113 protein-coding genes, 8 pseudogenes and 1 riboswitch (2 of these 122 cut by a window edge) are annotated in these 115,343 nt (G+C 44.0%); of the genes and pseudogenes, 46 read left to right on the top strand and 75 right to left on the bottom strand.

Annotation, left to right across the window (positions count from 1 at the left end; all coding sequences use genetic code 11):
- Window positions 1-715: the 5' portion of a helix-turn-helix transcriptional regulator gene (locus QUA54_RS06235; RefSeq protein WP_333413848.1), read on the bottom strand. It extends 530 nt beyond the left edge of the window; the window shows 715 of its 1,245 coding nt (coding positions 1-715); it begins with the start codon at window positions 713-715; its stop codon lies beyond the left edge, outside the window.
- Window positions 716-1,098: 383 nt separating this feature from the next.
- Window positions 1,099-1,431: a DNA primase gene (locus tag QUA54_RS06230; RefSeq protein WP_333374435.1), complete on the bottom strand. Its 333-nt coding sequence runs from the start codon at window positions 1,429-1,431 to the stop codon at window positions 1,099-1,101.
- Between the two features lie 737 nt (window positions 1,432-2,168).
- On the opposite strand from QUA54_RS06230, the gene QUA54_RS06225 reads away from it, so the two are divergent.
- The 3 genes from QUA54_RS06225 (at window position 2,169) to QUA54_RS06215 (ending at window position 3,465) form a co-directional block, all read left to right on the top strand.
- Entirely contained in the window at window positions 2,169-2,492 is a 324-nt protein-coding gene (locus QUA54_RS06225; protein ID WP_333150566.1) for a transcriptional regulator, read from the top strand.
- Window positions 2,493-2,644: 152 nt separating this feature from the next.
- Window positions 2,645-2,920, top strand: coding sequence for a hypothetical protein (locus tag QUA54_RS06220; protein WP_015211730.1), 276 nt, complete (start codon window positions 2,645-2,647; stop codon window positions 2,918-2,920).
- Between the two features lie 251 nt (window positions 2,921-3,171).
- Window positions 3,172-3,465, top strand: a complete 294-nt coding sequence (locus tag QUA54_RS06215) for a hypothetical protein (RefSeq protein WP_333413847.1) — start codon at window positions 3,172-3,174, stop codon at window positions 3,463-3,465.
- Window positions 3,466-3,658: 193 nt separating this feature from the next.
- Here the strand turns inward: QUA54_RS06215 and QUA54_RS06210 are convergent, their stop codons facing one another.
- From QUA54_RS06210 to QUA54_RS06150, 13 genes are all read right to left on the bottom strand, one after another.
- Window positions 3,659-4,411 (bottom strand): hypothetical protein, encoded by a 753-nt coding sequence (locus tag QUA54_RS06210; RefSeq protein ID WP_333413846.1) that lies wholly within the window; start codon window positions 4,409-4,411, stop codon window positions 3,659-3,661.
- Between the two features lie 126 nt (window positions 4,412-4,537).
- A complete protein-coding gene (locus QUA54_RS06205; RefSeq protein ID WP_333413845.1) occupies window positions 4,538-6,532 on the bottom strand; it encodes a hypothetical protein in 1,995 nt (664 codons plus the stop codon).
- A 14-nt stretch (window positions 6,533-6,546) separates the two neighbouring features.
- Window positions 6,547-7,116: a hypothetical protein gene (locus QUA54_RS06200; protein ID WP_333413844.1), complete on the bottom strand. Its 570-nt coding sequence runs from the start codon at window positions 7,114-7,116 to the stop codon at window positions 6,547-6,549.
- 486 nt (window positions 7,117-7,602) lie between these two features.
- Entirely contained in the window at window positions 7,603-8,733 is a 1,131-nt protein-coding gene (locus QUA54_RS06195) for a hypothetical protein (protein ID WP_333413843.1), read from the bottom strand.
- 395 nt (window positions 8,734-9,128) lie between these two features.
- Window positions 9,129-10,085 (bottom strand): hypothetical protein, encoded by a 957-nt coding sequence (locus tag QUA54_RS06190; RefSeq protein ID WP_333413842.1) that lies wholly within the window; start codon window positions 10,083-10,085, stop codon window positions 9,129-9,131.
- A 5-nt stretch (window positions 10,086-10,090) separates the two neighbouring features.
- On the bottom strand, window positions 10,091-13,342 hold the full coding sequence (locus QUA54_RS06185; protein ID WP_333413841.1) for a hypothetical protein: 3,252 nt from the start codon (window positions 13,340-13,342) through the stop codon (window positions 10,091-10,093).
- Window positions 13,343-13,358: 16 nt separating this feature from the next.
- Complete coding sequence (locus tag QUA54_RS06180) at window positions 13,359-14,075, bottom strand: hypothetical protein (protein WP_333413840.1); 717 nt, start codon at window positions 14,073-14,075, stop codon at window positions 13,359-13,361.
- A 21-nt stretch (window positions 14,076-14,096) separates the two neighbouring features.
- Complete coding sequence (locus QUA54_RS06175) at window positions 14,097-16,463, bottom strand: hypothetical protein (RefSeq protein WP_333413839.1); 2,367 nt, start codon at window positions 16,461-16,463, stop codon at window positions 14,097-14,099.
- A 110-nt stretch (window positions 16,464-16,573) separates the two neighbouring features.
- Window positions 16,574-16,996, bottom strand: coding sequence for a plasmid mobilization protein (locus tag QUA54_RS06170; RefSeq protein WP_333413838.1), 423 nt, complete (start codon window positions 16,994-16,996; stop codon window positions 16,574-16,576).
- A gap of 476 nt (window positions 16,997-17,472) precedes the next feature.
- Window positions 17,473-17,730, bottom strand: a complete 258-nt coding sequence (locus QUA54_RS06165; RefSeq protein ID WP_333413837.1) for a hypothetical protein — start codon at window positions 17,728-17,730, stop codon at window positions 17,473-17,475.
- Window positions 17,731-18,530: 800 nt separating this feature from the next.
- Window positions 18,531-18,860, bottom strand: a complete 330-nt coding sequence (locus QUA54_RS06160; RefSeq protein ID WP_015211742.1) for a XisI protein — start codon at window positions 18,858-18,860, stop codon at window positions 18,531-18,533.
- Complete coding sequence (locus QUA54_RS06155; protein ID WP_015211743.1) at window positions 18,848-19,264, bottom strand: XisH family protein; 417 nt, start codon at window positions 19,262-19,264, stop codon at window positions 18,848-18,850. Before QUA54_RS06155 ends, QUA54_RS06160 begins: the two co-directional genes overlap by 13 nt.
- Before the next feature lie 319 nt (window positions 19,265-19,583).
- Window positions 19,584-23,459, bottom strand: coding sequence for a hypothetical protein (locus QUA54_RS06150; RefSeq protein WP_333413836.1), 3,876 nt, complete (start codon window positions 23,457-23,459; stop codon window positions 19,584-19,586).
- Between the two features lie 145 nt (window positions 23,460-23,604).
- Between QUA54_RS06150 and QUA54_RS06145 the strand changes: the two genes are divergently transcribed.
- The 5 genes from QUA54_RS06145 (at window position 23,605) to QUA54_RS06125 (ending at window position 27,847) form a co-directional block, all read left to right on the top strand.
- Entirely contained in the window at window positions 23,605-23,835 is a 231-nt protein-coding gene (locus QUA54_RS06145; protein ID WP_333132173.1) for a hypothetical protein, read from the top strand.
- Window positions 23,836-23,860: 25 nt separating this feature from the next.
- Window positions 23,861-24,124, top strand: a complete 264-nt coding sequence (locus QUA54_RS06140; RefSeq protein WP_333413835.1) for a hypothetical protein — start codon at window positions 23,861-23,863, stop codon at window positions 24,122-24,124.
- Between the two features lie 149 nt (window positions 24,125-24,273).
- On the top strand, window positions 24,274-24,654 hold the full coding sequence (locus tag QUA54_RS06135; protein ID WP_333413834.1) for a Pepco domain-containing protein: 381 nt from the start codon (window positions 24,274-24,276) through the stop codon (window positions 24,652-24,654).
- A 1-nt stretch (window position 24,655) separates the two neighbouring features.
- Window positions 24,656-26,434, top strand: a complete 1,779-nt coding sequence (locus QUA54_RS06130; protein WP_333413833.1) for an SAVED domain-containing protein — start codon at window positions 24,656-24,658, stop codon at window positions 26,432-26,434.
- Between the two features lie 12 nt (window positions 26,435-26,446).
- On the top strand, window positions 26,447-27,847 hold the full coding sequence (locus tag QUA54_RS06125; protein ID WP_333413832.1) for a nucleotide-binding domain-containing protein: 1,401 nt from the start codon (window positions 26,447-26,449) through the stop codon (window positions 27,845-27,847).
- Window positions 27,848-27,949: 102 nt separating this feature from the next.
- On the opposite strand, the gene QUA54_RS06120 is transcribed toward QUA54_RS06125, so the two are convergent.
- The 11 genes from QUA54_RS06120 to QUA54_RS06070 all read right to left on the bottom strand — a co-directional run bounded on the left by QUA54_RS06120 (window position 27,950) and on the right by QUA54_RS06070 (window position 34,124).
- Entirely contained in the window at window positions 27,950-28,780 is an 831-nt protein-coding gene (locus tag QUA54_RS06120; protein WP_333413831.1) for a ThiF family adenylyltransferase, read from the bottom strand.
- Window positions 28,781-28,802: 22 nt separating this feature from the next.
- The gene (locus QUA54_RS06115) at window positions 28,803-29,534 is read right to left on the bottom strand and encodes a hypothetical protein (protein WP_333413830.1); all 732 of its coding nucleotides are present in this window, start codon (window positions 29,532-29,534) and stop codon (window positions 28,803-28,805) included.
- On the bottom strand, window positions 29,527-30,234 hold the full coding sequence (locus QUA54_RS06110) for a hypothetical protein (RefSeq protein ID WP_333413829.1): 708 nt from the start codon (window positions 30,232-30,234) through the stop codon (window positions 29,527-29,529). Before QUA54_RS06110 ends, QUA54_RS06115 begins: the two co-directional genes overlap by 8 nt.
- Window positions 30,207-31,019: a hypothetical protein gene (locus QUA54_RS06105; RefSeq protein WP_333413828.1), complete on the bottom strand. Its 813-nt coding sequence runs from the start codon at window positions 31,017-31,019 to the stop codon at window positions 30,207-30,209. The genes QUA54_RS06110 and QUA54_RS06105 overlap by 28 nt, the downstream gene beginning before the upstream one ends.
- Window position 31,020: 1 nt before the next feature.
- On the bottom strand, window positions 31,021-31,269 hold the full coding sequence (locus QUA54_RS06100; RefSeq protein WP_333413827.1) for a hypothetical protein: 249 nt from the start codon (window positions 31,267-31,269) through the stop codon (window positions 31,021-31,023).
- Between the two features lie 2 nt (window positions 31,270-31,271).
- Complete coding sequence (locus tag QUA54_RS06095; protein WP_015211755.1) at window positions 31,272-31,469, bottom strand: hypothetical protein; 198 nt, start codon at window positions 31,467-31,469, stop codon at window positions 31,272-31,274.
- A gap of 28 nt (window positions 31,470-31,497) precedes the next feature.
- Window positions 31,498-32,199, bottom strand: a complete 702-nt coding sequence (locus QUA54_RS06090) for a hypothetical protein (RefSeq protein WP_333413826.1) — start codon at window positions 32,197-32,199, stop codon at window positions 31,498-31,500.
- Between the two features lie 61 nt (window positions 32,200-32,260).
- Window positions 32,261-32,527 (bottom strand): hypothetical protein, encoded by a 267-nt coding sequence (locus tag QUA54_RS06085; protein WP_333413825.1) that lies wholly within the window; start codon window positions 32,525-32,527, stop codon window positions 32,261-32,263.
- 109 nt (window positions 32,528-32,636) lie between these two features.
- Window positions 32,637-33,332: a siphovirus Gp157 family protein gene (locus QUA54_RS06080; RefSeq protein WP_333413824.1), complete on the bottom strand. Its 696-nt coding sequence runs from the start codon at window positions 33,330-33,332 to the stop codon at window positions 32,637-32,639.
- Window positions 33,333-33,335: 3 nt separating this feature from the next.
- The gene (locus tag QUA54_RS06075; RefSeq protein ID WP_333413823.1) at window positions 33,336-33,587 is read right to left on the bottom strand and encodes a hypothetical protein; all 252 of its coding nucleotides are present in this window, start codon (window positions 33,585-33,587) and stop codon (window positions 33,336-33,338) included.
- A gap of 42 nt (window positions 33,588-33,629) precedes the next feature.
- Complete coding sequence (locus QUA54_RS06070) at window positions 33,630-34,124, bottom strand: hypothetical protein (protein ID WP_333413822.1); 495 nt, start codon at window positions 34,122-34,124, stop codon at window positions 33,630-33,632.
- A gap of 196 nt (window positions 34,125-34,320) precedes the next feature.
- Here QUA54_RS06070 and QUA54_RS06065 point away from each other — a divergent pair, with 196 nt between their 5' ends.
- The 3 genes from QUA54_RS06065 to QUA54_RS06055 all read left to right on the top strand — a co-directional run bounded on the left by QUA54_RS06065 (window position 34,321) and on the right by QUA54_RS06055 (window position 36,168).
- Entirely contained in the window at window positions 34,321-35,334 is a 1,014-nt protein-coding gene (locus QUA54_RS06065; RefSeq protein WP_333413821.1) for a hypothetical protein, read from the top strand.
- Between the two features lie 260 nt (window positions 35,335-35,594).
- A complete protein-coding gene (locus tag QUA54_RS06060; protein ID WP_333413820.1) occupies window positions 35,595-35,843 on the top strand; it encodes a colicin E3/pyocin S6 family cytotoxin in 249 nt (82 codons plus the stop codon).
- A 61-nt stretch (window positions 35,844-35,904) separates the two neighbouring features.
- Window positions 35,905-36,168 (top strand): DUF7683 domain-containing protein, encoded by a 264-nt coding sequence (locus QUA54_RS06055; protein WP_333413819.1) that lies wholly within the window; start codon window positions 35,905-35,907, stop codon window positions 36,166-36,168.
- 427 nt (window positions 36,169-36,595) lie between these two features.
- On the opposite strand, the gene recG is transcribed toward QUA54_RS06055, so the two are convergent.
- The 3 genes from recG to QUA54_RS06040 all read right to left on the bottom strand — a co-directional run bounded on the left by recG (window position 36,596) and on the right by QUA54_RS06040 (window position 41,276).
- Entirely contained in the window at window positions 36,596-38,677 is a 2,082-nt protein-coding gene (gene recG, locus QUA54_RS06050; protein ID WP_333413818.1) for an ATP-dependent DNA helicase RecG, read from the bottom strand.
- A 472-nt stretch (window positions 38,678-39,149) separates the two neighbouring features.
- Window positions 39,150-40,841, bottom strand: coding sequence for a relaxase/mobilization nuclease domain-containing protein (locus QUA54_RS06045; protein WP_333413817.1), 1,692 nt, complete (start codon window positions 40,839-40,841; stop codon window positions 39,150-39,152).
- 57 nt (window positions 40,842-40,898) lie between these two features.
- Window positions 40,899-41,276 carry a hypothetical protein gene (locus QUA54_RS06040; protein WP_333413816.1) on the bottom strand — a complete coding sequence of 126 codons (378 nt, stop codon included), beginning with the start codon at window positions 41,274-41,276 and terminating at the stop codon, window positions 40,899-40,901.
- A gap of 763 nt (window positions 41,277-42,039) precedes the next feature.
- Between QUA54_RS06040 and QUA54_RS06035 the strand changes: the two genes are divergently transcribed.
- From QUA54_RS06035 to QUA54_RS06010, 6 genes and pseudogenes are all read left to right on the top strand, one after another.
- Window positions 42,040-43,221, top strand: coding sequence for a ParM/StbA family protein (locus QUA54_RS06035; protein ID WP_333413815.1), 1,182 nt, complete (start codon window positions 42,040-42,042; stop codon window positions 43,219-43,221).
- Window positions 43,214-43,693, top strand: a complete 480-nt coding sequence (locus QUA54_RS06030; protein WP_333413814.1) for a hypothetical protein — start codon at window positions 43,214-43,216, stop codon at window positions 43,691-43,693. Before QUA54_RS06035 ends, QUA54_RS06030 begins: the two co-directional genes overlap by 8 nt.
- 194 nt (window positions 43,694-43,887) lie before the next feature.
- A complete protein-coding gene (locus QUA54_RS06025) occupies window positions 43,888-44,733 on the top strand; it encodes a mobilization protein (RefSeq protein WP_333413813.1) in 846 nt (281 codons plus the stop codon).
- Entirely contained in the window at window positions 44,730-45,413 is a 684-nt protein-coding gene (locus tag QUA54_RS06020) for a DUF6753 family protein (protein WP_333413812.1), read from the top strand. Before QUA54_RS06025 ends, QUA54_RS06020 begins: the two co-directional genes overlap by 4 nt.
- Window positions 45,414-45,552: 139 nt before the next feature.
- Entirely contained in the window at window positions 45,553-45,684 is a 132-nt protein-coding gene (locus QUA54_RS06015; RefSeq protein WP_333413811.1) for a hypothetical protein, read from the top strand.
- Window positions 45,685-45,717: 33 nt separating this feature from the next.
- A pseudogene (locus QUA54_RS06010) lies at window positions 45,718-46,465 on the top strand (IS1 family transposase).
- 144 nt (window positions 46,466-46,609) lie between these two features.
- On the opposite strand, the gene QUA54_RS06005 reads toward QUA54_RS06010, so the two are convergent.
- The 8 genes and pseudogenes from QUA54_RS06005 to QUA54_RS05970 form a co-directional block, all read right to left on the bottom strand.
- Complete coding sequence (locus QUA54_RS06005) at window positions 46,610-47,584, bottom strand: hypothetical protein (protein ID WP_333413810.1); 975 nt, start codon at window positions 47,582-47,584, stop codon at window positions 46,610-46,612.
- 199 nt (window positions 47,585-47,783) lie between these two features.
- Window positions 47,784-47,978, bottom strand: a complete 195-nt coding sequence (locus tag QUA54_RS06000) for a heavy-metal-associated domain-containing protein (RefSeq protein ID WP_015211780.1) — start codon at window positions 47,976-47,978, stop codon at window positions 47,784-47,786.
- 549 nt (window positions 47,979-48,527) lie between these two features.
- Window positions 48,528-48,941: a heavy metal-responsive transcriptional regulator gene (locus tag QUA54_RS05995; protein WP_333413809.1), complete on the bottom strand. Its 414-nt coding sequence runs from the start codon at window positions 48,939-48,941 to the stop codon at window positions 48,528-48,530.
- Between the two features lie 178 nt (window positions 48,942-49,119).
- Entirely contained in the window at window positions 49,120-50,097 is a 978-nt protein-coding gene (locus tag QUA54_RS05990; protein ID WP_333413808.1) for a cupredoxin domain-containing protein, read from the bottom strand.
- A 259-nt stretch (window positions 50,098-50,356) separates the two neighbouring features.
- Complete coding sequence (locus tag QUA54_RS05985; RefSeq protein ID WP_333413807.1) at window positions 50,357-52,615, bottom strand: heavy metal translocating P-type ATPase; 2,259 nt, start codon at window positions 52,613-52,615, stop codon at window positions 50,357-50,359.
- Window positions 52,616-52,660: 45 nt separating this feature from the next.
- Window positions 52,661-52,849 (bottom strand): cation transporter, encoded by a 189-nt coding sequence (locus tag QUA54_RS05980; protein WP_333313396.1) that lies wholly within the window; start codon window positions 52,847-52,849, stop codon window positions 52,661-52,663.
- Window positions 52,850-53,316: 467 nt separating this feature from the next.
- A pseudogene (locus QUA54_RS05975) lies at window positions 53,317-54,010 on the bottom strand (transposase); the annotation flags it as partial.
- A 21-nt stretch (window positions 54,011-54,031) separates the two neighbouring features.
- Window positions 54,032-55,336 (bottom strand): Nramp family divalent metal transporter, encoded by a 1,305-nt coding sequence (locus QUA54_RS05970; protein WP_333413806.1) that lies wholly within the window; start codon window positions 55,334-55,336, stop codon window positions 54,032-54,034.
- A gap of 168 nt (window positions 55,337-55,504) precedes the next feature.
- Window positions 55,505-55,647: riboswitch (cobalamin riboswitch) on the top strand.
- A gap of 18 nt (window positions 55,648-55,665) precedes the next feature.
- Here QUA54_RS05970 and QUA54_RS05965 point away from each other — a divergent pair.
- Window positions 55,666-55,863 (top strand): CbtB-domain containing protein, encoded by a 198-nt coding sequence (locus QUA54_RS05965; RefSeq protein WP_333413805.1) that lies wholly within the window; start codon window positions 55,666-55,668, stop codon window positions 55,861-55,863.
- 146 nt (window positions 55,864-56,009) lie between these two features.
- Window positions 56,010-57,200 carry a hypothetical protein gene (locus QUA54_RS05960; protein WP_333413804.1) on the top strand — a complete coding sequence of 397 codons (1,191 nt, stop codon included), beginning with the start codon at window positions 56,010-56,012 and terminating at the stop codon, window positions 57,198-57,200.
- Between the two features lie 69 nt (window positions 57,201-57,269).
- Here the strand turns inward: QUA54_RS05960 and QUA54_RS05955 are convergent, their stop codons facing one another.
- The 4 genes from QUA54_RS05955 to QUA54_RS05940 all read right to left on the bottom strand — a co-directional run bounded on the left by QUA54_RS05955 (window position 57,270) and on the right by QUA54_RS05940 (window position 62,697).
- A complete protein-coding gene (locus QUA54_RS05955; protein WP_333413803.1) occupies window positions 57,270-58,190 on the bottom strand; it encodes a vitamin K epoxide reductase family protein in 921 nt (306 codons plus the stop codon).
- Window positions 58,191-58,245: 55 nt separating this feature from the next.
- Entirely contained in the window at window positions 58,246-58,893 is a 648-nt protein-coding gene (locus QUA54_RS05950; RefSeq protein WP_333413802.1) for a hypothetical protein, read from the bottom strand.
- A 66-nt stretch (window positions 58,894-58,959) separates the two neighbouring features.
- Window positions 58,960-60,951 (bottom strand): heavy metal translocating P-type ATPase, encoded by a 1,992-nt coding sequence (locus tag QUA54_RS05945; RefSeq protein WP_333413801.1) that lies wholly within the window; start codon window positions 60,949-60,951, stop codon window positions 58,960-58,962.
- 396 nt (window positions 60,952-61,347) lie between these two features.
- On the bottom strand, window positions 61,348-62,697 hold the full coding sequence (locus tag QUA54_RS05940) for an IS701 family transposase (RefSeq protein ID WP_333413800.1): 1,350 nt from the start codon (window positions 62,695-62,697) through the stop codon (window positions 61,348-61,350).
- A gap of 71 nt (window positions 62,698-62,768) precedes the next feature.
- On the opposite strand from QUA54_RS05940, the pseudogene QUA54_RS34395 reads away from it, so the two are divergent.
- Window positions 62,769-62,993 (top strand): annotated as a pseudogene (locus QUA54_RS34395) (hypothetical protein); the annotation flags it as partial.
- A gap of 375 nt (window positions 62,994-63,368) precedes the next feature.
- Window positions 63,369-64,704 (top strand): annotated as a pseudogene (locus QUA54_RS05935) (IS701 family transposase).
- A 171-nt stretch (window positions 64,705-64,875) separates the two neighbouring features.
- On the opposite strand, the gene QUA54_RS05930 reads toward QUA54_RS05935, so the two are convergent.
- Window positions 64,876-65,619 carry a TylF/MycF/NovP-related O-methyltransferase gene (locus QUA54_RS05930; protein WP_333413799.1) on the bottom strand — a complete coding sequence of 248 codons (744 nt, stop codon included), beginning with the start codon at window positions 65,617-65,619 and terminating at the stop codon, window positions 64,876-64,878.
- A 417-nt stretch (window positions 65,620-66,036) separates the two neighbouring features.
- Window positions 66,037-66,827 (bottom strand): annotated as a pseudogene (locus QUA54_RS05925) (IS5 family transposase).
- A gap of 308 nt (window positions 66,828-67,135) precedes the next feature.
- On the opposite strand from QUA54_RS05925, the gene QUA54_RS05920 reads away from it, so the two are divergent.
- On the top strand, window positions 67,136-68,401 hold the full coding sequence (locus QUA54_RS05920; protein WP_333413798.1) for an IS701 family transposase: 1,266 nt from the start codon (window positions 67,136-67,138) through the stop codon (window positions 68,399-68,401).
- On the opposite strand, the gene QUA54_RS05915 is transcribed toward QUA54_RS05920, so the two are convergent.
- From QUA54_RS05915 to QUA54_RS05900, 4 genes and pseudogenes are all read right to left on the bottom strand, one after another.
- Window positions 68,381-68,905, bottom strand: a complete 525-nt coding sequence (locus tag QUA54_RS05915; RefSeq protein ID WP_333413797.1) for a cation transporter — start codon at window positions 68,903-68,905, stop codon at window positions 68,381-68,383. The two genes, QUA54_RS05920 and QUA54_RS05915, sit on opposite strands and share 21 nt — an antisense overlap.
- A 23-nt stretch (window positions 68,906-68,928) precedes the next feature.
- The gene (locus tag QUA54_RS05910) at window positions 68,929-69,273 is read right to left on the bottom strand and encodes a metalloregulator ArsR/SmtB family transcription factor (protein ID WP_333413796.1); all 345 of its coding nucleotides are present in this window, start codon (window positions 69,271-69,273) and stop codon (window positions 68,929-68,931) included.
- 99 nt (window positions 69,274-69,372) lie between these two features.
- Window positions 69,373-69,516: pseudogene (locus tag QUA54_RS34390) on the bottom strand (HAD family hydrolase); the annotation flags it as partial.
- Between the two features lie 22 nt (window positions 69,517-69,538).
- On the bottom strand, window positions 69,539-69,670 hold the full coding sequence (locus QUA54_RS05900) for a hypothetical protein (RefSeq protein WP_333413794.1): 132 nt from the start codon (window positions 69,668-69,670) through the stop codon (window positions 69,539-69,541).
- A gap of 344 nt (window positions 69,671-70,014) precedes the next feature.
- On the opposite strand from QUA54_RS05900, the gene QUA54_RS05895 reads away from it, so the two are divergent.
- The 4 genes from QUA54_RS05895 (at window position 70,015) to QUA54_RS05880 (ending at window position 74,901) form a co-directional block, all read left to right on the top strand.
- The gene (locus QUA54_RS05895) at window positions 70,015-70,734 is read left to right on the top strand and encodes a DUF305 domain-containing protein (protein WP_333413793.1); all 720 of its coding nucleotides are present in this window, start codon (window positions 70,015-70,017) and stop codon (window positions 70,732-70,734) included.
- A 73-nt stretch (window positions 70,735-70,807) separates the two neighbouring features.
- A complete protein-coding gene (locus tag QUA54_RS05890) occupies window positions 70,808-72,754 on the top strand; it encodes an efflux RND transporter periplasmic adaptor subunit (RefSeq protein ID WP_333413792.1) in 1,947 nt (648 codons plus the stop codon).
- Between the two features lie 257 nt (window positions 72,755-73,011).
- Window positions 73,012-73,752 (top strand): IS1 family transposase, encoded by a 741-nt coding sequence (locus tag QUA54_RS05885; protein ID WP_333413791.1) that lies wholly within the window; start codon window positions 73,012-73,014, stop codon window positions 73,750-73,752.
- Between the two features lie 354 nt (window positions 73,753-74,106).
- A complete protein-coding gene (locus tag QUA54_RS05880) occupies window positions 74,107-74,901 on the top strand; it encodes a tetratricopeptide repeat protein (RefSeq protein WP_333208590.1) in 795 nt (264 codons plus the stop codon).
- Window positions 74,902-75,071: 170 nt separating this feature from the next.
- Here the strand turns inward: QUA54_RS05880 and QUA54_RS05875 are convergent, their stop codons facing one another.
- From QUA54_RS05875 to QUA54_RS05860, 4 genes are all read right to left on the bottom strand, one after another.
- The gene (locus QUA54_RS05875; protein ID WP_333413790.1) at window positions 75,072-75,986 is read right to left on the bottom strand and encodes a cation diffusion facilitator family transporter; all 915 of its coding nucleotides are present in this window, start codon (window positions 75,984-75,986) and stop codon (window positions 75,072-75,074) included.
- A 259-nt stretch (window positions 75,987-76,245) separates the two neighbouring features.
- Window positions 76,246-76,377, bottom strand: a complete 132-nt coding sequence (locus tag QUA54_RS05870) for a hypothetical protein (RefSeq protein WP_333413789.1) — start codon at window positions 76,375-76,377, stop codon at window positions 76,246-76,248.
- A gap of 95 nt (window positions 76,378-76,472) precedes the next feature.
- Entirely contained in the window at window positions 76,473-76,913 is a 441-nt protein-coding gene (locus QUA54_RS05865; protein ID WP_333413788.1) for a heavy metal-responsive transcriptional regulator, read from the bottom strand.
- 233 nt (window positions 76,914-77,146) lie between these two features.
- On the bottom strand, window positions 77,147-77,293 hold the full coding sequence (locus QUA54_RS05860; RefSeq protein WP_015211800.1) for a hypothetical protein: 147 nt from the start codon (window positions 77,291-77,293) through the stop codon (window positions 77,147-77,149).
- Between the two features lie 272 nt (window positions 77,294-77,565).
- Here QUA54_RS05860 and QUA54_RS05855 point away from each other — a divergent pair, with 272 nt between their 5' ends.
- The 9 genes and pseudogenes from QUA54_RS05855 (at window position 77,566) to QUA54_RS05815 (ending at window position 87,859) form a co-directional block, all read left to right on the top strand.
- Window positions 77,566-80,682, top strand: a complete 3,117-nt coding sequence (locus tag QUA54_RS05855; RefSeq protein WP_333413787.1) for an efflux RND transporter permease subunit — start codon at window positions 77,566-77,568, stop codon at window positions 80,680-80,682.
- Between the two features lie 236 nt (window positions 80,683-80,918).
- Window positions 80,919-81,131: pseudogene (locus QUA54_RS05850) on the top strand (FAD-dependent oxidoreductase); the annotation flags it as partial.
- 146 nt (window positions 81,132-81,277) lie between these two features.
- Entirely contained in the window at window positions 81,278-81,781 is a 504-nt protein-coding gene (locus tag QUA54_RS05845; RefSeq protein WP_333413785.1) for a hypothetical protein, read from the top strand.
- A 99-nt stretch (window positions 81,782-81,880) separates the two neighbouring features.
- Window positions 81,881-82,387: a hypothetical protein gene (locus tag QUA54_RS05840; RefSeq protein WP_333413784.1), complete on the top strand. Its 507-nt coding sequence runs from the start codon at window positions 81,881-81,883 to the stop codon at window positions 82,385-82,387.
- Window positions 82,388-82,484: 97 nt separating this feature from the next.
- Window positions 82,485-83,540: an acyltransferase gene (locus QUA54_RS05835; protein ID WP_333413783.1), complete on the top strand. Its 1,056-nt coding sequence runs from the start codon at window positions 82,485-82,487 to the stop codon at window positions 83,538-83,540.
- A gap of 440 nt (window positions 83,541-83,980) precedes the next feature.
- Complete coding sequence (locus QUA54_RS05830) at window positions 83,981-84,457, top strand: DUF2808 domain-containing protein (RefSeq protein WP_333413782.1); 477 nt, start codon at window positions 83,981-83,983, stop codon at window positions 84,455-84,457.
- A 96-nt stretch (window positions 84,458-84,553) separates the two neighbouring features.
- A complete protein-coding gene (locus QUA54_RS05825) occupies window positions 84,554-84,823 on the top strand; it encodes a hypothetical protein (protein WP_333413781.1) in 270 nt (89 codons plus the stop codon).
- Complete coding sequence (gene rppB, locus QUA54_RS05820) at window positions 84,810-86,177, top strand: two-component system sensor histidine kinase RppB (RefSeq protein ID WP_333413780.1); 1,368 nt, start codon at window positions 84,810-84,812, stop codon at window positions 86,175-86,177. Before QUA54_RS05825 ends, rppB begins: the two co-directional genes overlap by 14 nt.
- Window positions 86,178-87,517: 1,340 nt before the next feature.
- A complete protein-coding gene (locus QUA54_RS05815; RefSeq protein ID WP_333413779.1) occupies window positions 87,518-87,859 on the top strand; it encodes a hypothetical protein in 342 nt (113 codons plus the stop codon).
- Here QUA54_RS05815 and QUA54_RS34385 read toward each other — a convergent pair.
- Window positions 87,856-89,221, bottom strand: a pseudogene (locus QUA54_RS34385) (ISL3 family transposase). The gene QUA54_RS05815 and the pseudogene QUA54_RS34385 sit on opposite strands and share 4 nt — an antisense overlap.
- 153 nt (window positions 89,222-89,374) lie before the next feature.
- On the opposite strand from QUA54_RS34385, the gene QUA54_RS05800 reads away from it, so the two are divergent.
- Complete coding sequence (locus QUA54_RS05800; protein WP_445301530.1) at window positions 89,375-89,767, top strand: transposase; 393 nt, start codon at window positions 89,375-89,377, stop codon at window positions 89,765-89,767.
- 47 nt (window positions 89,768-89,814) lie between these two features.
- On the top strand, window positions 89,815-90,720 hold the full coding sequence (locus tag QUA54_RS05795; protein WP_333413777.1) for a bile acid:sodium symporter: 906 nt from the start codon (window positions 89,815-89,817) through the stop codon (window positions 90,718-90,720).
- On the opposite strand, the gene tnpC (QUA54_RS05790) is transcribed toward QUA54_RS05795, so the two are convergent.
- The gene (gene tnpC, locus QUA54_RS05790) at window positions 90,626-92,128 is read right to left on the bottom strand and encodes an IS66 family transposase (RefSeq protein WP_333413776.1); all 1,503 of its coding nucleotides are present in this window, start codon (window positions 92,126-92,128) and stop codon (window positions 90,626-90,628) included. The genes QUA54_RS05795 and tnpC (QUA54_RS05790) overlap by 95 nt on opposite strands.
- Window positions 92,129-92,356: 228 nt before the next feature.
- Between tnpC (QUA54_RS05790) and tnpC (QUA54_RS05785) the strand changes: the two genes are divergently transcribed.
- Window positions 92,357-93,739, top strand: a complete 1,383-nt coding sequence (gene tnpC, locus QUA54_RS05785; RefSeq protein WP_333413775.1) for an IS66 family transposase — start codon at window positions 92,357-92,359, stop codon at window positions 93,737-93,739.
- A 216-nt stretch (window positions 93,740-93,955) separates the two neighbouring features.
- On the opposite strand, the gene QUA54_RS05780 is transcribed toward tnpC (QUA54_RS05785), so the two are convergent.
- From QUA54_RS05780 to QUA54_RS05730, 11 genes are all read right to left on the bottom strand, one after another.
- Window positions 93,956-94,225, bottom strand: coding sequence for a hypothetical protein (locus QUA54_RS05780; protein ID WP_333413774.1), 270 nt, complete (start codon window positions 94,223-94,225; stop codon window positions 93,956-93,958).
- Between the two features lie 148 nt (window positions 94,226-94,373).
- Window positions 94,374-94,769 carry an arsenate reductase, glutathione/glutaredoxin type gene (arsC, locus tag QUA54_RS05775; RefSeq protein ID WP_190732266.1) on the bottom strand — a complete coding sequence of 132 codons (396 nt, stop codon included), beginning with the start codon at window positions 94,767-94,769 and terminating at the stop codon, window positions 94,374-94,376.
- Window positions 94,770-94,826: 57 nt separating this feature from the next.
- Window positions 94,827-95,486 (bottom strand): arsenical resistance protein ArsH, encoded by a 660-nt coding sequence (arsH, locus tag QUA54_RS05770; protein ID WP_333413773.1) that lies wholly within the window; start codon window positions 95,484-95,486, stop codon window positions 94,827-94,829.
- Window positions 95,487-95,516: 30 nt separating this feature from the next.
- Entirely contained in the window at window positions 95,517-95,990 is a 474-nt protein-coding gene (locus QUA54_RS05765; protein WP_333413772.1) for a phosphatase domain-containing putative toxin, read from the bottom strand.
- Window positions 95,991-96,064: 74 nt separating this feature from the next.
- Window positions 96,065-96,775 (bottom strand): MIP/aquaporin family protein, encoded by a 711-nt coding sequence (locus tag QUA54_RS05760; RefSeq protein ID WP_333413771.1) that lies wholly within the window; start codon window positions 96,773-96,775, stop codon window positions 96,065-96,067.
- Between the two features lie 101 nt (window positions 96,776-96,876).
- Entirely contained in the window at window positions 96,877-97,905 is a 1,029-nt protein-coding gene (locus QUA54_RS05755; protein ID WP_333413770.1) for a PstS family phosphate ABC transporter substrate-binding protein, read from the bottom strand.
- 116 nt (window positions 97,906-98,021) lie between these two features.
- Window positions 98,022-98,381 (bottom strand): metalloregulator ArsR/SmtB family transcription factor, encoded by a 360-nt coding sequence (locus tag QUA54_RS05750; protein WP_333413769.1) that lies wholly within the window; start codon window positions 98,379-98,381, stop codon window positions 98,022-98,024.
- A 97-nt stretch (window positions 98,382-98,478) separates the two neighbouring features.
- Window positions 98,479-98,679, bottom strand: coding sequence for a hypothetical protein (locus QUA54_RS05745; protein ID WP_333413768.1), 201 nt, complete (start codon window positions 98,677-98,679; stop codon window positions 98,479-98,481).
- A 129-nt stretch (window positions 98,680-98,808) separates the two neighbouring features.
- Window positions 98,809-99,015 carry a hypothetical protein gene (locus QUA54_RS05740; RefSeq protein WP_333413767.1) on the bottom strand — a complete coding sequence of 69 codons (207 nt, stop codon included), beginning with the start codon at window positions 99,013-99,015 and terminating at the stop codon, window positions 98,809-98,811.
- Between the two features lies 1 nt (window position 99,016).
- Window positions 99,017-99,505 carry a MerR family transcriptional regulator gene (locus QUA54_RS05735; RefSeq protein WP_333413766.1) on the bottom strand — a complete coding sequence of 163 codons (489 nt, stop codon included), beginning with the start codon at window positions 99,503-99,505 and terminating at the stop codon, window positions 99,017-99,019.
- Between the two features lie 54 nt (window positions 99,506-99,559).
- On the bottom strand, window positions 99,560-99,835 hold the full coding sequence (locus tag QUA54_RS05730) for a thioredoxin family protein (RefSeq protein WP_333413765.1): 276 nt from the start codon (window positions 99,833-99,835) through the stop codon (window positions 99,560-99,562).
- Window positions 99,836-100,132: 297 nt separating this feature from the next.
- Between QUA54_RS05730 and QUA54_RS05725 the strand changes: the two genes are divergently transcribed.
- Window positions 100,133-100,819 carry an MFS transporter gene (locus QUA54_RS05725; RefSeq protein WP_333413764.1) on the top strand — a complete coding sequence of 229 codons (687 nt, stop codon included), beginning with the start codon at window positions 100,133-100,135 and terminating at the stop codon, window positions 100,817-100,819.
- Window positions 100,820-101,032: 213 nt separating this feature from the next.
- Here QUA54_RS05725 and QUA54_RS05720 read toward each other — a convergent pair whose 3' ends face one another.
- From QUA54_RS05720 to QUA54_RS05695, 6 genes are all read right to left on the bottom strand, one after another.
- Entirely contained in the window at window positions 101,033-101,767 is a 735-nt protein-coding gene (locus QUA54_RS05720) for a response regulator transcription factor (protein ID WP_333413763.1), read from the bottom strand.
- A gap of 94 nt (window positions 101,768-101,861) precedes the next feature.
- Window positions 101,862-102,941: a hybrid sensor histidine kinase/response regulator gene (locus tag QUA54_RS05715; RefSeq protein ID WP_333413762.1), complete on the bottom strand. Its 1,080-nt coding sequence runs from the start codon at window positions 102,939-102,941 to the stop codon at window positions 101,862-101,864.
- Window positions 102,938-103,501 carry a hypothetical protein gene (locus QUA54_RS05710; protein ID WP_333413761.1) on the bottom strand — a complete coding sequence of 188 codons (564 nt, stop codon included), beginning with the start codon at window positions 103,499-103,501 and terminating at the stop codon, window positions 102,938-102,940. The genes QUA54_RS05715 and QUA54_RS05710 overlap by 4 nt, the downstream gene beginning before the upstream one ends.
- A 766-nt stretch (window positions 103,502-104,267) precedes the next feature.
- On the bottom strand, window positions 104,268-105,194 hold the full coding sequence (locus QUA54_RS05705) for a ParB/RepB/Spo0J family partition protein (protein WP_333413760.1): 927 nt from the start codon (window positions 105,192-105,194) through the stop codon (window positions 104,268-104,270).
- Entirely contained in the window at window positions 105,184-105,945 is a 762-nt protein-coding gene (locus QUA54_RS05700) for a ParA family protein (protein WP_333413759.1), read from the bottom strand. The genes QUA54_RS05705 and QUA54_RS05700 overlap by 11 nt, the downstream gene beginning before the upstream one ends.
- 324 nt (window positions 105,946-106,269) lie before the next feature.
- Window positions 106,270-106,896, bottom strand: a complete 627-nt coding sequence (locus QUA54_RS05695; RefSeq protein WP_333413758.1) for a hypothetical protein — start codon at window positions 106,894-106,896, stop codon at window positions 106,270-106,272.
- A 394-nt stretch (window positions 106,897-107,290) separates the two neighbouring features.
- On the opposite strand from QUA54_RS05695, the gene QUA54_RS05690 reads away from it, so the two are divergent.
- The gene (locus QUA54_RS05690; RefSeq protein WP_333413757.1) at window positions 107,291-108,868 is read left to right on the top strand and encodes a hypothetical protein; all 1,578 of its coding nucleotides are present in this window, start codon (window positions 107,291-107,293) and stop codon (window positions 108,866-108,868) included.
- Between the two features lie 85 nt (window positions 108,869-108,953).
- Here the strand turns inward: QUA54_RS05690 and QUA54_RS05685 are convergent, their stop codons facing one another.
- From QUA54_RS05685 to QUA54_RS05665, 5 genes are all read right to left on the bottom strand, one after another.
- A complete protein-coding gene (locus tag QUA54_RS05685) occupies window positions 108,954-109,457 on the bottom strand; it encodes an IS630 family transposase (protein WP_333413756.1) in 504 nt (167 codons plus the stop codon).
- Window positions 109,454-109,978: a helix-turn-helix domain-containing protein gene (locus QUA54_RS05680; RefSeq protein WP_333413755.1), complete on the bottom strand. Its 525-nt coding sequence runs from the start codon at window positions 109,976-109,978 to the stop codon at window positions 109,454-109,456. Before QUA54_RS05680 ends, QUA54_RS05685 begins: the two co-directional genes overlap by 4 nt.
- A 75-nt stretch (window positions 109,979-110,053) precedes the next feature.
- Window positions 110,054-110,428: a PIN-like domain-containing protein gene (locus tag QUA54_RS05675; protein ID WP_333413754.1), complete on the bottom strand. Its 375-nt coding sequence runs from the start codon at window positions 110,426-110,428 to the stop codon at window positions 110,054-110,056.
- A 9-nt stretch (window positions 110,429-110,437) separates the two neighbouring features.
- On the bottom strand, window positions 110,438-110,989 hold the full coding sequence (locus tag QUA54_RS05670; protein ID WP_333413753.1) for an ImmA/IrrE family metallo-endopeptidase: 552 nt from the start codon (window positions 110,987-110,989) through the stop codon (window positions 110,438-110,440).
- A complete protein-coding gene (locus QUA54_RS05665; protein WP_333048851.1) occupies window positions 110,989-111,351 on the bottom strand; it encodes a helix-turn-helix domain-containing protein in 363 nt (120 codons plus the stop codon). Before QUA54_RS05665 ends, QUA54_RS05670 begins: the two co-directional genes overlap by 1 nt.
- Window positions 111,352-111,458: 107 nt before the next feature.
- On the opposite strand from QUA54_RS05665, the gene QUA54_RS05660 reads away from it, so the two are divergent.
- The 6 genes from QUA54_RS05660 to QUA54_RS05635 form a co-directional block, all read left to right on the top strand.
- Window positions 111,459-111,914 (top strand): multiubiquitin domain-containing protein, encoded by a 456-nt coding sequence (locus QUA54_RS05660; RefSeq protein WP_333413752.1) that lies wholly within the window; start codon window positions 111,459-111,461, stop codon window positions 111,912-111,914.
- Window positions 111,915-111,917: 3 nt separating this feature from the next.
- A complete protein-coding gene (locus tag QUA54_RS05655; protein WP_333413751.1) occupies window positions 111,918-112,298 on the top strand; it encodes an E2/UBC family protein in 381 nt (126 codons plus the stop codon).
- Window positions 112,295-113,713, top strand: coding sequence for a ThiF family adenylyltransferase (locus QUA54_RS05650; protein ID WP_333413750.1), 1,419 nt, complete (start codon window positions 112,295-112,297; stop codon window positions 113,711-113,713). Before QUA54_RS05655 ends, QUA54_RS05650 begins: the two co-directional genes overlap by 4 nt.
- Window positions 113,714-113,716: 3 nt before the next feature.
- Window positions 113,717-114,091 carry a DUF6527 family protein gene (locus tag QUA54_RS05645; RefSeq protein WP_333413749.1) on the top strand — a complete coding sequence of 125 codons (375 nt, stop codon included), beginning with the start codon at window positions 113,717-113,719 and terminating at the stop codon, window positions 114,089-114,091.
- Between the two features lie 443 nt (window positions 114,092-114,534).
- Window positions 114,535-114,804 carry a hypothetical protein gene (locus QUA54_RS05640; protein WP_333413748.1) on the top strand — a complete coding sequence of 90 codons (270 nt, stop codon included), beginning with the start codon at window positions 114,535-114,537 and terminating at the stop codon, window positions 114,802-114,804.
- Between the two features lie 52 nt (window positions 114,805-114,856).
- Window positions 114,857-115,343: the 5' end (the start) of a class I SAM-dependent DNA methyltransferase gene (locus QUA54_RS05635; protein ID WP_333413747.1), read on the top strand. It continues 1,052 nt past the right edge of the window; only the first 487 of its 1,539 coding nucleotides appear in the window; its start codon is at window positions 114,857-114,859; its stop codon lies off the right edge, out of view.

The raw sequence follows: 115,343 nt of genomic DNA, 5'->3' as shown, positions 1-115,343 counted from the left end.
GCGTCAGCAGTGTTTCTATTTGATACCGACCGCTTTTGTGCTGTTGCAGGGCAAATAGGGCAAAATAAGCCAGTCTGAGAGCCATTTTTTCCTGGTAATAATCTAGTTTTAGCGCCTCGCTGGTAAGGTAGCCAAATTCCCGCAAGTATTCGTGACCTGCAAATTTGTCAAACCATTTGCCAGGGCGATAAGTGATTTCAATATCGATCAAGGTGTTTTTTTCTTGATGAAACACCTCGGTAATTTGAAAAATCTCCCAGAGATTGGAGTGTTCAATAGTAAATATTTTATTGCGTATCCGCCAAGCTTTAACGGAAACTTCTAATCGTTTTAGCAGATATCCATGATAGGCTAAGGCTCTTAGTTTTTCTTCTTTAGAAAGGTATCGGGCTGGCTGGCTATTGGCGTCTCGTTCGGCTTTTGGGATGTAGTGTTTCTTTTTGTTATTCTCACCAAAGTCAGCTAGGAGTTTAGATGCTGATACTGTAATTTGCTCTCTCCCGACTTCGGGCTTGCGGAAGGCAATCATTGCCAGTGCATAGTGCAGTTTGAGGGTTTCTTCTCCGAAGTTCTGGGCGATAATTTCCTTGGCTTGATAGGCAATTTCAGCAAAGTCTGTTAGGTCGAAACGATCGCGGATTTGCAATTCAACTCGACCTTTGGAAAAATCTTTGCGACCATTCAAACTGGTTTCGCTTATTTCCCAGAAATCCATACCAGTGACTCCAGCCGTATAGATTGTATCTGTGATTGCACTACTGGGGCATTCTTCGTAGAATTTTCTTTGGCAGAGGCGGGGTTCTGTAGATGACTTATGTGACCGTTGCGATTGCTTTGGCTCCGCGTAGGAGCTGTTGCTAAGGTTATTAGAGTCTATATTAACCTCAAGGTTTTGATTATCGCAGATTTTCTTGCCAGACATGGGGGTGATCTGTCTCCACCTGTTATGGTCGGTCCATCGTGCTTGTCAGGTTGATGGGTTTGCTAATTACAAAGTTTTCTCGCATTACGAAGTAAATCGCTCTTCTGTGGGGCCGTTGCGATCGCTCACCCAGTAGCGGCGGTGGCAGGGCTGGGGGTAAATGTCAGCGATCGCTATCAACTCTCCTCCGTCTTCGCGGTTTCTGAGTTCTTTTGCTTTTGCCAGTCTTTGATTGCCCTAATGACTACGTAAGCAGCGCCGTTGGCGGCAATTGGCGTACCGGTGATCGGTCCGTAGCCTTTGGGGTAGCAGCGGTATTGAGTGCCATCGGCTTTGTCTACCGTCCAGCCGTTGGTTACGGCTTCTTTCATTTGGGCGGGAGTCAGTGGCTTTTGCTGCCAGCCCGTGCCTTGAGGGACTTTCTTGCCGTCGAGCAAGCAGAGTTGCCAGTCTTGAGGAATCCGCGACAAGCCCTGGTACAGGCGGGTGCTTAGGTCGTTGTAGTGCATTTTGGCTCCTATTCCAAAGGGTAGAGGAAGCCGAATGTTGGAGCAGCAAATGTCTTAAATACTAGAAATTCTAAGACATACCTATTGATTCAGTGCTTCTAATGGTTTAATATGGAAAAACCATCAAGGCAGCTTTAACAAGTCGGCCAGAGATGTACCATCATCAAAAGCTGGCTCTAACAATTCGGCCGATAGATGTGATGTACCGCCATCAAGAGTCGGTTAAGTCCGGTTGATGGAAGTACAGTCAAGAGTCTGCCCGATCTGGCAGTTAACTCTCTCGTCAGATGACAACTTCAGTAGGTCCGGTGGCTATCGCTGTCAAACAGCCGTCGGTGTTTAATGTCTGGGAAGAGTCCAGTTCAGAAAAAAATCAGAATGGGGATTCTAAGGTTGTTTTTCTGTACAACTGTATCTCTTCCAGTATCTCTTCCACTGGTAGAATAGCCTCACTTGCGATTCCGACTAGGATTAGGGTGAGGCAAAATTTTTAGAGGGTATGATAAAAGTATTTATCATTTAACTAGCATATAGCCGAGTATAACTTTGATCAAGTAAAGAATTGTTACGTTTTGGGTCAAAGTATTAGTGGCTATCATTATCCCGTCTAAGGCTAGCGATTGGAGCTTAGATTAAGTTAGGCGAATCATACTATTGACTGTAAAACGAGTTATTCTGGTATAATACAGGCGATACAATTATGCCTGCGGTAACTCCTTAGCTAGTAGAAAACAGGAATGTCAACGAAAGTAGAGGAAAATTTAGCACTCGATAGTGGAATCCAGAAACGTCTCGGTCAGTTAATAGAGGCGTTGGTGGAGGATGAGCGCGTTGGTAGTTCTAGGGAACTAGGAAGGATTACAGGAGTTTCATTCAACACGCTGGTGAACTGGAGCGAGGGCAAAGCCGATCCCAGATTGCAAAAGTTAGTCCAGTTTGCCTATGCGATCGGTTGGTCTATGACAGAGTTGATGCAATATGCGGAAGGGGATGAAGATCCCTATGAGGCGATCACTCGTAAAAAAAAAGCACGACAGCAGAAGTATCGGAAAGCGTCTTAACAAGAGAAAAAGATCCATTTATTCAATATTTCAATGCCACGGTAACTGCCGAACAAATTCAGAAGCGCAACTTATTTTTACAACGTATTAAAGCTGATTTATTACCGGATATAACATCCCGCAAAAGGCTTTATGTCTTGTTAATAGATAGCATGGCAGTTAAGGGTATTTCAGAATTAGATATCTTTGAAAAAACTTCTATTACAGAAAAATTACTGTTGAAGATTCGGAATCTAGACATGGAATTTCAGTTCGGTCGTTCCTACTTAGAACAGTTAGCGCCCTATCTTTTTCAAGTGGAGGATTGGGAAGAGTTAAGACCTGTTTTTAAGGTGCCATACATCTCTTATCAGGGGTGGGTTGATAATCTGATTGAAGACTTACAAGTGGCTGAACCCCTATCTATAGCTATAGCTTCAATGAGATAGTTCCTAAAAAATGACCGATAAATTTGAGATGGGAAAGTAGGAACTGAGGTCAAACTTAGAGTTAAATAACCAAGTTTTTTGTTGCTGAATTGAGGTAGGGTTTAGCAATCGCGTGCGGTGAGTAATGCTCGATAGGAATAATTAATTGAATATGGAACGGGAACATCATTTCAGCAAGGCCCAAAATTCATACATTTGAGCATCTCAGCAAGCATCTTGTCCTTGTAGTTCAAGATTGCGTGATTGATTATATGCAACGTGGATTTTATTTTAAACATATTCAAGAGGCACGTCTTGGAGAGCCCATGCAGTTTCACTCTTACGAACTGTTAGCAGAAACAGGGAGCTATGGCATCCAACTTAATAAGCGTTCGAGTACGGATGCCAATGGAATTGCACAGTGTCCAGGTCTACAAACCAGTCCAAGAGTAGAGCTTGAGGCAATGTTAAGGCAGATAGAAAATAAGTTACCGCAAAGCACTTTGTTGTCTGTAGGCCTGCCATTACCAGTTTCTACACATGAAGACGTTACCGATGACAGCTAACGTTCTCGATCGACACTTCGGACAGTTTTAGAGTGTCAACCATAGAATGCGGGTTTTAGCCCGAGCTCAAAGCAAAACTACCAACAAAAAATTAAGGATTTCAGGCTTTGAGCTAAAAACTATCCGGACTATTGCTTGATACGAAGTTGAAATTTTTGGTTGAGCAAACGGATTTAATTTCCTGGAGTTCTAGTTAAAGGGAGAGCTTATGAGATGGCGTTTTTGGAATTTCATACAAAGGTTCGCGGCTCAACCCTAACTGCCCTAGTGAAATAACAACAGACATTGATAGATTAGTTTTCTCAGCAGCTTTAGCAATAGCTGTGCCATTTCGAGCTAGAGCGATGAACTCTCGAACTTTGAAGACAACGGGGTCATTGGGAGGCGTGTAGCCTCTTCGGATGGCAATGTCTAATCCCCCTTCGATGTCCCTGAGCGCCGCCGTTCGATTGTCTGCTAAAGTTACGCTTGGCTCCTGTCCAGGCACTACCGTAGAGATGGCAATGCCATTATTAGTAGGTTGCCCGTCCCGGTGAACGACATTGAAAGTATAAAGGCGTTCAATTCCTTCAGGAGAGCGAGTTTTAACAAACAGGTTAGTAATGTTGGCTGTTGTAGCGCCAGGGAATTGTAAGGGTTGAATCGGTTGGACAAATATGGTTCTAGCTTGGTTAGTTTTTAATTCAGCATCAGTGTTAAAGACAGCCCTGGACGGATCTGCCAACCGGATGTACATAATGACTTCACCAGTCTGGCTAAAGTCAATAACGCTGGAACGGCCAGACCATACTTGAAGGTTGGTAGTTGCATTTGTTGCTGCATCTCTTCCTACAATTTTTAGCGCCGATGTTTGAGCTTGCCCAATATTGACAGTGCTGAATGCAGTGGCAATTATTAAGGCAGGAGAAAGTAAAGCCAGACGAATTTTCCGAGAGAGTTTTTTCATGGTTATATTACCTCCAAGATTTTTGTATAAAGCCCGGTCTGAGTAAGCCGAGTCATGGAAAGAGGAAGTCCAAGAAGTGATTCTTGGAATCTCCGTTCCTTTAGGGCGGGGAAGATGTCAACTCCGTTATCTCTGCACTGTGACAAAGGCATTGACGAATACTGAAACTTGAGTTCCTTCTGGTACGATCGCCACGTTGCCTCGCTTCAAAAGTTCTTGCGCGTTGCGATCCGATCTTTCTCGCAACCGTTGGGCAGTAGGTGTAAAGAATCCCTCTAAAGCGGCTGCTAAAATGTTAGGTTCAGACGAGGTTGTTGTTTTAACAGCCGTACTTCCAAAAAAGCCGCTCTGCTGGCTGAAAGTTTCTTGGGCTGGTCGATTAATTATTTCTCCTACGCGCCCCAAGCTGCCGAGAATTCCCACTAAAATATCAGCCTTGGCTATTTCAGAACCTCTATCAAATAAACTGTCGGCAATGAGAGGTTGGTTATCGATTCCGCGAACGATTAAGTATCCGGGAGGAATGGGTACTTGTTGGATGCGGCCAGCAGAATCGGGGTAAACAAGCGCCACCACGCTTTGAGAAACCAGTCGATTTCCGCGCGTGACATTTTCTACTTGAGTGATTAAGACGGTGCCGGACGGCAAGGCGATCGCCCCATCAGTTGCCATTATGTCCTCGGTCAATTGGACGGCAAACCTTCCGGCTGTTGGGCTTTGACCTGCTTCGTCCCAAATCATCGGCACGATTACCTTGGCAAGAGCAGATGACCCGATGGCTATCTCTCTCATTGCTGTGCTGCCTTCAGTGTTTTCGCCGGTCGTGCGGTTGAGGATTCCAGCTTCTCCAGGGCTCATGGCCTTGGCGTTTACAGCCGAGGCAGCAGCTCCAATTGCGATCGCGGGTATCTCTTGCATTGGTGCAGCCGATTGTGGGCTTTTTGGCGAACTGACTAGCACTGGCTGCGGGTTTTGAGAAATCGGCGGCACCGGCTGCTGTTGCGACAATGGTACCGGTGCTACTACTGGCGCAATTGCTACTGCACTGGGGGGCGGTGCCGGTACTGGCATTGCTGGCGGCACGGCAGGGTAGCTTGCCGCTGTCATCCCCGGCGCGATTGCGCTAGGAAAAGTTGCGGAACTGGCAGAAATACCTTCAGCATTTAGCTCTTTAACTGCTTGACCTCTGCTTTGCCCCAGAGAAGCTAATTGCGCCCAGCGCTCGTAAGGGTCTACTTTTTCTGGTGAAGGCGACCGGGGTGGTGGCGCAGGTCGAAGTGCCAGCAGTGCGGGTGGCGGCACAGGGCGCGGTAATGGCGTCGGACGAGGGCGAGGCGGGGGCGGTGCAGGCGGCTGTTCCGGGCGCGGTAATGGCGGCTGTGGAGGAGGAATGGTCTGTACCGTCCTTGGCGGTGGCGGATTAAAGTTTTGAACCTGCCTCGGGGTTTGAGACCTTCTAGCGGCTGGTGCAGGTTTTGGTGCAGGCGTCGGTTTGGAAGCAGGGGTCGATCGATTTTTAGGTTCAGGTGGCTGAACTTCTAGCGCCCGCTGCTGATCTTGAAATGCCAGTCGGCTTTTTAGTTCTCCTGACTCGTCTTTAGAAACTTGAGTCGGTTTAGGGTTCGGCGTCTTTGCCTGTTGGCGGACAGGTTTAGGAGCAAAGAACACAAACCAAAAGAATCCCAAGATGCCGAGAACTGCGCCAGTACCCATTAATACTGAAAACGTCCGAACTTCGGGCTTCTCAGAAACAGAGCGGGTTTCTGCTCCTTCGCTGTCCTGTTTAATTCTGTGCTCGGAGGCCAATAATTCATCGGCGTCTCCGTCATGCCCTGCCAATTCTCTTTCCTCCTCACGGCTCAACTTTTTGCCATTGCTGCTAGGGCCATTAGGAGCGTTAGCTGCCTGAAAACCGTTAGAACTGTTGGAAAAGTTATTGGCTGCATTAGAGGAGTTGTTGCCATTAAAACTGTTGGAAAAGTTATTGGCTGCATTAGAGGAGTTGTTGCCATTAAAAGGGTGGCTAGTTGTGCTGCTAGGCGGCGTACTGTAGGAACTTTCTTCAATTTCATCGGGTTCGCCATCAAATTCGCGCCAATTTTGAAGTTCTTTTTCGTTCATGTTTTTACCTGCTATTAATTGGGTTTAAATTCGGTAATTTTGTTGATTTCTAACCCCGCCGAGCGAAGCTCATAAACTTTTTGTTCAAAAGCTGAGGCTTGGCTACCTAGCGGCGGGGTTTGGATTTCTACAGCTTTGATTCGGAAAGTGCGATTGAAAGGAATTCTTTCATCGATTCCTGACGTGCGATCGACGAGCAACCGGGTAGCAATCATGTCAATTTCCCATTCGCCCGGACGGACTTCTCTGGGTTCGGATAAAAAAGAAATGATGACTGTTGCTCGCAATTGACCCGTAAAAACTTTATTGGGGACGAGTTCAGCTATGTCAGGGAGAGAAGCTTTGCCAAAATTGGGTTCTAGGAGTAACGAAGCAAAATAGCTGCTGGTAGGAACTCGTTTGGAATTGACTTTAATTCCTGAATCTGTATCGTTAGTTCCTGGTATTTTATTGTCCCAGTTGAAGGTTAACTCGGCCCAAGTTTTGACAAAATTTTGGATAACTGAGGGATACCGAAAAAACCTGTCTCGTTCCGCTACATAGTAAGTTTGACCGTTGATTAGCTGGACTTGCGTTGTCTTCATAGCAGCTACCGAGTTGATTCGGTACGCGACGAACAGGTGCAGAATTAGGGAGAGGATATTCACTCCAGTTAAGATGAGGAAGCACAATGCCAGTAGATTTTTAGCTTCTGGCAACAATGCAGTTTGTGAAAATCTTTGTACCTTCATAAAACATTTCGGTAAGTGTGAAAAACCCGTAGTTTTAAGTTAGGGATAAAACACGGCACGAGTAGCTTTAGCTACTTTCCAGTCCTGGCGCTAAAAGCACCTGTGGTTAGTGACCGAATAATTAGTAATTCGCAATGAGTGATTCGCAATTTTCCATTGAAAGAAACCGAGCGCTGAAATAATTAGTATTTCGGGATTTATCATTAGTAATTGATAATTCAGGATTAAATAAACCGAGCGCTAGTTCCGAAATACTAATTATCAAGAAACGAATTACTTTCACTACCCCGCATTTATGCGTGGGTAATTACGAATACTCAATTCCGAGTTACATTGACATCACTTAAATCCTTTGTTCATTGCCAAATTAGCGGCTGCTCCTATAGCGTTGCTCAAAACATCGACGAGTTGTTTGGCATTGCTAGCGATGCCGCTGTACAGGGCAATTCCTCCTCCGCCGGCGATTAATAGAGCTAATCCGGGTGCGAAAATGCTGATTAAAAAGAGAAAGGCAACATCGCTAGCTAATTCGGCTCCAGAATTGACTAGCACGGTGGCTGCCAATCCGACGACGATGTTATATCCAAGTTGGACGCCAAATAAACTCAGAAATCCAGTTGCCCAAGCCCAAATCGGTCGGCCCTGCAAGGGAAGCAGCGACAGCCCCATCGCGATTGGCGAAAAGAGTGCTGTTAGTAAGAGCGCTGCTTCAAGGATGTTGACAAACGCCCACTGGATGCTATATAGAATGAATCGGATGATTGGCACTGCTTTTTCTCTAAACACTGAACCGGGGTCAGTTATAAAAGTCGCGGCATCTTGAGCAGCGCCGGGCAAGCTATTATTCCAGAGGATTTCAGCAAAAGACCGCAGCGCTTGCAGAGGGGCTGAGCCGGCGGCTTGTCTTTCAGCTTCGCTAACAATTTTCTGAGCAGCTTCTTGCTTGGAATTCCAGCAAGTAACCAGTTCTTCTCCTACTTTATTTCGGCATTCGCCGTAGAGATTTTCTAGTTGTTGCCGGCCGATGTTGCTGATAGTGACGTTGGCGATCGCGTCCCTAAATGTCATTTCTCCTAGTTGCGCTTCGAGGACACCTTGGACTTGCCTGTAAGCAAAGCTCCTGGTAAAAATGACGGTATTTGCTAGCAATTTGCCATTAGCGCCGAGGAACAGCATGATGACGAGCGGCCAGACGAACAGTGCTGCCAGTTCTGACCACGACTGCTTTTCGATAATGTCTTTCCCGCTGCTTAGAGTTAAGAACAGGATGCTGACGGCTGCTAGGGTGATGCCGAGCGATACTATACCGACCCACAGCCCAGAAGCGATCGGGTCAATGGTGCTAATCCAAACTTTGTCCCAAGATTCTGAGGTAGTCTTAGCCAGGTTAATTGACTCGCTAACAATGTCCAAGGATGACCCTTCTGCGCCACTCGTCGGTGGTGTAATTTGTGCTAGAAATTCTCTCATTTTTTTTCTATGGAAAAACTTCAACTTTGTATTCAATAACACGGTCAGTCTGCACGCAAACTAGGCAATAGTCATCGGTGATGTCTGCTTGCTCCCCAACTTTGCATTCAAGCCAGCCGTGTTATACCAAATCCGGGTTAAAAACCCCTTTATTGCTGGAGAGGGGGAGAGGGGGAAAAATTAGCTCGCGAGTTCAAAAAGGGGGTGAGTAACCCGGATTTAGTATTAGAAGCGCTTGACAAACTTTTTAAGAGCGATGCTTGACAAACTTTTTAAGAGCGATGCTTGACAAACTTTTTAAGAGCGATACAGTCAACAGCTACGCTCAATTTGTGTGGTCAAAATCTTTGCTAAGCCAAGAGATTATCGCCGATTCAATTTAACGGCTCGGAGCATTAATCGGGAGCGACGAACCTGTTAGTTGAAATCGGGGTTGTGCTGCTGCCGCTCGGTTTTCCCAAGTAGCCGCCGCCGGGGAGCATCAGCATTCCCGCCTGGTAGCTGGCTTGGTTTCCAGACGCAGTGCTGCCTCGGCGCTCGCCCGTGTTAATCGCGGATATTTCCTTAGCAGCTTGCGACAGCAGCACGTTATTAATGGCCCGATCTGTGCGAGCTTGCTGAGCTTCCTGTAAATTTCGCATCTGGACTTGTGCGCCCAATGCGGTCTGCTGCGAGAGGTTTTGGAGAATTTGTTGAGTAACGTCGAGGCTCTGCGATTCTTCGCCCAATTGGACGTTTTGTTCGGTATCTTGTCGAGTTGCTTCTAACACTTGGAAGCTGTTGTTTTGAGCTTCTTTGCTGAGGGTTGCTCCGTCAGCTATGCCGATAGCGGCGCTGCGCTGAGCTTGAGCGTCTAAGTCAGACATGATGGTATATGAACCTTTGCCATCTAATTTGCTCGACTTTGTTTCGAGTAAATCAGACAGTTTCGTTCCTTCTGTCTGGGATGTTGGAGCTTTAATAATTTGGCTGCTGACTTGGCTCAAATCAGGAATTTGGATAGCTCCGAGAGAAGAGGAAAGGAGTTCGTTTAAAGAGCCAAATAGCTCGTTTTGCACGAAACCTTGGATGTCGCCGATAAAATCGTTGACTTGTTTGAAAACATCTTCAATGGGAGCTAAGAAACTTCCCGCAGTTGGGGCTGGAGCTTTCACGGCCGCTTCTTGTGTACTTGGCACGAAAACGCTTGGGGTTGGAGATTTCACAGCCGTTTCTTGTGTACCGGGCACGAAAGGAGGAGTTGCTTGAGCTAAACTTGGCCTGACTTGAACGATTAATTCCAAGCTGGCTAATAGGGAAACTGCTGCGAGTTTTGTAGCAGGTTGCTGCATCAATTGAAGTCGGTATTTCATGGGAGTTATTTTGGTATTTTTGCAAAAAATTGAGAATTGTTGCTGTGAAAGTCGGATGCCATTTTTTGTTGAGCCTTGGCAGCTATAGTAGTAATTTTTAAATTTTGACCAATGTGGTCGAAGCCTTTTCCTTCTTTCACTGCTGCAATGTATTCTTGGGTGAAATGCTTTAGCCCTTGAAGCTGCCCTTTGAGGGTAGGAGGATATTGAGCCATGATGCGATCTCGGGCTTCTTTTTCATTTTGATTGTTAGCAACTGATGCCAACATCATCTCTCCGGGGTAGAATCGCGATCGCCAAAATCTTCCTCCTTTCTCAATCAGCCAGCACGAGTAGAGGTCAGCAGCTCTTGGCAGAAAAGATTCCGTTGCATTTGAACTGATAATTTGCGGATCGTACCCCAAATATTTGTGAGCGGCTGCCACCCCAGAATTGGTTATTCTTCCGGTAATTCGGTAGACCATATTTTGCAGAATTTGTGCTCCTGCGGAACATTCGCAGATAGCATCAAAATCTTGGCTCAATAGCAAGACAGCTATGCCATCTTTTCTGCCAGTGGCGCAGAGTTCGCCGACAACTGATGCAAAACCATCTTTTTTGAGTAGGACGCTCAATTCATCTCCAATAAATAAGCTTTTGGGGTGAGAAAGAGCGTTGCGGATGCAAGCAGCATGGGCGTTAATTGCCATTAAATAGGCATCTTGTTCGTTAGACAGCCCCGATAGGGCAAAGAACTTAACAGCAGGTTCCGGCGAAAACGTGCTGGGCTGACCGATCGCTTTTCCCAAGCGGGATGTTAGCAAAGCACTTCCTTGGCTGAGGATTTGATTGATGGCTAGCCTATCCAGTTCTTCAAACGATTTGAGGTTGAGCCTTTCTTTGCTGCAAAACCTCAGCAAATCTTGGAGAGTTGGCATTTGCTGCCATTCGGGAGATTGCCACCCTCTTTCAAATGCCTTGTTGTAGCGAGCGATGATTTCTGGATCTCTAAGGTACATATCGAGCATTCGCAGGATAATTGAATCTACCCGCTGGGCTAAGTGGGGATGGTGAATTTTGCCCATTGCGATCGCCACCAGAGCTTTGCGGATAAATTCTTTCCAAGATTCCATCCGTCGCTCTCTTTCAGCTTTGTCGAACTTGCGGAGGTCTGGCGGTTCTACTAAATTGCTAGATCCTTGACTGATGTCGTAATATGCGCCTTGGTCGCCCAAAAGTTCGATCGCGGTTTTGAAGGTACTGTTACCCCCGCTGCTGATGTCCATCCCGACAACAGGGATATTATTCGCCAGAGCTTCAACGGTAAAACGCCACCCCAAAACGCTCTTGCCTGAACCAGATTCGCCAGTAATTAAAGCGCGGCTAATTTGGCTGTAGAACAAGTCAATAAAAATTGGCTTTCCGCCTCGATGGGTAATAAATTCAACTCCTTTTTTATCCAAATCGCGGGGAACTGTTAGTGGCAGAATTCCAGCAGCAGTTTCAGTGTCGAGGGTGAGGCGGCGTTCGCTCAAAAATGAACCGCTATGCAGCAACCATTTCCAAGTAATGGGCAGGCATTGCAGCCAAATATCCCAGGCAACGTTCCGCTCGCGGATGACTTTCGCAGTTCCAAAACTATTAGAGAGTACGTTACAGGCTTGGCTTAATTCTTCCGCAGTGTTTCTGTACACTAAAAAGGCAACGGCTGCATTGAGGGGTACGGCTCCTTGGTAAAGCCGGCGCTGGGCGTCGAAAGATTCCTCCTGTTTAATTTCAGCGCCAATATCGCGCCCTTGCCCTTTAGTTATAGCTCTGCTGCTAGCGGCTTTTGCTCCTTTCGCTTGTCGGGCCAAATTATCATTAATTACAAGGGAATTTCCGGCGCTAATTTCTACAATAGCTTCTGTATCGCGGACGTAGCTTGAGGACATCACCTCCCAAATCCATTTCAATTGCTGCCGGGTATTAATCCAGCCTGCGGGCGCGTCATACATTGTCAGAACAGCGCATTCTTTTCCCTTTCCCGTCAGATAGACGCGGTTGTTGCTCTTGCGGTGTTCGGGGCAGGAGGATACGCCCTTCGTTCCTTCAATCAAAACTGTAGAAATGTGTTTTTCAGTCGTCTTAATTTCACTGAGCTGATAGCCAGAAGGCGTTTCTTCAAGTTTAACAACTTGAGGGATTTGCGGTGGTTTACTGCTGTTAAATCGCTGCCACAGCCACTCCCAAAGTTCAGATGAATTCATGGGACTAATTTCGAGTCCCATTTTGGTATTCAGGAGGATTTCCCAGCGGAGGAATCCTTGTTCAAAAGAGTTGAGTAGCAGTTTCGTGTAAAATTGCTCTCTGTAAATTCGCGTGTTGCCCGCAATGGTTTCCACAATCGAATCGCACAATTTTTTGACCCCATCAATGGCTTTGCCAATGAAATCCCTGGAGATGGTTTCGCCTTCGTTATCGGCCGTCCAAGTACAGAAAGCAATTTGCTCCCATACCTGCCTGGTACCTTGATGAGTTTGTTGGCGGAGGCGGTACTGTTCATTTCGGAGCAGTACAGATACGGGTTGGAGTTCAGCGGTGTCAGCCAATTGCTCTAACTCTTTTTGCCTCGCAGCATCACTGCTGTAACAGCCGGCGCAGAAAGTGATTTTTTCACTGGGTGGGATGTCTTTCATTCCTTCTTCAAGAGAAGCTGCAAATGCCGACACTTCGTTCCTAAACAGTAGGTTGTGAAGGCCTCGGAGGCGGAATCCAAATACCAGTTGGTAGTTAGTCCCGTTATTGAGGAGCATCCCAGACACTTGCCTGCCATCTTTTTCAATTTCCACCAAACAGCAGAGGTTAATTTCATTTTGGAAAGGCATAAATTTGCTCCTTCCACCATATTGATTGGGTACAATTTTGGGCTTCAATTTGACTCGCATTTGCGAATCGTAAGGCTTGCCTTGGATGCTAGGAGGGCGCAGGGAAGAGATGGGAGAAATATAGAAGCTGTCGCCGTTGCACCACTCATCTCCGGGGGGCTTGCGGAACTTGTCAGTAAAAAGGTGGGGTTGATTTCCTGTTAGGAGCCACCAGCTTACAATCAGCCAAAGCGAGACAGTGAAGAACCAACCCAGTCCCAGGCTAAATAGACCCATCGTTAAGATGTATGCAATGGCAGTCAAGAAGCACCAAGGTAGAATTTGATTGGCTGGAATAAACCCGATACTTGCTTGTTTGCCCAGGATTTTATTGACTCTGATAAAGTCTTTTTCTGGATCTTGCAAAGCCATTGGTGACTCCTTTTTCTTAGTTCCAAAAGGTCAAACTTGTAATCACTCCCAGCGGAGGAAGGTTGGGAACCAAGCCGGCTGTAGTACCGCTGCCGTCGCCGACGAACAAGAACGTTACTACGTCTATGGCAATCACAATGCCGAAGGCGAGGGCAATTTGGGTGACAATTGGACGCCAATCATTGCCTTGCTGCGCTTGGTTGTAAGCGAATAAAGCTGCGGCGGCTACTAGCAAGAGAAAGACGCCTCGAATGGCATTGAAAATTAAAACGATCGTTGATTCGTCAATGGCTGTTCCTCCTCCTGCTGCTCCAGCTTCGCTTGCTAGATTGGTCATAAACGCTTGGAGACCGCTTAGAAAAATGGCTTGTGCTGGGGTCTGAAAGTTATTCAGGAACATTGTTACTGTTATGACAGCGACAGCTAAATGCCAGAAGCGAATTTTGCTGCCCAGCAGTTTTTCGAGGATGGGAACGCTGCGGGTAATTTGCCATAGTCCGAAGAACACCAGAGATGCACAGCTAAATACGCTGACAAATAAGGGCTGGACAAGAGTTAAATAAATGGCTGCAATTAGGCAAATTGCAATGAAGGCTAAATCGGCGTTATTGAGCTTGAATTTACGCATGAATGTGCTAAAATGGCTGCGGCGCTTGTGGGTAATGCCTAGGTTAGTAACCCTTGCGCGATCGTTATGAGAGCGGTAGTTGTTGTTCAAGTAATCGTTTTGCATTGAATTTTTCCTCAAAGTGGTTTAAGCTTGCAATTCGTTGCGGTCTTCTCGCGACTCTTCTTTGCGTTCTGGCGAGGTATAGTTGTAGTCTTTAGATGCTTGAGAATCTCTAAATTGAGTTTTTTGTGGCTCTGGGGAGCCGACTACAGCTTCCATTTCTTCAACAGCAATGTGGCACTGCCGAACCTCTGGCGGCTTTCCTTTGACCAGAACGGCATCGAACACTTGTGCGTCACCTTGGCGGGGGTCAGTTCCTATCAGTTGTTTTGACCCGTCCGGCAGATCCAGTATTTCAAATTCGTATTTGACTGCCCCGGTCGTGCCGTCTTCGCGACGCGATTCTTTCCAAGGAAACACTGGATCTTTTTCCCCGCTAAAGCGTTTGGGGAAGGTGTCCTGAAACTTTTCAACTAAAGCCTGGGCAGTTGCTAGCTTGTTGTATTCTTCTTCCGACTGAGGCAATTTGAAAATGGCTTCTCTTTCTTCGGGAGTTAGTTTGTCCCGATCCGGCTCAAATTTCCAGCGCTCGCCATTCTTGGTTCCCGAAAAAATTTCGGTATTATCGCTGCCTTTTACGACAACTTTAACTTCGTTGTTTTCAGCAGTTACATTCAAGCTGCCGCCACCATCAAAAGCAATACCCGATTGAGGAGACTGCCCCGTAGCTAAAGCATAATTGACCAAGCAATCTGCTACAGTTTCTCGCTGCTGCTGTACTTTTGTTTGAGCTACCATTTTGCTAAGAAGATCCTCTGGTTCGCTTTCCTCCTTGTCGATACTGTTAGGTGCCGTAACGGTTGGCTGAACTTTTTGACGAGTTTCTGGCCCTTGTGAATTAGGATTAAATTCTGATTCAACAGGCATCTGAACGGTCATTTTATGTTCCAGTTTGTCAACGATACTTTCAAGGCGATCCAACCTCTTTGAGAGGTAGCCTAAATAGTCTTGAATTTGGTCTAGCTGTTCGCTGATGCTGGTATCTTTATCGAGCTGTAGAGGCTTAGATTTCTGGGAGTTTGGGTTGAGCTTGCTCTCTAGATCGCCAATCTTTTCGCCAATTTGAGCTGCCTTGGTTTCGGGATTGTTGATTTTAATCCCGTCGGTGACCTTGGCTTCAATGTCGCGATCGCTTCTCTGAGGCTGGCTCGTTTCCAATTCCTCTGGTTCAGTTGCAGCAGCCGGTTCTAATACCTGCTTAGCCCGTTCAGCAAGTTTTTCAGTGCGGGTATCTATTGCCTCTATGCCGGAAATGACATCAGCGTGTTTAGCACGAGTCGCAACTCGGTCGGCGCGATCGTTTAATGAGTCAATTTTTTCGAGAATTTTTTCGAGTTTTTCTGCCTGTTCCTTTTCCCTCGCTCGTTCAATGTAATCAATTAGATCTCCAATACTCTTGGCTCCAAGTAGACCCATTAAAGAGACAGTTTGGACGGTTAAGCCACTTACGGTTAATCCGTTAATTTCGCTTCCCATAGAAGCGACACTTGCACCTTGACGATCGGTTTCTTTTAGAACAGTTTCAAGGGTGTCGAGGAAGGGATATTTTGCGTCGGGGTGTTCAGCAAGTTTTTGCTTGATTTGTCCGTTATCATTCTGAGTTAGAACGCGGCGATTTTTAGCTATCTTGCCCAATACACCATTGGAGATAGGAGTATCTTCATCATCAGAAAGTAGTTCTTCAATATTATCTTCTTCCTCCTTTTTTTGCGTTTTGCTGGCATTTTTTTGAGAAGCTACTGACTTTCCTGGCTGGCGTTTGGACTGCGATGACTTGCGAGTTTGCGTATGGTGGCTGGGAAAGTCTGCATCTTCTTCTAAATCGCTTAAGTCATCTTCCAATTCATCATCTAGTTCTAAATCGCTTAAGTCATCTTCCAATTCATCATCTAGTTCTTCATCAAATTTTTCGGAAATGCCGTCCTCCTCTAATTCATCACTGGCATCCAGCCCGATTAAGTCCATAATTTGGGATGGAGTATAGTAATTGTTATTGTCTTTCGTTTCAACGCCAGCCTGTTTCAAATTTTTAACTAAATAGACACCGCTGGTTCTCTGGCTGGGGTCTTTAGTTAAATAGAAAACAAAGCCAGACACCTCGCCTCCTTTTCCTTCAGTAACTAAATCCATGCTGACACTAGCTTTCTGATTGCCAGAATCATTGATTCTGTCGGGTCGTTTGTTGAAGGATTCAACGAAGTTTTTGAAATCTTCCCAGTCGTCAATGCCACCTTCTTCTTGGATTGTTTCTATGGCAGCATCGAGGGTTTCCTGAATGTGTTCCAGTTTTTTGACGTGTTTGGGATCTGTGGCTGTTAGGACAGACCAAGTACGCTTTGGGGCAGAAAATTGTCTTTTGGAGTTGGGCTTAGTTGATAGTTTTGCCGCCATTTTTTCTCACCTCCTACGAGGAAAATCGAGGTTATCATTAGGTTTGAGCTTGAACTTTCAGCAGCGCTTGAGATTGTCAAACAGGACTATTGGCTAGTTGAGCGATCGCTTTATTGGTAATCCACAAGCGAGGGTCTTTGTTCGCAGGTTTCGCTCAAAAGTTCTCTCCTGACTTTCCCTCTTAGTTCTTGGTGATATTCGCCTAGCATTCTGCTGAATTTTTGCAGAAGTTCTAGGCTTTGTTTGGGTAACTTTCCTGCTTTTACTGCTGTCTCTACACCTCTGGTCATTTTGCAAATGTGTGTGCTCATTATTCGCAGTTGAGTACAAGTTCCTTCATTGATAGCGGGAACTGTGTGGTTAAGGCTAAAAGCGCGTTTACGCAAGTAGTCAGACAGGTTTTTTTCACCTGCTTCTGCGGCACGTTTCACTAAATCTGCCTTTTCAAAGGTGGTTAGGCGCACTCGGACTACTTCAGTCTTCCCGTTTGGTTTGGAAAGTTTGTTTTTGGGGAAAGTTGCAGTTTTAAGCACATCAATTTTCTAGGGCTAACTAATGGTTTATTAAGGCAAAGTTAAAGAGCAAGGGATTAGGTCAGAGCGATTGTTGGCATCACAAGTTAATTTAATGCTGAGCAACCGATGCTCGCTACAATTTCCTGAACCTTGATGGCAAGGTTTGCGCCGTAATTCATCCATTGCTTTCATTGATTCAATTTTCAGCAATTCTGTTGGAGATGAGGCTGTTTCTTTCGGTTTATGTTTTGTTCGGTCACAAGTTGCATTAGTGAGAAGCTACCAGAGTATTTTTTATCATCCAGATGGCTGATTGGAGGGTGAATACTGCGGATTGGATTGCTTGTAGCCTTTGACTATGTTGTTGTTTGAAAGTTGGCAAAGTGCATCATTGTTGAGTATGGTTTGCAGCCAATCGTACTTTGTTGTTGAGGACGGTTTCTGGTTTGCGATCGCCGCCGCTCAACAAAGTCTTAATATTTCGTGCTGGAAGTTTAAGCAAGTCTGAGTTGATATTCCCAGAAGAATCGCTCTGTATTGTTCGGGGTGCGACACAAGTATTTCCAAATGTCCAAGTGTGTGTCCATTGCCAAACCTATGACGATATAAGATTCTTCATTGTCTGTCACTGCATCCCCAAAGTTAAAATCCGGTTGCGCCCAATGGTCAGGCAGGGCGATCGCATTCGGTTCAGGGGCAGTAGCATTGGTTGGATGCGCCATTTCAGTCGGCGCGCAGTGTTTTTGCGGCATTTGGTCGATTTTAAGGGCAAGTGAGCGCCCTGCTTACTGGCGGTAGCCAGAGGAGAGGTATCCGTCAGCCACTTGTGCTGAAGCGAAGATATGTCGTTGCCCTTTGCACAAATTCTGACAATTGGGTGATTTGGGCGATTTACTCATTTTTACCCCCCTATAACGTCTATTTGACATGGCTTGCTATGCGACTAGCACACTAACTAGGAGGATTTAAGAGGTGTTGGAGTACAAAAAATCTATTAAAAAGCAGCGAAATTTAATTTAACTTAATTAAGATTTGTGAAATTTGGAGGAAAATTTAGGAAATATTAGGGAGAAGTAGGAGAAATTAGGGAATATTAGGAAATATTAGGAAACAGAAGGGTTAAAATATAAAGCTTTTTGTGGCTTTCAGTAACAATCGTGATCTGTTCTTTCTCACAAAAAGTTGCACCCTCTGTGTGGAGGATGCAACTCATGCTTTTTGTTAGCAGGTGCTATTTCTTAGAAGAACCTGACCTTTGTCGTAATATCAGTGGGGTTAGTACCTGGACCAGCGAGGCAACAGAGCGGATTAAGAAAGCGATCGCTAAAATGAGTCAGCGGATTTAGGCTACATCCCTCTAGCTATTGAGACTTGCGATTATGCCTTATCCATTGCTACAGAATTAGGCATCCCATTAGCCCAAGACTGTCAGGAGTTGAAAGAAAAATTGCTGAGCGAACAAACATAAACTGTGACGAATCAGTGGCAAATGTTTAATAGGAGAGTAAAGAGGGATATTTATCAAAATGACTAAATGCGATCGCTCCCATTTTCAACTGACAGCAAACTCAGTAAATTTTCGTTTATAGGGAGCTTTAAACGCTAAAACTATATCTAGCTTAGGAACTCCAGCTTCTACTAATTCGTTAGCAACTCCGATTTCTGTACCATCCCGTTCGATCCAAATTTTGCCATCTTTAATCTCCACGTAGATGATACAGCCAAATACTCGTGTTAAATCTTGCCAACCAATATTAAGAACTTGATAGCGATCGCGTTCCGTATCAAATATCAGTTGGACTTCAGTCTGGCTATTTGACCGATTTTTGGCATGACTTTTAAGAATTGTTTGCACTACTTCACGGTAATTCATTCCTTCCATAGAACAATATCCTCTCGTTCGGGGTTAAAAATAAGCAATTTGAGTTGATGTTCTGCAATTACTCTTTGAATAAATTTACGACTAAAAAATTCATCGTAAATATCAACTGTAATTGCTAAATACAAAGTTCTCTCGGGCTCTGTCAATCTCAAGGCTGAACGGTAGTTGAGGCATTGACCAAGTGCTATGTGAAACTCAGTCACGTCTGACGCTCCTAGAAAAGATTTTACCTCTACTGCTATCTTTTGACCAGTCTTTTCAGCAGCTAGGATTCTCTCTGCTGCTAAGTCTATGTAAAAATCAATATCCTCAGCTTGAATAAATAGAGGATCGTCTGTAATTGTCCACCCATCTTTTTCGAGAGATGTTTTAACTGTATTGTGAAAGAAATCTTTAGCTGACATTAAGAAACTTTGTTTTCAAGCTAATTGTTAGGATAGCACAAGTATACTACAGAGATTTGCGAAGCGAAGCGTTCGTCTAGGACGAGGGTAAAAAGTGGTTTAAGTATAATCCATAACATACTTTTAGCTGTGCGTACAACAGAAGTCAATGGAAAATTTTCCATTGACTCCTAGGCGATCGCCCCCTAATATCAATTCCGGTTAGACCGGAATGATGATCCGTGGTCCGTGGTCGGTGGGGGAATGTGGAATTATTGACCTTGACTTTATCATTCCCATCCAACCGGAAACGATATAAAACCCAGCCACCCCCACTCGACTAAACCATTTCCAACTCCCTCGGTTTCGATTCAGTCGGAGGCGTGAGAATAGTTCGGGACTGGGCCAAATCTTTTTCCCGTTCTACAATCATCTCTTGAAAACGAGTCGCTGCTTGCTCTGTCAGGGGAATTTGAACCTCCCCGGTGTCAACGTTGGCTTTAAACACGGTGCGCTTGGACTCGTTTCTGACAAAGCAATCGCCGTTCGGCTGCACGTAAGCCGTCCATTGGTTGTCGCCAAACTTGAAGTGTTGGGTACTATCGGAAGGAAGGTGCGACTGCGTAACGGCTGTCTGTGGGCACCGCCGTTGCTTGTAGGTTTCCAAGACGACGCCCAAGAGGGTGTCTTGCAGAGAAAGCCGCCAGTTATCAGCTTTAGCGTTAGTGGTGTCGCGTTTTCCGTTATTAACGGCTGTTTCTAGTTTTGAAGCCCATTCTTGTGGGAGTTTTGGGGGTAGGGACGTGCTATCATTTTGTGCGATCGCTCTACGCCCAGTTTTCGCCAAGTCAGAGCTCTGAGATACTTCAAGTGAATCGATCGCGGGCAATTGAGTTTCAGGCAACCGAATCGATTCGCGATCGACTTTCAGCATAACCGACCTGCCGCCTTTGTCGGGGGAAAGCGTCGCCTCAAAAGTTGTTCCAGGGGGAAACTTAGGACTTTCAGGGGAAAATGTTCCCAAGTTTTTCCCGTCCAACTGGATAATGGGAGTGCCTTGAAATCGGTAATACTTCTCGTGAGTGGGAGGTAAGTCTATCGTTCCCACTTGCAGAGTTACTTTCCGATCCTTCCATTTTGACTTGGAGAAATCTTCCTCTGAGTAATCGTTATCGGGATGTTTGACATTGACTACTTCTATTTGATTTACCCGATAATTTGACAAAGCATCGGAGATTTCATCCATGAATAATTTATAGACAAGTGCGCCTCTACCTGCTTTATCTTGAGACTCAATCCACCGACAATCGACGGGAGGGACGATGAGGAGTCTGGTTTCATTACCGGAGTAGTTGGTTACTTTCAAAGAGTCGGTATCGATGCGATCATTGGAGTTGTCTCCGTATTTGGCATCTAGTTTCGCCACCATGCTTTGGGGTAAGTTTTTGAATGCGAATTCAACTAACGGCAATTCGGGATGAGCAGTGGCTTCGTATGCAATCCCTTTGCTATCGAGTGCGTCTTTCCATTGGTTAGGAAGGTCAATGGTTCTGCCGTCTTTAGTTTTCACTTTCTGGAAAGGAACTTGCAGGACGTAGACATCTCGCGGTAAGGCTTCGTGGAGCAATTCGTAGTCTTCTTGTAGGGAAAAGGTAATTTCCAAATTCTCTGCTACCTTCTGGCAAATTGTCCGGTGTTTGCTCAGGTTATCGGAAGTGTGGGTAGCTTGGAATAAGGCATGAGCAGCCCTGGTTTTTCTTTCAGGAGTATCCCAAATTTCGTCAATCTCCGCTCGATAACTGTCATAAAGTTTGCCCATTTCCTCTTTTCGAGTTTTGATATCGCTGCCAGTGCGATCGTAGATAATGCTTTTGTCCTCTTGAAAGCGCTGCACCAGGTCTTTCGCCCATTGCAATTCGTTTTCTTCCCAAGGCAGGTCATTTTCTTTGCTGTGTCGGTACTCGATTCCTCTCTCTACTAAGGCATTTTTGTACTCATAGGAAACGTGCAATTCCTTCCCTTCTTTTTCATACTCAATGCCTGCTGCATCCAGTTGCTGGCGATTGTCTTTTGACACGATTAAATGAGCCGGAATTGGGGGAAGAATGTGCTGAAATTCATCTCGGTTGCGGTGGATGAGCCGCGTCTGTTCCCAATAAGGGTTAACGGCTTCTTTGGCTAGGACGTAAACAGCATTGGGAAAGTCGGCGGGCATGGGAAATTGTTTGTACAGTCCATCGTCTCCTTTGTACTGGAAAAAGTAAGTGCAGCTTTTGTGTTTCTCGCACCATTCATCTACTTTTTCTAGTAAAGTGTCGGGATTTAGATTTGTTTTCTCTTTCACTTCTTTGGCATCTTTACCCCGCAGCGAGTTTTTCTGGTAGTCAACTTCGTACTGTTCCATGATGCTGAGAGCAGCGATAAATCGCTTTTGCTGCTTGATAAATAGCTTTTCATCTTCGCCGGGGTTGGGGAGTGCTGCTGCTACTTTGCCAATGGCTAAGGCGACGATTCCGACTTCATTTTGAGAGCTGGCAACTCCAATTTGTTCTAGGGTGGTAAATTTGCGTTGACCTGCTTTAACTTTACCTTCTCTGACTTCGGGGTCGTCTTCTCGATACCGAGCTTTAGTATAGGGAACTTTCTCGGCTTGTACCACTTCTCCGAAGTCAAATAATCCGTCTTGTGCTGGTAAGATTTGTTGGGCAATTTGAGGGATTTTTCGAGATTCGATGCCAAACGGTTCGTCACCGTCAAAGTCTCCTTGATGGAACTTTTCTAAGTCTTTGGGATTGAACCAAATTACCCCTTTGATTTTCGACATGACAGCACGGGTTTCCTCTGGAATATTTTCCAGGTTTTTTGCGTGTACATTTTGATATATCCTCAGACCATCTTTGTTGAGAATTGGGAATCGACCTTGAACGCATTCTCCTTCTTCTAAATGGTTAGCGCAAACCGTGCCTTTGGGTAAATTTTCGCAGGGTAGAGCCATTGCAGAAGTCATTGATAAAGCTCCCCTGGTTGCCAGATTTCGCCATTTGGATGCCAGCCACCTTTCTGCCATATTGGTGAATTCGGGACTGCCTATCATCAGTCCGAATTTATCGGCTTTGAGCATCTGGATGTCCTGTCTTTCCCGCTTTTTATCCTCGGTATTTTCCTCGCTGTCACCGTTAATTTCGTCGTCAATTGTAGTTGATAGTTTTTCCTGCTGTTGTTTGAGTTTTCTTTCATTCAAACGCGCTAAAAATGCTTCGCGCTTGTCATAATCTTCAATCATCGCTTGGCGCAATTTCATGGGGTCGCGTTGCAGTGCTGCCAGTCTTTGGGCTTCGGCTTTAGTTGTTGGTACTAAGTCTTGCCTTTGGGCTTCTTCGTCGAACCAAACTCCAGTAGACTGCCAGCTTGTTTGAGTGATGCCGATTTGACTGTTTTTGCGGTTTCCAAGGATGGCTTTTGGTAATTCGTAATCGCCACAAGGAATGAGTTCTTTGAGTTGTTTTTTATTGATGCCTTTGATGCTGGAACGGTCTAAAATAAGTTGAGGTTTGTTCCCTTCAGAGTCGGCGTCGGAGTCGAGTAAATTGTCATCGGGACGGAGGGTTCCTTTAGCCAGAAAGCTGACTTGGGGTGAGGATTCTGTATTTTCTGAATTCCAACTGCGTAGCCAAGCGAAACGAAATTGGCTGGCTCGATTTTTCTCGCCGCCGATGCTTTTGAGTAATTCGGAACTGATGGCACCGTGACAGTCTCCGGTTCGATATTTAGCATATTGCGGGTCGGTGAAATCAACAATTTTTACTCGCAGGTTGTCGCATTCTGATACGCCGGACATACAAGTGCTGACTAGAAGGGAACCGTAGCGACAGGCGGTGTCTTTTTCGGTTACGAATAAGTCTCCTATCTTTTTGGCTAGGGTTTCGTCGCCAAAGTAATAACTATTGCCAGATTGAAATATCATGCGTCGCTTGATGCCGTCTTCTGGGTCGTGGATGCTGGCACGTAATTGGCTAGGATCTGGATTGGATTTGTCAAGTTTGACAATCATTAATGTCTTCAGTTCCTCTGGTTCAAATATTGCTTGCAAAATCGAGTGCCGCAGGATTTCTGGGTTGTTGAAAAATTTTCCTACATTTCGACCTTTGGCATCAGTATAAGCGGCATCAAAAACGGGAATCTTGAGTCCTTGTTCGGTAACAACTGTGGCGACCATGAGTTGATTTCTCCCTAGAAACGAGGTGTTAGAATAAGAATTGTTGAAACAGTTGGTAAGGCAGGTAAGAAAAGTCTATCTAAGCCTTAGCAGATTGAAACTCGGTCAAGTGTTGACCGTTGGAAGTGTTTTTGAGGTGATTGAAATGGAACTAAAGGTTGATACAATTGTTAATCCGGCTCTGTTTGAAGATGAAGATACTGAGCTGGTGGAATTGGCGATCGCTCCTGAAGATGAGGATAAATACCCATTCGTGCGTCCCAGCAGCGCTCCTGCGGATTTGATGGACAGACCGGGGAGGGTTATTGAAGAATGGGAGAATATGGACTTCGACGAGCGAATTCAGGCTGACCCTACATATATCGATAGGGTCTAGGCGTAGGGGGACACCTAGCAGAGGCATGGGGTGTTTGGTTCGATGGGGCGGCGGTAGCCGCCCTGATATGGCCTCTTGGTTTGGCTATGCCCAATGGAAAATTTTCCATTGGGCGAGCGGTTGGGGTGGGAATGTTGACGGCTGTTACCCGTCCTTGCACCCTCCTAGCGATCGACCAGATTTGATGGATAGGCCGGGGAAGGTTATTGTAGAATGGGAGAATATGAACTTTGATGAGCGAATTCAGGCTGACCCTAGTTACATAGAAAGGGTTTATTTATGGGTTTGATTTAAGCAATCTGTCTTCACTTGCTCAATTGTTTGCTATTGGTGTATTAGTGCCAATCACATAAGGCCTTACTTTTATTTCTTAGTTTAAAGTACAGTGTCTTAATTTCAGCGAAGATAGAATAGAAGAAAAATTTTGGAATTAAAAGCATGTCAGACGATTCATCTCAAATTTGGATTGTGACTGAAGTAGAGACCACTGAAAGTGTTGAAATTCTCCGAGGAGAGCGGAGTAGCGATGATACTGGGGGTGGCTTTGGTCAGCGACTGAAAGAACAAATAAAGACGACCGTCCAGCAGCGAGTTCCATTGGATGCAGCGGCTCTAAAAGTTCAAATGAATGGACTGCTGAAGGTCTTAGGTGATATTTCAAATGAGGCTAACCAACAAAATGGACTACAACTTGATGAAGTCGAACTATCCGTTGAAATCAATGGGGAAGGGCAGGTAAGCATCCTAGGCAATAGCGGAAAATTGGGGAACAAAGGGGCAATCAAGCTTAAGTTCAAGCGAACTACTACAAACAGTTGAAATGGGACAAAACTGGGCAATTACGATCGGTATCAATGGTTATCGCAACTTGCAATCACTCAACTACGCCAAATTTGATGCCGAGGCAATGCAAGTATTTTTCCGGCAAGAACTCAATATCCAGACTGTTTATCACTTTGCTGATGATTCCTTGCCTATAAAGCAAGACTACGGTTCTGATCTGGACTCTCATCCTACTTACACAACTTTAAATCGTTTCTTTCGAGTGCGGTTTGAAGAGTCATTTTTGAAGTCAGGCGATAACTTGTGGTTCTTCTTTGCAGGGCATGGAAAACGTCATAAAGATCGGGACTATCTGATGCCGATAGATGTTGATCCTGGTGATGTTGAGAGTAGTGGCATTTCATTGCAGTACGTTAGTGAACGCCTGCGACGCAGTGGTGCCGATAACGTTGTTATGCTAATTGATGCTTGTCGAAGCGGAAACGGGCAAAGAGATGGTGTGGGCTTTGGGCAAGAAAAGCAGCAAGGTGTCATTAGCTTGTTCTCCTGTAGCCCAGGGGAATCTTCCTATGAGATTAATGAACTACAACATGGATCATTCACCTATGCCCTGTTGGAGGGACTAAAAATTGAAGGAGAAAGCAACTGTGCGACCGTTGAACGGCTCTATCAACGTCTAAGGCAAAGGGTTCCTAGCCTGACCCAACAATACAGAAAGGTTCAGCAAACTCCTTATGGTGTAGTCGAACCACCAACTAAGTACCACCTCATTTTGTTGCCTCGCAAAGCTAATCTTACTGACATCGTGACACTGGAAAACGATGCTCTTCTGGCTGAAGTTCAGCAAAACTTCCAACTTGCAAAACAACTATGGATTCGCGTACTAGCTGTTTCACCAACTAATCCAAAAGCAATTGAAGGGATTGAACGCTTAGCCCGTGTTGTACCTGCCGGATATGGCTCTGGTAAGACTGATGTTCAGCATCCAGTAGGAACTTTCTTTGCAATCCGTCATCAGTCATTTGAACTATTAACTGTTCGTATTTCGGAGGAGTCCTTACCTGCTCATTTTCGGCATTACAAAATTCAACATATCGACTTTTACCTATCATCTTTCTTCACAAACGGCGTTTGCGACCCCATTAGTGCTGTACAACAGAATAACAATCTCATAAACGATTTTTTAGTGGTATTTCAAGCCAATCCAGAAGCAGTAATTGGTTACTATGGCATTGTTCACATTCCACTTCAGTTCTGTGCTGGTTATGCTGTCTCAACCTGGCCTAGGATTGCGTTATTTGAATTGGATCGCGATGTAAATTGTTGGTATGAGTTGGCTGGTGATGATAGTCCAAAACTTGACCTAAGCGTTAGCACTATCTCACGTCCAGCAAATGCTGTTGCTGTTGCCATTAGAATCGCCATCTCGTTTGACATTACCAAAAATGATGTGGACGATGTAGTGCCTCAGCCCTATGAAGATATACAGATTAAGATAGGTAAGCGACGTATTGACGCGATCACCCATTACAGTCAGGTAAAGGAAGTCTGTAACGCTTTCCGGCAAGTCCTTGATGATTTGCATACCCGCGTTGACAAGTCACTTATTGTGCATATCTTTTATTCTGGACCAGTTAGCCTTGGCTTCAGTCTCGGACGCCGAATCAGCCGAACGATCCATCACCAGGTTATCGTCTACAACTACACATCTCATACAAGTCCACGGTATGCCTGGGGTGTTAAGATTAATAGTGCTGATTCACCTGAATCTAGGGTCATTTCGACTAAGTTGCTCATCCATGATACCTCAGAGTAATTTCACATATTCATGTACGACATCTCTGACGACTTACAAATTTTTTATGACACCCATGTTCGTCTTGGAACAATACGACGACAGCAACTTGCAACTTATCGAGACTTAAATATCACCCGACTAAAAAATGGTTTAAACGATCTTGCTAAAGAAACTGGTCGTCCGCACTCACATCCCTATGACTGGAAGAACCAAGGTGGTTATGCAATGCATACTCTCAACCAAGATCCGAAGGGTGACAATGACTACGATATTGACGTTTCACTAATTTTCCATAAAGATGAGATACCTGAAGACCCGCTTAAAGCACGGCAGCGTGTACGTGATGCGTTATGCAAACGCTGCACTAATTTCACAAAGGAACCAGAATCACGTACTAATGCAGTTACGATTTGGTATGCAGAAGGCTACCATATCGACTTTGCAATCTACCGCACCTATATAGACAACCTCGGTATAAAGCGTATTGAGCATGCCAGCACCGAGTGGAAACGGCGAGATCCAATGGAGGTTAACGACTGGTTTAGTAAATGTGTTGCGACACTAAGCCCGAAGGCCAGTCAAGCTCTCGGTTACTATCCTAAAGTTGAAGATGGGCAAATGCGCCGCATTGTGCGATTTCTAAAACGGTTCTGTCGCTCACGAACTTCTTGGAGTCTACCCGGTGGCATGATCGTGTCAGCACTAGTAGCCGAGTCTGGTATTTACACAGCGAACAGCGAGCGCGATGACCTTGCCTTGTACAACACTATGGTGGCATTACGTAATCGACTAAAAGCCTCTTGCCACGTATACAATCCAGTCGATACTTCACAGGAACTGACAGGCAAAACTGAAGTATTAAACCAAGTCACTCGACTTCGGGATCGACTCGATACTGCAATCAGTAAACTTAGCGTGTTATTTGACGAGTCAAAGTGTACGAGAGAGAAGGCGCGTTTTGCTTGGGACTGGATTTTTAATCATGAATTCTGGGCGAAAAAAGAAAGCACTAAAGGTACAATCAACGCTGAGTTAAGTGCTGTAACAGGATACAGTGTTACAGTTCGCTGCGATCTTGCCAAGCGTGAGAATGGCCCAATTTATGAACAGTACTTGAGTGGAAGCTCTGTTTTACCTAAAGGCGTTGCACTCAAATTTTCAGTCATGTCAACAAATGTCCCACGCCTCTACAGCGTGCGATGGATTGTTGATAACGAAGGAGACGAGGCAGATGAGGCGAAGCAGCTTTACTGGGAAAGCAGTGATAGCGGAACCACAATTTGGACAAGCACTGCCTTTAAAGGTACTCACCGCATGAGCTGTCAAATTGAGAAGGAGGGTCGAGTTATGGCGCAGGCGGTACACATTGTAAAGATCACAGCAAGCGGTAATTCTAGGATTTCGGGTAATTCCAATCGTGGATTTGGCTAAAAAGTTCCTACTAACCTCAAACGAGGTAAGATGTCGCACCCCCTAATCGAAAATTTTCCATTGGATCATTGGTTGGGGTGAGGTCTATGACGGATGCTGAACTCAAGCATTAGATTTTAATGCCACACAGACCGAATGCTGGGTAATGTAAAGCGATCGCGCCGTCCCACTCTCCAAATCAAAATAGGTCGCAAACCGCTTGAGATTGCCCGCAGCCATCCGGTACAAATAATCCGCCGCCTCAGCCGCCATTCGAACATTCACGCTCTCGCTCTGCACATTCAGCACTGCCCTCTCAGCACAAGATAGATTATTTGTCAACTCTTCAGGTTTCGGTTTCAAAAGGTCAGGAGCCAGGAGCACCGGAGATGGTAGCCTAGCACATCCCAATCCCCCAAAATTATAGAAGTCCGGGTCAGTTTCCAAAGAACTGCCCAGCAAAATTTGTCCCGCTGCTGCATGATTTCCGCAATCGAGATACCACACGCGGGGAATTTCAGAACGGCTGTAAAATTGGTTTAAATCAAGAGCCTGATTAATTGCCGCTCTCCCGGCTGCTGTATCCACGCACCCCACCAGGATGGTCAGTTTGTCGTAGGCGTAGCGGATTAGCTTGGGGTCAAATACCTGCACGAAAGCCGTCGTGTCAACTCCCCAAGCGATAGAGTATCTCAACGCTAGAGCCTGCGCCTTGGGCAGTCCGATTTCCTTATCGCAGAAAGCTTGCCTGCTGATGTTGGCTTCTTCAACTCGATCGGGATCTGCGATCGCAAATTGCACCTTTTTCCCCGACTTACCCAAACTCCGTGCCAGCCGTGCAATATGGTAAGACAGCCAAGAACCCGTTCCTCCCGCCCCAATTAGCCAAAAATCAATCGAATCAGCTTGTCTGACAATCAAAGGCGAAGCTTCCAAATAATCATAATTAAACATGGGGTAAATCTCCAAATGTTGTTTACAATTCGATTGGGTCATCTAACAAAGATGGCGCAACCGAACTGGAGTAGAATTTATCAATCAAATCGTCTTTTTCTCCACCAACTGTGACATCTACAATGAAACTCGGTAATTCAAATATCCAGTCAGCCGGAACGTGCCAGAACTGTCGATAAACTCCCACGCGGCAAATAATTTCAGCGCTCGATTCAGTCACTCTCCCTAAAACTACGAAAATGCGGAAACCCCCTTCATCTGCATCATCTGCACCTGAGAAGAAAGCTGCCATCTGATTGTGCGAATGTACCTCTACAGTGGCGTTAATGTACGAAGAATCTAAACCGTATTCAATTGCTCTACATTTAGCAGAACTTTGCGTTTGCTCTGGAATTAGGAGCCGCCATTGTCCTTGTTCCTGATGAATATGGAAAGTGATTTCTAACGGTGGTTCTGCAAGCGCGGCGATACAACTTTCTTTCCACATTTGGATGAGTATCTGCTGAGGGATTCGTCCGGGAGTTAATCGGACTAAAGGCTCAATCGGTTCTAATCCTCTGATTGACGCGGTAAAAATTTCCACCGGAATTATCACTTCTAACCCCAGTCTAACCGCTCTAACAAAAATGCCATTGCTGCCAATCAGATACTCGAACATACTGCTAGAGTGAAATGGCAGATTGTCTCCGAGTTTGACAATCTTATAATCGACAAATTCTAAGTTGTAGTGATTCAGTTTAGGTGGTTCAATCATCAGTTATTGCTGAAACTAATTTGGCAATTGTTTGGTTCGTGCTGACTAAATCTTTAACTGGGTACGATGAACGTTTAACTGCTTTTTCGAGCTGCAAGCGCACGTCACTGGGTTGCGCCCTAGATTTGCCGTCACTCAAATGTCCGTTGAAGGGACTAGAGATGAACAATTCCCAAGCTTTTTTAATAGTATTGGGCGAAGCTACAGGCGGTTTATTATCTCCCCAGCAGATGCGTCCACAGGGTTGATAGGAATGCAAATAGACGTTGGGCAGCGGAACGTGAAAAGCATCTGCTTCCGGGTCAAATTTAGAGCCTTTAATTGCCCAAACCCAGTAATCAGATTTCAACCCCAAGAACACCAATGCTGGTAAAGAAACCAAGTGCTTTGATTCCAACAAATTTATTTCGTGTTTCTGAGGTAGCACGAATTTGATTGTCCATTCCCCGGCGCTGCCAGTTCCCCAACGTACTATCCCCGATTCAGGGTTTATCCAACCCGAATCAATGGGTGTATTGACAAAAGCTGCTCGCAGAGTTGCTGGAGACAGGCATTTGTACTTGGAACTGCCCCCCGATTGATAGTGAAAAATGTAAGTACCGCCCTCAATAAAGAGAAGTTCGGCTTGAATAGTGGACAATTTTCGGGGGGCTACCTCCAGTACCTCTCGAATTATTTCAGATGCAATGTCAGATTCCATAATGCTAAGAGGTGTGAGAAATTGGTGTAAGGCTCAGATTCAATCCAGTCAATCAATTCGCAGGCTTTATCTAGTAGCTGACTAGCTTTTTTCCATTCACTTGCTAGGAATTTAATGTCTTCAATTGTCCAGGGTCTTGATTCAAAATTATGATTCCAGTAACTTTCACAGCAAACACTTTGGTCTAGCCAAATATTGCCAGTTTTTAAGTCAAGGAGTGCTAAGGCTGTAGGCAAATCGCTGATTGGAGGTGCAACGCGACGGGCTAATCTCTTGAGAAGCTTGAAGTTAGTTTTTTCGGGATGTGCAATGTCTTTCAAGCTGTATCCAAACGTACATTCGTACCACGAATTTCCTTCATCGCCTGCTACGGATTCCAACCACCACCGACCTGACTGCGAAAGTGGCAGTAATATCTGCCATCCGCTTCGCAATGCGTCAATTCCTTCTTCATGGTCTTGCCAGTCTACTCCTTTGGGTGAGACAGGAATTTGATAGAAGCGCTCTTCATAAGCGCCCTCTAAAATTATGTCGTCAATCGGGAATAAATGTTCGTTAACTAGCGAAATAAACTCCAATTCCTTCGGACTGTGATTTTCATCTTCCGAGTAGAGTTCCGATTGGCTTTTTCCCCATTCCAAAGGAAACAATTGTTGATAAAGACTGAGTAGCTGATAGGTGTTCAGTTTATCTAACAAATAATCGGTTGCTGATTTAAAATCGATGATTGGTTGGCACTGCTGTAATATTTGCAGAGCGTATTTAGCATTCCAAATTGCAGCCATATTAAAACCCCATTGGAACTGCACCAGCTACAGAGCGACTATTTAACAGTCGTTCCTTGGTTTGCTCAACTGCTCTCACGTCGTCTGTCCCTTTTGAAATAGCTAACTCAATTGCTTTTACCATTTCTTTCATAGTCGCGCTATCGAGTTCGCCAGAAAGCTCTAACCGTTGTAGTTTCCGGCACATAGATAGTGCTGGATTGACTTCTTCTGGTGCATTGATGAGGAATTCTAAAGGAATTATTTTCATGGTTATTTTACTCCTTTAGAGCCGTTGCGTTTTGCTACTGTAATCAATTCTCCAGGTTTTCTAATGATGTCGGCGTTGGCGCAATCTGGGTAGTAAGTTGTGAGCAGTTTGCGGAGTTCGTTATCATCATTTGCTATTTCCTCATCAACAGGATGCTGTTGTCCCTCGAAGGAAATTAGCACTTTCTTTTTTGAAGTCATTTTTTTATCCCAAAAGTAGGTATGTTGTTCAAATCCCAAATAAGGTCAGTTGCGTTCCAGTAGTTTTAGACTCTGTAGAAGTTGTAGACGTAGTGGTGCTACTTGCTTCGCTTCCAGGTTTCTTGTGGTTAGCACTTCTTTTCTTTTGGTTGCGAGCATTAGCAATCTGTCGCCGCACTTGGCAATTAGGAAAATCTGCTACAAGTTCCTTCAGCAGTTCTTTGAGAGGTGGCGGTAATTCTCCCAATGATGACTCTCTTATCTTTTCGCTAACTGGAAAGTCTCTGTGACTACTTGCGGAAATAATTACAATTCGTCCGTCTGGATGGCCGTCATCTGGTTTAAATGTCAGGTGCAGTTCGACAGTACATTTCTCTAAGATATAAGGTTCTTCTTGATGTTCGGATTGTAAATTGTGGGATTCTTCAGTTTCAGAGACAGTATTTTCTTCATCTTCCTCTGCCCAATTATCATCATCTTTTGATTCTGAAGCGCTTGCAGAGGTTGATGATTCAGTAGCGACTGGTTTTTTAACTTTTGCTGGCGAGAGGAGACCTAGATAATGTTTTTTGGCTTGCCAGCGATCGCGGTCAAATAGCAGTCCAATCTTTTGGAATTTTTCCTCTATTGTTTCTTCATCTTCGGGTTGAATTGTATACTCAATTAACTCTTCGCTCGTTACCGATAAATTAGCAGCCGCGACTGCCTCTTCTGGTGTCAACCATTTCATTTTTGCTATGCTATTTAATAGCTTGTCATACTACTTATGGGCGTTAGCCCCCTTATTGGTATTAATTAAACTTATTCAAAGATCCACTTAATAATAGTAGCGGCTCATCTCCGTAGGCTTCTACTTCCAAGTAATCGGTCATTGCTTCAGCTACAGCGGCTCTTATAGAACCAAGGAGGACGAATAATCGCCCATCTTTTATGGGAAACGATATATCGAGGCGATTGTCTCCATCCTCAATTAAGATGGCAAGTTTTCCTTGATGAATTCGGTAGATAATTGTGTCAAATGTTGAAATATCAAAGGAATGGTTGTTTTGTTTTTTCATGGATTAAGTTCTCCTAAATTAATTCAAAAAAATGGTTTAGCAGATAGCGATATAACAACTATCTGCTGTTAGTTAAACCTCCCACGCTTATTTTTCTGAAGATTTACCCCTAGCCGGCTCGTGCTTTCATTTTCTTGTTAGAACCATCAGCGCTTTTAGCGATCGCCTTTTCTTTTCGCCTACTATTTTGTGTTATAGTTGAAGGATTTTCCTGAGTATTTGGTGCTGCAGCACGATTAGAAATTACCTTAGTTGCAGAGGTCAGATTTGATGGTACTATTCCGTATTCAACTCTGAGTTTACGCTCAATTCGAGTGCCATCAATGGGAATGCCTTGTTTCCAATCAGCTACGATTTTGCGTTTGTTGGGTGTAACAACTAGCTTTTCCGTGCGGTACTCTGTTGGCAATTCACAAGGATTGATTAATACTTCGCAACTTGGCGGATTTTCCTTGAGTCGGATGTGACGCGAGATCCCCACAATCTCTGTAGGAATTACTCCCATTGAATGAAATTGTAGCAGGGTTTTATCCAGACTGCTGCGCCAACGTTCCAGTCGTTCAATTGCCTCAGTATGCAGTTCTACTAAATGTTTTAAGCGTGCTTTGACGGCACAAATTTCAGCATCTAGTTGATCTGCTAGTTCGGCTTGCGTGTCAGCAGCAATTTCCTGGTTTGTCTGGTTTTCCCAGATTTCTTTGAGAATAGCCTCCTCTTCTTCGGGAGTTTCAGCAGTTTCCAATTGATTCCAGAGTTCGACTGCTTGTATCGAATATCTGGCTAACAAATCTTTGGCTAAATACATTAGTTACCACCTTCCGCAACAATGAAAATACTCATCAAAAGTTTCAATGCGAGCGAGTATGTCTAGCGTTCCTGGCGTGAGTTCGTCTTCCAAACTATGAGAGTCAATGCTTTCATTGCCTACTTCCAAAATTTCCGTCTCTGGGATAAGTTCTAGGGAGTCGGATTTGAAATCCACTCTTCCCAGCAAAGAAGTATTAGTGTAGGAAATGAGTGTATTTCTTGTGTCGTCAGCTTCACATTGTTGTAGGGACACGGTTGTATAAAACCTCGTCTATGATTTCAAATTCAACAATGCTTAATAGTGCTTTCCATTTCGCGTAGAAGCCCTTAAGCTTTCTACTTTTTTCAAAGCAGGAACCCGCTGCTTGCGAGAAGGAAGTTTTTCTTCAGATACATCTGATAATTCTTCTGAAAAGTTATCTTCGTCGCCTTCAAAATCGTCGTTAGTGAAATCAGCATCGTTATCCTCATCCGCGTCATCCACTTCGCTTTCATCTGTCTGAACTTCTGGTTCTGGCGATGCAGCAGCAGGTGAGGCAGTTGAGGTAGCGATGATGTCATAGCCGAGTTCTAGGATTAGCGATCGCACGATGCTTTCCGTCTGCTGTTCCGATAAACCAGGAGTCGTTCTTTTGAGTTCCTGCCGTTTCATCAACATCCACACTTCCAGAGTTTCTTCAGGCGTTGCAGTCTTCAATGCCAATTTGATTTTTCTTGTCAGTTTTTCCCGCGTGGATTTGAGACGGTCTGTGGCAATCTTTTGTGTATTATTGGGCTGATTTGTAGGCATAAGTAGTGGCGTACCAAATTATTATTTTCACCCAAAAAGGTGGGCGTTAGCCCATGTATAAGTCGATGACATCGGAAATTAGGTAGAGGAGTTTGTAATTCCTGGGTCTGATGAGATACGACGCGCATATTTAGTAAGTTAAAAGTTGAAAATATACATAATTTGAGCTTGTACATCGCCTACAAAAAGTATAACCATGAGCCAAATAAGAGGCTTTTACCCAGTTATTCTTATCCCCGATTCAATTCGTCAGTTCTGCGCGGATAACCCGATACCTATTTTGGAAGAAAGTGCTTCTTCTACAAAAAAAATGCCTTTTCCGCCGCGACTGCCAGTTTTCAATAATTCTCGTTACTATTTAGTGATTCAGTTTTGGATAGCCAGTGCTGTGGTGGTAATGTTGGTTCACTGGCGGTTTGGTATGAGCGTTATAGCTTTTTGTTCATCGCTGGTATGTGCTTCAGTTAGTGCAGCAGCGGCTTTTGCTTATCTGCGGTTTGTTGATTTTCAAGTACGCGATCGCTACAAACAACGACTGGCTGACTACCAACAACAATTATTCAAATACGAAAGTTATCAATTGTGTCGCTTGCAGCCAAATTGCAAGGAAACTGAGCAATATAATTCTCTTTTGCAGGATCGATCTAAGCTGCTTAATAATTTGTTGAAAAAGATTGTTCAACCGCCAGCAAGTCAGGGTAAGGGAGGAGTACAACAAGGGGTAAGTGAAAAGCAATTTTTTATTTACTTATGTCGTTATTTCTCTGGTTTTTATGACTTCTGTATGGGTGGTGAGTTTCCTATACCCGGTACATCTTTTCGTTACACGGCTGACTTTATTTTGGTTCATCAACCGACAGGTTTAGCTATAGATATCGAGATTGATGAACCTTATGATGGGCGGACAGGAAAACCTCATCATTGCGTGGATAGGAATAAAGACAGTCAGCGCAATCGGTTTTTTTTAGAAAAAAATTGGGTGGTGATTCGGTTTTCTGAGTGGCAAGTTGTCAAATACCCGGATTCGTGTTGTAAGGCGATCGCTAGAATCATTTCTCAAATTACGGGCGATTATAGAGGATTAGTTCAGTTGGGAAAGGTTGCTGATTTGTTTCCCGACAAGCAATGGACAATAAAAGAAGCTACTTATATGTCTAAAGCCAAATTTCGTAACGGTTACCTGCCAGAGATTTTGGCAAGGGGAAACTGATATATACCAGTAATTGGAATTAATTATCAACTGCGAGCGAAAAAAACAAGCCAACCGACTGCTGGATAAGAATATATCTATATTTTATATAAAAGCCTTATAATTTATGCTATAATTATTAAACTTAGTAGTAACTTTTTCAAGTAAGCCTACTAATTTCCCAATGTGTTTCTAAAATTTACTCTCTTCAATACCCTCTTTAGTACAGGGAGGAGTGTTAAGGGGTAGTTATAAATAAGCACAGATATAAGGAAATTAGTATGACATATTTTCCCGCACCAAAAACTCTTGAAGCCTTTCCAAAAGCTAAGCGAGTTAAACCAAAAACACCCCTACAAGGAGGAGGGGGATTAAGAAGTAGATGGGAGGATGAAGAGTGCATATATGAGTGGGACTATAGACATGGTTTAGTGGAAAAGTATGATAAACGGGGTAATCATCTGGGTGAGTTTGAGCCTATTAAAGGAGAACGAATAAAACCTGGAGTTGCTACTCGTAAACTAAGTTAATAAAAATGGGGGGCTTTATGCCCCTCTTCTCTAAAAAATAAATTTAATAGTGAATAAAGTAATGAGTATTAGCGCACATAAACCAGTAGTTCAAAGAGTTGTACGTTGGTATGCTAAATGCGGCAACGACTTTATAGGAGAGAAAGTTTTGGATAACGTAAACCTTTCTTACCTAAAAAAAATTTTTAGAGTTGAATCAAATAATCCTATGTACGAATGTTATCCTATTGAGTCTTTTGAACATAAAAATTATCTTGAAAAGGCTTTTAATTTGAAAATCAACATAGAATTATATGATTATTTTATAGAGTGTGATGCTATCTGAAATATTTTAAATAAGCTTATCACTCATCTTGAAATCTAAGTAGTGGAACGCGAACTCAATATTTCACTAAATTTTTGGCATATTCCAAGTAGTAACCAACTGCCAGTGATGAGCTTGTATAAACAGTTGGTTGAATTTTACGAGCTAAATTAGGGCATCTTCATCATTTAGTATATCCGGCAAAGCAAATCCTAAATTCCAGACTCCCGCTCGTCGCTTAACAAGGCAGTATATCATCAAGACGAAGTTGCAAGCTTTTTAGCAGAGGCGAAATAATGGATTGACCGAGGCGAATTAGCAACCTTTCAAAAATTTGGTGTTTTTATTTAGGTGTTGTTGCAGTTTTGCGATCGTTAATTGAATGGGATTTCTTACCACTGCTGAGCTACCGAAGCACCTCTCTCATAAAAAAACTGGCTAGAACCTATTAATTGAGAGCGCAATTCCAACTGGTCAGCCCCCGTCTTTTGAGTTCTGCAATCATCAACGAATGTTCTTCTAAATTTGGGTCACTCTTAATAATTACTACTGCCATTTCACGAGCTAAATTCAGCAAATCCTCATCATCCAGTATATTCGCCAAAGCAAATTCCGAAAGTCCCGACTGGCGATAGCCCATCACAACTCCCGGCCCGCGCAAGCGCAAATCCATCTCCGAAATAAAGAACCCGTCAGTGGATTTTTCCAACACCTCAAGACGTGCCTTGGCTTCCGCTGTTTTACTGGTATTGAGCAGCAGACAGTAGGAACGGTAAGACCCGCGACCGACGCGACCTCTTAACTGGTGCAGTTGAGCTAAGCCAAAGCGATCGGCATGGTCAATCAGCATGACAGTAGCGTTTGGAACATCCACGCCCACTTCCACAACAGTCGTGGAAACCAGTATTTGGGTTTTGTTGTCGCTGAATGAGTTGAGGGCTTCATTTTTTTCTACTGATGTCATCCGACCGTGCAGCAAACCAACTCTAAATTCGGGGAAGATTTCCGTTGATAGTTGATCGTATTCTGCTACCGCTGCTCTCAAATCTAGCTTTTCCGATTCTTCCACCAGGGGAAGGATGATGTATGCCTGACGACCTTGAAGTACCTCGCGGCGGATTAATTCGTATGCTGAAGCGCTTTTATTAAGCACTTTCGTGTGAATCTTCTGACGACCGGGCGGTAACTCGTCAATCTGACTGACATCCAAATCCCCGTGCAAGGTCAGTGCTAAAGTACGCGGAATAGGAGTCGCAGTCATCGTCAGTACATGAGGTCTATTTCCCTTGTTCAGTAAATCCTGCCGCTGTTGCACACCGAATCTATGCTGTTCGTCGATGACTACCAGACCGAGTTTGTTGAAGTTGACCTTCTCTTGCAGAAGCGCGTGAGTTCCCACCAATAGTGAAAGTTCACCCGTCTCTAATTGGGCGTGGATTTCTCTGCGCTTGGCGGTTTTGGTAGAACCCGTCAGCAATTGAACAGAAACGCCAAGGCGTTCAAACCACGTCGCAATCTTCCTGTGATGCTGTTGGGCTAGCACTTCTGTAGGTGCCATAAGTGCCGCTTGGTAGCCAGACTGGATGGCAGCGAGGATAGCAACGACAGCAACAACTGTTTTACCAGAACCGACATCCCCCTGTACCAGTCGGTTCATCGGCGTTTTGGAAGTCATGTCGTTGAGAATGTCGTTAATGACCCTACGTTGAGCTGAGGTAAGCGAGAAGGGAAGTTGAGAGTAAAAGTGTTGGATTAGAGGGCCAGCGGGAGTTATTTTTGTAAGAGCCGATCGCGCCAAAAGCCGGTGGCGACGCACTATAAACGATAGCTGGAGATAGAAAAACTCATCAAATACCAGGCGACGGCGGGCAGCTTCTAGTTGGGTTTCGTCTGGGGGTTGGTGGATGTTTGCGATCGCCTTCTGTAATTTCATCAAACCGTGTCGTCTGAACTCCTGTGGCAGGGGGTCATTTAGCAGCTTGGCAGATTCCAAAGCTGAGGTTACTGCATTTTGGACAATTTCGTTGCTAACTCCCTTTGTCAAAGGATAAATTGGGATAATTGAATTTTTCGTATCCTTGGCTTCGTCTAGACCGATTAATCGGATTTCAGGGGAAGTTAATGTCATTCCGCAATAGCGATCGGCTTTGACTATCCCAGATATAGCAACAATGCCTCCAGCAACATAGGTGGCGGCTTGCTCGTCCCTCCACTTTTTTGATTGGTAGTACCGGTGGTTGAAGAAACGCTTGCAGGCTATTTTACCGGTTTTGTCCTTGACAATAATAGTCTGAATTGTTAGCCTAGAATTTTTAGGCGGACTCACTACTTCCTGATGTTTAATCTTACCTACAACCGTGACTGAATCGCCTACTTTCAACTGATAAATTTTTACTCGCCGATACTTAATGTAATCACGGGGAAAGTAGAGCAGTAAGTCTCGTACAGTTGCAAGGCCCAGCCTTTCTAGCATTTTGTAATTGCTTGGGTGTAACCCTGGCAGATCGCAAATGGGTGAATGCAGTTTCATGATGATAGTTAGGAATTTCTCAAATTCAAATTTTTGTTAGCAAGCCCTTCATAATGCTGCGCTAGCAGCCACTTCACCAATGGCAAATCGCTGAATTTAATTGGGAGATACACTGCTTTTAGTCCTTCCATTACTCCTAACAAAGCAGAGTTTCATTCTCGCTGGTTGCCCGAAGATTTAGGGCGCAGTCGAGAGAAGTAAGTGACGTAGATTCATAATTTTAAGGTGGCGCTTCCACTCTTTTACACTACTGATAATAGAGTCTGAGTCACGGCTTGGACGAGCCGGTTTGGAAAAAGCTCTTTTCCAAATAGCATATTGTTTGGTTTTAAGGTGGGTGGCAGCGACGGTTTTACTGCTCAAACAAGCCGAAAAGGGCGTCGTAAAAATAAGCAATTTGTTTATCGCCCAACTTTAGTCATCGTTTCCTGACCCCATGAAAGCTGCGTAAAATACTAATAGTGAGCTTTGATTAATCCAAAATTATGCCAAAATTGCGATCGATTGCTTCATCACGATCGTTAAAACCATTTTCTGTTTCTTGCTCTTGAGATGCTAAGATTGCGTTCCAGCCGGCAAAGCCTGGATTGATTCGCTTTGATTGAGGGAATGTTTCAATAAGTTCTTTTGACAGTCGATCGCCATCTCGATCTCCTTTGAAGCCGACTACTATAGTTTCTACTTCCTTAAGAAAGTCGGTTGGCAGCGAAGAAACCGCATCAATGCTTAAGTATAAAGTCGGCCTTTTATTGAAATCTGGATCTAAGGCAATTACAGACAGGAGTTCTACCGGGTTGCTGGCAATAATGGCTCTTTCAATATTGTTTTGAACCGCTATCCAGAAAACTCCCTTTTCAGTGTTGTCGCCTCCTTGATATGAGCCTTCCCCATGACTGTCAATGGAAAATTTTCCATTGGCGTCTAAGGTGCAGGTTCCTCTGTACTCTCCTGCAAGAGTGCGGAGTTGGAATACAGGGCGGTTCAGGCTGTCTGCGTCTATCCATCCCCTGTCGTGTAGGAGGTCGATTAATTCGACTGGCAGACAAGCATTTTCTATTAAATTGCTTCGTACAGACTCCCAGTTAAGTGAGTCGAACCCCGATGTTTCGCGATCGTTGGGCGAGTCGGGTTTGCCTACATCTTCTGACTCAGCGATTAGAGAATCTTTGTCGGTTTCTGAGGAAGTCCCTGTGCTGCTTCCTTCTCGCTCTGGCCTGTCAATGTTAGAGTAGCTTTGCCAGTATATTGGTGAAGAATTGCTCTCGATGCTGCTGTTCCTCATTTCGCCACAGTCATCAGCATCACTATCATTGTTCGCGTCGCTATTTGGTTTAGAGTTTTCTGTTTCCAAAATTTCGTTCAATTCTCGCTCTTGCAATGGGGGAATGGCTTCCACATTTATGTCAGTATTAGCAGAGTAAGTGACTCCTCTGTATTTTTGCAGCCCCTTGAAGGTGTAAGCTTTGCCTAAATGAGTGCCGCTAAAAGCAATATTGCCTAATTTGTAGCTAATCCCTAATTCGCCTCCGGGGGTAGGTTCTATTTTTACACTAATGCCTTGTTCAACGAGTCGGTCAATCAAAAGAGCGAGCGCGGGACTGTCAGTGGTTGCTCTATCTAGTGCTGTTTGCAGTTGTTCCCGCGTGCTGATTTCCCCCGTTCTTGCTAACCGTCGGTGTTCGCCAGTCGTGGGAGAACGGCGTTCTTTATCAAAACTGCGGGAAGCTGGTGTCAAGTCATACTTTTCTTCCAATTCTTGAATCAATTTTTCGCTGCGTAGATAGTTCCAGCTATCTGATACGCAAGTTCCTTGCTCATCCAATTTGATACGGCTGGCTGCAATGTGAATGTGGTCGTGGTCGCGGTCGGTATGGCGGATGATAGCAAACAGATTTTTATCCAGTCCCATTCCTTCTAGGTAATCTAGAGCGATCGCCCGCCATTTGGCATCAGGGATATACTCGCCATCCGGCACGCTTAAGGTCGCATGGTAAACTGGTTTTTCAACTCTAGGGTTGAGTTGTTTGGAGAACAGAAACTCAGCAGCTAATTCCTGGACATTTTCTCCTACCATATTTCCTCCAATCAGTGAAGCTCCTTCTTTGGAGAAGAGGTAATTGAGCAATGGGGTAAAAGTTTTACCGATTTTCTGCTTGCCAATCATTATTTACTAAACTTAAAACTTGTGTAGTAAAAAAGTGATGATTTGTGGATGTTTTTATTAAAAGTTTTCGCTAGGAGCTTCTAAATTTTCCTCAATATCGCTTAAATTCATTAGAAGTGGTACGTTCATTTGCTGTTGCTGTACTTGCTTGAGCAGTGCCAAAGTTTGCTCAATCAGATCCTCAAAGTTGGCTGGCTGTGTAATTTTTCCCCCCATCCATAATGCTTGTTCTGTAGCAAGGGCAATCGGTTTGAGGCGGAGGTTAAGTTCGGCTAATTTTTGGCACAAAGCTGGTTGATGTTGTTGTTTAAAAGTGTGGTATCGGAACAGACTGCTGATGCTCACCTGGAGATTTTTAGCCATTGTCTCAGCAAGTTGAAGTTCTTCTGGCGTTAGGTATACGGCTATTCTTTTGATTCGTTTGGATCTCGACATGGCTAGTTTGCTCGCTATTTGGTGTTGGGTAACGAACTTTATCCTTCGGCTGCGATCGGGTAGCGTGTACGGAGGGCAATCGCGCCTCAGCCACGTGCCGATCGCTTGTTGCCTGGAGGGGCTTTAAGGCATGGCAACTCGATGTCAGTCTTTCCAATGGAAAATTTTCCCTTGCCACTAGGGCTTAGGCTCAGGTTTGGCTGAATTCAACAGGCGTGGGAATTTCCAATGGAAAATTTTCCATTGTCACTGTGGCCGAGAGCCAGATTTGGCTGAACTTAACAGGGGTGGGAATTTCCAATAGACATCTGGGAAAATCAATGATGCGTGCTCTTCCACTTTTGCTTGCATACGCGATCGCCCTTGTCTCTACATCTTTTTTCGAGATGTCTGTCTAATGGAAAATTTTCCATTGAACAGCGACAGGCTGGCAGTAGCGCTCTCCTCATAGGGGTGCTATCCCGTTAGAGAAAGCAGTTTGCACGCACCTCTGACACAGCTTGCTACCAAAAGCTTTGTCCCAGCCTAAGCCGTGAGTCCGATTTTTGTAGATGCTGGGATTCAGACAACTGGCTGAGGGAGGGGAGGTTTTAGGAGGGGTTAATAAGTAGTAAGTGCGTTTTAATCCTTGAATAGCTGTTGTTTTACAGCCTTCTTTTGAGGTGGCACGCTTGGCTTAGCGTAAGGGTTATTTCTGCACGTCCTTTCCGTACAGGGCTGTTTGTTTACCACTCTTGAAACTTCAATTAGGAAGACCTGCGATATGAGCGAAACTACTATCGAAACCATCTGGCCTCAAGCGATCGCGGCCTGCGATTACGGGGGGTCAGCTACCAAAATTCTTTACGCAGGGCCAAAGAATCAAATTCGACTGCTGTGCATGGAACCGGAGGTCGTATCTGTACCGCACGAATCAATTTTGGCTTATGGCAGAGACCAATTGGGGTCAGCCGAGCCTGAGAATACGGCTTGGGTTGCCTTTAGGAACGATTACAGGGCAGTAGGGTATTTGGCGAAAGAGAGGTTTCACGCCAATGCTGGCCTTTCGGAGCTTAAGTACGAGAGGGCGCTGCACAAAACTCTGGCTGGGATGTGGGCCATTAAGGAAAAGCTGAATTTGCCTGCGAAATTTACGGCGGCGATCGCCGTGTTGTTGCCACCGGGGGAATATGAAGACCGGGGGAGGTTCGAGCGGGTGCTGCGGGAAGCTTTAGCAGATTACCAAACTCCTACAGGTCAGATGAGCGTGGAATTGTTGGCGTTTAACTGCAAGCCAGAGGGGGGTGGCATTTACCTGATGCACAACAAGAAAGTCGGCTCTGTTTTGAAAGAACGGGTGTGCGCGATCGCCATGATTGGCTACCGCAATGCTAGCCTGCTGGTGGTGCAACGGGGGGATGTTAGACCGGGAAAAACGAGCGATTTGGGCTTCATCCGCATGGTGGAGAGGGTGGTAGCTAGGACTTCAGGGCAGACTGCGGAGCGATTGACTCCGGCGATCGCAGCAGCGGGATCTGAGTTCAAGGCAGCTCCTTTAATGCGGTTGGCTCGCAGCACGACTAAGCAAGGGCGGGCTGAAGAAGTGCAGCAGATGATAGCAGCCATCAAAGAGGCACGACCTGAATATGCGCGGAGTCTCACCAGTTGGTTGGATGAGAATTTGCCACCGGATTGCGATGAGTTGGTATTCTGCGGTGGGACGGCTGATTATCTCCGCAAGGAGTTAAACGAACATTACGATCGCTTCCCAATTATTTGGAATGCCGAAATTGCTATGCCACCTATTTTGGAAAAGAAAGGGTTTGAAAATCGGCTCAATGATGTCTATGGAATGTTTTCGTATTTCAAGGCAAATTTGAAAAAGCAGTTCAATTCTCAGGTCACAGAATCCGCTGTTTGTGGGTCAAAAGGTTCCGTTTTACAGGAGATAGTTGGTCGTGGCTAAGGAAAAAGAAAGGGTTGATTTTTTGTGGCGCTATCAGCCTTTAAAATCTACTGATGATGGAGTTTTGATGTCCTATATTAAAGGCAATTTATTGCTGCCTTCGAGAGAAATGATTCTCCAATCTCTGCGACCTTACTGGCTGCCGCTAGCATATCTGGAAAAAGAGAATATCGATCCAGTTATTTTAGGGCGGTTATTTAGAAATGCCGTCTATGCTCTGGAAAAGCACGCTCTCTATTTGCGCGAGCGAGGCGGGATTGAATATCCTCCTACTAATATAGGGGGAATGCCTATTTCCCAAATACCATCTTCGCTAGAAGTACCTGCTGGTATTGAGGAGGTAGACCGTTCTCTGCTTTACGGTGTGGAAAGCTTGACGCCTCCTAACCATTCCACTCGTAGCGGATTGACTGCGGATGACTTCTTTGAATTAGAGGGTGGCGAGGATTTCGATGATTCAGGATTCGCATGAATGAGCTTCAATTATTGAGCGGAGTTTGACCGTAATTACCTCTGCAAATACAGGTATGCTAGTCATTGTATGGGATTTGCGAATTTATATATTAGGCAAATCTTCTAGCTGGTTGGGCAGTTATTAGCTATCCCTAAAAAGCAGGAATAACTGTATTTGTGTTAGGAAATAAACCTGAAATAGGAAAGTTCGACATGGCAAGTAGAAGTAGGAACTCGAAATATCAAGTGCAACTAACAGATTCTGTGGTTAAACAGGTAGATGAAGGAGGAGATTCAGGTATGGATACAGCGATAGAAAACTCGAATGGTTTCAAAGAGTGCGGGTTAGAGAAGGTTGAAAAACCGGCTACTAAAATTCATCTGATTGATGGAGAGAAAGGCGGGGTTGGCAAGAGCTTATTTGCTAGGGTTTTGATTCAGTATTTCTTGGACAAGAATTTCCCATTTTTTGCCGTAGATACCGATCGCTCTAATCCTGATGTATCTCGAATCTATGAAAGCGTATGCCGTGAAGCTCTGTTTAGCGAGGACGAGAAGAAGTTTTACGAAGCAGATCGAATTTTTGAATTGGCGTTTGAGAAGAGCGTAATTGTCAATTTACCGGCTCAGGTTTATCCTTTGGTAACTAAGTGGATGGGAAGAAACAATTTAATTGAGTTGGGGAAGCAGTCTCGCATTAGTTTTTGTAAGTGGTTTATTTGCACGGGGGGCTACGATAGCGTGCAGCTCTTTTTGAAGTCAGTTAAGCATTTTGACAATAAGATTGCTCACGTCCTCGTCCGCAATTTGGGATTGGAGGATGATTGGAGTTCTGTGGAAGAGATGGAGGAGGTGCAGAATGCGGTTAAAAAGTATGAGGTCAAGGTGATTGATTTTCCTAAGTTTTATTCGCGGGAAAGGAATGCGATAGATGCTCGGGGGATAACTTTTGATTTGGCAAGGAATAGCCAGGAACTCGGGGTGCTGGGCCGACAGCGGATTAAGTCGTTTATGTTGTCAGCTTATGAAGCGTTTGAAACTACGGGGATGTTGCCGTGAGTTATGGTGCTGTTGATACTAAATCTTTGCTGGATATTGCTTTAGAGGGGCAATCTGAGGAGTACAGGCGCAAAGTTTTGGAGTTGGCTTTTAAGGGGAAAATTGAGCCAACTGACCCGATTTTTCTGATTTTGTTGGCTGCTGGCCGATTGGAAGTGCTGATTCAAGAGAGTCCAAAACCAGAGGATTTTGAGTTAGCGTTCGATCGGTGGGTGGGGCGGATTAACAAGACTTTGGCGAGTTACGAACGGGTGGCGGTTGAGAAGCAAGAGGGGAAAATTGCTGAAGCAGTCAATTCTCTGGTGCGTCAGACGGAATTGACTCGGTGGAGGACATCCGCTCTTGCTTTGATACCGGCTGCGGGTATCCTGTTGGTGGCGTTAGGTGCCGGTGCTGTGATCGGGTGGATGGGTTTACTTTGGTCGCTAGGAGGGTTTGCACCGGGGGAAGCAGTTTCTTTAACTCAGGAGCAGGCGGAGACTTTGCGGTGGGCAACGAGTGCTGAGGGGAAGTTTGCTCGGAATTTGATGAGGTGGAATTCGGATAGTCTTACTAATCTGGAATGTAAAAAGGATGTCAAGCGTCTGGGGGTGACTCTGGAAGTGGCGGGAAGGCCAGCTATTTCGGGATTCTGTACAATTTGGGTAGAATCGCCAGAGTATCGTAAATTTAAGGATTGAACACTAGTGTGACTTTACCCAGAAGTTAGCTAACTTTTCCAAGTCCTACTGATGATTATTTCGTTCATCTTGCTGCTGACGTGTATAGTATTTCTTCCTGTAATTACCATTTTACTGCTATAGCAAGTCTATTTGAGTAATGAATGTAGAACAACCTGAAACGCTTGTGATGATTGAATCGATTGTTTACAAATCAAATGGTTTTGCTATAGTTTGGTATGCTTCAAGTTTTAAAGCTCGTGAAAAAGATCGTTTGAAAATATTCTGGTAGTAATGCACAGTAATGGTTTAATATTAAATCAACATAAATTTTCGAGGTAAAAGTAGGGAATGTCCTAATTGTCCAAGCGATTTTTTTATTAAAAATGGAAAAAATTATTACGGGAAACAGCGATTTAAATGTAAAAATTGTAGTCGTCAGTTTATTGAAAATTCTCAATATAAGCAGATTTCACTCCTATACTAAAGCCTTAATTGAGCGGCTGATTTTATAAAAAATTTCTTGAGCCGGAATTGCTAGAGCTACGGGGGTCTCCATTAGATGGCTTCAGAATTATGTAAATAAAAAGTATGCCGAAATTTCCCAAGAAATTTTGGTAATGAAAAAACCTTCATGTCAGTTGACTTTACAGCTAGATGAAATGTGGTCATTTGTCAAAAACAAGCGAAAAAAGCAATGGCTCTGGATAGCTTTAGATCAAAAGACCCGTGAAATTGTTGGACTTTATATTGGAGACCGCTCAAAAAAATCTGCGGAAGAGCTCTGGCAATCTTTACCTCCTGTCTATAGACAATGTGCTGTTTGTTATACTGATTTTTGGGAATCTTATTCAGAAGTGCTACCTTTTAAAAGACATCGAGCTGTAGGTAAAGAATCGGGAAAAACCAGTCATATTGAAAGACTTAATAATACTTTACGGCAGGGAATTTCTCGTTTAGTTCGTAAAACCTTGCCTTTCTCAAAAAAAGTGCAAAACCATATTGGGGCTATTTTGAACTTTGTACATCACTATAATTCTTGCATAAGAAAACGATATCATTACTCTGCATGACTACCCCATAGTTTACTCATGATTTATCGCTAAGGAGTTTTGCTATCAGCCACCAGTAGTTAGCTGATAGCAAAATGTTTAGAAATCAAGCCTTCGAGATAAAAATCTGTTTCTCTGCTGCAGAAACGAAAAATGCGAGTATAACTATTCCACGTCTACCCAAAAATCAGCCGTGACAATTTGACCATTACGATTGAACTGCCCCCAAAGCTTATATTTTCCTGGTTGGGGGAAACTGGTCATAAAGTGAACCTCTCCTGCTGGAGTATCTTTCAAGGCATGAGCATGAATATAGTCGGCTTTTGTCAACGGTGATGACTGCTTGAGGATAACTAAGTGTCCTCTTTCCCCTAAATAGGGCTGTAAATCCTTCAGCGGTTGGTTGCTACTAGCATCTTGCAAGTTGAAAATTAAGTTAACTCCTTGTCCTGCTTTTATTTGAGGTTGAGAAAACGTGAGGTTAGCCTTAGTATTTCCCAAAGTTTTGGTGGTAGCCATGTCAACTTTTGATCGAGCTAAAGCTTGACCCGGAACTTGCATTTTTAAGACAGAAACTTGTTCTGATTTTTCGGCTGGTTTGTAATCACTGAACAGCGTGTAACCACCTGAGCCGGGAAAATCAGTTTGAACTTCAAAGCGTCCATTTCCTTTATAGGTGGGGTGAATATGATTGAAATATTGGAGATCATCGCTAACGACAATCAGGTGCATTAATTGTTCTTGGAATTTATCAAAATCAGCAATAGACTTTCCCTCTTTGTTTTGGACTTCAATTACCAAAGGTACGGGAGTTTTGGGCGCGATATTGGAGGGAACTGTCAGCTTAGCGATAGCATTCGCAGGTTCGGCATCTGAATGTCCCGAATGACCACCATCATGATGTTGTTCTCCAGCGTCATGGGTTTTGGAATCCTCCATATTATGACCCTCATGAAGATTTTTATTAGCTGCTGATGTCTGGACATTATCCATTACATGACCCTGATGAGAACTTGTATCTGCCACTTGTGAGGCAGAAGAAGTTGATGTTTCGCCAGATTTCGTGCTTGAGGGTGAGAAGCAACCTTGAGCTAAGATGAGAGTTGAAGTAATAGCAATTGCAGTTAAAAATGGCTTCATTGTTTTCTCCAGTTAGTAAACTTGAGGTTGTCGATTTATCAGGGGTTCAGACTTTGCTGTTCTCGTTTGGAGTTTCTAGTTAAGGGCATTCTTGTAAATGAATCCTATAAACTACTGATAAACTCCAGAGTTAAGATGAATATTTAGGATTGGCGGCTAGCAAAAAGCTAACCGCTGGCAGGAAAAAAAACTAAAAGGTTTACACGGATGGATAGCCAGCCGCAGCTATTGCTTCTTTGATTGCTGTTTCGGAGGCTTGAGTTTCTATGCTGACAAGTTTGGTTTTTGGATTGGCTTGAACCGAGGCAGTAGAATCAAGCGTTTGAATAACTTTGGTGATAGCATTCACGCAAGCAGAACAAGCCAGTTTAGGAACAGTTAGTTGCAGTACCATAGCCTTCAATTTCTAATCGATGGTGATTAATGGGTGAACTTTGTTGAGTAAATCAATCGTGAACTTACTCAGCCTAATAACAGCTTAAATTCTCTATTCGACTGGAGAGTCAAGGGGGTAGCGAAAAAATATTGACAAATTTTTTCAGAATAAACCGACATATAAGTAGGTAGGCGGGAAAAATTATATTTAGGTAAGGAAAAATTAAGTGTGGTGATTGGATTTAAATTTAACACGTTGGGTACGGTAGTTTTTTCTTTCTCCTCTATCTAACTTCTACTCCCTGAATTACGGCCTAGGCAAGCTCTAGCTCATTGTCAAATATTTGCCCTGCTAATTCATCTTTTTTAATGTGTTGCAACTCTAATATTTAGGCAGGCAGAAAATATATAAACCCTGATTTTTTCTTGACCATAACTGTTGGACTTGCCTTAATCAGTGTATGGGGCCGTTGTCTTGAGCGATATTATTTTTTGATAAAAAACCAGTGTGTCAACTTCTATAACCTCCGTTGACACACCGATCGAAACAATTAAGTTATAGAAGAATTTACTTTTTTTGAATCAGAGGGCAAATGATGGAATCAACCTTTTCTAGTAAGGTGGGCGCACCTGAAAGTAATCCTTCCAACTCTAGTTTGAGGATAAATAGTTGCTGAATTTGTAGATCGATAGCGAGCAGTTTATCTTGCAACTGGACTTTGATGTGTTCACAAGGCAACTCTCCCCCATCGTGAACCGTCAATAATTCTTGAATCTCGGCTAAACTTAATCCCAAAGTTTGGGCGCGTTTAATAAAGCTTAGCCGATTCAAAATATCAGAATTAAATAATCTATATTTCCCCTCGGTTCTGCCTGATGCCTTGATTAAACCGAGTTCTTCATAGTAGCGAATGGTTTTGATCGGTACGCCGCTTTCCTTCGCAACTAAACCAATGAGTTTTTGCTTTTCTTGGACTAACATACTCATTTCCTCTACTGAATCCAACTCTACGCTTATGATAAACTATCCAGTGGGATGGAGAGTCAAGAGGGGCTAGACATTTTTTTGAATGACAGAGTGGCGATCGCCTGAATGTCCCAACTTTGGGTAGCAGTAGGCGTTTGGACCAACCATTCGAGCGATCGCACTTGGTTGACGGTCAGTTATTTAAGGCCTGAGCAGCCATTTCATCTGGGTCAGAGACGTTAGCGGCTTGCACTTCTATGGTACCGCGAAACATATTCATGCCACAACTAAAAGTGTGGTTTCCTACGTCTTCGGGAGTGAATTCAATGGTTGTTACTTGATTCAAAGACAAATCGGTAGCAATGCCAAAATCGGGAATCAGCACTTTCGCTAAACAGCCACTGGGATTTTCGCGTAAAAAGTTGAGTTGAACGGGTTTACCTGCTTTAACTACCAGATGATTGGGCGTGTAGCCTTTGTTAACCATGATAGTCACTTTCTGGATGCCCTGGTCAACAGTTGGATTGATTTGCATAGCTTCAGCGTCAATTATTGTGTCAGGCTGATGTGTTGACATGGATGAATTGAACTGGGATTCTGTTAGTGTTTGAGGTTCCTCGAACCCCGTTGATTCAAGTTGTTGGTCTTCGGTGGCGATAATTTCGCCTCGAAACATATTCATGCCACAGCTAAAGACATAACTGCCAGCTTTTTTAGGTGTGAATTCAACAGAGGTTACTTGATTCAGATGCAAATCTGCTGCAATATGAAAATCTGGAATTAAGACTTGTTCCAAACAACTGCTAGGATCTTGGCGGTGAAAGTTAAGACGCACGGGTTGTCCAGCTTGCACAACAACGCGGCTGGGTTCATAGCCACCATCAACGGTGACGGTTACTTCTTGAATTCCTCCACTGGCTGTAACTGCTTTCTGAGATTTGGGTTTGCTAAGGAGAAACCACCAAAGTTCTAAACTAATTAATCCGATTCCAGCCATAGTAACTAAAATCTTGTTACTTAAGGGTTGTTCAATGCGATGAAACTGACTTCTTTGCTGTGTTTGAGTTGGGTGTGTTTCATGGGTATTTTGCGCTAGTCCTTCACCAGATAACATTCCTAGTACAACCCCGAGACTAGCAATAGTACCGATAATTGTTGTTTTGCTGCTCATTTGAAAACCTCCTAAAAAATAAACAAGATTATGGGAGTAAGAGCGGGTTTTGAACAAAGGTATTTAGTAAATTTCCTTCGTGATTGACTAAACCCGCGCTATCGTTCGATGTTTCATTCATCAGAGTGCAAAAATAGGCTACGTTAACAGTCCAAAAATTGAACCGGAAATTACCCCAAGCAGAAATCCAAATCCTGCTAATGTTCCTAGAAACGTAAGTTGCTTGTTCATCATTATTCCCTCTTAAGCAAGAATCAAATTAGCCAACATTTTTGGGTCGAAAGTTACGGAGACGCAACGCATTTGTTAATACAGAAACGGAACTAAATGCCATTGCTGCCCCGGCAACAATTGGATTGAGGAGCCATCCAAAAATCGGGAAAAGAATTCCGGCGGCGATCGGAATGCCTGCCACATTGTAGATGAAGGCAAAGAACAGATTTTGTTTGATGTTGCGAATCGTGGCACGAGAAAGTTGAATTGCTGTAACGATGCCTTGCAAATCGCCAGAGATCAGGGTAATGTCACTCGCTGCGATCGCGACATCTGTTCCTGTGCCAATTGCCATGCCTACGTCAGCTTGAGCAAGTGCAGGTGCATCATTGATTCCATCCCCCACCATTGCGACAATTTTTCCCTCTGCCTGAAGATTTTCGATTTGAGCGACTTTTTGATCGGGCCGAACTTCTGCAATAACTCGTTTGATGCCGACTTCCTGCGCTATGACTTCCGCCGTGCGACGGTTATCACCTGTTAGCATTACCACTTCTAATCCCATCTTTTGTAAAGTGCGAATTGCGACAACAGAAGATGGTTTTACGGCATCGGCAATGCCCATAATTCCTTCTACTTTGCCATTTACGGCAATCCAGATAACCGTCTTTCCGAGATATTCCAATCGATCCCAAGGTGGCTGTAAACTACTGGTATCAATTCCCAATTCGTTCATCCAACGATGAGTTCCAATTTGCACCCATTGATTGGATACATACCCTTGCACACCACTGCCTGCGTGAGCCTCGAACTCCCGTGAATCGGTCAACTCCACTCCTTGAGATTGGGCATATTGCACCACCGCTTCTGCCAGAGGATGTTCTGAATTCCGTTCGACGGATGCAGCGAGGCCCAGAAGTTTTAGCTCGTTACCATTGGCGGTACCATTAACCGTTATAAAGTCCGTTACAGTGGGTTTACCTTGCGTAATCGTGCCTGTTTTGTCTAAAACAACAGTTTGCAGTTTGTGCGCCAGTTCTAAACTATCTGCACCTTTAATCAAAATTCCGTTTTCTGCCCCTTTACCTGTACCCACCATGATCGAGGTTGGCGTGGCTAAGCCAAGCGCACAGGGACAAGCAATAATCAGCACGCCCACGGTGGTAATCAATGCCATTGTGACGTTGCCCATGATGTTGTACCAGATGACGAAGGTAGCGATCGCAATGGCAATCACAACAGGGACAAACCATCCCGTAACGCGATCGGCTAATCGCTGAATCGGTGCCTTGGAGCCTTGCGCTTGCTGCACCAGTTTAACGATTTGCGCCAAAAACGTATCTTTACCCACCCGTGTGGCTCGGAATTTGAAGCTTCCAGTCTTGTTAATAGTCGCTCCAATCACTTCATCACCAGGCTGCTTTTTTACGGGTACACTTTCACCCGTCACCATTGCCTCATCAATCGTTGAAGAGCCATCAATAATCTCGCCATCCACGGGAATCTTTTCACCCGGGCGAACTAGAATGACATCTCCCAACACTACCTCAGCGATGGGAATGTCCACCTCTCGTCCATTACGAATTACCCGCGCCGTTTTTGCCTGCAAACCCATAAGAGAACGGATTGCTTCTGAGGTTTGTCCCTTAGCGCGATTTTCCAACAGTCGTCCTAGCAAGAGCAATGCAATAATTACAGATGCCGCTTCAAAGTACACATCTGGTTTAAGACCCTGACTGATAAACCACTGGGGAAAGAAGGTGGGAAATAAAGAATAGAGGTAAGCTGCCCCTGTCCCGATCGCTACTAGCGTATCCATTGTCGCGGTATGACGCTTCAAGGCTTTCCAGGCATTGATGTAGAAAGACCTACCCGCCCAAAACAATACTGGAGTAGTGAGTACAAGTTGTAGCCAGGGATGGTGCAGCCACATGGGAATCAAGGGAATAGGCAATCCCGTCATCGCAGGCAGCGAGCCAATCACGATAACGGCGCTGATAATACCGCTAACCCACACCTTGCGGGTCAAGTCCTGATTTTCACTTTGCCGCGCCTGCCGTTCTGCATCATCTTCTGGGGCAAGTACATCATCTTGCATCGGCAGAGCAGAATATCCAGCCGCATCCACGGCATCCTGAATCGCTGCTACATCAGTTTGGCTGGGATTATATGTAACGCTGGCTTGTTCAGCTCCAAAGTTAACATTGCACGTCTCAACTCCCGGAACTGAGCGGATTGCCCCTTCGATGTTACTTGCACAAGAGGCACAACTCATGCCTCGCAGTTTCATAGTGGCGTTTTCCATACAAAACCTCCTTATTTTCATCCTTAATATGGGTCTGAGAAATCTTTAGTGACAGGTAACGGGATAACCTGCCGCTGTAATTGCCTCTGTAACGGCGGCTTCAGATGCTTGAGTTTGGATATTGACCAGTTTGGTCTTGGTCTTGGGAGCTGCCTGAACATTTGCTGCGGCATTTACTGTGTTGATGGCTTTGGTAATGGTTTCGCCACAAGCTGAACACGCCATGTTAAGCACTTTTAGCTGTAGTCATGGTTGTATTTTTCCTTTCCTTTGAGGGGTTAATCCTATCTTGCAGTATCCAGTCCACTGGAGTGTCAAGGGGGAATGAAAAGAAATTTTTGAGAACCTCTAAAAAGGAGAAATCAACACCCTGGACACCACGCTCCGCTGTCTCTTGAATCCCTAGGGCGTGTTTTCAAAGTCGGTGTATCCTAGATTGGGGCGACGATCGCACGCAGGGAGTCATGCTTCCCTTCAATCAAGGCCAAGTGTGCACCTGTCCCTCCTGCGCCAATACGGTTCAGTTAAGGGCTATGCAGTGCTTAAAACAATAAATACAGGAGGATTGATTATTATTCCAGTACCTCTGTGTTTAACTTGTTTAGAGCGAAATTTTGAGACAGGCTTTTTCACAACTCTTGGGTTGTTTCTATGAACCATTTCAGGTAGAAGTTGGTCAAATATCTCCCAAGTTAACCAATTCAAAAAAATGGAAGTTCCTGTGGTTGTAATCGCTGGAATTTTGGCGCAGAACACGACGAATAACTCGTAATGTTCCAGTAAAAGAAAGACGCAATGGTGAAACACCTGCGCTGCTTGCTGCTTGAATAATTAATGACCTTACAGCTCTTCGGTCGTAGTAGTAAACCATAAATTTCTTGTACCACTTCTTTCGGTCTTTGAGAACGAATATGATTTTTTCGTCCCCATAAATGTAGTTTGAGTTCATCAATAGTATTCTCGACTTCCCAACGTTGATGATATTCACCAGCAAGTGACGGGGATGGAAAATTTTAAGCGTCCAACAAGCTGGTAATTAAACGATATCTAATTTGTGCTTATGGGCGGTCGTAATTCTCAATTGTGTACTCAATTACTCTTACCTATATTGGCTTAAATCCTTTTTTTCTTAGTTTGCCTGATGGATAAATCCAACTCAAATATGAACCATCATCTAATAGTGTTTCGTTTAAGAATTTAACGTTGGATGGAATTCGCACTCTTCTACTCACAACCTTTGCTGACTGTGGCTTCTACCATCGCATAAGAATGTAACCCTCTATCCCACATCAATAGCATTCCCGGCGTTACTGAGCGTAACAACTTTAACGCTCTTACTCTTTCTCCCATTTTATATGGACACATTAAGGCATCAAATATTAAATGTGTTCCTGCCTATACCGCAATCGCAGATTACTAAAAAATAGTCTGCAATAACAGCCAACTATTTAATCCTACTATAATACTAGCCACTAACCAAGCTAAGGCTTTCAGCCAAAATGGATTCACAAACTCTCCCATTAAGTTGCGGTTTGAGGTAAACATTACCAAGGGAATTACTGCAAAGGGTAATTGCAAACTAAGAATCACTTGACTGAAAACCAGTAAATTAGTTGTACTGCCTTCACCAAACAAGATAATTGTGATCAAAGCCGGTACAATTGCAATCAGTCGAGTCAGCAAGCGCCGCAACCAAGGTCGCAGTCGAAAATTTAGAAACCCTTCCATCACAATCTGTCCTGCAAGAGTTGCAGTCAAAGTTGAATTCTGCCCCGAAGCCAATAAAGCAAACGCAAAAATTGCACTGGCAGAACCCACACCCAGCACTGGAGAAAGCAGTTTGTAAGCATCTTGAATTTCTGCTACTTCTTGATAGCCGGAAAAGTGAAAGCTGGCAGCAGACAATATCAGAATTGCGGAATTAATAAACAAAGCTATTGATAGCGCTACGGTAGAATCAACTGTGCCAAATTTAATTGCTTCCCATTTTTTATCAGCAGTTTCTTCCCAAGAGCGAGTTTGCACGATCGACGAATGCAGGTAGAGATTGTGGGGCATCACAGTTGCCCCTAAAATACCAACCGCAATATAAAGCATTGCCTGATTTTGCAAAATCTCTAGGTTGGGAACATAACCGAGTAAAACTCCTCCGGCATCTGGTTTGGCAAAAATCATTTCGGCTATAAAGCAACCGCCAATAATTGCAATAATCGTAATCACCAAAGCTTCGATATAACGAAAGCCTTTTCCTTGTAAAAATAACACCATTATTACATCTAGCGCAGTGATGCACACTCCCCAAACTAAGGGAATGCCAAATAGCAATTGCAGTCCGATCGCACTTCCAACAAGTTCCGCTAAATCGCAAGCCGAAATAGCAATTTCACAAAGTATCCACAGCACAAAACTGACTCGCGGACTGAAATAATCTCGACAAGCTTGTGCCAAATCTCGTCCCGTTGCCACTCCCAAACGCACGCAGAGTGATTGCAGCAAAATTGCCATCAAATTAGATAGCAAAATCACACTTAATAGCGCATAGCCAAACTTTGCTCCCCCCGCTAAGTCAGTCGCCCAGTTTCCCGGGTCCATGTAACCCACTGAAACCAAATATCCAGGCCCTGCGTAGGCCAGCATTTTACGCCAGAAACCTTTACTGTTGGGAACCGGGATGCTGCGGTGGACTTCAGGAAGGCTGGGTCTGTTTTCCGGGGGAGTCATTGGTTTTATTGTTAAATTATTTTCATATTGTTTTCATAATCTCACAAATTCCGTTAAATTTCATCAGTCGTATGGCTCAAAATGCGCCAAAGTTGCAAGAAATATGAAGTTGTGTATTTTTTATCTAACACTCCAGGTAATGTGAATGCAGCAACAGAATGTGTGATATGCTCTGAATATCAAATCGGTTCTGGTGAGGAACAGCCACCAGAGGTAACGGGGAAAGTTCGGTGTAAGTCCGGCACTGTCCCGCAACTGTGAAGGAGACAAGTTCTCCAAGTCAGGATGCCCGCCGACACCCAAATTTACTTTATTCATCTGCGAGGTACATGATGACTACTCAATCTTCTTCTTCTTCGGTTTGGCAACAAACGGCACGGTTGACGCTTTCAACACCCGTGCAAGCGACGCTCTACATCTCCCTATTCGCTTTGACTGTCTGGACTGTTTACTTTACAACCTATCCCGCCGTCCATAACAAGGTACACTCTCTGCGCCACCACACTTTGATGGTTAGTTGTCACTAGACAAGATTGTTTTTATTTGAGATATTGCACTGCGATTCGTTTAATCTGTTGGGGCGGGTAAACCTGCGAGCTTTCTCACAGTGCAGACAGGTTAAATAAACCCGCCCCCCACCCCGCGCGAGATTCCTTAAAAGTCCAGAATTAAAATGTCAAAATTAAAGTTTTCTGCGCTCATCAGTGCTGTCTGCATGATGAGTATCTTTTTCTATGGTTGGGTTGGGTTTTCGCAGTCTCCACAATCAACTGTGCGACTGACTTCTGAACCCCCAATCAGCCAGATTTTACCCTTTGAAGCCGAGGCAACTACACCTTTATCTCCAGTGTCGTTAAAGCTGCAAGCTTTAGATGCGGTGGGGATTCCCTTAGAGAATGCTCGAATTAGTTTGACAATTTTAACTCCGCCTAAAAATCATTGGTTTACCACCGATTTTCCGATCGTGGAGGGAACAAAGTTGCTGGATATAGAGGCTGTTGCAGCTAAAGGTGAGTTACAAATCCAGCAAATGCTGCCCATTAGGGGAAATTATCAATTGTTAGCAAAGGTGACTCCGATCGCAGAAAATGCTTTTACTCCTATTCAGCAAACTTTAACACTATCCGTGCCGGAAAACGGGGTGAAGTATCGCAATTTTGGGATTTTAGCTGTGATTTTGTTGGTTGTTGGGCTAGGTGGCGGCTTGGCGATTGGAGGAAAGCCCAAAATCCAAGCAGGAGAAATAGCGCCTGAAAGAGTGCGATTGCTGTTAAGTGGGGCGATAATAATTGCGATCGCTACCTTGTTATATGTTAATGTCAGTGCTGAAATTGCCCAGTCTGAGATGTCGATGCCAATGTCTCACATGACAGAATCTAAACCGACAGAAAAAACTAGCCCCATTGTGCAATCTCAGGGTTTACAGGTGCGACTTTCTGGAGATGTTAGTGCGACAGTAGGGAAAGCTGCTAATTTACAAGTTCAAGTCACCGATACCAAAACAAATCAGCCAGTCACAGATGTATTGTTCAATGTTAAAGTCACCCAACTCGAAAATGATTGGATTGCTTTTGCCTACAAAGGTGTCCCGGATGCAGCCGGAAAACTGATATGGCAAGAGCAGTTTTTTGATGGCGCACCTCACAAAGTAGAGGTAGAAGTTTCTCCCCAACCCAACGGGGCCCGTCAGTTTTCACCATTCCAGGTTTTACAAAGTATTGAAGTTGAGGGAGTCGCGCCTCCTCTTTCAGTGCGGTTGACTGTTTTAGCTTACTTTACAGGCATTGTAATCGCGGGGATGGCGATCGGATTTGGATTGCAGCGCCGTTTGCTTGGGCTGCGGCTGAGAGTAGGGCGCATTTAACCGGATTTCGGATAATTTAATTTAAGTGCGATCGACTATGATTAAGTCGATCGCCAGAAATCACTCTTGTCAACGTTCCTGATTTGAGAGCTCTTTAAATTCGCGAGAGCCCTGATAACCTGATAAATCAGCTAACTCCTGCAAAGATTTTTCCCCTTGGTAAAACTTACCATTAATTTCCCAAGTAGGAGTCCCCTCAATCTTCGCAGCTTCGCAAAGATCGCGCCGAGCATTTTTCCCTTGAGGATTGCACTCGATATAATTGATAATGCGAGCCGCTTCTTTGCCAAAACTTTCCTTCTGCGCTTGACAGTGCTCGCAGGTAAAAGAGCCGTACATTTTAGCTCCCACTCTTTTTAAATGTTGCGCTAAAGCAATTTCTGAAGTACCAGAAGATGTTGTAGTCTTCATGCTAGTCTCCCTAGCTGTACCGAGATTATTGACATCGGCATAAAGAGCCAGAGAAGAAATCAACACTAACATAGACACCAGAATTCCTATAAAAAATAGTTGCCCGATATCATCCCATTCGCGACCGATTAATGCTAAGACAAACAAGCTAGTTGCAAATAAAGCAGAGGCAATACAGTAAATACAAGCTGCTTTGATATCAACAGCCAGTACATACATTAGATAGCCACTGAAAATCGTCATAGCTGTGCTACCAGCAAACAGAAATAGTCCTGTCCAAGACTCTAACTTAGAGCGGAGACTTTTCTGTTCTGCGGGATTAACAAGTAGGGGAGCTACGGCAAAAACTATCATGCTCAAATAGCCCAAAAAACCGAACAAAGAAAGAGGCAAACCAAAGACATAGGCATAGGGACTCGAAAGCACGATATCGCAGCCTTCGATCGGACAAACTGCCGTTCCGTTGGATAACTTGACCACTGTTAGATAAGCAGTGATCGCAGCCCCTATCGAGGCAATTCCTGCCGTGAGCGGACGAGAATAGCGGTGAATCCAAGGCATGGAACGTTGACGACGCATAATATTTTTTCCTGTGCTGGATATTTCCCAAGACTAAATTGTATTACCAACCATTTTACACTTTGATGAAATAAGCCACAATTCCTAGAAGGATTAATACTGCTCCGGTTAATCCTTGTTCGTGATCCTCGAAAAAATGCAGCTTTTCTTCTAAAGCATTAACTCCTTTCATTCCCAAGTCTACTAGCAAAACCATTCCCAAAACGGTCACCACTAAGTAGACGACAGAAACTACAAGTATGCCGCTCCAACCAATCGTTCCTGCTGAAAAAAAGTAGGCTTCTATTTCGATGCAAGGCGAGAAAAACATTCCTGTTCCTAAAACAGCTAGGATTTGAAATTGCGATCGCTTGGTAGTTAAATTAGCTGTTTCTGCGTGATGGTGGTGGTGTCTGCGAGAACTATCTAACTCTGCCAAAAGATAGAAAATTCCTAAAACCAATAAAACTAAAGGCGCAATTATTTTAGCTGTCTCTACATAGGTAGCAGCCAACTTGAAACCAAATAAGCCGATGACAATTCCAATTAGGATAATGCTGAGGGTATGAGCAATTCCTGTAATTAATGTTGCCCGCAAAGTTTCGCGACGAGACCAATTTTCAGTTTTACCAATGGCAATTAAAGGCATCCAGTGGCTGGGAATTAATGCGTGAATAATACTAAGAGCTAGACTTCCCAAGAGAATTTTGATGAGACTTTCCATTTGCTTTCCTCTACAAATTGCTACAAGGAGGGAGGAATTGCCCGCCCTCCTGGAGTTGTCAGCCGACTACTTTAAAACTCTAGTCGCATTGAAAATAGCTGCTAAAGCCACCCCAACATCAGCAAAAACTGCCTCCCACATAGTAGCTAACCCAAAAGCACCCAAAGCAATAAATATGCCTTTGACTAACATGGCAAAAATGATATTTTGCCAGACAATATTGTGAGTTTTTCTGGCAATTTGGATGGCTTCAGCCACTTTTGACGGTGCATCTGACATAATTACAACATCGGCAGTTTCGATCGCCGCATCAGAACCCAAACCCCCCATCGCTATGCCCACATCAGCTCTAGCAAGCACGGGTGCATCATTAATTCCGTCCCCCACAAAGACAATTTTATCGCCTTTTTTAGATTGAGAGATCAGTTTTTCGATCGCCTCTACTTTTCCTTCCGGCAATAACTCGGCTAAGTAGGAATCTAAACCGAGCTTTCTCGCAACACTATCGGCTACAGCTTGATTATCTCCTGTGAGCATCACGATTCGCTCAACACCCTGTTTCTTGAGGTCGCGGATAGCCTGTACTGCGTCTTCCTTAAGCTCGTCAGCAATCAAAATATACCCAGCGTAGCGGTTGTCTACCGCTAAATGCACTACTGTACCTTCAGCATTGCAGACATCGTGAGCAATGTTTTCTCGGTGTAGCAAATGGTCATTTCCCGCCAGCACAATTTGATTATTTACTTTGGCTCGAAGACCGTGTCCCGCTATTTCTTCGTAATCTTTCACCTCCGATGAATCTATCTTTCCGCCGTAAGCTTCCATAATAGATTTCGCGACAGGGTGATTTGACTGAGATTCTACTTTAGCAGCTATTTCCATTAACTCTGTCTGGGAAAAACCATTCGTAGGCACAATTTGTGCTACTTTAAAAACTCCTTTTGTCAGAGTTCCTGTTTTGTCCAAAACAACTGTCTTGACTGCTGTCAGGGTATCTAGAAAAGTCGAGCCTTTAACCAAAATACCGCCCTTGGCTGCACCGCCAATTCCCCCAAAGTATCCCAGAGGAATGCTAATCACCAATCCGCAAGGGCAGGAAATAACTAACAAGACTAGGGCGCGGTAAACCCACAAAAATCTGTCTGCATTAGTTGCTCCTGAAATGAACAAAGGCGGAATTAAAGCTACTGCTAGCGATGCAAATACTACAAACGGCGTATAATAACTGGCAAATTTGGTGATGAATTTCTCAGTTTCAGCTTTTTTGCTTCTGGCATTTTCTACTAATTCCAGAATTCGGGAGATTGAAGATTCACCGAAGATTTTGGTCACTTTGACGGTGAGAACTCCTGTCTGGTTAATTGTTCCTGCTAAAACTGTTTCTCCAACTTTCACGGTTCGAGGTACTGATTCTCCAGTTAGTGCAGATGTGTCAATCTGAGAGTTGCCGTCTATAATTTCACCGTCTAAGGGGATTTTTTCTCCCGGTTTGACAAGGATGATATCGCCGACGGCTACGGTTTCTGGCGAAACTTTTTTGATGTCGCCATTTGCCTTGAGGTTGGCGCTGTCTGGGCGAATTTCTAAAAGCGATCGGATCGATTGACGCGATCGCCCGATCGCAAATTCTTGAAAAAGTTCTCCGATTTTGAAAAACAACATCACCCCGACTGCTTCAGGGAGTTTGTGAATAGCGACAGCGCCGAGTGTTGCTATAGTCATTAAGAAATTTTCATCAAAAAATCGACCTCGCAGAATATTGCGACCCGCAATGGTTAAAACATTCCATCCGCTTAAAAGATAGGCTGGGATGAAAACCAGATATTCACCTATAGAATAGGGCGTGTTGTGCAGTTTTTCTTCAAAAATTAAACCGCCGACAAATAGTACAACAACCAATATCACAGGAATCAATTCTTGCTTGAGGTTAAAATCTCCGTTCCCGTGGTCGTGGTCGTGGTCGTGGCCGTGGTCGTCGTGGTTATGATTCTCATGGCTGTGTTCGTGGTGGTCGTCGTGACTACAGCAGCCGGAATCCGATGCTTTTGGCTTGTTCATGATGTCTCCTAGGTTGAAAAGTACAATTAACTTATGAACAGACATTCATACTATATCTCCAAAGCTGACAATTTGGGAAATTATTGAGTTAAAAGTTGGGCTGCTAGTTAGTTCGAGTTTGCGGTCACAAGTTGCGATCGAGAGTAAGAATTATTATCGTTTTGTTTAGGTTAAGTAAAAATTATTGACTCAAAGAGAGGAAATGATTCTAATTATCAAGGCTTGCATCAAATCCGGTTAATAAACGTGATATTTGTAGGGACAAGAATCAGCCCCAGATGTTTTATTTAGGCTTCTTATATGTAGATGAGTTGGGAATGGATAACCGAGACCAATATGATTATGCTTGGAATGAACGAGGCAACGTTTCCATGGACTTACCCCTCTTCTGTCACTCTAGGCAGAAGAAAATAATAATTTACTCTCATTTATTAAGTAAGAGAAGGGATTTGGGTAAAAATTCATTAACGCTCTTAATCGAGCCAAGCCTGTAGATAATTGTGGAATCGGAAAAACTTTTAGCCACTGTTTTATCAAGTTAAAGCTAATTAAAGGTTGCAGTATTAATCTCAAATTATTTAGATGGCTCTGCCAACCGTTTTTTTCATCCCAATTTTGATGTTGCTCAAAGCGATGGAGAAATGAGAAGTTTTTTGCGGATGAAGAGCTGGGTGATGAAGTCGGGGAGTTAACGGCTGTTTTAGACCTAGTATAGAGGCCGATCATCAGGTAAGCACTACAAACGATTTCCCACCATTTTTCAATCTGTGAATATTGCGTAACTCGGAAATCTGCCCATCCTAATTCACTCTTACTTTGTCGAAAACCATATTCAATCCAAGTCCTATTTCCATATAAATTGCCAACGTCTTTAGCTAAGACTCCCGGAATTTCTGTCATCACATACCAGGTTGAATTGTCGGGAATGGTCTCTATATCCGTTGTTATTTCCCAGTAACGCAATGCTCTCTTTTCCCCATAAATAATCTCTCTAATATAGCGGACTTCTCGGCTACCATCGGAAAATATCCGCTCAAAATTACGCCATTTATTAGCTCTAACCCTCTGCTCTGGGGGCAACCGTACACTGTGATTACTGCGAATCGCTACAGCAAATTGAAGGTTTAATCCTTGTAAACAGCGAATGAATGTACTCGTACTTTCTCCATATAAGCTATCAGCCAGAACACAGTCTATTTCAAACCCCATTGCTTTTATTTCTCTAATCATCTGGCTGGCTATCTGGGGTTTGCTTCGGTAACTATCATTGAGTTTAAGTCGTTCTTTAGGTTGATAAACTTCAAACATTAATGGGAAAGTTAACCCATCTACTAGACCATAGCTGACCACAGCCACTATGCCATTGTCAATTTTTCCCAGTCGCCCTAAATATTGTCTCGCTACATAATCTGTGGCTTTTCCTTTTTTGGGATCTCCAGTTTCGTCAATAATAATAACTATTTTTCGACCTTTGAGAATTTTTAAGATTAATTCTAGCCTTTGCCTTCTCAAGGCTTGAGCCTCCCAGGGTGATTGGGTAAGAAAGTGATGCAACCCTTGAGCATTTTCTAGCCCCATTATCTCTGCAATGGCTGGTAGCGTCTTACGTTTAAGATCAGAAACTATACCAGCATGAAGGTGGCTAAAAGCTTCAAAGCTTCTGACTTCTGAAAACAGATTTCTGTAATAGCTACAATACTCATCAATCAATTTTAAGGTTGAATCAGCTTGGCGAGGCTTAACCATAGACCCAGCTAACGTTTGAGAGATTTTGTTCTATTATACTCTTCCTAGAGTGACAGAAGAGGGGTAAATCAGGACGACGCGAAGGTCGGATCAATACGATAGCGAATGCTCTATGTAACCAAAAATTGATCGCCCCTTTTACAGTCGTTGGAGGTTGTAATCGAACAGTTTTTGAAATTTGGCTAAAAACAAGTTTGGTCCCAACACTGGTTAGAGGACAGATGGTGGTGATGGAGAATGCCACGTTTCATAAAGGTGGTCGGCCACTCGGAGTTGATTCAAAGTCCAGGGTGTAGACTGTTGTATTCACCGCCTTACTCCCCAGATTTCAACTTGCATTGAACAAAGAAGAGTCTTGGCCGGGGAGTCGAATTTGTAAACACAAAAATCAGTTTGATTGCTTACGATCGGCGACCATTGTATGTCTTACGCCTTGTGTCCGGCGCCGACGAAAGCGGTTGCTATATATCGCACCGACTAATTTTAGCATATTTAATAACGCAGCAATATTGAAAAAAATATCTTCAAATACGCAGTAAATTTTTTGCTATCTGCCCTAAAAGCATCGGATTTACCGACGTACCTCACTTTCTTGAGAACCGCTATATCGCTCTTCCATCACTCTTATGATAGAATAATAGAGAAAAGTGTCACAAACCGTTAACTGGCTTATGTTTGCGGAAAGAGAACCTGCCTCGACAATAAAATTCGTGGACGATTACTGTCAATGGTACAGAACACTATTTCCAGAAGTAAGAAGTTTTGAGGCGTTTAAATACCTCCATGTCGGGATGATTTCCAATATTAAACGTAAAACGTTACCAGCAATAGCGCGTGTAGTCGGATTGAGTAACGAGCAAGGCCTATTACATTTTCTAACCGAATCGCCTTGGAAACTAGAGCAACTAAGGCAAACAAGATTAAAGCTAATACTACAAGTATTGGCAGGTCGAGAAATTACGCTAATTATTGATGAGACCGGCGACCGAAAAAAAGGAGAAACCACAGACTATGTGAAACGGCAATACATTGGAAATTTAGGAAAAATAGAGAATGGAATAGTAGCAGTCACAGCCTATGGGTTACTGGAGGGAATGACTTTTCCGTTGATATTTGAAGTCTATAAACCAAAAGAGAGGTTACGGGAAGGAGAGCCATATTTAAGCAAGCCTCATATCGCTGTGGAAATGATTAGATATTTACAAGAAATTGGTTTGAACTTTAAATTAGTATTAGCTGATAGTCTGTTGGCGTGAAAGCCACAGTACCTTCATCAATGCCCTGAATGAATTGCAACTAAATTATGCGGTAGCAATTCGGAGTAATCATGGGGTGTGGTTGCCTAAAAACCAGAGGGTGAGAGAGAATAGATGGCGGAAATTTGACAGAATATTTGCTTCGGGCAGTCAGCAAGTCCGATATATTAGAGAAATAATATTTGGTAAAAAAAGAGCAGTTCAATACTGGCTGATTACCACCGACCCAGACAAATTACCCGAAAATTCAACTTGGTATGTAATGACTAAAATACCCGGGGTAAAATTTAAAGAAGTTGGTAATATCTATGGATTGAGAAACTGGATTGAATACGGACTTAAGCAAAGTAAGAATGAATTGGGTTGGGCTGATTTTCGGCTAACTGACTATGCTCAAATTCAGAAATGGTGGGAAATCGTGATGAGTGCTTATCTCTTAGTGAGTCTGCACTCTCAAAATTTGCACAATACGGAGGGTAAAGGCATCAATGAATCAACGGATGCAGTTGTCTCCAAATTTCGTGAGCATCAGTGGTGGGACTTTGGTCAAGGTTGGAAAAATCTGCTCAATAATTTACGCTTAGTTATGCAACCTTACCAATTTTTTAATTTACTTAAACCTTGGCTTAGGGTTTTTCCAATTACGCATTTATCAGTTGGCTTTTTAACACTAATTTCCTTGATGAATCGAATGCGAGGTGCTATCCCAGAGAGCACTGAATCGGAATATTTCTTATTTTCTTCTGCTTAGAGTGATGGAAGAGCGATATACCCTAAGATTGATCGACCTTCGATCGCATTCTCGCCATCTTATAGGGTGGTCACTGCCAGTTCTGTCAAAGTGTGATCGACGGATTTGCCTCATTCTAGGTGTGGGCGATCGGCAATAAACAAGATTTATTCCAATAAAACTGCTCTGTCTCTACAGCTTGCGAAAATAGCCGTTGGAATACTCACAAGCATAAAGTACAGAGACTTTTTCAGGCTTGTCTGCAAAAAACTCATCACAAGCACGTTTTACACCAGGCGATTTGAAAGGCTCAGCAGTATGTGGACGTGAAAACACCTTTTCATCATAATAAATGCCAAATAAGCAAATAGCTCCTGGCGTTAAACGCTCGTAAATATGGGGCAGTACATATTTAGTAGAGCTATATAGATCGCCGTCCACAATTGCAAAGCTGATCTTATCTGGAAGACATGAAGGAACAGTATCCTCAAACCATCCTTTATGAATATGTGGTAGATCCAGTCCAACAGCGGAAAAATTATTTTTGAATTCGTCGAGTTTCGCTGTCATCCAACCTTGATCGTATACTCCATCTTTAATATCGTCTCCTTGTAGTTTGGGAAGCCCTTCAAAGCTGTCAAACACGTGAAACTGTTTCTCCGGCGCATACTCATTCAGAACTTTTTTGATCACAATCGAACTTTCGCCAGCATTACAACCCACTTCGACAACATCACCAGATACTTTGTATGCTGCTGTTTGGCTTGCCAAATGAAAAATATTCATTCGAGCTTCTACATTTGCCATGCCAGGCGTTTTTGGAATAACTTGACCGTTCAAGCGAAATTTATTCAATACCCGATTAGCCAAACGATGGCGTTTACGTGGAGTCCGGTGATCCCAATCAAAATAAGTTGCAATGAAAGTATTGTTCATGTCGTTTGCTAGATGAAATCGTAAATAGTGGTTGAGAGGATGGATGACTTCACTTAGAATCTTTGCGTCAGCAGCATAGCGGTGAAACCGAATTACAGAGTTTTGAATAGCGGTGGAATAAACGTTTTGAAAGCTGCCAATAGCAATGACTCTAAATAGAAGAAATGAAAATCCGATCTTTGCAAAGAAGTTGAGGAACACTCACTTCATTGAGACTAGAGATAGAGTAGCGAAAGAAAATGTTGCTACCTGAGATACTCCCAATTAACTTACTTCTCTAGAATTGCACGCAATTATGAAATCAGGATGAAATTTCGGTCGCTTCAAAGCATGAAATCATCTCCCTTTCAGAAGAAAGAGGCAATTACTTCAATTCACATCGAAGAGGACGTTTCAGAAGTGATGAGAGGTCAAATTTTATGCCAAACGTCTGATCGTGCTCCGAATCATGGCAAGATAAAGCAATGCTTCTGAGGTCTCTGGCAATCGCTCATAATCTCTGACCAATCGACGACAGCTCATCAGCCAGCCATAAGTTCGTTCCACCACCCATCGTTTTTCAGCAGCACAAATCCTTTTGTCTGTTCCGGTCGTAGCACGACTTGAACAATCCAACGGCAAACATTGATGACCCACTGCATGAAGGGTTCGCCATCAAATCCCCCATCGACCCACATCGTGTGCAACCGAGATAAGGCTGTGTCCATGCGATGAACTCGTTGAAGGACTTGCTTTCCGCCTTCGCGTTCTCCAACATTGGCTACCGCAACAAACACCCGTAACACCAGACCTAATGTATCGACAGTCAGAAAGCGTTTGCGTCCTTTTATTTGCTTACCTGCGTCACATCCCATTGCTTGGTTCACCATTGCTGCGCTTTTGACGCTTTGACTATCCACGATGGCTTCAGACGGACTCACCACTCGGTTGTGGCTAACTCTAACCCAGGCTCTAAGTCGGTCATTTAGCCTCAGCAAAATTCCGTCTTTACGCTAGGTGCAGAAGTAGCGATGCACGCTCTGCCAAGGTAGGGAATTTCCAAATAAGTCACGCCAAGTACAGCCTTGGGTTAACAGGTAAAATATCGCATTCAGGACATTCCACACCTCAACCTTGGGATGACGATCCCTAGATGTTGCAGGTGAAATAAAAGGTTCAATCAACTCCCATTGTTCCAGGGTTAAGTTGCTGGAGTACATTTTACTCATAGCTATCTTCGGTACTGTTTTTATATCTCGGCGATGAGAAAACTAAAACGAAACGAGAAACGTTCAAATCGTTGCTGCAAAACCTGTTAAGCGATATTGCTACGGCTGTTGTTGCTTCATTCTGTCGCGTTGTGCATCTCGAATAATACTGATTCCACCCCAAACGACTAGACTTGCGATTCCAAATCCAACAATTAAATCGGGAAACCGAGAATTAAATAGAGTGACTAGCGGGACTTAAACATAAAATACGATAAAAATAGGTTATAATGCTTACATAGCAAGCATATAACGTTAAAAAATGACCCATGAAAGAGACAACCCCTGCCGCGATGCCCCCCTGCTTCGATAGATGGTGTCAAAGATTTGACGATATTTTTGGTCATCTTGCCCAAAAACGAGAGTTTAGGAACTATTTAGGGGGATTATTGGGAGAAAGTGAACGAAAAAACCTGTCGCAGATGGCAGAAAATGCCGTCGGAGTAACTTACCACAAATTACATCATTTTTTAACAACAGCGCCTTGGTCATTCAATGAGCTCAATCAACGTCGCCTAGACGTAATGAATCAGTGTAACCAAACCAAGATTAGTCGAGGATTTAGCCTGATAATAGATGATTCAGGTCACCGAAAAAGTGGTAATTTTACCGACGGTGTAGGCAGACAATACATCGGACAAATCGGAAAAACTGACAATGGGGTAGTAATAGTTACAAGTCATCTATATGATGGTAAAAAAAGCCTGCCATTAGATATTGAATTATATAAAAAAGCCGACTCATTACCAGAGGGAAAGGAGGACCCAGAATTTAAGAAAAAGCCAGAAATAGCCAGAAATTTAATCGACAAAACCTTAGCCAGAGGCTATAAACCAGGAATAGTCTTGATGGATGCAGGGTATGGTAATAACACCAGTTTTTTACAAGAATTAGAAAACCGCAAATTAAAATATATCGGAGGAATCGCCAAGAATCGCAAAGTAATAATTCAAAAAACCGAAAATGAAACAGAAGAAATTCGAGTAGACAATTTAACAAAAGCATTGCCTGTAGAGGCTTTCACAAAAATTCAACTCAATTTAGAACAACCGAGAACAGTATGGGTAGCAATTCAACAAGTCGAGTTATCACAATGCACGGGTAAGAAAGTAATAGCCATCGTCATGAATGCAGATACTTTTGAGACCGCCACTGAAATAGATTATTTGATGAGTAATGTTTACTTATCAAAAGCGACAGAGGAGTGGATAGTAAAAACTTATTCACAAAGAAATTGGGTTGAAGTTTTCTATCGGGAAGCTAAGGGCTGGTTGGGGTTAAATGAATATCAAGTTAGAGATGAAATCAGCCTGAAAAGACATTTCATTATGGTGTTTTGTGCCTACACTTTCATTCTCTGGCATACCTTAACAGGAGGATTAAGGCGCAAATGGGCAAACAAACCTTTAAACACTTTTAGTGATGCACTCGAAGCATTTCGGACAGCCATATCTTTTAGGTTTGTGAAATGGTTGAACCAAAATTGGGATGTATTCTCCGCTTATAAAGCCAGTTTAGGCTTTGTTTGGGCTTAAAATTTGTTTAAGTCCCGCTAGCAAACCTGCGACGATCACACTAAAATTTGCAATTACATCATTCTGCGTAAATATCCAACTTGCCCGCATATGTACCTCACCCTTACGATGCTTTGAGAGAAGGTACAAACCATAACTGTTAGCAATCAGCGCCAAGAAAGCAATTCCCATCATCCAGCCTGATTCCGGTGAACTCTCCCCCCAAACAAATCGTCGAATCACATCGACGACAACCATCACGGCTAACGTGATCTGAAAAATACCACTTAGAGTCGCTGCACGATTCTTGTGATGCGCCGATTTGCCAACTGCATAAAGCGACATCGTGTAAACCGAAGCATCTGCAAACATATCTAATGAGTCTGCAACTAGGGCTGTTGAATGCGCTAAAACTCCTGCCACAATTCCGACGACAAACATTGTGCCATTGATCAGTAACAGAATTCGCAGTGTTTTACGCTCCGCAGCGTTCTTCGCTTCCATGTGACATCCACACTCTGACATTGTGCCTCCTGATTAGCTTGTTGTTATTCGTTCTTTGAGCAGTTGTAGCGGGTACATTCATAAACTCCTTTTGCTACATCAGCCATTAACTCTTCAACCATTTCCAAAATCTCAGCAACTCGTGCATCGGCGAGTTGATAGCTCGTATACCGTCCTTGCTGCAGGGTGTTTACCAGACCGCAATCACGGAGACAGCCCAAGTGGTTTGAGGTGTTAGATTGCGATAGCCCGGTTGCTTCAACAATTTCACTCACGGTCATTGGACGCGATCGCAGCACGTCCAAAATCGCCAATCGGGATGGATCAGAAAACCCACGAAAGAGTTTTGCTTTCAAGCGAGTGGACTGAGATTGAGCAGAGAAAATCATATGCTTAGCTTCAATACAAAGCTCTTTTATATCATCATATCAGCAAATAATGATATGTAAACACCTGAAAGCTTATTTCTACCCTTACGTGAGCAGCGTCGCCATTCCCACATCTGCTATTTCCCCAGCCGGAGCATCGTTAATCCCATCTCCCACCATCGCTACAATTTTCCCTGGTGCTTGCAGTGTTTAGATTTGAGCTGCTTTTTGGTCTAGTCTAACTTCAGCAAAAATGCGCTGGATAACAGCGGAAGGGACCATCGACTCAACTCATGCCTTGGAGTTTGACTGTGAGATGATCCATATCTGCACTCTGAAATTGGGATTGGGTAATATTCTGACTTCTGCCTTCAACTGCCTGGATAGCCAACAGATGCGATCGCTTTCCTAACTTCATTTTCCGGTTTCACAGTTTGAATTGTCACCAACTTCGTCTTGAGATCGGCTTAAACAACGGCGGCTGAGTCAACTGCTTGGACTTCTCTAGTCCACTGGAGAGTTAATGGGGATTGCGAAATTAATCAGGAATTATGGAAAAAGTGGTTGGACACCCTACCCATAGGGATAAGGCGCGCACTGTGCACCCTACATAATTAGGTTATGACTCCTGTAAATCTTAAATTTGAGTTCGATCGACGGCACAGCAATAATTTTTTACAATTCCCAGTCGAAAATTTCATCCTAATTTCATTTATATGTGGAAAGCTGAAGATAAATGGCAGTTTTAAGGATATAAAATCTATGAAACCAATTTCATTAAAAACAGGCTTTGCAGCGCTGATATTGACCGCCGCAGCCGCTTTAACCAGCGGAGTGCTTGCAGCTTGTTCAAAAGTCCCTTCCAGCGAAACTCAAGCCCCAAATGTTACGGCTGCAACCGAAGCAAACAACAAGCAAGACATGGCACAAGGCGGCGGCATGGGTGGCATGAATCATGGCATGAATCACAATATGTCAATGGATTTAGGCCCTGCTGATGCCGACTACGATTTGCGATTTATTGATGGCATGACAGTACACCATCAAGGTGCTGTAAACATGGCAAAAGAGGTACTCAATAAATCCAAACGTCCCGAAATGAAAAAACTAGCCAATAATATTATTGCTGCTCAGAACCGCGAAATCAATCAAATGAAAGAGTGGCGAAAAGCTTGGTATGCCAAAGCCAGCAGTACGCCAATGGCTTATCACGCTCAAATGGGTCACATGATGGCAATGACTCCCGAACAAATCCAAAGCATGATGATGAGCATGGATTTAGGGGCGGCTGACGACCAATTTGACTTGCGATTTATCAATGCGATGATTCCCCACCACGAAGGAGCTTTAGTGATGGCTGAAGATGCTTTGAAGAAGTCGAAGCGGCCGGAAATAAAGAAATTGTCCCAAGAGATTGTGACTTCGCAAAAGCAAGAAATAGAGCAAATGAAAGAGTGGCGACAAGCTTGGTACAAACAGTAACACCATATTTCACCCGGATTTCATTTTTATCTGCAAAACTGATCTTTGAGTTCAGATTCTCCCCTACTCAATCATGCAATACTACCGCCGTGTCCGCTCCTCAGCACCGATAGTTCACTTTTCGGGAATACTCCTGACTCTTTTGTTCTTCATCGAGTCCACCCCCGTTTTTGCCCACGCTGGCCACGGAAATGAATTTCACCAAAGCAGCGAAACACCTCAAACTCCTGCTGCTATTTCTGTGGATGCCGAAACAGCAAAACGATTAGGTATTAAAGTCTCCCCTGCCGCCCGCCAGCGACTAGATATCGGCATCAAAACCACAGGACAAATTGAAACTTTACCCAACCAAAAAGTAGAAGTGACGGCTCCTGTTGCTGGCAAAGTAGTAGAGTTGCTGGTTAAGCCTGGGGACAAAGTATCAAAAGGTCAGCCGCTTGCGGTTTTATCGAGTTCAGAATTAGGACAATTGCGGGCTGAATCTCTCTCGAAACGTGCCGAAGCTGAGGCAGATTTGCAGCAAGCGGAAGGCGATCTTAAACTAGCACGAGAAAATTACGATCGCCAACTTCAAATATCCGCAGCAGAAATCGCCCACGCCCAAACCCAATTGACAGCGGTAACTAAGCAGTACCAGCGAGAACAAGAATTAGTAAACAAGCGTTCCGTGGTGCAAGCCGCTCAAGAAAACTATCAGCGTCAAATTGAAATAGCGCAAGCAGAAATAGCGCGGGCAGAAACAGAATTAACTATTGCTAAAGAACAGTTCGATCGCGACAAAGAATTAGCGGCATCAGGAGCGATCGCGCGGCGCACCATGCTGGAATCGCAAGCCCACTTCGCCGAAGCAAAAGCCACTGTTGCTAAGGCAAAAAGCCGTCCTGAAGTTATCAAAGCCCAAACCGAAATTAAACAAGCCGAAGTAGACCTCCCCATGCGGGAATTGCGGGAATCTCAAGGCAGAGTAGCAGAAGCAAAAGCTCAACTTACCAGAGCTCAGAGTCGCCGGGAAGTCCTAGAAGCCGAGAACCAACTCAAACGCGGCAAAACTGCCGTCGAAGTCGCTCAGTCGCGCATTCGCTTGGCTGACGCAGCCTATCAAGCGCGGCTACAACAATTAGGAACTGTTGCCAACGAGCGAGGACTCGTTACTGTAGTTGCTCCGATTTCGGGGACGGTAGCCGATCGCGAAATCACTCCAGGCGAGTCAGTAAACGCTGAAAAATCGTTGATGAGTCTGTTAAATGACAGCCGCGTTTTTGCCACAGCCAATATTTACGAAAAAGACCTGAATAAAGTAAAACAGGGTCAGGAAGTCCGGGTAAAAGTCGCTAATTTACCCGATCGCATTTTCAAAGGAAGAATCGCCTTCATTGGGTCATCCGTCGAAGGAGAAACGCGGGTAGTGCCGGTGAAAGCAGAAATAGATAATATCAACGGCGAATTAAAGCCCGGACTGTTTGCTGAGTTGGAGATTTTAACCGACAAAACTGCAACAAATATTTTAGCAATTCCGAGCGCTGCGGTAGTGGATGTTAGCGGTAAAAAAACTGTTTACGTCCAAAATGGCAATGCTTATCAAGCTGTTGAAATTGAACTCGGTCAAACGGCCGGAGATTTAGTTGAAGTTAAAAGCGGTTTATTTGAGGGAGATTTGATAGTAACGCAGCGAGCACCTCAACTTTACGCACAATTTTTACGTGGCGGCAGCAAGCCCTCAAAAGACGAGGAAAAGAAAAATGCAACTCCAAAGGCAACAGAGGTTAATTTTAATAATTTACCCGTGTCTTTATGGTGGGCGGGAATAGGGGGAGCAGTTGCGATCGCATCCCTGACTTTCACAGCCGGCCTGTTGTTGGGAAATCGACGCAAATTGCCCGCCATAGCAGCGGATTCTGGAAACACTGCCGGAAACAATAGTTTTTCCGCATCTGCATCGGTGTTGGACAATGAACTGCTGTTACACAATGACAACCATCACGTTAAAACTCAAGAGGCAGAAGTCAAGAGTTTTAAGTAAACAATTGCGTGAATATAGCAATTTAGTTTGCAGAATTATGTATCTATTAACTCCCAGATGGTAGTCATAAATATGTAGTGGTGGCTGGTAGTTGCCAACTAAAATCCCAGCTATTTTCAAGTTAAAACCTAAAAAAATAGATGTCATAGCTTGAGAAAAGCTTATTAAACCTATTAATTTTTCTTATTGATTAAACTGCTTACAAATGTTATTTTATGAAAAAAGCAATTTTGTAGATTGATGTAAATTAACTGGCTATGGAAGATTTTTTGAAGTTATTAAATCGCCGACCTTGTTGTCCCTACTGCCAAGGGCAACAAACCGTAAAAAATGGCAGTACCCACAACAAAAAACAAAAATTTAAGTGCAAACAATGTGGCAAGCAGTTTGTTGAGCATTCTACAAAAAAGAAAATTTCTCAAGAAACTAAGAATTTAATAGATAAACTTCTCTTAGAAAAAATTTCTCTCGCTGGAATTGCTCGTTCGGTCGGGGTTTCTCCAACTTGGCTGCAAAATTATGTAAATAATAAATACGCCCAAACGCCTCGAAAACTCAAGGTTTCAGAGAAAGCTCAAGGAAAATTAATCATTGAATGTGATGAATTATGGTCTTTTGTTAGAAAAAAAGATAATCAACAATGGGTCTGGCTGGCTATAGACAGAAAAACTAGAGAAATTGTTGGAGTTTATATTGGAGATCGCAGCCGGAACTCGGCACAAAAGCTTTGGGAATCTTTGCCGCCTGTTTATCGACAATGTGCGGTTTGCTATACGGATTTTTGGGTATCTTATGAAAAAGTTATTGCCTCAAAACGTCACAAACCAGTTGGCAAAGAAAGTGGTAAAACCAGTCATATTGAAAGGTTTAATAATACTTTACGCCAACGAGTTTCAAGACTTGTAAGGCGAACTCTTTCTTTCTCAAAAACATTAGAGAATCATATTGGAGCCATTTGGTATTTCATTCATCACTATAATGAATGTAGAGCCGGGTAATATCCCCGATCACTACATATTTATGACTACCCTCCCAGATAATAAAATGTTCACCACTATTCTTAGATGGGTAATAAACCGCCGCTGGCTAATTGTTATCGCTACCCTTATTGTTAGTCTTTGGACATTGTATCCCTCTTCTGTCACTCTCCGAAAAATGGGGGTCAAACCCTGATTTTTTCGTTAGGTGTCGTTGGCTGTAATGACGAAAATTCGTCAGAATTTCGGAAAGTGACAAAAGAGGGTTATTCTCAAAATACTGGGAATAATATTATTTTTTAGGAAAATTGCTGCCTGAGAGGGAGGCATTTAGACTAGAAGTTAAGGGAAAATTTTAGAAAAAGGGTTAGAGTCATGAGCTTCCTGCATAAAGTTATTACTCCCCTGGGAATCGCCGCCGTCTTATGTGGACTGCCTACTCCTGTTGTCTTAGCTCAATATGAGTTCCCTTCCCTAGCGCAGGGAGAGGCAGCAGACTTCTTAAACCAGGGTCTACAAAAAGCAAAGCAAGGAGACAACTCTGGAGCGATTGTAGACTATACTAAAGCGATTCAATCCAACCCCAGCTCCTTTGAAGCCTACCTGAATCGCGGTCTTGCTTATCATGACCTGGGAAGCTTCAACAAGGCACTCGCTGACTTTGAACAAGCCTTACGCATCAATCCAAACAACGCGATCGCCCTCTACAACCGAGGAGATGCCCACATGGATGTCGGAAATTTTCCAGACGCGCTGGAGGACTTAAATCAAGCAATTCGGCTCAATCCCAATTATGCGGAAGCCTACAATCAGCGATCGGTTGTCTACGTCAACATGGGTGAGTCCAAAAAATCCCTAGCAGACTTGAATCAAGCGATTTGGCTCAATCCCAATTATGCCGATGCTTATTACAACCGGGGAAAAACTCGTACTGAATTAGGGGATGCAAGGGGAGCGATCGCAGATTACAACCAGGCTTTGCGCCGAAATCCCAATTTAGCTGAAGCTTACGGCAATCGGGGACTTCTCTATTACCAAATGGGAAACAGGCAAGTTGCCTTAGCCGACTTGCAGCAGGCTGCTCGACTGTTTATGAAGCAGGGAGACTCTGATAGCTACCGACAAACTCAAGTCTACATCCAACAGGTTCAGCAGACATCCAAGCCCTAATAGCTTGCTCAATGCTCTTTGATAAAAAGAAAGCTGCCAGTCTAATCTTCCTCTTCGCCGATTTGAGGTGTTGAGGCTGGAACTAATAAATCCTACGGAGGAACTGTTGAGATAATCCGCTAACGAATCAGTGATTGATGATAGGAGAAGAACATGACCAAAAATAGCTATCACTCAACATCCGTTGCTCGCCCTAAGCCTTGATCAGTCCATGAGGATAGCTCCTCTAACGGTTCTAAGTGAGTGACGGTGTGAGTCCCTGGTAGTGCTTTGGCGATCGCTAACTCAATTTCCTCACACAAAGCATGACCATGTTGCACCGTCCATGCTCCCGGCACCAGAACGTGGAAAGACACAAATTGATGTGACGCAGCTACTCGTGTACGCAGAGCATGAAACTGAATGCCTTGCTGTTGGTAGGGGGCTAAGACATCCGTAATAATTTGTAGCTGTGCTGCCGGAAGTGCTGTGTCCATCAGCCCCAGAGCGGTTTCGCGCAGCAACAGGACTCCTGTCCACAAAATGTAAGCAGCGACAAGCAAAGCGATGATAGGATCGAGGATGAGAGCGCCAGTTAATTTCACCAACAAGACACCAAGCAAAATACCCAGAGAAATCCACACATCAGTGAACAAATGCTGCGCGTCAGCCCGCAAGACAACCGATCGCAAGCGCCGTCCAGCTCTCAACAGGACTAAGCCCACACCGCCATTAATCCCTGTTGCGATTAGAGAAAGTCCTAATCCTAGTCCTAACTGCCCCAATGGTTGTGGATGAACTAAGTGCTGTGAGGCTTCAACAGCAATAGCAACGGCAGCTACCAAAATCAGCGCCCCTTCCAGTCCACTAGAGAAGTATTCAGCTTTGCTATGTCCAAAATTGTGTTCGACATCGGGGGGCTTAGCTGCTAACGTCAGCGCCCAAAACGCTACCAGTGCCGTAATCAGATTCACAGGTGATTCAGCGGCATCAGAAAACAACCCCACCGAGCCAGTTAGGAAATAAGCTCCAAACTTAAGAGCCATAGCAGCGAGGGCAGCGACAATCGAGAAGGGTGCGTAGGAGCGTGCTGACTTAGTGTTCATAACCTTCAATAATAACGACATTCCTCAATCACAGTGTGAAGGAAAGCCTTGAAAATCTCCAATGAGCAATCTGGAATTAAGTAAAGTGTATGAAAAAACGTCAATTACGCTGGCGTTTAATCGTCGCTATTGAGCGTAGTTACCGCAGCAAGTTGGCAGCCTCGCGGCTCTACCACGCGTTGGCTCAACAGGAACCCTGTCAATCTGATCGGTAGATTCTGCGGATGTTAGCCAAGAAATCAGAACAGTCGGCAATTCGCTATGCCGTGCGACTGCTACGCCTAAGTAGAGCTTTGCCTTGTGATGCTGATAAACTTGGCGATCGCTTTTCTCGCTGGCTGCTGGGGAGTCGTAGGCGATGGGCGATGAGTTGGCGAATATTATCTTTCATATTTACACCTAAACAAAGCAAACGTATACAGAGCAATGTTTTGAGGCTCCTGGGTTCCTTACACTGTACTATTGGTAGATTTACACTGATCAACCCTACTGAACTCCCTCAATCAAACTGCAAAGTTCCTCGCTATCGGGATTATCGGAAGCTCGATTTCTCCAAAGTTTTTTATAAGCTTCCAACTCAGCTTTGAACGCACTCATGCGCTGAATTTCCTCATCAAGCAAATCAATTTTGTGGCTTAATAAGTCTTGCACTAGCGGACAAGGTTTTACTCCTTGACGGCGAAATCCCAAAATTTCCTGAATTTCTTGAAGAGAAAAGCTGAGTCTTTGGGCTTTCTTGATAAATTGCACTTGTCTCGCAGCATCGGCTGTGTAGTAACGATAACCGCTACTGCTGCGTAAGGCAGGTTCCAGTAATCCTAGGCTTTCATAGTATCGCAGGGTGCCTACAGCAACACCAGTTTGCTTGGCTAGTTCTCCAATTTTTAGTAGCTGCTGTTCTAGGGATGCTGTTTCAAATTTTGTCATAGCAGTTCTAGGTAAGTTTGACCCCTATCATTATAGCGGTTGCCACTTTCAGTTTTTTGTGCTGGTTATACTCACCCAATTTTTTATGATAAAATATTCTCTCTTGTCAATAATTGTAGTTGGGAAAAAAGCAGCAGTAACTCAATTTTGAGTTACTGCTGCTGTCGGATATTCTCTTCCTTATCCCGGCGAAAAATCCGCGATGGAATCTACACGCACTGGGAAAATAAGGATTATTTATCGCAATTAGCTTGAGGGCAGTCAGGAGTAGGAGTAGTACAAGGGCCGGCGGCAAAGACAACCGCGGCTGTACCTGCTGTCAGGAGAACTGCCGTCAAAGCTGCAAGAGTGAAGCGTTTAGTCTGAGTTGCTTTAATCATGAATTTTTACCTCGGAATCTAGGATCGAAAAGTTTCTTTGGGAAACTATACATAGCATAAACCCTCAAGTCGGCTATAGAGTCAAGGGAAGAAACATTAAAAATTGTAAAATAATTTAATTTCCGATACCGCGCTCCAAATACCTGTATGAAAGTCTGAAGATTTCATCCTGATTTCATGTTTGGGTGTCAACCTAAATTGAATGGCGATTTTAACGCAGAATAGCCAAGGGTTCAAGGGGAACTACAGCAGCCGGAAGCTTGGAGTAAAATATGCTTAATTCTATTGTCAAATGGTCGATCGCCCAACGGTGGCTAGTTGTCATTGCCTCCATCCTCATTACCCTTTGGGGATTGCGAGTTTTGACACAAATGCCGCTCGATGTTTTTCCCAGCTTTGCTCCCCCCCAAGTCGAAATTCAAACCGAAGCACCAGGACTTGCTCCTGAAGAAGTCGAATCTCTAGTGACTCGACCCATAGAAAGTGCGATTAACGGCACTCCCGGAGTAGAAACGGTACGCTCATCTTCTGCTGTAGGCATTTCCGTCGTCAAAGTCATCTTTGGTTGGGATACTGAAATTTACCGCGCTCGCCAGTTAGTAACAGAACGGTTGCAGCAAGCGCAAAACCAACTTCCTCAAGGCGTAGAAACCCCGCAAATCTCCCCCGTCAGCTCTCCGCTGGGAGCCACCATTAAATATGCTTTTACTACAGATACGACACCTTTAATGGAAGTGCGGCGAATTGTGAACTGGCAAGTAAAAAACCGCTTTTTAGCAGTTCCCGGCGTTACTCAAATTGTGATATTTGGGGGTGAAGAACGCCAGTATCAAGTTTTAGTAGAACCTAATAAACTGAAAGAATTTAATGTTTCTTTGCAGCAAGTTACAGAAGCAGTTAAAAAAGCAAATGTCAATGCTCCGGGCGGATTTTTAATTAGCCCAGACCAAGAATTGTTAATTCGGGGCGTGGGGCGAATTGAGTCGATCGAGGATTTGAAGCAATCTGCGATCGCAGCCAGAAATGGTACGCCAGTGCTGCTGAGCCAAGTAGCTGACGTGAAAATCGGTGCAGCACTCCAACGCGGGGACAGCATCTTAAATGGCAAGAAAGCGATTATAGTCATCGTCAACAAACAGCCTGCTGCTGATACCCCAACAGTAACGAAGGCAGTTGAGGCGGCGATGGAGGAAATTAAACCGAGTCTGCCTAAAGATGTCAAAGTTACTGTCACTTTTCGGCAGGAAAATTTTATTGAAGCTTCTATAGAAAACGTGAGAGATGCTCTCCGGGATGGCATCATCATTGTGTCGATCGTACTAATTCTATTTTTAATGAACTGGCGCACCGTTATCATCAGCCTCAGCGCCCTCCCAGTATCTTTGCTGCTGGGAATGATGATTTTAGATTGGACAGGACAAGGCATCAACACGATGACCTTGGGAGGACTTGCTGTGGCGATTGGTTCGGTAGTAGACGATGCGATCGTTGATATGGAAAATGTCTACCGTCGCTTGCGGGAAAACCAGCAGGCGGGAACACCTGTTCCGCCACTAGATGTGGTGTTTAATGGCTCCGTTGAAGTGCGGGTCAGCGTGTTATTTTCCACAGTAATTATTGCCGTCATCTTTGCGCCAATTTTTGCGCTTTCTGGCGTAGAAGGTCGAATTTTTACGCCGATGGGCGTGTCTTATTTGCTGTCAATTATCGCTTCGACATTGGTAGCGCTAACGTTAACTCCGGCACTATGTGCTTTGCTATTAGTCAATCGCCGTTTGCCCCCGGATGAAACTTGGATTGCTCGCAAATCTCATCAATTATATCGCCCAGCTTTAATTTTTTCTATCCGCTTTCCTCAGATTGTTTTGGTAATAGCTATTGTGGGCTTCGTAGCTTCTATGGTGATTTTACCTAGTTTGGGGCGAGTTTTTCTGCCGGAGTTTCAGGAACGCAGTTTGATCGTTGCTACTTCTCTCTATCCGGGCGAGTCTTTAAATGCTACAAATCAGGTGGGTTTTGCGATTCAGGATGCTTTGAAAAATGACAAGAATTTTGAAGCTTTAGCTTTGCGTTCGGGACGTGCTCCAGGCGATAGCGATGTCGGCGGTGTGAATTTTGGAGAAATGGATGTAGAGATGAGCTCACTGGGGGTGAAAAACCGGGAAGCTACTATTGAAAAGCTGCGAAAGGAATATGCAAAAATACCGGGTGTCGCGGCTAATATTGGCGGGTTTATCTCGCATCGGATGGATGAGGTGCTGTCGGGAGTCAGAAGTGCGATCGCTGTTAAAATATTCGGGCCTGACTTGGAACAATTAAGGGCGCTCGGCAAACAAGTAGAAGCCACTATGACGGAAATTCCCGGCGTTGTAGACTTGCAACTAGAACCGCAAGTACCCATCAAACAGGTACAAATTAAATTTGACCGCACTGCCGCTGCTCGTTACGGTTTGGCGGTAGGCGACTTAGCAGAAATTATTGAAACTGCTCTCAACGGGCGAGTTGTTTCTCAAGTTTTAGAGCAACAGCAAGTGTTTGACTTAGTTGTGTGGTTCAATGAGGGCAATCGGCACAATTTAGATATTATCCGCAACTTGTTAGTTGATACTCCCAGCGGACAGAAAATTCCCCTCGCACAAGTTGCCAAAGTTGACTACGGCACCGGCCCCAACACCCTCAATCGCGAGAATGTATCCAGGCTAATTGTCGTTTCTGCTAACGTCCAAGGGCGAGACTTAGGTTCTGTCATCGCTGATATTCGCAGCCTGGTAAAACAAAAAGTACAATTGCCATCTGGATATTACATTCAGTACGGCGGTCAATTTCAGGCTCAAGAACAAGCAACTCAAACATTAATTGTGGCTGGCTTATTAGCCTTTGTCGCCATCACGGTACTGATTTACTTTGCCGTTAAAACAATTCCAGCTACCGCCATGATTATGATAAACTTGCCCTTAGCATTAGTCGGTGGCGTGATTTCAGTTGCGCTAGGCGGCATTATTTCTGTCGCCTCAATGGTAGGATTCATCACCTTATTCGGTGTAGCTACCCGCAACGGACTGCTGCTAGTTGATAACTATAACAACAAGTTAGCAGATGGTATGCCTTTGCAGAAAGTCATCGTTGAGGGTTCTATGGAGCGGCTAGTCGCGATTTTGATGACTGCTCTCTCATCTGCTTTGGGGATGGTTCCTTTAGTAATTGGCAGCGGCGCGGGTAAAGAAATCTTGCAACCGCTAGCAGTTGTAGTGCTGGGAGGCTTATTTACTTCTACTGCCTTAACTCTGTTAGTTTTGCCAGCTTTGTATTCTTTGTTTGGGAGATTTTTAGTTACTAAAACGATTGATTTAAGTGAAACTAAGATAGTTGAGGCAAGTTATGAGGCTTGATTTTAAACCATGATTTTATTTCTAACATAGTTATGTAAGTAAGTCGGCTAGGAAAAAACCAACTATGTTAATATAAGTAAAAAAACAATATACATCTAGCGAGGTAACTGATATTTAAGACGGGTACTAAAAAAAGGATATTCCTGCATAGTAAAGATTTCACGCTAATTTCATTCCTCTATGAAAAGCTGAATATATAAGCAAACCTAGTGCTGCTAGAAGCTGGATCAATAATTATGAACTTTGATTATGACCTTTTTGTGATTGGTGCAGGACCTGGAGGCGTTGCTGCCGCTTGTCTAGCGGCAGGTTATGGTGTCCGTGTTGCGCTCGCAGAACGGGATGGGGTAGGTGGCACCTGCGTTATTCATGGCTGTATTCCTGAGAAACTGATGGCTTATGCCGCTAGATTCTCTCACGTTTTTGAAGATGTTGATGAATATGGCTGGGAAAGCCGTAAAGCCAAACATACCAGGTTATGATGAAGAGCTTCGTATTAAGAAAAATTAAAAAAATCTGCATTCTGGAAAATTTCATCCTAATTTCATTTTTCGGTGTCATGATTTCTAATCATTGTATGCAAAGATTAAATCTAATGAAAGCGCTCAAGTCAACGTTAGTTATTCTAGGCAGTATCGGATTGCTATTTTTGGGAGCTTGCAGTAAAGGCGACCAAGTAAGCGATAAAAATAGCAGCCAAGCATCCTCTCCAGTCGCCTCTCAACCTGCGTCTTCTGCTCCCAATGCTGCCCCTGCGGGAACTGGTAAAACGGATCGAGCTAAAGCATCTAAAGGGGGTCAAGTTGTTGAATCTGGAGCTTACCACTTAGAGTTTGTAGCTGAAAAAGAAGATACCGAAACTCACTTAGATTTTTATTTGCAAAAAGGTGATAACCACGAACCAATTCCTAACGCAAAAGTGTCAGCTCAAGTGCAGTTACCCAATGCAAAACAGCAAACCCTAGCCCTCAAATACGACACTGATGGAAAACATTACACTGTTTTGTTTCCAGTCAAAGATGCCGGACAATATCCCGTGAAGATGGCTGCGGATATTAACGGAGAAAAAGTTGACGGTCGTTTTAGCTTCAATCAATAGATAGCTGATTTGCTCTGAACGCATAGGAATTTTGCTTCAAGAAGTGATAAATTTTGGGGCAGTCATTGTTCATTACTAAGAAACAAAGGACAAAAACAAATGAAATCTCTGAAGACCGGTTTAATCGTTGCAGGTACTGCGGGAATGATGTTAGTAGCAGCCTATGGCAATGCTACGCAGGTCACAAATGCTGCTAGCAGCCCCGCTGCTAGTCCAAATGCTTCTGGAACAAAACCGCCACTATCACTCAACCCGACTACACAAATAGCTGCAACTCCTGGTCATTCTAACTCATCAAAAGGGGGTCAAGTAGTAGAATCAGGCCCTTATCATTTAGAGTTGGTGGTCGAAAAAGAAGCCGATCGAACTCACCTGGATTTCTATTTGCAAAGAGGCGACAACCACCAGACAATACCTAATGCGAAGATAACCGGTCAAATTCAGATCCCCGATCGCACTCAAAAGGCTCTTACCTTTACTTATGACCAGAAAGACCAGCACTATACTGCTTTCCTGCCTGGAAAAGCTGCTGGTCAGTACCAGATGAAGATTACTGCTGATATTAATGGTCAAAAGGTAGACGGTCGATTTATGTTCAATCGTTAGGGATACGGCACTGCCAATAGTTGGCGAATTAAGAGTGAAACCATTAACTATATCGTTGACAGCCGATTGTTGCCCTCTAAATACCCATTGTTTTACAATGCTAAAAGCTTCTAACAGGTGCATCGAATTTGATTTAATCCGAGCTTTGGCTATCGTCAGTGTTGTGATTATTCATGCTGGTTTTTTGTCATTACCAGATCGCAGACTTCTATTTATTGCGATCGATACACTCCAGCTTTTCTGCGTACCAGCATTTTTACTACTCAGCGGTTTTTTTCTTACCAACAAGCGTGAGAATCAAAATAACCCAACGCTGATATTAAAGAAAAGGCTATCGCGAATTATACCACCCTATCTTTTTTGGTCGGTAGCCTTCTACATTTTAAATAATTTTGGCAACCTCAAACGATTTAATTTACTTGGATTAGTTAGAGATGTGCTGACAGGTTCTGTGCTGCCCCCCTATTATTTTATAGTTGTGATTGTTCAATGCTATTTGTGGTGGTGGATTTTAGTTAAATTAAGATTTTTAGAACCCCGAAAAGTTTTGGCTTTGGGTTTCACCATTCAAATAGTTTTTAACATAGTCTTTTACTTAGTTGCTTTCAAATACTTACCTTCCATACCTATACCGCTGATAGAGCGCTGGATTTTTAGTTGGATTTTCCCCTTTTCCACTGGTTTAGTTCTTGGCAGTTGTTATGACAACATTCAAGGATACCTTCAGCGCCAAAAAATGCTTATTTTAGCAGCAACTATCTTGTTCTATCTAGCAAGTATTTGGGAATTTTACCTACTCAGTGAAGTGAATTCGGATGCCTGGTTTGCCCGATCGTTTTTTAAACTATCTACTCAAGGATACGCAATTTTGTTCGTACTGTCGATATTGGCATTTTCTCAAAGCATCATACTTCCTAGTAAAGTATCGAAATTAGTCAAAATATTGGCGACTTACTCCTTTCCTATATACCTGCTAGATGTGAGGGTAGTAAACTATGTTAATTTAGCGTCTTATAAATTTATGTATTCTGCAGAGCCACTGCTCAAGCTCGGAGTTTTAGTGACGGTAGATTTGCTAGTTTGTTTTGGGATTATTTACCTGTTGCAAAAACTTTTACCCAAGAATTACATTCAGTACATTCTGGGAATTTAATCTGGATTTACGCAACATCCGTGGGGGCGAGGCGATCGCCGCTGATAAAGAGCTAACTCGCCAAATTCAAATTCGCCTCATCGATTTAGGTTTGCTAGACCCTCCAGCCGACGGCATTTTTTGCTCTGTCTCCTACTGTGGCGCTCAATGGAGAATGGTTTGCTAGCGGGTATAACAACCACGCCAATGGAGCCTATCTCTATTATTGCTACAACTTAATTCGTCGCATCGATATGGCAGATGGGAATTTCTGGGTACATTTCATTTCCAAGTAAGAGAGTAAAGCGCTTGTTTGCGATTAAAATTCACCTCTCACTGGTTCATATTTCATCTTGATTTCATAATTAGCTGTCAATCTAGTTAATAAGAAGTTAACTCTTCAAATATGAATGTTGAAGTAGGTTGGCGTACTGTACTTAATTCCCTAGAGAGTCAAAACTATGAGAACACTCATTTACGGTGCTGTATTTGCTCTGTCAGCCGCAGTTTTAGTTCCTGCTGTCCATGCGAGCACCAGAACAGGTGCCGAGAATTTTCCTCACATTGATAGTTCAGTACAATTTCCGGAAACTAAGGCAAGAATCGTCAGGCATACTTTCCGGCTGAAGATTCCTCAAGGAAGTAGGGCTATTTCTCAATTAAAAATCAGCGTTCCTGGGGGGTTAACAGTCAGGGATGATATCAGTATCTCTGACGATTCAGGTCGAAAAACTGACACTAAGGTTTCTGTCAACAGCAATCAAGTTATACTAACCTTCTCCCAACCTCTTTCTCCCGAAACCACAATCAAAATTACCATAAATAAAGTAATAATTTCTGGAGTTTCTAACGCTTGGATGTACCAGGTTGCTGCTAAATTCGCTGGCGACGATGCAGACATCCCCCTCGGCATGGCACGGGTTCGCAGCTATCAATAAAAAACTCAGGTTTTACGGCCGATCTTTCATCATGGTTTCATTCATACCTATCAAACTAAGAAATAAGCCAAACGTTAATTTTCAATGAGTGGAGTCGTGAAAAAATTAATTAGCATTAGTGCAGCATTTGCCTTAATTCTTACCTGTTCTATCTCCGCAGCAAAAGCAACAGGAATACCGGGAGATTCCCAATCTGCTCACATTGTCGGAGGCCGTTCCTATCCTGACTACCCAACTTGGAGAGCCTTCCACGATTTTGAGGTTCACGTTCAGGGAAAAGCTCTTTTGGCACTTACAATTGATTTGCCGGATCATGTGAAAATGTGTAGCGGAATTGACGTAACAAATCAAAATGAATCAAAATAAACTATTTAACCGGACTCGCTGGCAATTAGCCATTTCTTATGCAGCAGTAATGGGGTTGATTTTAAGCTTGTTGGGATTTGGGGTATATAAGGCTATCGCCCACGCTCACTGGGTAGCCCTAGACCGCGAATTAGAATCGGTAGCGGGGACGCTACACGACAGCCTAGAACTCAAATTGCAGCAGCCCGGACGCTTAGAGCCAATAGTAAACGAACTTTTGCCTAACCTCCGCCTAATGGGAGTTAACGACATTAAAGAACAGTTGCCAAGTCGCCATACTTTAAGTGCTATCAACCAAGGCCATTACTATATTCGTTTATTTGATAAGTCAGGAAATTTGATTGCTACAGCAGGCGCTTATCCCAAAGAATTGCTAGCGACCTTTAACTCACAACACTGGCAAACAATTACTGACAGCAAAGGCAATATTTATCACCAAATTTCTGTATCACTGCATACTCAAAATCAGAAAAATTGGGGATACTTTCAAGTGGGGCGGAGCTTGCAAGACTTCAACAATTATCTCAGTACAGTCAAATTAGTTTTAAAGTTGGGATTGCCGACTGCGTTAATCTTGGTAGGCTTTTCTAGTTGGTGGCTGGCAGGATTGGCAATGAAACCAATTTATGCTTCCTACCGACAAATTCAACAGTTTACAGCGGATGCCGCTCACGAACTACGAACGCCTTTAGCTGCTTCGCAGGCGACAGTAGAATCCGGGCTGTTGATGTCTGAATTGGATGAAAAAGAAGCGCGGGAAATTTTGCGAACTGTAGATCGCCAAAACCGCAGATTGACTCAGTTAGTGGCTGATTTGTTGCTGTTGGCGCGGATGGATAATCAAGCGATACCATATCACCCTCAATTGTGTTGTTTAAATGACTTGGTTAGCGATTTAGTCGAGGAATTGGCAGCAATGGCGATCGCCTCAGGGGTAGCGCTAACATCGGAATTACCGGTGCATCAGCCATTGACTATTATTGGTGATTCTAACCAGCTTTATCGCTTAGTTTTTAATTTAATTGTCAATGCCATTCAATACACTTCACCTGGTGGCCAAGTAACTGTTATTTTAGAAAAAACTGACCATTTAGTTGTGATTCATGTTCAAGATACAGGGTGTGGGATTGCAGCAGAAGATCAAAAGCAAATTTTTGATCGTTTCTATCGAGTTAACAGTTCACGCGATCGCGTTACTGGCGGCTCGGGATTGGGATTGGCGATAGCGCAAGCTATAGCCTTAGCACATGGCGGTAGCCTGACTGTGCAAAGTAAATTGGGTACGGGTAGCATTTTCACACTGCGATTTCGAGAAAGAAATGCGGCGTTGGTGAATGATGCCATGAATCATTGAGGAATCGGCACATCCCAGAACCTGGGCGTTGGGCGTTGCACATTTATGGTATGATGGACAAATATACTTAACTAACTAGGGCTTGCTGAATAAGTAGTTGAAGTAAACACTGTATGGATTTTCGGACGAAGAAAGGTAGTAATGTGCAAGAAAAACAGGTGAAATAGATCACAACCCGTGCATTACCATCTGCGAGCATATACATAAAAGCGGCACTTTATCTTCTCCCACCCTTGGAGTTTGAGCTAGCCAACGGATACAAAGGGCTTTTTCCAACTCGACCACACATGATTTTTTAGGACCGATGGCTTGTGCAATCATCTTTGATAAGTCGCTTCTTCAATCCTATGTTTTTAAGCAGGGTTTTCTTCCCCTTCTTCTTTCCATTATCACTCTCCTTCCTAGATCAGAGAATTTGTTGGTAACACGATGATATTATACAGGGTCTAAAAAAAAATATTCGTAGCAATATTAGCCATTCCATTTTGTTTAATATTTTAATTCAAGCTGATGTTGAAATTCAACATTTGCATCTGACTGCTTACAACTTAGAATTCGGAATGCAAATGAATTCGGAATGCAAATGTCAATCAACCTAGAAAGCTTACCCTCCCGGCACCCATATTTGCTTCTTAAATTCGGAAAAAATTTGCTAACGGCAGCTTCACTTTATAATAATCGCTAAGCGAATAGCATTAATTTGGGAGGGCGCTAAATATCATTCTTCAGCAGAGTTAAAGAGTGTTTGTCATTGGTGAATAATCGTTTAGATGAATCGGATTGGGAAATCAGTTGTTTGAGGTTCGCACTCCTACGATCCGACTCAGAATCCAATTGAAGATATTTGGTTACAAGCTAAACAATGGATTATAAAATGCTACTATATGTGCACGATTTTAAGAGATTTGCTGCCGTCAAATAGATATTTAAGTTAGTTACTCATATCAGAATTTTGTCAAAGAAGCGTTAAATCCTGAGCGGACAATTATTGCGGTTATTGATTGTTCTTTTCTCAAAAAAAGCGGCAACAAAACTGAAGAAAAAGCTTATTTTTATAATGGTGTAGTGGGCAAAAACGAACAGGGACTAGAAATTTCCGTAATTGCTATTGTCGAAGTTGAAACTCATTTGTCTTATAGTTTAAGCGTGCAACAAACTCCCTCGCGTCCGACAACAAAACTACCGAAAAAAAACCGAACAGTTGCTCAGAAAAAACACTCAAAAAACTGGCTAAAAAACAAGCACATCAAAGCTCAACCTTAGAGCTAACAAGAGTTGACGACTATGCTCAACATTTTAAAAATACTCGTTCTTCTTTACCAAACTCTGTACGTTACTTAGTGGCTGATGGCTATTATTACCGTGCTAAATTCTGGGAGGCTGTACGGGAGTCAGACTTGAATTTGATTAGTAAATTAAGGGTTGATGCTGACCTGAATTACCTCTATACAGGTGAACAAAAAAAACTGGGTACACCTCGTAAATATGATGGTAAAGTTGACTGCGATAATTTAATAAATCTCACTTTGGTTAAACAAATAAAGCCGGGAGTTGAGCTTTATTCATTAATCGTATGGAGTTGTTGCTTTAAGTGTCAGATTCGTTTGGCTTGTATCTCTGAAGTCCAAGCAAATGGTCACACCAAAAATACTGGCTCTTCAGTAGCTAGTATGCTAAACTAACAATCAAACTGCCAAGTAAGCAAACATCTAACTCGGAAGTTTTCAAAGTTTCTAAATCCGTAAGCAGAACGTTTAATCAACTTGAACTTATTGTTGATGCCTTCGACAACACCACTCGTAGTTTTATAATCGAAGTAAGCAATAATGTCATCTAGCCAACGAATAATAGTGTTCTGACTATCGGGAAAATATTTTTTAGCTCCTGACAACCATCTTTCCAGTTTCAACAAACCGACTAACCAATTATTAGCCTGATCGAAAATTTTTCTAATTTCTTCTTTTAATTCATGCATAGTTTTGAGAGTAGAAGATACATCTTTAACTTGCATGAGTTTAGCTTTTTCCTCTTCATTTAGAGCTGATTGGTTCTTCAATAACACATATTTACTTTTCTTCAATGCTTCTAAAACTTTCTCCGGGTCAGCTTTTTCTTGTGACGATTATGCTTTTTTAATTAAATCTTCTACCTGTCTCTTCTCTCGCTTCCTTTGGGCATCTAATTCCTTATTTATTTGTGCCATTACATGAAATCTGTCGGCGACCACCTGAGCATTTGGCATCAACTCTATCACTACATTTCTGTAACCTTTCCACAAATCTATACTTACTTCTTCTATTTGCTCTAATACCTCTTTACCCCATCCGAGCATTACTTCCTTAATTTCTTCTTGTTTCCTTCTGCCAATATCCCGATTAGCTTAGACTTCTCTAAGGTAGTGCCATTTCGTAAAGGACAGAGTAAAATGCTCAATTTTAAAAGTCATGGAGGGAAAGACTTCTAAAGATACTGATTATTCTCTATCCTTTATAAAATAGGACTACCTTCTCTAAATCTATTAATACTGCACAGTAATTTCCTTTTCCTTTAATTATAGCTATTTCATCTATCCCTAATCTCTTCAACTCGCTAGGCTTGGCTTTTAAGTATTCTTTCGATGCGTCTTTTAACATCCTTTCTATTTCTTCTGTTGTCACGACCCCTTTTTTCGCTACGCTGTGGATATCGTTCTCTAACACTTCTTGGATTATTGCTCTTGCTAGCCGTTTCGTATAGGTTCTTCTTTTTTTGACAAACTCCAACTCTTCACTAAATGGCTTGACACATTTTTCACACTTAAACTGTCGTCTGTTGATTTCTAAAAATACGAACTTCTCTCCCCAAGGTAAATCTTTGACTATGTATCTATGATTTTGATGGAATCTATGACTTTTTTTTCCACAACGTGGACAGTTACTTTCCTTACCGATTCCTTCCACCTGTAAAATTATTCTAATCCCTTCATGCTGGCGATGTGAGATTACTTTTATTCCCTCTATATTCAACAGCTTTGTTAAAAACTTGATCTCCTTTTTCGTTCTCATGGCTGTTCAATCCACCTAACCCCTCTAGATTTTGCTTATATTTAATACTAAATGAGCTTCCTCTGTCAACCCCGGTAATGACTCTACCAACTATTTTGCTAGCTTCATTTGTCTTTTTTTCCTGACTTAGCTATTTATTTAGCATATTAACTACTGAAGAGCCAAAATACTTTATTATTTAGCACTGATATTCACCTCCCAGCGGAGCAAATATTTGAGTATTATCAGGCTCGTTTTCAGATTGAGTTTATTTTTAGGGATGCCAAACAATTTAGGGGTTTAGCCGATTGTCAATCTTGTAATAGTCAACGACTTGATGTTCATTTCAATGCCAGTCAGAGCGCCTTAAATCTGGCCAAATATTCAGCCTATAGTCATCACTCTTCTCCCGATTTATTCGTGTTTTCAATAGCTTCTTATAAACGCAGGCAATTCAACAGACATCTACTTTTAACCTTTATTAACAAGTTAGATTTAGACCCTAACTTGATTTTAAATTACCCTAACCTTCCCTCAGTCCTATATTATGGTACTATGTCTGATTAAAAACTGTCCGAACTATTGCTTCACTTATTTAAGGGATATTTTCCAACATGAGTTTGACTGAAAAGCTTCAATCTGTATTTGTCATCATTGCCATCTTAATTGGGCTGGTGCGGGGACAAATTAGATGGGTTGAGGAAAATGCTCTATCTCTGATTGTCCCATCCTTGATGGTCATGCTTTATGGGGTATTTCTAAATATTCCACTTAATCGTTTAGGTCAAGCATTTCAAAACTACAAAATGACCGGATTAGTTTTGGGAATAAACTTTCTTTGGACACCCGTTTTTGTTTGGGGATTGGGGGCTATTTTCCTACGGGACTCTCCCGATCTTTGGGTTGGGCTAATTATGCTGATGGTCACACCTTGTACTGACTGGTATCTCATTTTTACAGGGATTGCCAAAGGAAATGTTGCTTTAGCTACAGCCTTCCTTCCTTGGAATATGATCTTGCAAGTGGTTCTCCTACCTGTCTATCTGTTAGTTTTTGTTGGAAAATTGGTGCAGATTGATACAGCAATTTTTCTCGAAAGCATTGTACTGGTTTTAGTTGTTCCTATGCTTTTAGCGTTTATCGCTAAGTGGTTAATACCAAAGGTAAACGGGTTTTGGCGTGAAATTCCACTGAAAATAGCAGCAGGGCAAACGCTATTTCTGTGCTTGGCAATTACAGCGGTGTTTGCCTCCCAAGGGCAAACCCTAATTCAGCGTCCAGATGTGCTGCTAAAAATGTTACCACCTATCCTTATTTTTTATGAAATTACCTTTTTGCTGACTCAACTAATCTCACGATTCGGCAACTTTAGTTATGAGGACTTTGCTTGCTTTAGTTGTACAACCCTTGTAAAAGTTCACGGGGTTAAGAGGGCAGAAGAGAAGGAGGAGTCCGACCAGAACGAACACTCAAGACAGATTCAGTCAAGAACTCAAGAATATTCCGGTCTTGCAGCTTGAGAGAAGACACAACGGTGAGTAAACGGGCAACAAACAGACTTCCTGCTGCAGAATCTGAACCAAAACTAGTCCGTCGCCAAATCACAGCAGGGCGAATGGCTCTCTCCGCGGCATTATTGGTCGGCTCTACACCATCTGAGGAGATAAATAACCACAGAGCCACTTCCAACTTTAGTAAATTACGGCAAGTCCGCACGGTTTTTGCCAGTGGGGTCTTTTCCCTCTCGTGGATGTCTAACTGCGAAGCTTCTAGCAAGATACTCAAAACTTCAGTCTTAATAGGTTCAACCCTTTCTTTTAACTCCGAACGAGTGAGTTGGTCATTTCTAAATTTATGCCAGAGATTGAAAAGCTCTTTTTCCTGCTCCAGCAAGGATTTGCCGATTTGGGCAGAAGCTCCAACTCGTTCGGATATTTGAATAAAATCTCGTTTGAGGTGTGCCCAACACAGTTGCCTGTGATTGACATCCACCCAATTATAGGCAGGGCAACGATCGCTGGTGATCGAGCCACTAAAAGTTTCGCCCAAAACCGTTTGAGCAGCACTACTAGCTCTGCTTAAAATTACCTGAAAGCTCTGAATCAATGGCGTTACAGCCACCCACAGCCAACCACTGGTCTTGGTGGCATTTTGACCATCTCCATTCCGCTGCTGAAATCCAGTCTCATCTACTCCCACATTCGGCTGCTGCTGGATGTAATGTTGGGCTGCTGTGACCCCATCGCCAACTGCCTCACTCACTTCTGTCCGTAGACGATTGATAGTGCCGACGGACATTTCAATCCCAAATACCGCCTGCATCAGCGCACGTATTTGGCGGTAGGATTGTCGATACTCACTACTGAATAAACCTACATAGGCTGCTGTTCTTGGACCATATCCACCCATTCCTATTATTTCGGTCATTTCTGGGGCTTGATTTTCTTTCCCACAACAAGTACAGGTAATTGGATGAAACTGATGTTCGATGACGAGCCGCTGTACTGGTGGGACTTCCACTACTTGATGTCGATATGCTTGACCATTATTTTCAATCTCTAGGATGCCTCCACATCCACTACATTGCTGTGGGTAATGGTTGATTACTTCAGTACACATTTCGGTCGGGTATAGCTTCCGTTCATGTCCCGAATGTCCTAGTTGCCCACCCCGCTTCTTTCCGGTGGGTTCCTTTCGATTGGGCTTAAATCCTTGAGGATTCTTCGATGGTGGTTGTGATGAATTTGCCGAAGTTCGGGCTAATTGCTCTTTGAGAAGCTCGTTTTCTGTTCTCAGTTCCCCTATTTCCTGTTCAAACTGATCCATCCTACGCACTAATTCGTAAATTAGTTCGAGGATGCTGCCTGGCACTTGCGCCCACTCTGCTGCACTGATTGCTGCCATTAATTCCGGCACTGTCTTCTCCATGTCCCTCACCTTACCAGATTTTTTGGGCTTTTGCTACCCCCGTGAACTTCTACCAACCCTTGCACGCAATTCACCCCTTGCATTAGCGATCGCTACATCTGTTTTTCCTAATCGTCCTTTGATTACCCTTGTTTTGGCTATTGAACCACTTATCGAACTCCCTATTATGGTCTTAGGTAATTGCTCAACCCCCTTGACAAGAAGACGAGATAGACATTAGATAAAGGAATGGAAAAACTTCCCGACTTAAAACAACTATCGAACGAGGCAAAAGAAGCCTTGATAGTAGAGCTATGGGAGAAAATCCAAAAACTCAGCGCCACATTAGCCACCTACGAACCAAAACCAAAGCCAGAGCCATCTCCCAAAAAAACTAGCAAAAATTCCAGCACTCCACCGTCCAAAGGATTCAAGCCCAACATTCAGCCATCGAAAATTGAGGGGAGCCAAAGACAAAAAAGCCTAGGAAGAGTCGGAGGTGGAAGAGAACTACATCCTCATCCCGACCAAACAATCATCGCCCAACTCAAAAATTGCCCCCAGTGTGGAGAGAAAGTCACCGGCGCGGCACAAAAATTGCAATCCGTCTACGAAAAAATCGAACTACTTCCAATTCGCCCCAGCATCACCCGAATCGAACGTTATGGTGGTCAGTGTGCCTGCTGTCAGGCTGAGTATGTTGCACCTGTACCATTGGGAATGGAACCAGGTTCGCCGTTTGGCAGTTCTATTCAAAGCTTAGTTACAGATCTGCGTTACACTCATGCCATCAGCTACGAACGGCTATCGTTGATATTTGGCTCAGTCTTTGGACTAAAGATATCAGAAGGTGCCATCGCCAACTTGCTCTTGAAGGTCAAAACCAGTTTAGACGATCAAGTAAGTCAAATACTACAACGGTTGCGGCGGGCAAAATTAATTGGTTCAGATGAAACGAGTGCGAGAGTTAACGGACAAAATCAGTGGGAGTGGGTGTTTCAGAACCCTGATGTTTGCTTACACGTCATCCGCCCCAGCCGAGCCAGTGGAGTAATGTACGAAGTTCTAGGAGAACATCGTCCCGATATTTGGGTATCAGACTTATTTAGCGCTCAAAAAAATCACCCCGCACCACAATGGCAAGTGTGTTTAGCTCATCAATTGCGGGATTGCCAATATGCGATTGATGCCTTTGACAGGATTTTGGCCCCAGCGATGAAGAGGTTATTATTAAGAGCTTTTATCATCCATCGACGACGAGAAAAAATCGACGATGCCAGACTCAATCGATATCGAGAAAATTTACAGGAAAGATTAACCGGGATTTTGAATTTAGCGCCACACCATCCGGATGGTATCCGGTTACGAAAACGTTATGGTGGGCTCATTGACAATTTATTTCTGTTTCTGGAAGATGCGGCGATTCCAGCCACGAATAATAGTAGTGAACAGGCGATTAGGATGAGCGTGATATTTCGCCGTGTGACTAATGGCTTCCGTTCAGAATGGGGGCGAGATTTATTTGCAGCAGTTCGTTCAGTTGTCAATACTGGGAAGCGTCAAGGTTTAACTGCTTATCAATCTATTCAACAAGCTCTCTCTATTGATGGCTCCATTTTTTCCCCTAGTTGAGCAATTACGGTCTTAGTTTCCCAATTATTACTTTTTATGCGTCGTAGATCGGCAAATTTTCAGACAGAGAAATAGTCTAATAGCGTTACAATTCCCTTACCTGAATTAGAAGAATTGCATTGATTATGTCATTATTATTTTTTGAACTGCTTGCTTAACATTAGCGATCACTTTCTCGATCTGATTTGTGTCGGTCATCAACAATTCTAATTTCAATCACTTCAAAATTGGTTCGGCTGTTTTCCCCTCAACCAGGGTTGTTCCTTGCTGCCAGTTGATGACCGCATTGATCAGCAATATGTTGATAGACAGGGTTGCTTTAAGTTGAGTATCTGCCTGAAGTTTGTTCTCTGTTGTTTGGGATTGGCTCAATTCTTGAGCTGTCAGAAAACTGGAGCCAAACCAAAACACGATCGCCACAAACGGCAATGGCAACCAAAACTCTGCGCCTGATGCTTTTAGCCAACCTTTAGTAACCTGCCACATACTACAGCTATCTGTTTTAAACGCTTAGTCCGCAATCTATAGCAATCCTTGCAGGAGTCGTAAATTTTTTACCCCACCCCAACCCTCCCCTAACCCGCTCGCTCGGGAGTAAGAAATTCACAAATGATTTAGGATTGCTATATTAATCTTACTTTAGAGAGTCAACTAATGTTTCAACTCGTGCTTTAATTTCATCTCGAACGCGGTGAAAAGTTTCGATCGGTTGTCCGTCGGGATCGTCGAGTTGCCAATCTTCAAACACTTCTCGCAAAACCCACGCTTCGGGTAAATTCACGCCGCAGCCGCAGAGAGAAATTACGGCGTCGTAGTCTTCTGCATTGAATTCGTTTAATGGGTTTGATGTTTGATCGGTGATGTCAATGCCGATTTCTGACATGACTTGAATTGCTGTCGGATGAACTCTGCTTGATTCTAACCCGGAACTGGTGACTCCAATCTTGCCGGCTCCGATGGTTTTAGCGAATCCTTCTGCCATTTGCGATCTGCAGGAGTTTCTTTTGCAAACAAACATTACTTTTTTCATGGTTTTTGTTAGTTGTTAGTTGTTGATTATCGGTTGCTGTCGGGGTTCTGGCGGTTTTTAAGCGCCCGGTAATTCAAGGGCGCGATTTGCTAGGGCGATCGCCTCTTTAGCTGCTTGTTCCTTGCGTTCGCTGTAGCGATCGGTCAAATAGTCGGTTTGCTCCCGCAACAGCAAGGTAAACTTGTACAGCTCCTCCATCACGTCGATCGCGCGATCGCGATAAGGCGAATCCTTCATCGTCCCATCGTCGTTAAACTCCTGATAAGCCTTAGCAACCGAAGACTGATTCGGAATCGTAAACATCCGCATCCAGCGGCCCAAAATTCTCAAAGTATTCACAGCATTAAAAGACTGCGAACCGCCGCTGACTTGCATCACCGCCAAAGTTCGGCCTTGAGTCGGTCTGACAGCCCCAATACTTAAAGGAATCCAGTCAATTTGGTTTTTCAGAATACCCGTAATATTGCCGTGCATTTCTGGACTCGACCAGACTTGACCCTCCGACCAGAGACTCAATTCCCGTAATTCTTGAACCTTCGGATGCGTATCGGGAACGCTGCCGTAAATCGGCAATTCTAGAGGATTGAAAAATCGAACTTCGGCACCGAAACCCTGAATAATTCTTGCAGATTCTTCTGCCAACAAGCGGCTGTAAGAACGCTCTCTTAAAGAGCCATACAAAAACAGGATGCGAGGAGGATGGTCAAAACGAGTCATGAGTAGTGTTAATTAGTTATAAGAATAGGGCTATTGAGAATAAGTTTGTTTTCCTGCTAACTCTTGCAGGAAAGCGGTTTGCGCCTCTCTCAATTCAACGTTGGGATTGGCATCCAGAATAGTGAGTATCGCATCATCATAGGATGAACCTGCCTGAATTAAGTAAGAAGCCAGAATCGTTCCAGTGCGTCGTCTGCCACTTGTGCAGTGAATTGCAACCCCGTGCCCCAAATGATTCTGGCTATCCACAAAGGTTTGCAATTGCTGAATCTGTTCGTGGCTGGGTGCAGTACCGCCTTTCGTTGGCAACCAAAGGTGAGGAATGTTTGCCTGCTCATACAAATCCAGATTGGAAGCATCGTCCATTACAGAGACGATCGCCCCAATACCTACTGATTGAAGCGTAGAGAGTTCCTCGGCTGTTGGCTTCCGCACCCCTGCCAGTTGACCTGGAATCACCCACCACAAATTCTCTGAAATTGGTTGCGCTTGTTGTTCGTCCATTGCAGTCGCCTCATCCGACAGGGGTAGAATTTTTCTTGCAAATAAACATCACACTTTTCATTTATTTTCCTCGCTTACTTGATATCGCGAAATCCGTCGGATATTATCCGATAAACCAAAACAGCTAGTTGCGCTCCTAAAATTGGTGCAACCCAATAAACCCACTGGTGCTGCCAAATTCCTCCTACAATTGCTGGGCCAAATGACCGCGCCGGATTCATACTCGCTCCGGTAATCGGCCCCATAAATGCAGCTTCTAACCCTACAGTTAACCCAATTGCTATCCCGGCAAAACCGATTGGAGCGCGCCTATCTAATCCCGAACCTAAAATAACAAACATCAGGATAAAAGTCAATACTGTTTCTAGAATCAAAGACTGTAACCAGTTATCATTCAGAGGAACAGTTGCACCGAGATTTGCCATTTTTCCTAAAGTAATTAGCAGCAGTGTGGAAGCTGCTATCGCGCCCGCACACTGCGCTAGAATATAAGGCAAAACACGTTTGCTTGCAAAAAACCCGCTCGCCCAGAAAGCTAATGTTACAGCAGGATTCAGGTGGGCGCTGCTAATATGACCGGTAGCATAAATCATTGCCGCGACAACGGCTCCAAAGACAAAACTAATGCCTAAATGAGTGATTGCACCCTGGCTAATTTTGTTAACCATCACGGCGCCCGTGCCTGCAAATACCAGAATAAACGTACCGAGAAATTCTGCAATTGCTTCTCTCTTGCACTCGGGTGAGAACAAGCTGCTTGCTGTCTTATAAACTGACTTGAACATTGAGTCGATCCGTGATAAATTTACCTCTCTTGTTAGATTTTAGTTACCAATCTAAATTTATAGCTAACAAGCTACAACAGTTGACTGATGACCACTGATACCTAAAAAGTTGCCTGCTGTCGCAATAACTCTCCAATTGTCGAGTCAAGCTGAGCTTTGCCACCAAAAACAGTCCCTACCTTGCCATTGTAAAAGTGCTGATAAATTAGTTGATAGCCTTCTTGTGGTAAAGGAATATAACCCACAGAACTAACTAAAGTCGGAGCTTTCTTCATGTAGAATTCTACAAAGTTGCGTAGTTCTACTTTATTTTGAGCCGAGTTGTAGTTGACATAGATAAATAGAGGTCGTGCCAGGGGCTGATACTGAGCTTTTTCTACAGTTTCGCGGGATGGCAACACTGCTCCTTTGCCTCTGTCAATACCTACAGCTTTCAATTGACTTTGGTTGCCTTCGTAATAGGACAATCCAAAGTAACCTAAAGCATTTTCGTCTTTAATAACTCCTTGCACTAAAACTGTGTCGTCTTCACTTGCTGTATAGTCGGTACGGCTGGCTTTCGCAGTACCTACTGTTGCCTCTGTGAAGTAGTCAAATGTACCGGAATCTTTGCCTGCACCGTAAAGGGTTATAGGTCGATTCGGCCAATTAGGTCGAATCTGATTCCAGCGGGTAATTTTTCCTTGGGCGGCGGGTTCCCAAATCTTTTTCAATTCCTCTACAGTAATGTCTTTTGCCCAGTCATTTTTGGGATTGACTACTACTGTGAGCGCATCAAATGCGACAGGTAATTCGTAGTAGCGGATGCCAGCTTTCTTGCAGGCTTCCATTTCTCCTGGGCTGATGGGTCGCGAGGCGTTGCTGATGTCAGTTTCGCCAGCACAAAACTTTCTAAATCCTCCACCAGTACCGGAGAATTCAACAGTAATTAATGCTTTTTGGGGATTGGTATTTTGATATTCTTTGGCGATCGCATCCGTAATTGGATACACGGTGCTGGAACCGTCTATTTTAATGCTTTGCGATTCTGGCGACTGGACTTGTCCGCAGGAGCTGAGAAGCCCGATCGCACCTATGGTCAAAGCAATTATACTTAGTGCGGAAACCTTGGGCTTTTCTGCTGGGTTCATTGACCTCACCCAATGTCATAACTAAGGGGTACACTGGAATCATATCAATAAAATTTGATATGTCAAGTATGAGGGAAGACAAACAGGCAATAAACATATTAAGAAATGTTGATAGGTTAATCTGCGTCGGAACAAGGGCGGGCCGGTAGGATCTGGCTGAAGCGGCGGTATTCGGCGAGGTACTGTTCGAGGGCGACAAACTGAGCTAAATTGAGGCTGTAGTAAATCCAGCGACTTTCTTGGCGGCTGCGGACTAAACCGGCTTCTTTTAGGGTTTTGAGGTGGAAAGAGAGTTTAGGCTGAGGGACAGAAAGTTGCTCGCACAATTCGCAAACGCACAACTCCTGTTCTCGCAGCAACTCCAAAATCTGAATCCGCAGGGGGTCAGAAAGAGCGTGAAAGCCTGCGGAGACAAGTTTTTCCGAAATCTGTTGCTGTGAAATGCGATCGGGCGCAGCCGTAGAATTTTTAAGCATCAATTATTTAGAAAACATCCATACAAAACATTATAGTTTCTCAAGCTTCATCCCAGAAAATCAGTGCATTCAGCATCGACAGATTCTTCGGACTTGATTACTTCGGATTCTGTACCCGTGCCGGCACATCAGTGAATCCGACCTTTTGCATCAGCGAAATCACCCCTATAGATAAAATTCCCCCAATAATTGCCCCAACAACTACCAGGATGATAAAGACTTTTTGCAAAGTTTTTTTAGTAGCTGGGTGGTACTGTCTCGGCAATTCTTGACCTTGCTCGTCAACTTCTTGCTCCAAGGAATCTAGCGGATTGGATGGATTTTAGTTAAAAAAGGATTACTCCAGAGGAGTTATCAAATCCCCAATACGTTGACGAAAATATTAACGCGCGGGTCGAGTTTAGGAAAACTAAACACTCAGTAATGCTCACGGAATGGTTGCTTGAAAATAACCCCGGTTGCTTTGCTGAATTAGTCCAGTTTTCGCAGCGTATCCTTGACAAAGACAACGCTGCGGTATCTTAAGCAAAACAGCGTTCGCGATCGCCACCAACACCTCAATTTTTGGGAAACTAAACCCAAACCACAACCTGAACACCTCCGCCATGCCCAAAATCCATGAGTGCGATCGCATATCAACGCTTAAGACGCTCTTTAACAACTGTTTCGCTGGTAATGTTTCGGGGGGTATCGTTTTCTTGCTCAATCAGCCGACAGATTGTGCTACCACAGATGACATTGTTCGGTGTGGTTGACTCTTCTTCAACCAAAGCCTCAATCTTTGAATACCGATTAGCCAAATCCTGGAGAAATTCAACCATTTCCTCAATACGGCACTCCAACTCATCTAGATGCTCCTTTACCATTGCCTTAAGGCTTGCACAGGGAGGAATACCTTGGGCGCTGATGTCAATGAGCTTTTTGATCTCATCTAGGGAAAGTCCGAAGTGCTTAGCTTTTTGAATAAACCGCAGACGTTCTAACGCTTCTTCTGAATAGATACGATATTGTGACTGTGTTCGCTCAGGTGGCTTGAGTAGTCTCAAGCGTTCGTAATAGCGAATTGTCGGAACTGGTATACCCAGTTGACGGCTTAACTGGCTGATAAACAATCCCTGTTTCACTTTCTTACCCCCTCTTTAATTCAGCAGGGGGAGTTGCCCTCCCCCTTCAGTAATTTATCCTTGCCCAATCCCAGCAGCTATAAGCACTTCGCGGGACACTGGCTGTTGGTTTGAGCAGCACTCAGCAAGCTTGCCATTTACAACAACAGCAGGAACGCGATTAATGCCGTACTGGTTTGCTTTCTCGCGGCACTCATTGGTAGCGCAACCCTCGCGTAGGTCGTACACCTGCACCTCGCAGTTCGGGCAGGCTAACTCCCTCACCAACTTAACGGTTTCATCACATAAAGGACACCCAGCCGTAAAGACTTCGACTATACGCTTTGCCATCTCAAACTTCTCCTTTTGAACTCTGAAACTAGCCTAAACCCTATACCTGACTTCAATGTCAAGGGGGCTGGGAAAGTTTTTATTTACACATCTAGCAAAAAGTGAGTTGTTGAGAAACAGTCATTAGCAGAAAACAACAGTTCGGTGGGATAGAGCGCTTTCTCAAAAAAGACTTGACTTTGTACTCAAGTTCAAGGTTTACATTTGATGCAAGTCCTCATAAAGAGAGTTTTTGAGGAACACCAGGCGTCAGCCAGTAGCTGTTAAAAATTGCTAATCATAACGTTGCAAAAGCTTATGACTAAACGTACCGACGAAACAAGTGAACAAAGCACTACCCCACAGCGGCGTGAACCTTTGCTTTGGATACTTTGTGCCGCAGCCGCTCTAATCTTTTTCCAAGGCTACATGATCGCGCCGCTCATTCCTCGACTCGCTGAGGTTTTCCAGGCTCCAGGGCAGCAAATTGGTCTGATTGTTCCAGCATACATGATTGCCTACGGCATTTTGACCCTGATTTATGGTCTACTCTCTGATCGGCTGGGGCGTGGGCGTGTCATTCGAGCTTCGCTCCTGGCGTTTATCATTTTGACAGCCCTGACAGCAACAGCGCAGTCTGCCTCACAAATGATTGCCTGGCGGCTCTTAACCGGATTGGGCGCGAGTGGTGTTGTACCAATGTCGCTCGCACTGGTTGCGGATTTATATCCTCAGAACCAGCGCGGGCGTGCATTGGGATTGCTGTTTGCGGCAATGGAAGGTGGCATGGCGTTCGGCTCAACCGTAGGTGCAATCCTAGAACCTTTTGTGGGTTGGCGGATGCTGTTTATCGGAACCGCAGTCGTAACGGCTGGTGTTTTCGGGCTTCTGCTTCGCTTTGGTTCGCTGCCTAAAGCTTCCTCTTCTAGATCCTTGCCATCTTTTAAGTCAGTGTTTTTGGGCTACCGCAATCTGCTGGGGCGGATTCAACTTGTTGAGTTGTAGCAATGCGAGTGTCGCGGTAGGCGAGGGGAGCGAACTGCATGAACCAATTGTTATAGAAGTCTACCTACAGGGCAATATCGGGCTTCCACAAGTGTGGTTTGTCGGCATTAACTGGCACTACACCTCCTCTAATCGCGACCCTCGCCTAGATAGCTTAGATTGCCGGAACGTCTTTGTTGTATTATCTACCAAGCGGTTGCTCTTGAAGCGAGTTTAGTTAACTAAACCTGCGCGAAGGGCTCTGACAGCAGCTTGAGTGCGATCGTCACAAGACAGTTTGTTGAGGATGTTACGTACATGAGTTTTCACAGTACCAAGAGAAATGTATAGCTGCTTGCAGATTTCCTCATTGCTGCAACCTTCGACAATCAGCGCTATAACCTCTTTTTCTCGTTCTGTTAAAGGGTTTGCCATTAACAACTGACTGTACTCTGGCTCAACTCCATTGATTGAGACAGTGGAAATGGGGACTTTGTTAACAGCTTCCTTGAAAGGGTTATTCATGCGAGCCAAAACGATTCTGGCAATTGAAGAATCGATCCAGTTTTCACCAGCATTTGTCTCAACAACAGCTTCCACTAACTTTTCAAAACTGACATCTTTCATGCAGTAAGAGTCGGCTCCCGCTGCAAAAGCTGCCAGCACGGATTCCTCATTATCCTGCATCGTTAAAATCAACACTTTTGGTTGGTTATCCACGCTTGGGTTTTTGTCGGCTTGTATGTATTCTTTGAACCTTTTTGTCAGTTCAATCCCATCTACCAATCCCGGCAGTCCGATATCAACGATCGCTACATCAGGCCGGGTTTTCTCCAGTAAAGTTATCCCTTGTAGACCGTTAGCTGCTTCTCCGATAAATTCGAGTTCTTCGCAGTCTTCTAAAGCTGCTTTGATTCCAGCCCTTGTCAGGTGGTGGTCTTCAATTAAGGCAACGCTAATTTTATTCATGGTTGGTTTGTTTAAAAAAGGGACAATTGTACTTCAGGGACAGGGGTGTGTCCAAGGTAGAACATATGCGCTCTTTTGGATCCAAACAAAACTTTTAGAGCGAGATGGGGAGCCGTACAGTAAATGTGCTGCCTTGGCCCACCGTTGATGTCACGTCAATGCTGCCAGAGTGGGCTTCTACAATCCGGCTTGACAAGTGCAGCCCCAGACCGCAACCTGCTCTAGCATGGTTTCCGGGGCGGAATCGTTCAAACAGCGAAGCTTGTTCTGAGGCTCTGATGCCGGGGCCGGTGTCTTCCACGGTAATATTTACCGACTTGGCATCTGGACGAACAACGATTTTCACACAACCAAAATCGGTGAATTTAATGGCATTTCCCACTAAGTTGGTGATGACTCGGCGGAGTTCGAGGCGATCGCCTTCAATCCTTAGTGGTTGCGGGTCAGGGTCGTCGAAAGTTAGGACAAGTCCTTTATCAATAGCCACAGCCTCCTGTTCCTTAACGACTTCTTTGACCAGTTTTTTGAGGTCAAAGGGGGCGATCGCCAGAGTTTTGCAACCAGATTCAAATCGGTGAACCTCTAGTAAAGTATTGACTAACGAAAGCAAATTTTGGTTACTGTTGCCGATGGTGGCGATCGCCTCTACCGCTTGAACGGGCAGTTCACCAAATTTCCCTCGTTGGAGTAGGGTCAGCATTCTATCAGCGCCGACTAGGGGAATCCGCAAGTCGTGGGTAAGACGAGCCACAAAATCCTCTCGTGCCTTTGTCATTTCCAGCATCGCATCTATGCTGTGTTTGAGCCGGAGGAGGCTGCGGACCCGAGCCAGCAAATCATTTACCTGGATGGGCTTGCAAACAAAATCGTCAGCGCCCAAGTCGAGTCCATCTGCTATGGTCATTGAGTTGTCAGCCGCAATTAACAGGATGGGGATAAAGGGAAGTTGAGGATTTGAGCGAATTCTGTAAGTCACTTCGTAACCGTCTACTTCTGGCATCATTACATCTAACAGGAGTAAATCTGGTGGCGACTCCTCAACCTTAGCTAAAGCATCAAGTCCGCTGGAGCTCGTGCTGACGCAGTAGCCTTCTTCTGAGAGAATAGCCTGCATAATAAATAAGTTGTCAGTTGTATCGTCAACCGCCAAGATTTTACTGGGTTTATCTCTCATTGCCCTGAATTTTTCTCCCGCCTCCATCCAAAGCTTACGAACGAGTCCATATCTTCTGACTCAGCCTTTTGGCGGATAAAACTTAAAAACTGTTGATAATCTTGAAGCTGCTTGGATTCTTCCAACTTTCGCTGTTTTCTAATTCGCAGCAAGTAGTCTTTGAGGCGAACGTACCGCCAACCAACTTGAAACCCCAGCTCGTATATTTGAGTTGCTTTCGGATTCGCGATCGCTTTGAGTAAGGTTTGTGCGACCATTGGCGAGTGGAAGTCACAAATTGTTCTCCTGCTATGTTTTCCATCCTTGCAACCTCTCCAAAACGCTTGGCTGTTAGTTGAAGTGTGGATGGAAATCTTGTACTCTTGCAGCGTCGATTCAAGCCAATCTAAGTCTTGTTTTCTGTCGTTTGAGAGCGAATCGTTGGGCTGGTACTTGTTCCAAGCGCGGGCAAAAGCATTTAGCGACTTTTGAAAATCTGCCAAAAAACAGTCTAACAGGGTTTGATACTTTGACGGTGGTGAAAGTCGGCTGCGGTTTGAAAGAGTGTGAGTTTGCGGCATAACTGTCAACATAAGCAAAACAGGGTTTGAGTTTGCTTTTTTCGGTTTCATCTCTATGTCTCTAACCTATCAACTGCCAAGCTTGAGCGAGTTCTACCTAAAAGCTGATTTCTCATTCACTGTCGCAAAGCTAATTTCTCATTCACTGCCACTCTTAGTTAGAATTATTGTTAGCGTGCGCGACTTTTTTTTACAGAAATAATTGTGCCGTCCCGCGCGCAATCGCCTTTATCAGACGGATCGCCAAAAAATAATGTCCTCTCGATTAAGACCGCATCCTTCACAAAAACTTAAACTTTGCCTCCCAACAGCCAGCGTAGGAATAATATCAAGCCCTGTATGCAGCGCGATCGCGCGTTAAGCTAGAAACAAACCCAAATAACAATCGCAGGACTGGACGCAACTGGCATACTAAAATCAACTTGTAGGGTGCGTCAGGTAAATTGATCGAACAATTATTGAGGGTTTAGATATCTGAGGCACCTTACTAATTGTGACAATTGCGTCCTGTCCTGAATAGGTTTTTAGGAGTTCGGTTGTACAATGACTTGCACCAAGAATCCTTCTTAGTCTTACAAAACCAACGCAGAAGACATCCGAAGACAGAAGTATGAAGGCAGAAGCTAGAAGCCGGATATTTAACTCATCATAAGTGTCTTCTCACTTCTGCCTTTGAATGGGCACAACCATCACCTTCAATGGCTAAAATTATTGTCTAGACTCCGGTTGTAGCGATTAGGTGGATGCGCTATCGCCCTTGCTTTTTCTAATCGGCTAAGAGAGATTCTAGCTCTGTTATGATTTTTTGGAGGCGCTTCTGCTTCTTTGGATCGCTCCAAGCTTTGGACTTGTTCGCTTTTGTTAAAGCTCCCTTTATTTGGGTTTTCAGATTTTCTTCCGGTTCTTCTCCCGAAGTACCTGCCTTTAAATCCGCGATGCGTTCTTTAATCTGAGTTAAAGATAAACTAAGAGCGATCGCTGCTTCTAGAAGCGACTTTCTTGCCTGCTCGTCTTTAACTTTGGCGATCGCTCGCGCCTTGGTGTACTCGATCTGACCCCGGCGCAGGGCTTCTTGGATGTCTGTCGGCAGCTTCAGCAGTCCCAGTCTGTTGCTGACGAAAGACTCCCACGACATCCGCCCCAATTCGCTAAAAACCTTGACGACTATCTGCGTTTCATGATGAATGATAACGTTATCATTCATCCTCTGTACGTCATTTTGCATTCGGTAGAGCAGCCGCACCACCTCTTCTCGATCGTATTCGAGGTGATGGGAGAGCAGTTGCAAGATACCCTCCGTTTCTTCGACTGGGTTGAGGTCTTCCCGCTGCAGGTTCTCAACTAATGCGACGCGCAGAGCTTGCTGTTCCGTCAAGTCCCGAACGATCGCAGGGACTTCTGTCAATCCTAATTCTCTAGCAGCTCTATACCGCCTTTCGCCAGCTACTAGCTCGTATTTATCATCTCCCAAAGGACGAACTAATAAAGGTTGGAGAATTCCATCAGTTTTTACTGACTCCACCAAAGCCTGCATTGCTTGGGAGTCGAAGTATCGGCGAGGTTGAGAGGATGGAAGCTTGATCGACTCAATCGAGAGCAGTTTTTCTGCCGTTGGTTCTGCTACTTCATCATCTCCAAACAAAACGCTCAAATTTGCCTTACCTTTATAAGGCTGTTCATTCTTACTTGACATTGAGTTTCTCCATCTTGGCTGCTAGCTGGTCTAATATTTTGACGACGGGATTTTTAGGTTCGTAAACAGCAAGCGGGACTTGTTTCTCGGAAGCATCCGCGAAAGCAGTTATGCGCGGGATGGGAGTGTAAACGGGGCCGAAGGTCGTAAACTGCTCGCTCATAGCCTTGAGAGTCCGCTTGTCCTGAGAGTTGGCAGCAGCATAGCGGGAGGGAACAAAACCAGCTATCTGCAAAGAGCGGTTTCCTTTCTTTCTGATTCTGGCTACTGTTTGCAACAGGAGGTTGGTGCCCTCAAAGGCTTTGTAGTGAGTCTCAACGGGGACTAAGACATGAGTAGCGGCGACCAGGCTGATGTAGCTGAGCAACCCTAAACTGGGAGGGCAATCTATGAGAATGAAGTCATAGTTGTCTTGAATGGGGGCGATCGCATCTTTGAGGCGAACTTCCCGAAAATCCATGTTAACCAGTTGAATTTCAGCCGCGCTGAGGTTGATGTTGGTAGGAGCCAGATCCATACCGTGAATACCCGTGTGGATGGGCATAGGCTCCTCATTGACAATGGCATCAAACACAGTTTTATCCAAATTCTGAGAGTCAACTCCCATGAAGAGCGTCAGAGAACCTTGAGGATCGATATCGATAAGAAGAACCTTGCGGCCTCGCTTAGAGAGGTGGTAGCCGAGATTGAGTGCGATCGTGGTTTTCCCCACACCACCGGCTTGGTTGAACAGCGAGATTATCTTTGTCATGACTTGCCCTCCGGTAACGTGCCACCATAGTTCCAATCTTGCATGCAAAAGGAGGCGGCGGTTAAAACTGTAAGCATATTTGCACTCTTGTTGAAGTGTGGGAATGTCTGCGCTTTAGGCATGAACCGTCACTATCCCCAGACCGTTTTGTAGAAAAACTATAGTTATACTCTCATATAAAAGTGATATCTCAGAAGGCGCATTAGCAATTTTTTTATTTTTTCCCACTCGGAAAGGCAATTGGCAACAGTGACCATGCCGTTGCTGTAAAAGACAACGGCAATGTGGTCGGGTATAAATGCTGGCAGGTGACGCTAAATACTTCTAAGCTCGCTCTTTCATTGACTTGTAGGGATAAGGATAGTTGATTGTTAGTTTGAGCGAGCCAGGAAGTACCTCTGGTTGGTTAACAATGCAGTAAATGAGATATCCAGCCCATTCTACTTCTGTCCAAGCCAAAGGCGAGAACTGGGCTGACTCACAAATGGCGCGTTTAACCAATCCCGGTCTGCTGCGGTTCTCAAACAGAGCTTGCACGAACTGGGTGGGATTGGCTATGGCAGGAGACAGAAGCTTGCAAAATTTTCTAGGATGAACTGTCCGAAGGTAATTGATAGCAGCTTGTCCATTAAATGCTTCAACTAGAGATGGGGAAATTTGCAAGTGCTGGAGCAGCAAGTCCATATCTTCATCAGTATTGGTTACTGCCCATAAATTATCCTCGAGCCACCCCCAAACTATCTGCTCAGTCTCTTTGTGAGTTGCTACCAAAAAGCGATTTCCTTTGTAGGTAAACCCTGATACGTGGGGCAGTTGGGGGAGAGACCAGTCGGCAAAAGTGCGATCGCACTCCAGTAGCAATAGGACGGATGCTAGTATGTGCCTCCTGCTGTGCCGCAGCGGATCGGCGGGTGCAGGCTGTCGAGAGCTGTATTGATAGTCAAAATGCATGGGAACGCCGTTCTCCTATTAACAGTAAAGTTATTGCTTAAAGCTAAAAGCTAAAGGCTGTAAACTCAATCCGCCGTCCCTCCTAATTTCCCACCTCAAAAGTCATCGGCAAAATTAATCTTGCGGACTATTAAAACGCGATCGAGAGGCAAAACTATCGTCCGAGTGGCTGTTGTTTCTTGTAATTCCAGCTAGTTATAGCAAGCAATAGGGAAAAGGCATTTGTTCAATGGCTTATTTCCGGACAATACTTTTTGATAAAACAATTACTGGTTCAATGTTCTATGCCTTGAGAACTAAAGTTAGTTACAACTGAAGGCGTACCGAGAGCGACAAGAGCGCATGATAGGTTGGTTGCTAAAATATCGACGCGCTTTTAGATGGCGGAACACTTATGTTTTTAGACACCATACAGAGATTTTCCCCTGACTATATCTTGAGGCTAAAACAAATAGGGCTGGCTTTTTTTGAGAAGATAGCAACTGACCGAGCAATAGCTGGAGAAACTCAAGATTTTTACCAGGGATTGCTGGCGGGATTGGATGGGGCAGTTAAATTAATAGACGAAGAAAGCGGAGTACAAACGCTTAGCCTTTTAGAAGCTAAAATAGCAACTTTTATCAATGATGAAGAAGATAACTCATCCCAACAAAGTTTAAGTTCAAGTTCAGTAGAAGGTGACTGTAAGCTATCCATTTCTAGGTTGCCTGTTAGATCTATTTCTCAACTTAGACAAATTGGAAGAAAAACCGATTGCGAACCAGATATAGAAGATTGTGTCTGCATCGGCGAGACTCAAGATTTTTATCACGGCTGCCTCGCTGCTATTGATTTTGCTCTGTCCTTAGCAGGTGAGAAATATGCCTATGCTCAAATCAGTCTGGTAAAAACTAATGCCGCCAATTTCATCGAATTAAACAAAGATTGCGAACGCCGAGTTCTTGAGCTTAAAGGCTTATCTTCCTCAAAAAGGCAAGATTGGCAATCAAAACAAAATTTGCTTTTCGAGCTGTCCCAAGTAGATGGCGACAATCAAGTTGGGACGCTGGGCAGTGAAGGAGAGGGTGATGAAGCTGATTCGCGATCGACAGAAGCAGGAACTTTAGAAGCTGAACAGGAGCAAGAGTTGAAGAGCGATCGCTCTGATTATAGCGAACTAATCGTACCTCTTGCTTTAAGCAATCTGGCTATTTTGAAATACCAGACTGAAAGTGAAGAGGGAGTAGGAGAACAGTTTACAGAAGATGTAGTAAAGCTAAGAGAAAAAGAGCGCTTAGAGCTAGAGAATTTGCTATCTAGGACTTTATTAGATGGCTGCCAACAGTTGAAGCTAGGGAAACGCAAAGTTATAGAAGATTGGACAGCATTTTTAGAGGAGGGTGAAGCAATCAGGGTGATTTCAGATAGAGACAGCCACATCGTACTGCGAATTAATTTAGAGGGTGAAGTGCAAAGCGCTCTATCTTATGGCGATGCAGAGGTATTGGGTGCAACTGTTAAAGAAAAATCAGAGGATTTGGCTATATTCTCTAATTGGTTAGAGCCGATAATTCCGAACCCGCCAGCAGGCAATTTGAATCCTGATTCAGTACCGCCAGCACCGACACTGGATATTCAGCAGGTAAAAATGGCTGAGTCTATCCTGCCAACGGCTCAAAGAGCTTTTGAGTATTTACTTAATCATGCTCCCGAGCGCGTGGAAGAGACTGATGAGTACACTCGCGTTCGGGTAGGAGATTTGTACGATCTTATCGTGCGAGAGTCGGACGGGGTTTCGGTGTCTTCTCTGACTGTTTCTGTCCGAGGGGAGTTAATTAAACTTCGCGGAGAAAAATTGGTTTTAGCTCAGGGTATTTCCTCTGAAGATATTGATTTTTGGGCGGTGGTTGCAGAAGAGCTAAATCGGATAGAGGTGAGGAGTAGGGATTATGAGCGATCGGAACCAGATAGTCAAAGTGGTTTAGGGGGCTGAATCCCTGGAAATACCCCTTATACCAATTTAATATGAAGCTGCATAGAATAGGGCTTCAAGAATAAACTTGTAAGATGACAACGAACTAATTTGCGAGCGGGGTGATTTTTTCAAGAACTTGTTTCAATCGCTCTCGTAATTGCTCAAGTGTTGTAAAAACCTCTCCAACAAGTTCCTGTTTTATATATTCCCAGACCCTTTCAATTGGATTAAGTTCTGGACTATGTGAGGGTTGACAGACAGGAATTAAATTTTCGGGCCATAATAGTTCATTAGTGATATGAGCACCCGCTCTATCCATGTGAATAAGGGCAATATCTTCACCCAAGTGTAGAGAAAGAGCGTCAATAAATTGCTGAAAATATTCTCCCTTAAGATGAGCGTATTCTTGGCAAAAATGCCAGCCACTCAATGGTTCGACAACCCCATACAACCAAAAATTTTCACGTTTCCATAGTATGGGAGCAACTGGTTTTACCCCCCTGGCTGTAATTAATTTTCCTGTCAATGTTTTTAATCCCAACCGGGTTTCATCTTGACACAAATATCGTAGCTTTTTACCCTTACCAAAATATTTTTGCAACGTCAATACTGCTGCAATAATGTTTTTTTAAAAAGCTCCACTGCTTCTACGTCCTGTAAAGCACTTTGCGGGCGTGGCACTTTCAGTTTTGCTTGGAGACGGTAATGCGCCCAGGCATAGACTGTTGCATAAGTCAGTTCTAAATTATACTCTGTTTTTAGCCATTCCACAATTTCCCCGTAGCTTTTGAAAGGGGCTCCTGTTGCTAAGCGTTCTTTAAGTCCTGCTAATGCCTCAATAGTTAAGTGTTGTACTTGTCCGGGGGCTTTTTTCACCAACAATAATTCCGATAATCCACCACGTCGATACTTTTGTAGCCACCGGCTTATCGTAGATTTGTCTCTACCCAAACGATGCGCTAATTTTTGGTGCTCCTGTACTTGCCCTGTTTTTAACCACCATAATACTTGTATTCTTTCTTTCTGACTCGCTGTACGAGTATTTTTTAGTTGTTTTTTTAAAAATTCTGCACTTTTTTCTATTGTGATTTTTAAAAGACGAGCCATAAAACGCACCATAAACGCCATCTATCTATTATATGCAACTTCACATAAAATTGGTATTATTTGAATTAGCTCCTCTCTGCAAGATGCTAATTTATCCTAAAAAGTATCAAAGACTTTTTTTACATTTTCTCTCATTTCTTGGACAACTTCGGGAGGAAAACATTGGGAGTTGAAATTCTGAGAAAGAGTTTCTGTGGTTTGGTCTAATAAGTTCTTAGCATTAGAAAAATTGGACTCTGCTTGTTTTATCCTGTTAATTCTATTTTCATGATATTCAAGTGCAACTTGATGAGGAATCCACAAACTATCTTTTATAGCGTCTAAAACTTTAAAAAAATCTTCCTGTGTTTCATTACGATGTTCATAAAAATCTAAAATAATATTAGTATCAAAAATAAAAATGCACTTTTGCCAAAGCTCCAAAAAATCTTCGTCAGATGGGGAATAATATCCGGGTAATAAGTCTTCCATTTTTGTCAATTACTTGGTAAATATCTTGCGCGCTCCACTCATATTGAGGCGCATGGTGATAACTTGCTCGCTAACCTGATAAACCCTACTTGCTTTGACCACGCTCATCTTAGTTTTAGCAATGTGAAAGGCTGCTTCCTTTGAAATAAGCAGCGCTGGCCCTAACCAATTCGCTTCATCCTCCTGTTCCACGTCGAAGTGGCGGCAGCCGTGCTCATCGAGTACAGGACGCGGAATATGACCGAGAATGCCGTGACCGAGTTCGTGAGCGATATTTGAAGCCTGTCGGTGGGGAGGGTGCGAATCGTTGTGGATGATACGCCGTCGGTAGCCGTCAATGATGGTGACAGCCGAAAAGCTTTCCCGATCCTGTTCCATAAAATAGGCCACCGCTTCTTGTATTTCGGTGTAAGCCGATAGGGGATCTACGGGGATTTCTAAGTGTTGGGCCAATCTCCAGGGACAAAGGGGGTCATGAGACCTGAGACTCAGTTCCTTTCTATATTCCCGAGCATAAGTATCCGCTTCAGTTTTGAACCCGCGACGTAACTGCTTTTTCATCAATCTATTCGATCCTTGCGTAGACGCTCGTAACCTGCTTTGAGAATGGCTTCGAGAGCTGCGGCTCCTTCTGGCGTGAGATTGCGATCTGCCCGCAAGTACGCAGTAATTTGAGTAAGCGGGTCTGATTCAGTCCGAACATCCCGAGCTCCTTTGACAAAGGACTCAGCCTGCAATCCCGACCATTTTAGCAGTGCTGCAAGACTATCCACATCAGGTCTCCTTCCTTGAGCCATACGGGTCAAAGTGGACGCGCTTACCTCAGACTGTGCCGCTACCTGCTTCCACGTTAGGCGCTGCGACTGTCGCTGGCTGTCTAGCGCTGCGTAAAAGGACTCTACATCGAACTCTACCTTAGCCATCCTCCCTCTCCCATTGCTACCTTGCAATTTTAAGTCATTTGTGTAATATTACTAATTGCGAACTAGCAATTGTTAATCATTATCGCAATTAATGAAGGAGTGTTACTGTGATTGCATCAAAAAGTTATCGGATTCAGATTGATGAAACTTCTTATGAAGTGGACGATCCTGTGATTGCGGGCTTTCAGCTTCTTGACACGGCAGGGAAGAGGCCATCTGATGAATACCTCATCTTTCAGCGGTTGCAGAACGGGCAGCTTGAGGAAATCAGGCCTGATGAAACGGTCGATCTGCGGAAACCGGGTATAGAGGCGTTTATTACCTGGCGAAGCGATCGCTCTTTCCGTTTTGTAATTGACGGCCGGAAATTTGAGTGGGGCATACCGCTGATTACCGGACTGAAGCTCAAACAACTTGCTGGAGTTGACCCCAAATCTTATGGAGTTTGGCTGGAGGTACGGGACGGAGAAGACCGCCCGGTGGGAAATGAGGAGTCGGTGGATCTCCAAGCTCCCGGAGTCGAGCGCTTCTTCACCGGTAAGAAGACTACGACGGAGGGTTAATCCGTGAGTTTCTTACCGTCGCGAGAGCGGGAATATCTTGAAAACAAAGGTATTGTTTTTCAGGAAGTTATAGACGGGAGCCAGAAAGGGGTCATTCTCCCTGGCTTTAGGTTGCCGTCTAACAAGTACGATGTCCACCAGGCAGAGGTATTGATCGTGCTTCCGCCCGGCTACCCAGATGTCCCGCCAGATATGTTTTACTTGCAACCCTGGGTGAAGCTTGCCACTCACAACCGTTACCCCACAGCAGCAAACCAGGCTTTTATGTTCAATGGAGTCTCCTGGCAACGGTGGTCGCGCCACAACAACGAGTGGCGTCCCGGTACTGACGGTATTTGGACGATGCTCAAGCGCGTGGAACACGCTCTGGAGGTAGCTGTATGAGCTTTACTGCCAGTATGGTGTTGCAGGAGGAACACCTTAAATACCTCCAAGAAACCCTGAGCCGCGCCGATGGACGAGAACGAGCGGCTTACGTGATCTGCGGTGAGGTAGTCATTGAATCGGACCCTTGGGATGGTCAGCAGCGCCGGAAATATCTTTCCTATGAAATCCTTCCGGTTCCTGAAGATGAAATAGTTTCGAGTTCCGATCGGCATATTACGTGGAAGACTGATTCCTTTGTTCGAGCATTGAAGCTCGTTCAAACGAGGGGGATGACAGTGGCTCTCGTTCACAGCCATCCGGGAGGTATCGCTGCGTTTTCCGAACAGGATGATAGAAACGAGCCTGACCTTATAGAGCTTGCCCAAAACAGAAACGGGGCCCAGACAAAACTCCCGAGCGTAATTTTCACAGACTCAGGAGAGCTTGTCGGTCGCCTGTGGACGAGCCAGCATGAGTCGATTCCCCTACAACTGATTTGTGTTGTAGGAAAAGCAATCAAGCTTCACTACACGGGACGGGGACAGGATATACCTTCGTCAGTCTTTCAGCGACAATCGCTAGCATTTGGGGAAGCACTTGCTCAGGATTTATCGACGCTCAGGGTTGGAGTGGTAGGCTGCGGCGGTACGGGCAGCGCAGTAGCCATGCTGCTTCCCAAAATGGGAGTACGGCTGATTGCGCTCTTCGATCCAGATGTAGTTGAAGAGAGTAACTTGAATCGACTTCACGGCGCAACTCGGGAAGACGCTGAAGCAAAGCGCCCGAAGGTTCTGGCTGTAGCGCGCTCGCTCTCGGAGTTAGGGCTTGGAGTGCAAGTAAAGTCCTATCAATCGTGGATAGGCGATCGGGATTGCCGAGATGCCCTGAAGTCCTGCGATATAGTCTTCGGTTGCACGGATGACCATGCCGGACGGTTGTTGCTTAACCGCTTTGCCTACTATTACCTGACTCCTGTTTTCGATGGAGGGCTTGCCATCGAGGTATCTCCAACTGAACCGCCAGAAATCAAAGCGCTAGATGGTCGAGTAACGGCACTAATACCCAACCACACCTGCCTGTTGTGCCGAGAAGTTATCAATTCTGTGGCGGCGCGGGATGAGGCTTTGAAGCGGAACCATCCAGTCGAGTACGAACGGCGGAAAGCAGAGGCTTACGTTCTAGGTGAAGGAAACCCAAGTCCCGCAGTGGTACTCTTCACCACAGGTGTTGCGATTATGGCGATTGAAGAGTTGGTACACCGCCTTCAAGGATTTCGAGGCGAGAACGGTGCGATAGCCCAAAGAGTAAGAAAATTTCACCTGATGACCGATCGAAAGCAAGCTGCTGATTCCAAGTCGCATTGCCCTATTTGCGGTACTGCTGATTGTTGGGGCAAAGGCGATATTGTTCCATTTCTCGATTTGGTGGAGTGAGCTATGTTTCTTCGCAATCTAATTCGATGGATTCTAATCAAGCTGAAGGTAATTGAAAGACCAGACTTGTCAGCACGGATAGTTAAAGTTCATCCAGCACCTGAAGAAATTATACCGAAACAGGTATTGGTCGTTGGTGATGGCCGCTATCGAAAGTGGGCTTGTTTTCGATGTCCCGGTGAATGCGGAGAGGCGATTTTGTTGTCCTTAAAGCAGACGCAGCATCCTTCGTGGAAAGTCACTATAGACTGGTTGGGACGACCGACGATTCATCCCTCGGTTAGGCAGCTTAATGAGTGTAGATGCCATTTCTGGGTTCGTCATGGCTGTGTTGAATGGTGTTCCGATACAGCCGCTATAGCCCAAAGGAAATCCTAGTTGTTCGGAACAGCAATCAGGATTGTTTTGAAACTGCATTGCTGTACCGAGCGAAATTCCACCAAGTATACCGCCTCAGTATTTGGGTACGGAAACTGAATTCATTGTAGCTATACCCTTCCTAATCCGTTCTATTGTCTTACTAATTCAGGTACTAACCTTACCAATGTTACGAAAGAGGTCAGGTTCTTCTAAGAAGTAGTATCCGCCAGGCTGCAAAAAGCTGCACGCTTAGTCCAGAGGGTGCAGCTTTTTTTTGAATCCACATTCCGTAACTCAGCAGACACAGAAAGCTTGACACTCTCATGATATATGACGACAACCGGGGCCGTGACCAACAAGACGTTACCGAAAAGCTTGACTCTATGTTTTGATGTTTTTACTGGCTTGGATCAGTAATTCATTGATTAGAGCTTGTTTTTGCCTGCCATCAAATCGAGGAGTTGGCGCCGTTTGACCTTTGTCTGGCTGTGGGGTTGAGTTTTGAGGTGGCGCTTCGGACGCGGCAACGGCTGAGGGAGAATGAACCGGAATTTACAAATTCGGTTCCGCTAGGGCGGTTTATGTTGTGCTGGAATAAAAAAAAGCGATCGCTTAAACTGGTAGAGTTTGATTTGGAGAGTGCGATCGCATCCTTAAAATCTGGTGAGCCTGTAATTCCTGTCTGGTTAGATCTGATTCATCAAGGGCTAGCTAGTAAGCTGGTGAGTTAGGTGCGATCACATTTATCAGGAATATTTTTTACTTAATATTAAGTATTTTTTCATGGGTAAGCTAACTCTGCCACAACTGGAACGACATCTGTTTGCCGCCGCCGATATCCTGCGGGGCAATATGGATGCTTCGGAGTTCAAAGAGTATATTTTTGGGATGCTATTCCTCAAACGCGCTTCGGATGTGTTTGAGCAACGTTATGACCAAATTCTACAAGACAATTTGGTACGGGGACGCACGCTAGAAGAGGCGAAACAGAGGGCGGAAAATCCCATGAGTTACCAAGAGGCTTTTTTTGTACCGGAAAAAGCGCGATGGGCTTATATTCGCGATGAAGTACATGAAAAAGTAGCAGATGGATTGAATAAAGCTTTAGGTTCTCTGGAAGATAAGAACCAAGCTTTAGCAGGAGTATTAGGTCACATTAATTTTAATCGTCAGGTGGGAAAAAGTCGGATTTCTGATACTAAGTTACGCGAATTAATTCAACATTTTAGTAAGCATCGATTGCGAAATGAAGATTTGGTGTTTCCCGATT

Origin of the sequence: Microcoleus sp. MOSTC5 (assembly GCF_036701825.1) — a bacterium.
GTDB lineage: Bacteria > Cyanobacteriota > Cyanobacteriia > Cyanobacteriales > Microcoleaceae > Microcoleus > Microcoleus asticus.
The sequence above is the reverse complement of the archived record's forward strand: the minus strand, read 5'-3'. Positions and strand labels throughout refer to the sequence as shown.

Bases quoted from the DNA above. Each gene is read 5' to 3' on its own strand.
- QUA54_RS06230 (WP_333374435.1), bottom strand. From the start codon at position 1,431: ATGCACTACAACGACCTAAGCACCCGCCTGTACCAGGGCTTGTCGCGG.
- QUA54_RS06225 (WP_333150566.1), top strand. From the start codon at position 2,169: ATGTCAACGAAAGTAGAGGAAAATTTAGCACTCGATAGTGGAATCCAG.
- QUA54_RS06220 (WP_015211730.1), top strand. From the start codon at position 2,645: ATGGCAGTTAAGGGTATTTCAGAATTAGATATCTTTGAAAAAACTTCT.
- QUA54_RS06215 (WP_333413847.1), top strand. From the start codon at position 3,172: ATGCAACGTGGATTTTATTTTAAACATATTCAAGAGGCACGTCTTGGA.
- QUA54_RS06210 (WP_333413846.1), bottom strand. From the start codon at position 4,411: ATGAAAAAACTCTCTCGGAAAATTCGTCTGGCTTTACTTTCTCCTGCC.
- QUA54_RS06205 (WP_333413845.1), bottom strand. From the start codon at position 6,532: ATGAACGAAAAAGAACTTCAAAATTGGCGCGAATTTGATGGCGAACCC.
- QUA54_RS06200 (WP_333413844.1), bottom strand. From the start codon at position 7,116: ATGAAGACAACGCAAGTCCAGCTAATCAACGGTCAAACTTACTATGTA.
- QUA54_RS06195 (WP_333413843.1), bottom strand. From the start codon at position 8,733: ATGAGAGAATTTCTAGCACAAATTACACCACCGACGAGTGGCGCAGAA.
- QUA54_RS06190 (WP_333413842.1), bottom strand. From the start codon at position 10,085: ATGAAATACCGACTTCAATTGATGCAGCAACCTGCTACAAAACTCGCA.
- QUA54_RS06185 (WP_333413841.1), bottom strand. From the start codon at position 13,342: ATGGCTTTGCAAGATCCAGAAAAAGACTTTATCAGAGTCAATAAAATC.
- QUA54_RS06180 (WP_333413840.1), bottom strand. From the start codon at position 14,075: ATGCAAAACGATTACTTGAACAACAACTACCGCTCTCATAACGATCGC.
- QUA54_RS06175 (WP_333413839.1), bottom strand. From the start codon at position 16,463: ATGGCGGCAAAACTATCAACTAAGCCCAACTCCAAAAGACAATTTTCT.
- QUA54_RS06165 (WP_333413837.1), bottom strand. From the start codon at position 17,730: ATGCCGCAAAAACACTGCGCGCCGACTGAAATGGCGCATCCAACCAAT.
- QUA54_RS06160 (WP_015211742.1), bottom strand. From the start codon at position 18,860: ATGGAAGGAATGAATTACCGTGAAGTAGTGCAAACAATTCTTAAAAGT.
- QUA54_RS06155 (WP_015211743.1), bottom strand. From the start codon at position 19,264: ATGTCAGCTAAAGATTTCTTTCACAATACAGTTAAAACATCTCTCGAA.
- QUA54_RS06150 (WP_333413836.1), bottom strand. From the start codon at position 23,459: ATGGTCGCCACAGTTGTTACCGAACAAGGACTCAAGATTCCCGTTTTT.
- QUA54_RS06145 (WP_333132173.1), top strand. From the start codon at position 23,605: ATGGAACTAAAGGTTGATACAATTGTTAATCCGGCTCTGTTTGAAGAT.
- QUA54_RS06140 (WP_333413835.1), top strand. From the start codon at position 23,861: ATGGGGTGTTTGGTTCGATGGGGCGGCGGTAGCCGCCCTGATATGGCC.
- QUA54_RS06135 (WP_333413834.1), top strand. From the start codon at position 24,274: ATGTCAGACGATTCATCTCAAATTTGGATTGTGACTGAAGTAGAGACC.
- QUA54_RS06130 (WP_333413833.1), top strand. From the start codon at position 24,656: ATGGGACAAAACTGGGCAATTACGATCGGTATCAATGGTTATCGCAAC.
- QUA54_RS06125 (WP_333413832.1), top strand. From the start codon at position 26,447: ATGTACGACATCTCTGACGACTTACAAATTTTTTATGACACCCATGTT.
- QUA54_RS06120 (WP_333413831.1), bottom strand. From the start codon at position 28,780: ATGTTTAATTATGATTATTTGGAAGCTTCGCCTTTGATTGTCAGACAA.
- QUA54_RS06115 (WP_333413830.1), bottom strand. From the start codon at position 29,534: ATGATTGAACCACCTAAACTGAATCACTACAACTTAGAATTTGTCGAT.
- QUA54_RS06110 (WP_333413829.1), bottom strand. From the start codon at position 30,234: ATGGAATCTGACATTGCATCTGAAATAATTCGAGAGGTACTGGAGGTA.
- QUA54_RS06105 (WP_333413828.1), bottom strand. From the start codon at position 31,019: ATGGCTGCAATTTGGAATGCTAAATACGCTCTGCAAATATTACAGCAG.
- QUA54_RS06100 (WP_333413827.1), bottom strand. From the start codon at position 31,269: ATGAAAATAATTCCTTTAGAATTCCTCATCAATGCACCAGAAGAAGTC.
- QUA54_RS06095 (WP_015211755.1), bottom strand. From the start codon at position 31,469: ATGACTTCAAAAAAGAAAGTGCTAATTTCCTTCGAGGGACAACAGCAT.
- QUA54_RS06090 (WP_333413826.1), bottom strand. From the start codon at position 32,199: ATGAAATGGTTGACACCAGAAGAGGCAGTCGCGGCTGCTAATTTATCG.
- QUA54_RS06085 (WP_333413825.1), bottom strand. From the start codon at position 32,527: ATGAAAAAACAAAACAACCATTCCTTTGATATTTCAACATTTGACACA.
- QUA54_RS06080 (WP_333413824.1), bottom strand. From the start codon at position 33,332: ATGTATTTAGCCAAAGATTTGTTAGCCAGATATTCGATACAAGCAGTC.
- QUA54_RS06070 (WP_333413822.1), bottom strand. From the start codon at position 34,124: ATGCCTACAAATCAGCCCAATAATACACAAAAGATTGCCACAGACCGT.
- QUA54_RS06065 (WP_333413821.1), top strand. From the start codon at position 34,321: ATGAGCCAAATAAGAGGCTTTTACCCAGTTATTCTTATCCCCGATTCA.
- QUA54_RS06060 (WP_333413820.1), top strand. From the start codon at position 35,595: ATGACATATTTTCCCGCACCAAAAACTCTTGAAGCCTTTCCAAAAGCT.
- QUA54_RS06055 (WP_333413819.1), top strand. From the start codon at position 35,905: ATGAGTATTAGCGCACATAAACCAGTAGTTCAAAGAGTTGTACGTTGG.
- recG (WP_333413818.1), bottom strand. From the start codon at position 38,677: ATGAAACTGCATTCACCCATTTGCGATCTGCCAGGGTTACACCCAAGC.
- QUA54_RS06045 (WP_333413817.1), bottom strand. From the start codon at position 40,841: ATGATTGGCAAGCAGAAAATCGGTAAAACTTTTACCCCATTGCTCAAT.
- QUA54_RS06040 (WP_333413816.1), bottom strand. From the start codon at position 41,276: ATGTCGAGATCCAAACGAATCAAAAGAATAGCCGTATACCTAACGCCA.
- QUA54_RS06035 (WP_333413815.1), top strand. From the start codon at position 42,040: ATGAGCGAAACTACTATCGAAACCATCTGGCCTCAAGCGATCGCGGCC.
- QUA54_RS06025 (WP_333413813.1), top strand. From the start codon at position 43,888: ATGGCAAGTAGAAGTAGGAACTCGAAATATCAAGTGCAACTAACAGAT.
- QUA54_RS06015 (WP_333413811.1), top strand. From the start codon at position 45,553: ATGAATGTAGAACAACCTGAAACGCTTGTGATGATTGAATCGATTGTT.
- QUA54_RS06005 (WP_333413810.1), bottom strand. From the start codon at position 47,584: ATGAAGCCATTTTTAACTGCAATTGCTATTACTTCAACTCTCATCTTA.
- QUA54_RS06000 (WP_015211780.1), bottom strand. From the start codon at position 47,978: ATGGTACTGCAACTAACTGTTCCTAAACTGGCTTGTTCTGCTTGCGTG.
- QUA54_RS05995 (WP_333413809.1), bottom strand. From the start codon at position 48,941: ATGTTAGTCCAAGAAAAGCAAAAACTCATTGGTTTAGTTGCGAAGGAA.
- QUA54_RS05990 (WP_333413808.1), bottom strand. From the start codon at position 50,097: ATGAGCAGCAAAACAACAATTATCGGTACTATTGCTAGTCTCGGGGTT.
- QUA54_RS05985 (WP_333413807.1), bottom strand. From the start codon at position 52,615: ATGGAAAACGCCACTATGAAACTGCGAGGCATGAGTTGTGCCTCTTGT.
- QUA54_RS05970 (WP_333413806.1), bottom strand. From the start codon at position 55,336: ATGACTCCCCCGGAAAACAGACCCAGCCTTCCTGAAGTCCACCGCAGC.
- QUA54_RS05965 (WP_333413805.1), top strand. From the start codon at position 55,666: ATGATGACTACTCAATCTTCTTCTTCTTCGGTTTGGCAACAAACGGCA.
- QUA54_RS05960 (WP_333413804.1), top strand. From the start codon at position 56,010: ATGTCAAAATTAAAGTTTTCTGCGCTCATCAGTGCTGTCTGCATGATG.
- QUA54_RS05955 (WP_333413803.1), bottom strand. From the start codon at position 58,190: ATGCGTCGTCAACGTTCCATGCCTTGGATTCACCGCTATTCTCGTCCG.
- QUA54_RS05950 (WP_333413802.1), bottom strand. From the start codon at position 58,893: ATGGAAAGTCTCATCAAAATTCTCTTGGGAAGTCTAGCTCTTAGTATT.
- QUA54_RS05945 (WP_333413801.1), bottom strand. From the start codon at position 60,951: ATGAACAAGCCAAAAGCATCGGATTCCGGCTGCTGTAGTCACGACGAC.
- QUA54_RS05940 (WP_333413800.1), bottom strand. From the start codon at position 62,697: ATGGTTAAGCCTCGCCAAGCTGATTCAACCTTAAAATTGATTGATGAG.
- QUA54_RS05930 (WP_333413799.1), bottom strand. From the start codon at position 65,619: ATGAACAATACTTTCATTGCAACTTATTTTGATTGGGATCACCGGACT.
- QUA54_RS05920 (WP_333413798.1), top strand. From the start codon at position 67,136: ATGAAAGAGACAACCCCTGCCGCGATGCCCCCCTGCTTCGATAGATGG.
- QUA54_RS05915 (WP_333413797.1), bottom strand. From the start codon at position 68,905: ATGTCAGAGTGTGGATGTCACATGGAAGCGAAGAACGCTGCGGAGCGT.
- QUA54_RS05910 (WP_333413796.1), bottom strand. From the start codon at position 69,273: ATGATTTTCTCTGCTCAATCTCAGTCCACTCGCTTGAAAGCAAAACTC.
- QUA54_RS05900 (WP_333413794.1), bottom strand. From the start codon at position 69,670: ATGAAGTTAGGAAAGCGATCGCATCTGTTGGCTATCCAGGCAGTTGAA.
- QUA54_RS05895 (WP_333413793.1), top strand. From the start codon at position 70,015: ATGAAACCAATTTCATTAAAAACAGGCTTTGCAGCGCTGATATTGACC.
- QUA54_RS05890 (WP_333413792.1), top strand. From the start codon at position 70,808: ATGCAATACTACCGCCGTGTCCGCTCCTCAGCACCGATAGTTCACTTT.
- QUA54_RS05885 (WP_333413791.1), top strand. From the start codon at position 73,012: ATGGAAGATTTTTTGAAGTTATTAAATCGCCGACCTTGTTGTCCCTAC.
- QUA54_RS05880 (WP_333208590.1), top strand. From the start codon at position 74,107: ATGAGCTTCCTGCATAAAGTTATTACTCCCCTGGGAATCGCCGCCGTC.
- QUA54_RS05875 (WP_333413790.1), bottom strand. From the start codon at position 75,986: ATGAACACTAAGTCAGCACGCTCCTACGCACCCTTCTCGATTGTCGCT.
- QUA54_RS05870 (WP_333413789.1), bottom strand. From the start codon at position 76,377: ATGAAAGATAATATTCGCCAACTCATCGCCCATCGCCTACGACTCCCC.
- QUA54_RS05865 (WP_333413788.1), bottom strand. From the start codon at position 76,913: ATGACAAAATTTGAAACAGCATCCCTAGAACAGCAGCTACTAAAAATT.
- QUA54_RS05860 (WP_015211800.1), bottom strand. From the start codon at position 77,293: ATGATTAAAGCAACTCAGACTAAACGCTTCACTCTTGCAGCTTTGACG.
- QUA54_RS05855 (WP_333413787.1), top strand. From the start codon at position 77,566: ATGCTTAATTCTATTGTCAAATGGTCGATCGCCCAACGGTGGCTAGTT.
- QUA54_RS05845 (WP_333413785.1), top strand. From the start codon at position 81,278: ATGAAAGCGCTCAAGTCAACGTTAGTTATTCTAGGCAGTATCGGATTG.
- QUA54_RS05840 (WP_333413784.1), top strand. From the start codon at position 81,881: ATGAAATCTCTGAAGACCGGTTTAATCGTTGCAGGTACTGCGGGAATG.
- QUA54_RS05835 (WP_333413783.1), top strand. From the start codon at position 82,485: ATGCTAAAAGCTTCTAACAGGTGCATCGAATTTGATTTAATCCGAGCT.
- QUA54_RS05830 (WP_333413782.1), top strand. From the start codon at position 83,981: ATGAGAACACTCATTTACGGTGCTGTATTTGCTCTGTCAGCCGCAGTT.
- rppB (WP_333413780.1), top strand. From the start codon at position 84,810: ATGAATCAAAATAAACTATTTAACCGGACTCGCTGGCAATTAGCCATT.
- QUA54_RS05795 (WP_333413777.1), top strand. From the start codon at position 89,815: ATGAGTTTGACTGAAAAGCTTCAATCTGTATTTGTCATCATTGCCATC.
- tnpC (WP_333413776.1), bottom strand. From the start codon at position 92,128: ATGGAGAAGACAGTGCCGGAATTAATGGCAGCAATCAGTGCAGCAGAG.
- tnpC (WP_333413775.1), top strand. From the start codon at position 92,357: ATGGAAAAACTTCCCGACTTAAAACAACTATCGAACGAGGCAAAAGAA.
- QUA54_RS05780 (WP_333413774.1), bottom strand. From the start codon at position 94,225: ATGTGGCAGGTTACTAAAGGTTGGCTAAAAGCATCAGGCGCAGAGTTT.
- arsC (WP_190732266.1), bottom strand. From the start codon at position 94,769: ATGAAAAAAGTAATGTTTGTTTGCAAAAGAAACTCCTGCAGATCGCAA.
- arsH (WP_333413773.1), bottom strand. From the start codon at position 95,486: ATGACTCGTTTTGACCATCCTCCTCGCATCCTGTTTTTGTATGGCTCT.
- QUA54_RS05765 (WP_333413772.1), bottom strand. From the start codon at position 95,990: ATGGACGAACAACAAGCGCAACCAATTTCAGAGAATTTGTGGTGGGTG.
- QUA54_RS05760 (WP_333413771.1), bottom strand. From the start codon at position 96,775: ATGTTCAAGTCAGTTTATAAGACAGCAAGCAGCTTGTTCTCACCCGAG.
- QUA54_RS05755 (WP_333413770.1), bottom strand. From the start codon at position 97,905: ATGAACCCAGCAGAAAAGCCCAAGGTTTCCGCACTAAGTATAATTGCT.
- QUA54_RS05750 (WP_333413769.1), bottom strand. From the start codon at position 98,381: ATGCTTAAAAATTCTACGGCTGCGCCCGATCGCATTTCACAGCAACAG.
- QUA54_RS05740 (WP_333413767.1), bottom strand. From the start codon at position 99,015: ATGCGATCGCACTCATGGATTTTGGGCATGGCGGAGGTGTTCAGGTTG.
- QUA54_RS05730 (WP_333413765.1), bottom strand. From the start codon at position 99,835: ATGGCAAAGCGTATAGTCGAAGTCTTTACGGCTGGGTGTCCTTTATGT.
- QUA54_RS05725 (WP_333413764.1), top strand. From the start codon at position 100,133: ATGACTAAACGTACCGACGAAACAAGTGAACAAAGCACTACCCCACAG.
- QUA54_RS05720 (WP_333413763.1), bottom strand. From the start codon at position 101,767: ATGAATAAAATTAGCGTTGCCTTAATTGAAGACCACCACCTGACAAGG.
- QUA54_RS05715 (WP_333413762.1), bottom strand. From the start codon at position 102,941: ATGAGAGATAAACCCAGTAAAATCTTGGCGGTTGACGATACAACTGAC.
- QUA54_RS05710 (WP_333413761.1), bottom strand. From the start codon at position 103,501: ATGCCGCAAACTCACACTCTTTCAAACCGCAGCCGACTTTCACCACCG.
- QUA54_RS05705 (WP_333413760.1), bottom strand. From the start codon at position 105,194: ATGTCAAGTAAGAATGAACAGCCTTATAAAGGTAAGGCAAATTTGAGC.
- QUA54_RS05700 (WP_333413759.1), bottom strand. From the start codon at position 105,945: ATGACAAAGATAATCTCGCTGTTCAACCAAGCCGGTGGTGTGGGGAAA.
- QUA54_RS05695 (WP_333413758.1), bottom strand. From the start codon at position 106,896: ATGCATTTTGACTATCAATACAGCTCTCGACAGCCTGCACCCGCCGAT.
- QUA54_RS05690 (WP_333413757.1), top strand. From the start codon at position 107,291: ATGTTTTTAGACACCATACAGAGATTTTCCCCTGACTATATCTTGAGG.
- QUA54_RS05680 (WP_333413755.1), bottom strand. From the start codon at position 109,978: ATGGCGTTTATGGTGCGTTTTATGGCTCGTCTTTTAAAAATCACAATA.
- QUA54_RS05675 (WP_333413754.1), bottom strand. From the start codon at position 110,428: ATGGAAGACTTATTACCCGGATATTATTCCCCATCTGACGAAGATTTT.
- QUA54_RS05670 (WP_333413753.1), bottom strand. From the start codon at position 110,989: ATGAAAAAGCAGTTACGTCGCGGGTTCAAAACTGAAGCGGATACTTAT.
- QUA54_RS05665 (WP_333048851.1), bottom strand. From the start codon at position 111,351: ATGGCTAAGGTAGAGTTCGATGTAGAGTCCTTTTACGCAGCGCTAGAC.
- QUA54_RS05650 (WP_333413750.1), top strand. From the start codon at position 112,295: ATGAGCTTTACTGCCAGTATGGTGTTGCAGGAGGAACACCTTAAATAC.
- QUA54_RS05645 (WP_333413749.1), top strand. From the start codon at position 113,717: ATGTTTCTTCGCAATCTAATTCGATGGATTCTAATCAAGCTGAAGGTA.